118 protein-coding genes, 1 pseudogene and 3 riboswitches (2 of these 122 only partly in view) are annotated in these 112408 nt (G+C 63.1%); of the genes and pseudogenes, 71 read left to right on the forward strand and 48 right to left on the reverse strand.

What is annotated here, in order from left to right; all coding sequences use genetic code 11:
- On the forward strand, positions 1-789 hold the 3' portion of the coding sequence (locus RhoBH5_RS19505) for a globin domain-containing protein (RefSeq protein WP_003944359.1). Its footprint begins 372 nt before the window's first position; 789 of the gene's 1161 nt are visible here — the last part of the coding sequence; its start codon lies off the left edge, out of view; the stop codon is at positions 787-789.
- Positions 790-792: 3 nt separating this feature from the next.
- Here RhoBH5_RS19505 and RhoBH5_RS19510 read toward each other — a convergent pair whose 3' ends face one another.
- The gene (locus RhoBH5_RS19510; RefSeq protein WP_003944435.1) at positions 793-1539 is read right to left on the reverse strand and encodes an FAD-binding oxidoreductase; all 747 of its coding nucleotides are present in this window, start codon (positions 1537-1539) and stop codon (positions 793-795) included.
- A gap of 16 nt (positions 1540-1555) precedes the next feature.
- Positions 1556-2752, reverse strand: a complete 1197-nt coding sequence (locus RhoBH5_RS19515) for an FAD-binding oxidoreductase (protein WP_007726748.1) — start codon at positions 2750-2752, stop codon at positions 1556-1558.
- Between the two features lie 182 nt (positions 2753-2934).
- Between RhoBH5_RS19515 and clpB the strand changes: the two genes are divergently transcribed.
- The 5 genes from clpB (at position 2935) to pyrE (ending at position 9079) form a co-directional block, all read left to right on the forward strand.
- A complete protein-coding gene (gene clpB / locus RhoBH5_RS19520) occupies positions 2935-5487 on the forward strand; it encodes an ATP-dependent chaperone ClpB (RefSeq protein ID WP_007726750.1) in 2553 nt (850 codons plus the stop codon).
- A 158-nt stretch (positions 5488-5645) separates the two neighbouring features.
- Complete coding sequence (locus RhoBH5_RS19525) at positions 5646-6626, forward strand: hypothetical protein (protein WP_270008697.1); 981 nt, start codon at positions 5646-5648, stop codon at positions 6624-6626.
- Between the two features lie 86 nt (positions 6627-6712).
- Complete coding sequence (locus RhoBH5_RS19530) at positions 6713-7600, forward strand: hypothetical protein (protein ID WP_003944407.1); 888 nt, start codon at positions 6713-6715, stop codon at positions 7598-7600.
- Positions 7601-7646: 46 nt separating this feature from the next.
- Positions 7647-8447, forward strand: a complete 801-nt coding sequence (locus tag RhoBH5_RS19535) for an SDR family NAD(P)-dependent oxidoreductase (RefSeq protein ID WP_037131478.1) — start codon at positions 7647-7649, stop codon at positions 8445-8447.
- 98 nt (positions 8448-8545) lie between these two features.
- The gene (pyrE, locus tag RhoBH5_RS19540) at positions 8546-9079 is read left to right on the forward strand and encodes an orotate phosphoribosyltransferase (RefSeq protein WP_003944385.1); all 534 of its coding nucleotides are present in this window, start codon (positions 8546-8548) and stop codon (positions 9077-9079) included.
- Between the two features lie 51 nt (positions 9080-9130).
- Here pyrE and RhoBH5_RS19545 read toward each other — a convergent pair whose 3' ends face one another.
- The 3 genes from RhoBH5_RS19545 to RhoBH5_RS19555 are packed head-to-tail and all read right to left on the reverse strand — an operon-like array spanning position 9131 to position 11451.
- Entirely contained in the window at positions 9131-10387 is a 1257-nt protein-coding gene (locus tag RhoBH5_RS19545) for an MFS transporter (RefSeq protein WP_003944384.1), read from the reverse strand.
- Between the two features lie 23 nt (positions 10388-10410).
- Positions 10411-10854, reverse strand: coding sequence for a MarR family winged helix-turn-helix transcriptional regulator (locus RhoBH5_RS19550; protein WP_003944339.1), 444 nt, complete (start codon positions 10852-10854; stop codon positions 10411-10413).
- Between the two features lie 33 nt (positions 10855-10887).
- Positions 10888-11451, reverse strand: coding sequence for a TetR/AcrR family transcriptional regulator (locus tag RhoBH5_RS19555; protein WP_007726755.1), 564 nt, complete (start codon positions 11449-11451; stop codon positions 10888-10890).
- Between the two features lie 63 nt (positions 11452-11514).
- Here RhoBH5_RS19555 and RhoBH5_RS19560 point away from each other — a divergent pair, with 63 nt between their 5' ends.
- Both RhoBH5_RS19560 and RhoBH5_RS19565 read left to right on the forward strand, forming a co-directional pair.
- Positions 11515-12195 carry a lysophospholipid acyltransferase family protein gene (locus tag RhoBH5_RS19560; RefSeq protein ID WP_003944312.1) on the forward strand — a complete coding sequence of 227 codons (681 nt, stop codon included), beginning with the start codon at positions 11515-11517 and terminating at the stop codon, positions 12193-12195.
- 49 nt (positions 12196-12244) lie between these two features.
- The gene (locus RhoBH5_RS19565; RefSeq protein ID WP_007726757.1) at positions 12245-12958 is read left to right on the forward strand and encodes a lysoplasmalogenase; all 714 of its coding nucleotides are present in this window, start codon (positions 12245-12247) and stop codon (positions 12956-12958) included.
- 4 nt (positions 12959-12962) lie between these two features.
- On the opposite strand, the gene RhoBH5_RS19570 is transcribed toward RhoBH5_RS19565, so the two are convergent.
- On the reverse strand, positions 12963-13406 hold the full coding sequence (locus RhoBH5_RS19570; RefSeq protein WP_007726759.1) for a hypothetical protein: 444 nt from the start codon (positions 13404-13406) through the stop codon (positions 12963-12965).
- Between the two features lie 34 nt (positions 13407-13440).
- On the opposite strand from RhoBH5_RS19570, the gene RhoBH5_RS19575 reads away from it, so the two are divergent.
- The 5 genes from RhoBH5_RS19575 (at position 13441) to RhoBH5_RS19595 (ending at position 17480) form a co-directional block, all read left to right on the forward strand.
- Complete coding sequence (locus tag RhoBH5_RS19575; RefSeq protein WP_003944309.1) at positions 13441-14223, forward strand: SDR family oxidoreductase; 783 nt, start codon at positions 13441-13443, stop codon at positions 14221-14223.
- A 67-nt stretch (positions 14224-14290) separates the two neighbouring features.
- The gene (locus RhoBH5_RS19580) at positions 14291-14890 is read left to right on the forward strand and encodes a DUF6636 domain-containing protein (RefSeq protein ID WP_003944380.1); all 600 of its coding nucleotides are present in this window, start codon (positions 14291-14293) and stop codon (positions 14888-14890) included.
- The gene (locus tag RhoBH5_RS19585) at positions 14890-15582 is read left to right on the forward strand and encodes a TrmH family RNA methyltransferase (RefSeq protein ID WP_270008698.1); all 693 of its coding nucleotides are present in this window, start codon (positions 14890-14892) and stop codon (positions 15580-15582) included. The genes RhoBH5_RS19580 and RhoBH5_RS19585 overlap by 1 nt, the downstream gene beginning before the upstream one ends.
- Before the next feature lie 57 nt (positions 15583-15639).
- Positions 15640-16761, forward strand: a complete 1122-nt coding sequence (locus RhoBH5_RS19590; RefSeq protein WP_003944321.1) for a glycoside hydrolase family 76 protein — start codon at positions 15640-15642, stop codon at positions 16759-16761.
- Positions 16762-16772: 11 nt separating this feature from the next.
- Positions 16773-17480 carry an alpha/beta fold hydrolase gene (locus RhoBH5_RS19595; RefSeq protein ID WP_270008699.1) on the forward strand — a complete coding sequence of 236 codons (708 nt, stop codon included), beginning with the start codon at positions 16773-16775 and terminating at the stop codon, positions 17478-17480.
- On the opposite strand, the gene RhoBH5_RS19600 is transcribed toward RhoBH5_RS19595, so the two are convergent.
- Complete coding sequence (locus RhoBH5_RS19600) at positions 17443-18441, reverse strand: GNAT family N-acetyltransferase (RefSeq protein ID WP_270008700.1); 999 nt, start codon at positions 18439-18441, stop codon at positions 17443-17445. The genes RhoBH5_RS19595 and RhoBH5_RS19600 overlap by 38 nt on opposite strands.
- A 91-nt stretch (positions 18442-18532) precedes the next feature.
- Between RhoBH5_RS19600 and RhoBH5_RS19605 the strand changes: the two genes are divergently transcribed.
- Complete coding sequence (locus RhoBH5_RS19605; RefSeq protein WP_058038543.1) at positions 18533-19885, forward strand: LLM class flavin-dependent oxidoreductase; 1353 nt, start codon at positions 18533-18535, stop codon at positions 19883-19885.
- 44 nt (positions 19886-19929) lie between these two features.
- Positions 19930-21056: pseudogene (locus RhoBH5_RS19610) on the forward strand (GTP-binding protein).
- Between the two features lie 11 nt (positions 21057-21067).
- Here the strand turns inward: RhoBH5_RS19610 and RhoBH5_RS19615 are convergent.
- Both RhoBH5_RS19615 and RhoBH5_RS19620 read right to left on the reverse strand, forming a co-directional pair.
- The gene (locus RhoBH5_RS19615; RefSeq protein WP_003944306.1) at positions 21068-21730 is read right to left on the reverse strand and encodes a DedA family protein; all 663 of its coding nucleotides are present in this window, start codon (positions 21728-21730) and stop codon (positions 21068-21070) included.
- Between the two features lie 29 nt (positions 21731-21759).
- A complete protein-coding gene (locus RhoBH5_RS19620) occupies positions 21760-22497 on the reverse strand; it encodes a VTT domain-containing protein (RefSeq protein WP_277921643.1) in 738 nt (245 codons plus the stop codon).
- Positions 22498-22678: 181 nt separating this feature from the next.
- Between RhoBH5_RS19620 and fbaA the strand changes: the two genes are divergently transcribed.
- A complete protein-coding gene (fbaA, locus tag RhoBH5_RS19625; RefSeq protein WP_162114475.1) occupies positions 22679-23716 on the forward strand; it encodes a class II fructose-bisphosphate aldolase in 1038 nt (345 codons plus the stop codon).
- Between the two features lie 79 nt (positions 23717-23795).
- Here fbaA and RhoBH5_RS19630 read toward each other — a convergent pair whose 3' ends face one another.
- A complete protein-coding gene (locus RhoBH5_RS19630) occupies positions 23796-24650 on the reverse strand; it encodes an Rv0361 family membrane protein (protein WP_047269483.1) in 855 nt (284 codons plus the stop codon).
- 125 nt (positions 24651-24775) lie between these two features.
- On the opposite strand from RhoBH5_RS19630, the gene RhoBH5_RS19635 reads away from it, so the two are divergent.
- The 3 genes from RhoBH5_RS19635 (at position 24776) to RhoBH5_RS19645 (ending at position 27345) form a co-directional block, all read left to right on the forward strand.
- Positions 24776-25192: a DUF3151 domain-containing protein gene (locus RhoBH5_RS19635; protein ID WP_042452165.1), complete on the forward strand. Its 417-nt coding sequence runs from the start codon at positions 24776-24778 to the stop codon at positions 25190-25192.
- Positions 25179-26324, forward strand: a complete 1146-nt coding sequence (locus tag RhoBH5_RS19640) for an FUSC family protein (protein ID WP_003944297.1) — start codon at positions 25179-25181, stop codon at positions 26322-26324. The genes RhoBH5_RS19635 and RhoBH5_RS19640 overlap by 14 nt, the downstream gene beginning before the upstream one ends.
- 91 nt (positions 26325-26415) lie before the next feature.
- Complete coding sequence (locus RhoBH5_RS19645; protein WP_007726784.1) at positions 26416-27345, forward strand: cation diffusion facilitator family transporter; 930 nt, start codon at positions 26416-26418, stop codon at positions 27343-27345.
- Here the strand turns inward: RhoBH5_RS19645 and RhoBH5_RS19650 are convergent.
- Positions 27335-27799: a pyridoxamine 5'-phosphate oxidase family protein gene (locus RhoBH5_RS19650; protein WP_270008721.1), complete on the reverse strand. Its 465-nt coding sequence runs from the start codon at positions 27797-27799 to the stop codon at positions 27335-27337. The genes RhoBH5_RS19645 and RhoBH5_RS19650 overlap by 11 nt on opposite strands.
- A gap of 64 nt (positions 27800-27863) precedes the next feature.
- On the opposite strand from RhoBH5_RS19650, the gene RhoBH5_RS19655 reads away from it, so the two are divergent.
- Complete coding sequence (locus tag RhoBH5_RS19655; RefSeq protein WP_270008701.1) at positions 27864-28817, forward strand: helix-turn-helix transcriptional regulator; 954 nt, start codon at positions 27864-27866, stop codon at positions 28815-28817.
- On the opposite strand, the gene RhoBH5_RS19660 is transcribed toward RhoBH5_RS19655, so the two are convergent.
- A complete protein-coding gene (locus RhoBH5_RS19660; protein WP_030535980.1) occupies positions 28814-29755 on the reverse strand; it encodes a DUF808 domain-containing protein in 942 nt (313 codons plus the stop codon). The genes RhoBH5_RS19655 and RhoBH5_RS19660 overlap by 4 nt on opposite strands.
- Positions 29756-29995: 240 nt before the next feature.
- On the opposite strand from RhoBH5_RS19660, the gene RhoBH5_RS19665 reads away from it, so the two are divergent.
- The gene (locus RhoBH5_RS19665) at positions 29996-30652 is read left to right on the forward strand and encodes a class I SAM-dependent methyltransferase (protein ID WP_042924200.1); all 657 of its coding nucleotides are present in this window, start codon (positions 29996-29998) and stop codon (positions 30650-30652) included.
- A 28-nt stretch (positions 30653-30680) separates the two neighbouring features.
- Here the strand turns inward: RhoBH5_RS19665 and RhoBH5_RS19670 are convergent, their stop codons facing one another.
- Positions 30681-31850: a thiolase family protein gene (locus RhoBH5_RS19670; RefSeq protein WP_270008702.1), complete on the reverse strand. Its 1170-nt coding sequence runs from the start codon at positions 31848-31850 to the stop codon at positions 30681-30683.
- Positions 31847-33262 carry an MFS transporter gene (locus RhoBH5_RS19675; RefSeq protein ID WP_270008703.1) on the reverse strand — a complete coding sequence of 472 codons (1416 nt, stop codon included), beginning with the start codon at positions 33260-33262 and terminating at the stop codon, positions 31847-31849. Before RhoBH5_RS19675 ends, RhoBH5_RS19670 begins: the two co-directional genes overlap by 4 nt.
- A 58-nt stretch (positions 33263-33320) precedes the next feature.
- On the opposite strand from RhoBH5_RS19675, the gene RhoBH5_RS19680 reads away from it, so the two are divergent.
- Both RhoBH5_RS19680 and RhoBH5_RS19685 read left to right on the forward strand, forming a co-directional pair.
- Positions 33321-33818 carry a winged helix-turn-helix transcriptional regulator gene (locus tag RhoBH5_RS19680; protein ID WP_270008704.1) on the forward strand — a complete coding sequence of 166 codons (498 nt, stop codon included), beginning with the start codon at positions 33321-33323 and terminating at the stop codon, positions 33816-33818.
- Positions 33819-33910: 92 nt separating this feature from the next.
- Positions 33911-35149, forward strand: a complete 1239-nt coding sequence (locus RhoBH5_RS19685) for an HNH endonuclease signature motif containing protein (RefSeq protein ID WP_193595525.1) — start codon at positions 33911-33913, stop codon at positions 35147-35149.
- 100 nt (positions 35150-35249) lie between these two features.
- Here the strand turns inward: RhoBH5_RS19685 and RhoBH5_RS19690 are convergent, their stop codons facing one another.
- The 3 genes from RhoBH5_RS19690 to RhoBH5_RS19700 form a co-directional block, all read right to left on the reverse strand.
- Positions 35250-35738 carry a GNAT family N-acetyltransferase gene (locus RhoBH5_RS19690; RefSeq protein WP_007726792.1) on the reverse strand — a complete coding sequence of 163 codons (489 nt, stop codon included), beginning with the start codon at positions 35736-35738 and terminating at the stop codon, positions 35250-35252.
- A gap of 70 nt (positions 35739-35808) precedes the next feature.
- Positions 35809-36579 carry a site-2 protease family protein gene (locus RhoBH5_RS19695; protein ID WP_003944319.1) on the reverse strand — a complete coding sequence of 257 codons (771 nt, stop codon included), beginning with the start codon at positions 36577-36579 and terminating at the stop codon, positions 35809-35811.
- Complete coding sequence (locus RhoBH5_RS19700) at positions 36576-37250, reverse strand: hypothetical protein (RefSeq protein ID WP_080961056.1); 675 nt, start codon at positions 37248-37250, stop codon at positions 36576-36578. Before RhoBH5_RS19700 ends, RhoBH5_RS19695 begins: the two co-directional genes overlap by 4 nt.
- A 283-nt stretch (positions 37251-37533) precedes the next feature.
- On the opposite strand from RhoBH5_RS19700, the gene RhoBH5_RS19705 reads away from it, so the two are divergent.
- Positions 37534-38823 carry an adenylosuccinate synthase gene (locus RhoBH5_RS19705; protein WP_003944351.1) on the forward strand — a complete coding sequence of 430 codons (1290 nt, stop codon included), beginning with the start codon at positions 37534-37536 and terminating at the stop codon, positions 38821-38823.
- Positions 38824-38875: 52 nt separating this feature from the next.
- Here RhoBH5_RS19705 and RhoBH5_RS19710 read toward each other — a convergent pair whose 3' ends face one another.
- Together RhoBH5_RS19710 and RhoBH5_RS19715 are read right to left on the reverse strand one after the other, a co-directional pair.
- Entirely contained in the window at positions 38876-39346 is a 471-nt protein-coding gene (locus tag RhoBH5_RS19710; protein ID WP_073513520.1) for a 5' nucleotidase, NT5C type, read from the reverse strand.
- Positions 39347-39391: 45 nt separating this feature from the next.
- Positions 39392-39622: a hypothetical protein gene (locus tag RhoBH5_RS19715; protein ID WP_003944349.1), complete on the reverse strand. Its 231-nt coding sequence runs from the start codon at positions 39620-39622 to the stop codon at positions 39392-39394.
- A gap of 61 nt (positions 39623-39683) precedes the next feature.
- On the opposite strand from RhoBH5_RS19715, the gene yczR reads away from it, so the two are divergent.
- Both yczR and RhoBH5_RS19725 read left to right on the forward strand, forming a co-directional pair.
- The gene (yczR, locus tag RhoBH5_RS19720) at positions 39684-41159 is read left to right on the forward strand and encodes a MocR-like transcription factor YczR (RefSeq protein WP_019749471.1); all 1476 of its coding nucleotides are present in this window, start codon (positions 39684-39686) and stop codon (positions 41157-41159) included.
- A gap of 47 nt (positions 41160-41206) precedes the next feature.
- Positions 41207-42310, forward strand: a complete 1104-nt coding sequence (locus RhoBH5_RS19725; RefSeq protein WP_073513519.1) for a class I SAM-dependent methyltransferase — start codon at positions 41207-41209, stop codon at positions 42308-42310.
- A 60-nt stretch (positions 42311-42370) separates the two neighbouring features.
- Here RhoBH5_RS19725 and RhoBH5_RS19730 read toward each other — a convergent pair whose 3' ends face one another.
- From RhoBH5_RS19730 to RhoBH5_RS19740, 3 genes are all read right to left on the reverse strand, one after another.
- Complete coding sequence (locus RhoBH5_RS19730; RefSeq protein WP_042924245.1) at positions 42371-43471, reverse strand: CaiB/BaiF CoA transferase family protein; 1101 nt, start codon at positions 43469-43471, stop codon at positions 42371-42373.
- A gap of 107 nt (positions 43472-43578) precedes the next feature.
- Entirely contained in the window at positions 43579-45645 is a 2067-nt protein-coding gene (locus tag RhoBH5_RS19735) for an ABC transporter ATP-binding protein (protein WP_042924214.1), read from the reverse strand.
- A complete protein-coding gene (locus RhoBH5_RS19740) occupies positions 45642-47375 on the reverse strand; it encodes an ABC transporter ATP-binding protein (protein WP_270008706.1) in 1734 nt (577 codons plus the stop codon). Before RhoBH5_RS19740 ends, RhoBH5_RS19735 begins: the two co-directional genes overlap by 4 nt.
- 320 nt (positions 47376-47695) lie before the next feature.
- Between RhoBH5_RS19740 and RhoBH5_RS19745 the strand changes: the two genes are divergently transcribed.
- The 6 genes from RhoBH5_RS19745 (at position 47696) to RhoBH5_RS19770 (ending at position 52161) form a co-directional block, all read left to right on the forward strand.
- Entirely contained in the window at positions 47696-47818 is a 123-nt protein-coding gene (locus RhoBH5_RS19745) for a hypothetical protein (protein WP_003944443.1), read from the forward strand.
- Between the two features lie 210 nt (positions 47819-48028).
- Entirely contained in the window at positions 48029-48151 is a 123-nt protein-coding gene (locus RhoBH5_RS19750; protein ID WP_019749478.1) for a hypothetical protein, read from the forward strand.
- Between the two features lie 362 nt (positions 48152-48513).
- A complete protein-coding gene (locus tag RhoBH5_RS19755) occupies positions 48514-48660 on the forward strand; it encodes a hypothetical protein (protein WP_007726811.1) in 147 nt (48 codons plus the stop codon).
- A gap of 240 nt (positions 48661-48900) precedes the next feature.
- Entirely contained in the window at positions 48901-50406 is a 1506-nt protein-coding gene (locus RhoBH5_RS19760) for a GGDEF domain-containing protein (protein WP_235808468.1), read from the forward strand.
- A gap of 40 nt (positions 50407-50446) precedes the next feature.
- Positions 50447-51682, forward strand: coding sequence for a formate-dependent phosphoribosylglycinamide formyltransferase (purT, locus tag RhoBH5_RS19765; protein ID WP_003944342.1), 1236 nt, complete (start codon positions 50447-50449; stop codon positions 51680-51682).
- Complete coding sequence (locus RhoBH5_RS19770) at positions 51679-52161, forward strand: DUF456 domain-containing protein (protein ID WP_042924222.1); 483 nt, start codon at positions 51679-51681, stop codon at positions 52159-52161. Before purT ends, RhoBH5_RS19770 begins: the two co-directional genes overlap by 4 nt.
- On the opposite strand, the gene RhoBH5_RS19775 is transcribed toward RhoBH5_RS19770, so the two are convergent.
- Together RhoBH5_RS19775 and RhoBH5_RS19780 are read right to left on the reverse strand one after the other, a co-directional pair.
- Positions 52065-52904 carry an amidohydrolase family protein gene (locus RhoBH5_RS19775; RefSeq protein ID WP_223304639.1) on the reverse strand — a complete coding sequence of 280 codons (840 nt, stop codon included), beginning with the start codon at positions 52902-52904 and terminating at the stop codon, positions 52065-52067. The genes RhoBH5_RS19770 and RhoBH5_RS19775 overlap by 97 nt on opposite strands.
- Positions 52905-53013: 109 nt before the next feature.
- Positions 53014-54411: an FAD-dependent oxidoreductase gene (locus RhoBH5_RS19780; RefSeq protein ID WP_003944405.1), complete on the reverse strand. Its 1398-nt coding sequence runs from the start codon at positions 54409-54411 to the stop codon at positions 53014-53016.
- Positions 54412-54641: 230 nt separating this feature from the next.
- Here RhoBH5_RS19780 and RhoBH5_RS19785 point away from each other — a divergent pair, with 230 nt between their 5' ends.
- Genes RhoBH5_RS19785 through RhoBH5_RS19795 form a run of 3 tightly spaced genes read left to right on the forward strand, consistent with a single transcriptional unit; the run spans position 54642 to position 56762 of the window.
- The gene (locus tag RhoBH5_RS19785) at positions 54642-55067 is read left to right on the forward strand and encodes an Rv0361 family membrane protein (protein WP_007726820.1); all 426 of its coding nucleotides are present in this window, start codon (positions 54642-54644) and stop codon (positions 55065-55067) included.
- Positions 55068-55113: 46 nt separating this feature from the next.
- Positions 55114-55542: a rhodanese-like domain-containing protein gene (locus tag RhoBH5_RS19790; RefSeq protein ID WP_007726822.1), complete on the forward strand. Its 429-nt coding sequence runs from the start codon at positions 55114-55116 to the stop codon at positions 55540-55542.
- Positions 55539-56762 (forward strand): O-succinylhomoserine sulfhydrylase, encoded by a 1224-nt coding sequence (locus RhoBH5_RS19795; RefSeq protein ID WP_172403504.1) that lies wholly within the window; start codon positions 55539-55541, stop codon positions 56760-56762. Before RhoBH5_RS19790 ends, RhoBH5_RS19795 begins: the two co-directional genes overlap by 4 nt.
- Before the next feature lie 43 nt (positions 56763-56805).
- Here the strand turns inward: RhoBH5_RS19795 and RhoBH5_RS19800 are convergent, their stop codons facing one another.
- From RhoBH5_RS19800 to RhoBH5_RS19835, 8 genes are all read right to left on the reverse strand, one after another.
- A complete protein-coding gene (locus RhoBH5_RS19800; RefSeq protein ID WP_047269470.1) occupies positions 56806-57402 on the reverse strand; it encodes an alternate-type signal peptide domain-containing protein in 597 nt (198 codons plus the stop codon).
- Positions 57402-58982 (reverse strand): signal peptidase I, encoded by a 1581-nt coding sequence (locus tag RhoBH5_RS19805; protein ID WP_212633981.1) that lies wholly within the window; start codon positions 58980-58982, stop codon positions 57402-57404. The genes RhoBH5_RS19800 and RhoBH5_RS19805 overlap by 1 nt, the downstream gene beginning before the upstream one ends.
- Positions 58983-58987: 5 nt before the next feature.
- Positions 58988-59590, reverse strand: a complete 603-nt coding sequence (locus RhoBH5_RS19810) for a SipW-dependent-type signal peptide-containing protein (RefSeq protein WP_082920554.1) — start codon at positions 59588-59590, stop codon at positions 58988-58990.
- Positions 59574-60218 (reverse strand): signal peptidase I, encoded by a 645-nt coding sequence (locus RhoBH5_RS19815; RefSeq protein WP_064443277.1) that lies wholly within the window; start codon positions 60216-60218, stop codon positions 59574-59576. The genes RhoBH5_RS19810 and RhoBH5_RS19815 overlap by 17 nt, the downstream gene beginning before the upstream one ends.
- Positions 60215-60784 carry a hypothetical protein gene (locus RhoBH5_RS19820; RefSeq protein WP_212633982.1) on the reverse strand — a complete coding sequence of 190 codons (570 nt, stop codon included), beginning with the start codon at positions 60782-60784 and terminating at the stop codon, positions 60215-60217. The genes RhoBH5_RS19815 and RhoBH5_RS19820 overlap by 4 nt, the downstream gene beginning before the upstream one ends.
- A 4-nt stretch (positions 60785-60788) precedes the next feature.
- Complete coding sequence (locus RhoBH5_RS19825) at positions 60789-61346, reverse strand: alternate-type signal peptide domain-containing protein (protein WP_047269467.1); 558 nt, start codon at positions 61344-61346, stop codon at positions 60789-60791.
- A 290-nt stretch (positions 61347-61636) separates the two neighbouring features.
- The gene (locus RhoBH5_RS19830) at positions 61637-62452 is read right to left on the reverse strand and encodes an HAD-IIA family hydrolase (RefSeq protein ID WP_003944345.1); all 816 of its coding nucleotides are present in this window, start codon (positions 62450-62452) and stop codon (positions 61637-61639) included.
- A gap of 37 nt (positions 62453-62489) precedes the next feature.
- Positions 62490-63257 (reverse strand): sulfite exporter TauE/SafE family protein, encoded by a 768-nt coding sequence (locus RhoBH5_RS19835; protein WP_234552041.1) that lies wholly within the window; start codon positions 63255-63257, stop codon positions 62490-62492.
- A gap of 199 nt (positions 63258-63456) precedes the next feature.
- A riboswitch (SAM riboswitch) is annotated at positions 63457-63551 on the forward strand.
- A gap of 7 nt (positions 63552-63558) precedes the next feature.
- Here RhoBH5_RS19835 and RhoBH5_RS32710 point away from each other — a divergent pair.
- From RhoBH5_RS32710 to RhoBH5_RS19905, 16 genes are all read left to right on the forward strand, one after another.
- A complete protein-coding gene (locus RhoBH5_RS32710) occupies positions 63559-63636 on the forward strand; it encodes a putative leader peptide (RefSeq protein WP_350318888.1) in 78 nt (25 codons plus the stop codon).
- 110 nt (positions 63637-63746) lie between these two features.
- Positions 63747-64721, forward strand: coding sequence for an amino acid ABC transporter permease (locus RhoBH5_RS19840; RefSeq protein WP_003944440.1), 975 nt, complete (start codon positions 63747-63749; stop codon positions 64719-64721).
- Positions 64718-65503 carry an amino acid ABC transporter ATP-binding protein gene (locus tag RhoBH5_RS19845; RefSeq protein ID WP_020968833.1) on the forward strand — a complete coding sequence of 262 codons (786 nt, stop codon included), beginning with the start codon at positions 64718-64720 and terminating at the stop codon, positions 65501-65503. The genes RhoBH5_RS19840 and RhoBH5_RS19845 overlap by 4 nt, the downstream gene beginning before the upstream one ends.
- A 34-nt stretch (positions 65504-65537) precedes the next feature.
- The gene (locus tag RhoBH5_RS19850) at positions 65538-66509 is read left to right on the forward strand and encodes an ABC transporter substrate-binding protein (protein WP_058228026.1); all 972 of its coding nucleotides are present in this window, start codon (positions 65538-65540) and stop codon (positions 66507-66509) included.
- 10 nt (positions 66510-66519) lie between these two features.
- The gene (locus RhoBH5_RS19855; protein WP_007726834.1) at positions 66520-67629 is read left to right on the forward strand and encodes an FAD-dependent oxidoreductase; all 1110 of its coding nucleotides are present in this window, start codon (positions 66520-66522) and stop codon (positions 67627-67629) included.
- A gap of 8 nt (positions 67630-67637) precedes the next feature.
- Positions 67638-68228, forward strand: a complete 591-nt coding sequence (locus tag RhoBH5_RS19860; RefSeq protein WP_039972708.1) for a GNAT family N-acetyltransferase — start codon at positions 67638-67640, stop codon at positions 68226-68228.
- A 17-nt stretch (positions 68229-68245) separates the two neighbouring features.
- Positions 68246-68340: riboswitch (SAM riboswitch) on the forward strand.
- Between the two features lie 8 nt (positions 68341-68348).
- A complete protein-coding gene (locus tag RhoBH5_RS32595) occupies positions 68349-68438 on the forward strand; it encodes a putative leader peptide (protein WP_310504006.1) in 90 nt (29 codons plus the stop codon).
- A gap of 136 nt (positions 68439-68574) precedes the next feature.
- A complete protein-coding gene (locus RhoBH5_RS19865; RefSeq protein ID WP_003944291.1) occupies positions 68575-70212 on the forward strand; it encodes an ABC transporter substrate-binding protein in 1638 nt (545 codons plus the stop codon).
- 2 nt (positions 70213-70214) lie between these two features.
- A complete protein-coding gene (locus tag RhoBH5_RS19870) occupies positions 70215-71213 on the forward strand; it encodes an ABC transporter permease (RefSeq protein WP_003944382.1) in 999 nt (332 codons plus the stop codon).
- Entirely contained in the window at positions 71206-72096 is an 891-nt protein-coding gene (locus tag RhoBH5_RS19875) for an ABC transporter permease (protein WP_042925872.1), read from the forward strand. Before RhoBH5_RS19870 ends, RhoBH5_RS19875 begins: the two co-directional genes overlap by 8 nt.
- Positions 72093-73715, forward strand: coding sequence for a dipeptide ABC transporter ATP-binding protein (locus RhoBH5_RS19880; protein ID WP_270008708.1), 1623 nt, complete (start codon positions 72093-72095; stop codon positions 73713-73715). The genes RhoBH5_RS19875 and RhoBH5_RS19880 overlap by 4 nt, the downstream gene beginning before the upstream one ends.
- Complete coding sequence (locus RhoBH5_RS19885) at positions 73702-74820, forward strand: LLM class flavin-dependent oxidoreductase (protein WP_209448439.1); 1119 nt, start codon at positions 73702-73704, stop codon at positions 74818-74820. Before RhoBH5_RS19880 ends, RhoBH5_RS19885 begins: the two co-directional genes overlap by 14 nt.
- Positions 74821-74844: 24 nt before the next feature.
- Positions 74845-76215: an NtaA/DmoA family FMN-dependent monooxygenase gene (locus tag RhoBH5_RS19890; protein WP_058038522.1), complete on the forward strand. Its 1371-nt coding sequence runs from the start codon at positions 74845-74847 to the stop codon at positions 76213-76215.
- On the forward strand, positions 76212-77036 hold the full coding sequence (locus RhoBH5_RS19895; protein ID WP_162114465.1) for a DUF1684 domain-containing protein: 825 nt from the start codon (positions 76212-76214) through the stop codon (positions 77034-77036). The genes RhoBH5_RS19890 and RhoBH5_RS19895 overlap by 4 nt, the downstream gene beginning before the upstream one ends.
- Entirely contained in the window at positions 77033-78175 is a 1143-nt protein-coding gene (locus RhoBH5_RS19900) for an LLM class flavin-dependent oxidoreductase (RefSeq protein ID WP_064074670.1), read from the forward strand. The genes RhoBH5_RS19895 and RhoBH5_RS19900 overlap by 4 nt, the downstream gene beginning before the upstream one ends.
- A gap of 28 nt (positions 78176-78203) precedes the next feature.
- A complete protein-coding gene (locus RhoBH5_RS19905; protein WP_218960351.1) occupies positions 78204-78701 on the forward strand; it encodes a nucleoside deaminase in 498 nt (165 codons plus the stop codon).
- 30 nt (positions 78702-78731) lie between these two features.
- Here RhoBH5_RS19905 and RhoBH5_RS19910 read toward each other — a convergent pair whose 3' ends face one another.
- A complete protein-coding gene (locus RhoBH5_RS19910) occupies positions 78732-79673 on the reverse strand; it encodes an alpha/beta hydrolase (protein ID WP_003944347.1) in 942 nt (313 codons plus the stop codon).
- Between the two features lie 115 nt (positions 79674-79788).
- On the opposite strand from RhoBH5_RS19910, the gene RhoBH5_RS19915 reads away from it, so the two are divergent.
- The 6 genes from RhoBH5_RS19915 (at position 79789) to RhoBH5_RS19940 (ending at position 85876) form a co-directional block, all read left to right on the forward strand.
- Positions 79789-80523, forward strand: coding sequence for a hypothetical protein (locus RhoBH5_RS19915; RefSeq protein WP_003944326.1), 735 nt, complete (start codon positions 79789-79791; stop codon positions 80521-80523).
- On the forward strand, positions 80523-80996 hold the full coding sequence (locus tag RhoBH5_RS19920; RefSeq protein WP_003944375.1) for an RDD family protein: 474 nt from the start codon (positions 80523-80525) through the stop codon (positions 80994-80996). The genes RhoBH5_RS19915 and RhoBH5_RS19920 overlap by 1 nt, the downstream gene beginning before the upstream one ends.
- On the forward strand, positions 80993-81340 hold the full coding sequence (locus RhoBH5_RS19925; protein ID WP_003944317.1) for a YidH family protein: 348 nt from the start codon (positions 80993-80995) through the stop codon (positions 81338-81340). Before RhoBH5_RS19920 ends, RhoBH5_RS19925 begins: the two co-directional genes overlap by 4 nt.
- A gap of 95 nt (positions 81341-81435) precedes the next feature.
- Entirely contained in the window at positions 81436-82449 is a 1014-nt protein-coding gene (fgd, locus tag RhoBH5_RS19930) for a glucose-6-phosphate dehydrogenase (coenzyme-F420) (RefSeq protein ID WP_003944371.1), read from the forward strand.
- A 146-nt stretch (positions 82450-82595) separates the two neighbouring features.
- On the forward strand, positions 82596-84680 hold the full coding sequence (pta, locus tag RhoBH5_RS19935) for a phosphate acetyltransferase (protein ID WP_042452123.1): 2085 nt from the start codon (positions 82596-82598) through the stop codon (positions 84678-84680).
- Complete coding sequence (locus tag RhoBH5_RS19940; RefSeq protein WP_054782160.1) at positions 84677-85876, forward strand: acetate kinase; 1200 nt, start codon at positions 84677-84679, stop codon at positions 85874-85876. The genes pta and RhoBH5_RS19940 overlap by 4 nt, the downstream gene beginning before the upstream one ends.
- Before the next feature lie 33 nt (positions 85877-85909).
- Here RhoBH5_RS19940 and RhoBH5_RS19945 read toward each other — a convergent pair whose 3' ends face one another.
- From RhoBH5_RS19945 to RhoBH5_RS19955, 3 genes are read right to left on the reverse strand one after another with little or no spacing between them, the layout of a single operon-like run.
- Complete coding sequence (locus tag RhoBH5_RS19945; protein ID WP_158170278.1) at positions 85910-88237, reverse strand: serine/threonine-protein kinase; 2328 nt, start codon at positions 88235-88237, stop codon at positions 85910-85912.
- Between the two features lie 7 nt (positions 88238-88244).
- On the reverse strand, positions 88245-89231 hold the full coding sequence (locus RhoBH5_RS19950) for a glutamate ABC transporter substrate-binding protein (protein WP_003944406.1): 987 nt from the start codon (positions 89229-89231) through the stop codon (positions 88245-88247).
- Between the two features lie 14 nt (positions 89232-89245).
- Complete coding sequence (locus RhoBH5_RS19955) at positions 89246-90607, reverse strand: hypothetical protein (RefSeq protein ID WP_042452116.1); 1362 nt, start codon at positions 90605-90607, stop codon at positions 89246-89248.
- A gap of 158 nt (positions 90608-90765) precedes the next feature.
- Here RhoBH5_RS19955 and RhoBH5_RS19960 point away from each other — a divergent pair, with 158 nt between their 5' ends.
- The gene (locus tag RhoBH5_RS19960; RefSeq protein WP_063314811.1) at positions 90766-91380 is read left to right on the forward strand and encodes an NUDIX hydrolase; all 615 of its coding nucleotides are present in this window, start codon (positions 90766-90768) and stop codon (positions 91378-91380) included.
- 92 nt (positions 91381-91472) lie between these two features.
- Here RhoBH5_RS19960 and RhoBH5_RS19965 read toward each other — a convergent pair whose 3' ends face one another.
- Together RhoBH5_RS19965 and thiE are read right to left on the reverse strand one after the other, a co-directional pair.
- Positions 91473-91604: a hypothetical protein gene (locus tag RhoBH5_RS19965; RefSeq protein ID WP_003944354.1), complete on the reverse strand. Its 132-nt coding sequence runs from the start codon at positions 91602-91604 to the stop codon at positions 91473-91475.
- Between the two features lie 248 nt (positions 91605-91852).
- Complete coding sequence (gene thiE, locus RhoBH5_RS19970; RefSeq protein WP_003944422.1) at positions 91853-92548, reverse strand: thiamine phosphate synthase; 696 nt, start codon at positions 92546-92548, stop codon at positions 91853-91855.
- 26 nt (positions 92549-92574) lie between these two features.
- Positions 92575-92721, forward strand: a riboswitch (TPP riboswitch).
- Here thiE and thiO point away from each other — a divergent pair.
- The 7 genes from thiO to RhoBH5_RS20005 all read left to right on the forward strand — a co-directional run bounded on the left by thiO (position 92721) and on the right by RhoBH5_RS20005 (position 99180).
- Positions 92721-93800 carry a glycine oxidase ThiO gene (thiO, locus tag RhoBH5_RS19975; RefSeq protein WP_003944311.1) on the forward strand — a complete coding sequence of 360 codons (1080 nt, stop codon included), beginning with the start codon at positions 92721-92723 and terminating at the stop codon, positions 93798-93800. (Overlaps the previous riboswitch by 1 nt.)
- Positions 93797-94012 carry a sulfur carrier protein ThiS gene (thiS, locus tag RhoBH5_RS19980; RefSeq protein WP_003944402.1) on the forward strand — a complete coding sequence of 72 codons (216 nt, stop codon included), beginning with the start codon at positions 93797-93799 and terminating at the stop codon, positions 94010-94012. Before thiO ends, thiS begins: the two co-directional genes overlap by 4 nt.
- The gene (locus RhoBH5_RS19985) at positions 94005-94757 is read left to right on the forward strand and encodes a thiazole synthase (protein ID WP_007726857.1); all 753 of its coding nucleotides are present in this window, start codon (positions 94005-94007) and stop codon (positions 94755-94757) included. Before thiS ends, RhoBH5_RS19985 begins: the two co-directional genes overlap by 8 nt.
- A gap of 130 nt (positions 94758-94887) precedes the next feature.
- A complete protein-coding gene (locus tag RhoBH5_RS19990) occupies positions 94888-95877 on the forward strand; it encodes an ABC transporter ATP-binding protein (protein ID WP_058038516.1) in 990 nt (329 codons plus the stop codon).
- On the forward strand, positions 95877-96647 hold the full coding sequence (locus RhoBH5_RS19995) for an ABC transporter permease (protein ID WP_047268852.1): 771 nt from the start codon (positions 95877-95879) through the stop codon (positions 96645-96647). Before RhoBH5_RS19990 ends, RhoBH5_RS19995 begins: the two co-directional genes overlap by 1 nt.
- Positions 96648-96779: 132 nt before the next feature.
- Complete coding sequence (locus RhoBH5_RS20000; RefSeq protein ID WP_192712084.1) at positions 96780-98231, forward strand: M20/M25/M40 family metallo-hydrolase; 1452 nt, start codon at positions 96780-96782, stop codon at positions 98229-98231.
- A gap of 97 nt (positions 98232-98328) precedes the next feature.
- Positions 98329-99180, forward strand: a complete 852-nt coding sequence (locus RhoBH5_RS20005; protein WP_007730127.1) for an adenylate/guanylate cyclase domain-containing protein — start codon at positions 98329-98331, stop codon at positions 99178-99180.
- Between the two features lie 18 nt (positions 99181-99198).
- On the opposite strand, the gene thiD is transcribed toward RhoBH5_RS20005, so the two are convergent.
- Positions 99199-100041, reverse strand: a complete 843-nt coding sequence (gene thiD, locus RhoBH5_RS20010) for a bifunctional hydroxymethylpyrimidine kinase/phosphomethylpyrimidine kinase (protein WP_073512166.1) — start codon at positions 100039-100041, stop codon at positions 99199-99201.
- 156 nt (positions 100042-100197) lie between these two features.
- On the opposite strand from thiD, the gene RhoBH5_RS20015 reads away from it, so the two are divergent.
- Positions 100198-100629 (forward strand): GNAT family N-acetyltransferase, encoded by a 432-nt coding sequence (locus RhoBH5_RS20015; protein ID WP_231915197.1) that lies wholly within the window; start codon positions 100198-100200, stop codon positions 100627-100629.
- 61 nt (positions 100630-100690) lie between these two features.
- Here the strand turns inward: RhoBH5_RS20015 and RhoBH5_RS20020 are convergent, their stop codons facing one another.
- From RhoBH5_RS20020 to RhoBH5_RS20030, 3 genes are read right to left on the reverse strand one after another with little or no spacing between them, the layout of a single operon-like run.
- On the reverse strand, positions 100691-101491 hold the full coding sequence (locus RhoBH5_RS20020) for an exodeoxyribonuclease III (RefSeq protein WP_270008709.1): 801 nt from the start codon (positions 101489-101491) through the stop codon (positions 100691-100693).
- A 16-nt stretch (positions 101492-101507) separates the two neighbouring features.
- A complete protein-coding gene (locus tag RhoBH5_RS20025) occupies positions 101508-102449 on the reverse strand; it encodes an N-acetylglutamate synthase, CG3035 family (RefSeq protein WP_419970235.1) in 942 nt (313 codons plus the stop codon).
- Between the two features lie 10 nt (positions 102450-102459).
- Positions 102460-103059: a peptide deformylase gene (locus tag RhoBH5_RS20030; protein ID WP_003945053.1), complete on the reverse strand. Its 600-nt coding sequence runs from the start codon at positions 103057-103059 to the stop codon at positions 102460-102462.
- 244 nt (positions 103060-103303) lie between these two features.
- On the opposite strand from RhoBH5_RS20030, the gene RhoBH5_RS20035 reads away from it, so the two are divergent.
- The 5 genes from RhoBH5_RS20035 (at position 103304) to RhoBH5_RS20055 (ending at position 107785) form a co-directional block, all read left to right on the forward strand.
- Positions 103304-103654, forward strand: a complete 351-nt coding sequence (locus RhoBH5_RS20035; protein ID WP_007730120.1) for a DUF3263 domain-containing protein — start codon at positions 103304-103306, stop codon at positions 103652-103654.
- A 53-nt stretch (positions 103655-103707) separates the two neighbouring features.
- Positions 103708-104298, forward strand: coding sequence for a LytR C-terminal domain-containing protein (locus RhoBH5_RS20040; protein WP_042926201.1), 591 nt, complete (start codon positions 103708-103710; stop codon positions 104296-104298).
- Positions 104299-104393: 95 nt separating this feature from the next.
- On the forward strand, positions 104394-105095 hold the full coding sequence (sodC, locus tag RhoBH5_RS20045) for a superoxide dismutase[Cu-Zn] (RefSeq protein WP_007730117.1): 702 nt from the start codon (positions 104394-104396) through the stop codon (positions 105093-105095).
- Between the two features lie 90 nt (positions 105096-105185).
- Complete coding sequence (locus RhoBH5_RS20050; RefSeq protein ID WP_003945034.1) at positions 105186-106310, forward strand: glutamate--cysteine ligase; 1125 nt, start codon at positions 105186-105188, stop codon at positions 106308-106310.
- 107 nt (positions 106311-106417) lie between these two features.
- Positions 106418-107785, forward strand: coding sequence for a phosphatase PAP2 family protein (locus RhoBH5_RS20055; RefSeq protein ID WP_003945056.1), 1368 nt, complete (start codon positions 106418-106420; stop codon positions 107783-107785).
- Here RhoBH5_RS20055 and mnhG read toward each other — a convergent pair.
- The 6 genes in view from mnhG to RhoBH5_RS20085 are tightly spaced (each overlapping or abutting the next) and all read right to left on the reverse strand, a layout consistent with a single transcriptional unit that may run on beyond the window.
- Positions 107751-108095 carry a monovalent cation/H(+) antiporter subunit G gene (mnhG, locus tag RhoBH5_RS20060; RefSeq protein WP_003945045.1) on the reverse strand — a complete coding sequence of 115 codons (345 nt, stop codon included), beginning with the start codon at positions 108093-108095 and terminating at the stop codon, positions 107751-107753. The genes RhoBH5_RS20055 and mnhG overlap by 35 nt on opposite strands.
- A complete protein-coding gene (locus tag RhoBH5_RS20065) occupies positions 108092-108361 on the reverse strand; it encodes a monovalent cation/H+ antiporter complex subunit F (RefSeq protein WP_003945061.1) in 270 nt (89 codons plus the stop codon). Before RhoBH5_RS20065 ends, mnhG begins: the two co-directional genes overlap by 4 nt.
- Entirely contained in the window at positions 108358-108930 is a 573-nt protein-coding gene (locus tag RhoBH5_RS20070) for a Na+/H+ antiporter subunit E (protein WP_003945063.1), read from the reverse strand. Before RhoBH5_RS20070 ends, RhoBH5_RS20065 begins: the two co-directional genes overlap by 4 nt.
- Positions 108927-110627, reverse strand: coding sequence for a Na+/H+ antiporter subunit D (locus RhoBH5_RS20075; RefSeq protein WP_047268847.1), 1701 nt, complete (start codon positions 110625-110627; stop codon positions 108927-108929). The genes RhoBH5_RS20070 and RhoBH5_RS20075 overlap by 4 nt, the downstream gene beginning before the upstream one ends.
- Entirely contained in the window at positions 110624-111256 is a 633-nt protein-coding gene (locus RhoBH5_RS20080) for a Na(+)/H(+) antiporter subunit C (protein ID WP_003945054.1), read from the reverse strand. The genes RhoBH5_RS20075 and RhoBH5_RS20080 overlap by 4 nt, the downstream gene beginning before the upstream one ends.
- Positions 111253-112408, reverse strand: partial view of a Na+/H+ antiporter subunit A gene (locus tag RhoBH5_RS20085; protein ID WP_007730104.1) — the end only. 1682 nt of this gene lie beyond the right edge of the window; the window shows 1156 of its 2838 coding nt (coding positions 1683-2838); its start codon lies beyond the right edge, outside the window; it ends in the stop codon at positions 111253-111255. Before RhoBH5_RS20085 ends, RhoBH5_RS20080 begins: the two co-directional genes overlap by 4 nt.

Consider the following 112408-nt stretch of genomic DNA (forward strand, 5'->3'; position numbering starts at 1 on the left):
GCGCTCGCGATCATCTCGGCGGCGATGATGGATGCCGCCAACGCGGAAGACGGTCCGCCCGCGTGGAGTGCCACGGTCATCGAATGCCGCCCGGTCATCAAGGGCGTCGCCGTCGTGCGGCTGCAACTCGACCAGACGATGGAGTACCGCGCCGGTCAGTACGTCAGCGTGCAGGTCGCCGCGAGGCCACGGATGTGGCGCTACCTCTCTCCGGCCACGCCGTACGACGGGACCGGAATCCTCGAGTTCCACATCCGCCAGGTCACCGGCGGGTGGGTCAGCCCGGTCATGGTGAACCAGACCGCTGTCGGTGACACCTGGGTGGTCGGTTCGCCCATCGGCGCCTTGGGGATTCCGGAGAACTCCAAGGACCTTTTGATGATCGCGTCGGGAACAGGTGTCGCGCCTCTTCGCGCTCAGATCCTCGAACTGATCCGACGCGGCAACACTCGCAAGGTCCAACTGTTCTACTCCGGACAGCATCCGTGCGATCTCTACGACCTTCCGCATCTGTGGAAGCTGGCCGAGAAGTACCCGTGGCTCACGATCATCCCGGTCTCCGAAGAAGACGAGAATCCGTGGTGGCACACCGAAGCGGAGCCACTGCCGCCGATCGGCATGAAGCGGCGCATCGTCGGCAAGGTCGGTAAGGTCGTGACCTCGTTCGGGGACTGGGCGGGCTACGACATTCAGGTCGTCGGCAGCGAATCCATGGTCAACAGCACCAAATTCAGGCTTCGCGCAGTGGGCATCGACGTCGATACCGTTCGCAACGACCCGACGTACTGACCGTCAGTACGGATCGAACTGAATGACCTCGGCCGGCGTTCCGGCCTCGATCAATCGATCACGCGTCGACCGAACCATGGCCGCCGATCCGCACACCAGGACCTGATGTTCGGTGAACGCACCGTACGACGCGACGACGTCGGCGAGCGTGCCTTCGATGAGATGATCGTCGCCGAATCCGATGTCGACGTTCAACCGGTCGAACCATCCGTCGGGCGGGCCGCCGTCGGAGAGATCTTCGACGACAGGAATGGGCTGCAACCACGGAAACTGGTCGGCGAGCAGCCACAGCATGTCCGCAGCGTAGAGATCACGAAGCGTTCGGCCACCGAAGAAGAGGTACACCTGCGGCGGGTTCGGGGTCTGAGCCAGATCGAGAATGATCGACCGGAGTGGGGCCAAACCGGTTCCGCCCGCGACCATGATGACGGTGGGGCCGTTCTCGTCGACGGACAGGTTGCCGCGCGGGTCGAGGATCTGCCAGACGTCACCAGGCTGGGTGTCCTTGACTATCGAACCGCTGACCCAACCACCGGGAACCGTCTTGACGTGAAACTCCAACTTCCCGTCGTGTGAGGGAGGCAGTGCGGGGGAGAGTCGACGGAGCAACCGCGAATTCTGCGGGACGCTGACGTCGACGTACTGGCCCGGTCGGAACGGGACGACGTCGCCGACAAGACGAACAACCGCCAGATCCTCACGGAGACGGTGATGTTCGACGACTGTGCTCGACCAGGTTCGCTGGGCCATGAAAGTTCTCCTGTAGTCAGTAGAGCGGGTCGTGCCGGATCTGGTCGAGCGGAGTTCCGCCGGCACGCAAGGCGTAGACGGTTGTCTTGATCATCGACGGTGACCCCGAGATCTGCACCTGACGGTCGGCCCACGAACCGAACTGCGCGACCACTTTTCCGATCGGTCCGATCAGCCGGCTGTGCATTCCGAACGGTGGTTCGAGCACCGGTCCGTTGTGCCACCAAGGGTTTTCGGGTTCTTCGGAAACCGGCACGACGGTCAACCACGGGTTGCTGAGCGAGATGTGCCAGAGGGTTTCGAGGTCGTACAGATCGCAGGGATAGCGGCCGCCGACGAACAGGTGCACGCGCGGGTTGTGCGCGCGTTGAGACATTTCCATCACCTGTGCCCGCAGTGGAGCGATACCGGTGCCGGACCCGATCATGAGAACGTCACGGTCGCTGGTGAAGTCGACCTCGAGGCCGCCGAGGGGAGTTGACATGACCCAGCGGTCACCGACGTTGGTTTCGCTGACGATCGCGGGGCTGACCCATCCTCCCGACACCTTGCGGATGTGGAACTCGAGCTGACCGAAAGGGTTGGTCGGAATCGCCGGTGAGTAATACCGCCACATTTTCGGGCGCTGGGGAATCTGAACACCTACGTATTGCCCCGCCCCGTACGGAATGGGTGGGTCGGCTTCGAGGCGAACAATCGCCAGATCGTCGAGGACTCGTTCGTGGCTGACCACGGTTGCGCCCCAGAGCGCCGGGGTCGTATCGGATTCGGCGCCGTCGGCCATCGTGCCGACGACGAGGTCGGTGAACTGAGACCAGGCCTCGTCCAGTTCCGGCGTCCACTTGTAGCGGCTGTGCGCGCTCGTGCCGTACATCGACCGAACCGCGCGCTTCAGAGCGACGCCGGCGGCCTCGTAGTGCTCACGCTCGACGCCGTAGCGACGGTGGTCGCGGCCGAGTTGGGTGAGGAACTTCCGGATTCGGCGATGCTGGGGCAGATTCTTCACGACGAACTCGATGGCTCTGAAGAAACGGTGGCCCTGCGATTCCATCCCGGCGGGGAACAATGAGCGGTACAGAGGATGTTCCGCAAAGAGGCCGGTGTAGAACACTGCCGAGAAGTGCGCACGGCTCTCTTCGTCGTCGGTCAGAGAATCGAGGCTGGATTGCAGACGGGCGATCACTGTCGGATCCAATCCATCCCCCTTTCGCACCAGCTGCAACTCTCGCCACAATTCTAGTACGGCTGAAAATGTGACCTACGAAACCAACTCGGCCTGGCGAAAACAAACTTGAGCGGAATAGACTCAAGTTTGTCCGCGTTGAGCATATTGACACAGTCGCAATACCAACCGGTCGCGGCTCTTCCCGTTCGACTTCGCCAGAAAGGTGACAAGTGGACTCGTTCACACCAACAACCAAGACCCAGGCTGCGATGACGGCTGCACTGCAGTCGGCGTCGTCGGCGGGTAACCCCGATATCCGGCCTGCCCATCTGCTGGTCGCATTGCTCGACCAGACCGACGGCATCGCTGCCCCACTACTCAAAGCTGTAGGCGTCGACCCCACGGTCGTACACCGTGAAGCACAGGCAATCGTCGATCGCCTGCCCAAGACAACCGGCGCAAGCTCCACCCCGCAACTCGGGCGTGAGGCACTCGCGGCACTCACTGCTGCTCAGCACCTCGCCACCGAGATGGACGACGAATACGTCTCCACCGAGCACGTCCTCTACGGACTGGCCGGCGGGGACTCCGACGTCGCACAGTTGCTCGTACGGCACGGCGCCACCCAGGACGCATTGCGTGAAGCCTTCACCACCGTCCGCGGCAGCGCTCGCGTCACCAGCCCGGAGCCCGAAGGCACCTACCAAGCGCTGGAAAAGTACTCCACCGACCTCACCGAAGCTGCACGTAGCGGCAAGCTCGACCCGGTGATCGGTCGCGACACCGAGATTCGCCGTGTCGTGCAGGTGCTCTCGCGTCGTACCAAGAACAACCCGGTACTCATCGGTGAGCCCGGCGTCGGCAAGACCGCGATCGTGGAGGGCCTTGCCCAACGCATCGTCGCGGGTGACGTCCCGGAATCGCTGCGAGGCAAGACCGTCGTGTCCCTGGATCTCGGGTCCATGGTCGCCGGTGCCAAGTTCCGCGGTGAATTCGAAGAACGCCTCAAGGCTGTCCTCGACGACATCAAGAACAGTGCCGGACAGGTCATCACCTTCATCGACGAGTTGCACACCATCGTCGGCGCCGGAGCCACCGGTGAATCCGCGATGGACGCAGGCAACATGATCAAGCCGATGCTCGCCCGTGGTGAGCTACGGCTGGTCGGTGCGACCACACTCGAGGAGTACCGCAAGTACATCGAGAAGGACGCAGCACTCGAGCGTCGTTTCCAGCAGGTGCTCGTCGGTGAGCCCTCGGTCGAGGACACCATCGGTATCCTGCGCGGCCTCAAGGAGCGCTACGAGGTGCACCACGGCGTGCGCATCACCGACTCCGCGTTGGTGGCGGCTGCCGCGCTGTCGGACCGCTACATCACGTCGCGGTTCCTGCCGGACAAGGCCATCGACCTCGTGGACGAAGCCGCATCGCGACTTCGTATGGAGATCGACTCGCGTCCCGTCGAGATCGACGAGGTGGAACGCACGGTTCGCCGACTCGAAATCGAAGAAGTGGCACTCGAGAAGGAAACCGACGACGCGTCCAAGGCGCGGCTCGAGAAGCTGCGTCAGGAACTCGCGGACGACCGCGAAAAGCTCAATCAGCTCAGCACCCGCTGGCAGAACGAAAAGCAGGCCATCGACTCGGTGCGCGTGCTGAAGGAACAGCTCGAAACCCTGCGAGGAGAGTCCGAACGCGCTGAGCGTGACGGCGATCTGGGCAAGGCAGCCGAGTTGCGCTACGGCCGTATCCCGGCGCTCGAGAAGGAACTGGAAGAGGCAGCAGCCGCTTCCGGAGCTGCCTCCGACGGTGACGTGATGCTCAAGGAAGAGGTCGGGCCCGACGACGTCGCAGACGTGGTCGCAGCCTGGACCGGAATCCCCGCCGGCCGGATGATGGAAGGCGAAACCGAGAAGCTGCTCCGCATGGAGTCCGAACTCGGCAAGCGCGTCGTCGGCCAGACCGACGCCGTCGTCGCCGTCTCGGATGCGGTTCGCCGCGCCCGAGCAGGTGTCGCCGACCCCAATCGGCCCACCGGTTCCTTCCTGTTCCTCGGCCCGACCGGCGTCGGTAAGACGGAGCTCGCCAAAGCCTTGGCGGACTTCCTCTTCGACGACGAGCGCGCGATGATCCGCATCGACATGAGCGAATACGGTGAGAAGCACTCGGTGGCCCGACTCGTCGGTGCTCCTCCGGGATACGTCGGCTACGAAGCCGGTGGCCAGCTCACCGAAGCAGTTCGACGACGCCCGTACTCGGTGGTCCTCTTCGACGAGGTCGAGAAGGCACACCCCGACGTGTTCGACGTCTTGCTCGCAGTACTCGACGAAGGCCGACTGACCGACGGTCAAGGCCGCACGGTGGACTTCCGCAACACCATCTTGATCCTGACCTCCAACCTGGGATCCGGTGGCACGCGGGAGCAGGTCATGGATGCGGTACGCCACGCGTTCAAGCCGGAGTTCATCAACCGTCTCGACGACGTGGTCATCTTCGACTCGCTCTCCGAGGAGCAGTTGGAGCACATCGTGGACATCCAGCTCGAGCAGTTGCAGAAGCGTCTGGCTGCGCGTCGTCTCACCCTCGAGGTGAACGGTGCGGCTCGGATGTGGCTCGCAGTGCGCGGCTACGACCCGCTGTACGGCGCTCGGCCATTGCGTCGACTCGTTCAGCAGTCGATCGGCGACCAGCTCGCCAAGCTGCTCCTGGCCGGCAAGGTCCAGGACGGCGACACCGTGCACGTCGGTGTCAGCGAGGACGCGGATCAGTTGGTTCTCTCCTGATTCGGTAAGCGGAATGCCCCGTCGATCCACTTGGATCGGCGGGGCATTCGCATTTTGTTCTACCCTGGATGGCTGGATGCTCGAACCGGGGACGAGTGCACCCGCGCCTCTCCGAACGACTTCGACGCTCTTTCGTCCCAACCGAAGGTGAGCCAGGCATGACCGATCAGAACGATCCGCGTAACTCGGGTGGGCCGCGCCGTGAGGATCCCGAGGCGACCGAGGTGTGGGGGCGTACGCCCGACCAGCCGACGGAGCAGTACGGGACGGTGTCCGGCCAGAATCCGAACCAGCCGACGGAGTATTTCGGTCAGCCGCCGGGGGCACAGCAGTATCCGGGGGCACAGCAGTATCCCTACGGGGGCCCGGATCAGAACACGGAGTACTTGGGGCAGCAGGGTCAGCAGGGGCAGCAGCCGAATCCCACTCAGGCGTTCCCTGCCTACAACCCGCAGTTCGATCCGCAGGCGCCGCCGCCTGGTGCGACGCAGGCCTATCCGCCGTACACCGCTCAGCAGTACGGGAACCCGGATCAGTACGGGAACACGCAGCAGTACGGAAATACACAGCAGTATCCGGTTGCCGGTGGTGGCGGTGGAGTTCCGCCGGAACAGCCGTTCATCGACGATGGATCGTCGGGCGGCGGTAAGAAGCGCAAGCTCGCGACGTGGGTGGCCGCCGGTGTGGTCGGGATCCTGGTCGCCGTGATCGCGATCATCGCGTTCTCGGCGTTCGGCTCGAACGACAAGGGCACCCAGACCGCTTTCGTTCCCCCGACCACCACGACGCAGGCGCCGACCACGACACCGCCGAAGGCCAGCACCACGGCGCCGACTCCGACGGCGGATTCTCCGCTCAGCCAGCTTCCAGGCGGGCTCGGCGAAGTCATCGGTGACGCCGGGGGAGCCGTCGGCACCGTGAAGTCGAACGACGGCGGCACGTTGGTCATCGATTCGATCGGGGGTTCGCAGGTGACGATTCTGACCACAGCGGACACCACGCTCATCGCGCTCAACCGCGCCACCATCGCCGATCTGCAACCGGGAGACAACATCGTCGTGGACGGAACGCCGGTGGAGAACGGCACGATGACCGCCAACACGATTCTGAGTACGTCGCTGCCGAAGTTCGGCAACTGAGTCGTTCACGACACATCGGGCGAGTCCACCAGGGTGTCGCGGGAGGTTGAGGCCGCGAGTCGCTACCCTGGAGGGTGATGACTGGAATGTGGTTCGGACTGGCAGCAATTGCACTCGCAGGCGCGGGTGCGCTTCTGTACGTCGACAGGACGAGGCGAGATCAATCCGGGCGAGTGCGTCAGATCTGGGCCAAGGCGCAGGGTTACACGTACACGGCCACTGACGATCAGCTGGCAGGCGAATGGCACCGCGCGGTCATGGCCAAGCAGGACTACCTCACTGCTACCGACGTCGTCCGCGGCCGCCGTCGCGGAGAGCAGTTCGTGCTGTTCGACCTGGAGGAGACCGCAACCATCGTGGCTGTTCGCCGCGAGATCGGGTCGGACGTCGACATCGATCTTCGGTTGAAGTCGACGGCTCCGCCCAAGGACGGCGACCTGAACCTGTTGGGTGCGATCGGTTCACGAGTCGTCTTCGCGACCGATCTCGAGATCGCACGTCGTGTCTGTGATCAGCGCATGGTGGCGTTCACCGAATCGGTTCCGCCGTCGATCAGCATGCTGTGGAGCGAAGGGCAGTGGACGCTCGGTTCGCTTCCGGTGACCAGTAACGGCCGGGACTGGGACGCGGCAATCGAGTCGGTTGCGCGCCTGTCCGGCATTCTGCATGTCCTGCCTCCCGTCACCGATCCCAACGAACTCGAGGTCGATCACGATCCGAGCCGCCCGCGGCCGGGCGCCGAGAAGTCTCGCCCAACTCCGGATCCGGTAGAACAGCCCCGTTCGCGTCAAGAGCAGCCGCCCCGTGACGCTCCGCCGCGTGAATTTGCCCCGCGTGAGTCCGCACCGCGTGAGCCCGCACCGCGGGAATCTGCGCCACGTCCGGATCAATCGCTGCGCAAGCCCGAGGCGGCTGACAAGCCGGCTCAGCGCCCGGCGTCGCAGCGCTCGGGCACAATTCGCCCGGTCGACTGACCTTTAAGGTTCCCGTCCAGGCGCGATAACCACTAGCGTGGCCGGTATGTCGACTTCCCACTCGGATCGCCCTGTGCGTCCCGTTGCCCTGGTGACCGGACCCACCTCTGGTCTCGGCGCCGGTTTCGCCAAGAAATACGCCTCCCTCGGATACGACCTGGTTCTCGTCGCACGTGACGAGGTCAGATTGCACGACCTCGCGTCCGAGTTGAAGACGATGTTCGGCACCGAGTCGGAGATTCTGGTTGCCGATCTCGCATCGGAGGCCGGACGCGACACGGTCGCGCTTCGTTTGGAGAAGGGCGTCGAGGTGTTGGTGAACAACGCCGGATTCGGTACCTCCGGCGAGTTCTGGACCGCCGATCCGGCGCTCCTTCAGTCTCAACTCGACGTCAACGTCACCGCCGTGATGCGGCTGACCCGTGCGGCGCTGCCCAGCATGATCGCGTCGGCGCACGGAACGATTGTCAACGTGGCGAGCGTCGCGGGCCTGCTGTCCGGGCGGGGTTCGACGTATTCGGCAAGCAAGGCCTATGTCATCTCGTTCACCGAAGGGCTGTCCGGCGGGTTGGCCGGGACGGGAGTGCGCGTGCAGGCGCTGTGCCCGGGCTTCATTCGCACCGAGTTCCACGAGCGCGCGGGCATCGAGATGTCCACGATCCCCAAGCCGATGTGGCTGAGCGTCGACCAGGTGGTTGCGGCGTCGATGAAGGATCTCGGTGACGACAAGGTCATCAGTATTCCGGGATTCCAGTACAAGGTCCTCACGACGGCCGGGCGTCTCGTTCCCAAGGGGCTGGTTCGCCGGCTGACCAACATCGTCGGACGTGGCCGCGGGCGGACGTAGCCCAGAGGCGGAAGCCGGACGTAGCCCAGAGGCGGAAGCCGGACGTAGCCCAGAGGCAGAAGCCGAACACAAGGCAGTGGTCGGTAGGCTGAGCACTCATGAGCGATCGTGAGGATTTGGCTGCGCTGGTGCGCGAATTGGCTGTTGTACACGGAAAGGTGACGTTGTCCTCGGGCAAGGAAGCCGATTACTACGTCGACCTTCGCCGCGCGACACTTCACCACAAGGCAGCGCCGCTGATCGGCTCGCTGCTGCGTGAACTGGTCGCGGACTGGGATTTCGACGCCGTCGGCGGTTTGACGATGGGCGCCGATCCGGTCGCTATGGCAGTGATGCACGCTCCCGGCCGACCGATCGATGCGTTTGTCGTCCGCAAGGCCGCGAAGGCCCACGGGATGCAGCGCCAGATCGAGGGCCCGGACATCGTCGGCAAGCGTGTCCTGGTTGTCGAGGACACGACCACGACGGGCAATTCGCCGTTGACAGCAGTGAAGGCCCTGCGCGAGGCAGGGGCCACCGTGGTCGGAGTCGCTACGGTCGTCGATCGCGCCACGGGTGCGGATGCGGTGATCGGTGCCGAGGGCGTCGAGTACCGCTCGCTGCTGGGCCTGGAAGATCTGAACCTGAGCTGACGCCCCGTGAGTGGTTAAGGAGTCCCTGCACTCCTCAACCACTCACAGGGGTCAGTCGCCTACGGTGACGGCGAGTGCTTCGTCGACGCTGTGCGGCGCGGGATCGTGGTCGTCGACGTGAGCGAGAACCTTACGTCCGCTCGACAGGACGAATACGGCGGCGAGGGTGAGCACCGCGCCGACCCAGAACGGCATGTGGACGTTGGATTCGCCGAGCTTGCCGGCTACCCACGGAGCAGCGGCGCCGCCGACGAATCGAACGAAGCTGTAAGCAGCCGAGGCGGTCGACCGCTCCACGGGTGCTGAGATCATGACGGTTTCGGTGATGAGTGTGTTGTTCACGCCGAGGAACAAACCGGCGAGGACGACACCGACGATCAATACGATCTTGTTCTCGGTGAAGAGCGCCATCATGCCCAGGTCGAGTGCGAACAGGGTCAGTGCCAGCATCATCATCGGCAGGGTGCCGAAGCGTCGTTGCAGGCGAGGGGCGAGGAAAACCGACGAGATCGCCAGCATCAGGCCCCAACCGAAGAAGATGAATCCGATCGGGTACGCCCCCATGTCGAGGGGGAACGGCGTGTACGCGAGCAGCGTGAAGAATCCGTAGTTGTAGAGCAGCGCGGTGATGGCAACGGTGAGTAGCCCGCGGTGCCGCAACGCCTGGAAGGGCGCAGCGATGGACGTGTGGTGTTCGGGCTTGGGTGCGCTCGGAAGCATCACCACGATGAGAATGAAGGCGACCGCCATCAGGGCTGCGACGCCGAAGAACGGTGCGCGCCAGCTGATGTCACCGAGAACTCCGCCGACCAGCGGTCCGACTGCGATACCGATGCCCAATGCAGCCTCGTACAGGATGATCGCCCGTGCCACGCCGCCGCTGGCCGCGCCGACGATTGCCGCGAGCGCCGTTGCGATGAACAGTGCATTGCCGAGTCCCCAGCCCGCACGGAATCCGACGATCTGGCCGATGGTGCTGGAAGCGCCTGCCAGAGAAGCGAACACGATGATGATGGCAAGGCCTGCAAGAAGTGTTTTCTTGGCGCCGATGCGGCTGGACACCACACCGGTGATGAGCATGGCCACGCCGGTGACGAGCATGTAGCTGGTGAACAGCAGCGAAACCTGCGACGGTGTGGCGTCGAGTTGTTCGCCGATCGGTTTGAGGATCGGATCGACCAATCCGATACCCATGAAGGCGATGACGCTGGCAAAGGCTACCGCCCACACCGCTTTCGGTTGTTTCAGGAGGCTCGGCGGAGCCTCGTTCTGGTGCGTTGATGTCGCGGTCGTGTTGCTCACGGCCACCTCCTTTTTCAGTGGTGGGTGTTTCAGCTGGGATCGGAAGTCTTGATGATGGACCGCAATTCGGCCAATCCGTCGGCCAGTTTCTTGATCTGCTCGGGCCCGAGTTCGACGAAGTGGGGGACTAGAGCGTCGGCGATCTCGTTTCGACCGTCGTTCAAGATCTTTCGGCCCTTGTCCGTCATGGCCACTCGAACTGCCCGGGCGTCCTCGGGGTCGGCGCGGCGTTCGACGTAACCGTTCTCGCCGAGTTTGCGCAGTAGTGCAGTGGCAGAGGGCTGCGAGCTTCTGTCGAGTCGAGCGAAGTCGCTGATCCGCATTTCGCCGTATTCCTCGAGTAACGAGAGTGCGCGCAGCCAGGCGCGTGGGTACTGATCGGACGCGAAGGAGCCTGCCAGCTTCGCGAAGCGGTGCGTATTGCTCACGAGGTCGACGAGTAGTTCGTGCAGTTGCTGTTCTTCGTCTGTCACGAAGAACATTATTGCATAGGTTAACTATGTAAATCAACGAGTCCGTGGAAGGTGGTCCGTCACGGCGGTGGCTACCAGCGACGGCACATCGAGGTCGGGTGCGACGAGTGCGAGGCTTCGATTTGCCGCCAGCACTGCGATGCCGTGGGTTCCGGTCCAGATGTTCAACGCAGATGTGGTGGGATCGGAGGCGTCGGCCTCTTCGGTCAGGGATTGCAGGGCGGCGAAGAGTGGGAGAGAAGACTCTCGGAGGTTGCTGCCTGCGCCCTCGAGGAGGTCGTGGCGAAACATCAACTCGAACATCGCCGGTCGCTCCTGGGCGAATGACACGTATTCGATTGCTGCCGAGATCAATCGGCTACGAGCGGATTGTTTGCCGGCGAGGACGGGATCGAGTCTGTCGGCGAGATCGCGCAGGCCGTGTGAGGCAATTGCGGCTAGCAGGCTGTTGTGGGTCGGAAAGTATCTCCGCGGGGCGCCGTGCGACACGCCCGCCCGACGCGCTATCTCCCGTAGCGTCAGTTCTGTGGCGCCGTCGGCATCGAGAATCTCGACGCCGGTGGCGACGAGTGTTTCGCGAAGGCTGCTGACAGTCATGGAAGACAGTGTCTACTATTCTTGTCGTAGACACTGTCTACTAGACGGAAAAGGTGATGCCCTGTGCTCTATTGGCTGTTCAAATACGTCCTGATCGGCCCGGTCCTCTGGCTGTTCGGGCGGCCGACGATCGAGGGTCAGCACCACATCCCCAAGAAAGGGCCGGTGATTCTCGCCGGCAACCATCGGGCAGTCGTCGACTCGTTCTTCCTGGTTCTCATGGTGCGCCGACGCATCACCTTCGTCGCGAAGAGTGAATATTTCACCGGGACCGGTGTGAAGGGCGCGATGCAGCGCTGGTTCTTCGGTGGGGCCGGTCAGGTGCCGATCGACCGTAGCGGCGCCGACGCCTCCCGTGCGGCGTTGGACACGGCCATCGGGATTCTCGACAAGGGTGGTGTCTGGGGGATCTACCCCGAGGGAACACGATCACCCGACGGTTGCCTGTACAAGGGAAAGACCGGAGCGATTCGAGTTGCATTGGAAACCGGGGCGCCGGTCATTCCCGTCGTCGTACACGGCGGCGACGCAGTCAACCCGCCGGGTACGCGGATGTGGCGCTTCAGCAAGGTCCGGATCACGGTAGGGGAGCCGATCGACTTCTCTCGGTACCGCGAACTTCGTGGCTACCAGGCCGTCGTGCGTGCGGCGACGGACGAATTGATGGCAGTGCTCTGTGACCAGTCGGGGCAGGAATACGTCGATGTCTACGGCGCGGACGTCAAATCCGGCGATGCCGCCTGAGTGACCCAGTACGGTCGCTGTTGGACGTGTAACCAACAGGAGGATTGTGATGGCGGGCAAGTGGGGCATCGAGCACGCAGTTTTTGCGGCGGCGACGGCAGCGACAGTGGTCGGGGCAGTAGTCGGTAACGAGCGGGTTCAGCAGATCGCGAAGCCGTTGATCGCACCCGCTCTGGCCGCCCGAGTGCTGCGCAAGCGCTCGGAGACGGAAACTGCCGATACCGCACTGCTTCTGGCCGGTCTCGCCGCTGCAACTGTCGGCGACGTGTTCATGATCGACCCGGACAACGATGCTCGTCTGATCAAGGGCGCGTCCTCGTTCGCGGTGATGCAGGCCAGTTACTCGGCGCTCCTGCTGCGGCGCGGCGCTCGGCCGACCCGCGCTGCCCTGCGGCCCCGCATCAGCGGTTGGTCGACGGCGTCCGGACTGCTCCGTGCCAAGGCCCCGAGCGTGTCGACGCCGCTCACCGGATACGGATTGATGTTGGGAACCACCTCGACGTTGTCGGCGGACCCCGCTCTGGCACCGCAGTCAAAGGCCGTGCTCGACGTAGTCGTCCCGAACAAGGATCGACGCTCCTGGCTCGGATTGGGCGGAGTGCTCTTCACCGCATCCGACGGACTGATCGTGGTGCGTCGTCTGTTCATCCGCGGGACCGCCGGCCGCGCTGCTGCCGAGGGTGTGATCCTGGCGTCGTACGCGGGAGCGCAGCTGATGCTGGTGGAAGGCATGTTGGCGCTGGGACGCAAGAAGAGCGTCTAGTCTCTCACGGGCACAGCATGATTCGGTCTCGGTTCTTCGGGTCCACCATGACGGTGACCGTGGATCCGGGAGTGATCTTGTCTTTGTACTCGGGTCGGATCTCGTACTCGATCCGGCCCGAGTACGAATCGGAACCTGGAACCGTGAGGTGGAGTGCGAGCTTGGCCAATTCGCCGTCGACGGTTCGGCGCAGGGGTGTGACGGTGTCGATTCGTGCCCACCCTTCGAGGCCGTGCTTTTCGAGTTTGCGCTCGGCGCGGGTCGGGCGGTTGGCCCATGCCATTCCGAATCCGAGAACCGAGCCGAAAGCGGCGAGCAGCCCGCCGATCTGATAGGGCAGCGTGCCAGGTGGGGTGTGCTCGACCAGCCATCCGAGCCACACGGCGAGCACGATCAGATACCCCACCGCGATGAAACACACGGTGTGTACGACGCGACGGTGATTCATCAGATTTCCTCCACATCCAGGATAGCCTGACCGGATGAGCGAACCGAACGTCTTCATCACCGGTGCTGCGGCTGGAATCGGGCGGGAGACGTCGCTGTTGTTCGCGCGCAACGGATACCGCGTCGGCGCGTTCGACATCGACGACGCCGGCCTTGCCTCCTTGAAGGCCGAGATCGACGGTTTCGGCGGCAGTGTCGTGACGGGTGTCCTGGATGTCACCGATCCGGCGGGGTGGGCGCAGTGTCTGGCCGATTTTGCCGGGGAGTCCGGGCGTCTGGACATCCTGATCAACAATGCGGGCGTGCTCTCGTCGGGACGGTTCGAGGATATTTCTCTTGCGGCGCATCGCCGAATGGTCGACATCAACATCACCGGCACCCTCAACGGCACGCACACGGCTTTCCCGTACCTCCGCGATACCGTCGGCGCTCAGGTGGTCAATCTGTGCTCCGCTTCGGCGATCTACGGCCAGCCCGAACTGGCGACGTACGGTGCAACCAAGTTCGCGATCCGCGGCCTGACCGAGGCGCTCGATCTGGAATGGGCACAGCACGACATCCGTGTTCTCGCGCTCTGGCCGTTGTTCGTCCAGACCGCGATGGTCACTGGAATGGACACCGGAGCCACCAGATCGTTGGGTATCAAGCTGACTGCAACCGACGTCGCGCAGGAACTGTGGGCGGCCACACGCGGCGCCGGACGGATGCACAAGGTTCACTACCCGGTCGGAACTCAGGCGAAGCTCTTCCTCAGCGCGTCGCGGTTCTCGCCCGCGTGGCTCTCACGGCTGATGAACAAGCGCGTCACCAGCACTTAGTCGACCGCACGATAGAGTGCACTGTCGGCTGTTGCTGGGCCAAGATGACGTGTGTGGAGGTAGTCGGGTGGTTCGTGTTCGGGTGGGGTTCGTCTTGTTGGGCGTCGGGTCGGCGCTCGTGCTCGCAGGGTGCAGCGGGGAGGCGGATTCAGCGCCGACCGTAGCGGCGCAGCCCAGTTCGTCCACCACTACCGCAGTGCCGACGACAACGACCACCGTCGCGCCCGTCGTCCCCACGACCACCGAACCACCGACCACGACGCTGCCACCGACGACGACACTCACGGACGTGCAGTTCGAGCGCAACGAGTCGTACTACTTCACCACTCCCGACGGAAACTTCCAGTGCGGCATCATCAAGTTGCCCACCAGAATCGAAGCCGGGTGCGAGGGAACGACCACTCCCGTTCCGCCGCGGCCGGAGAGCTGCATGGTCAACTGGGGCAACGGTATTCGCGTCACCGACGAGGGTGAGGGTGCTTTCATGTGTTCGGGCGGAGAGGTGTACACCTCTGGCGGCCCCGACGCCGATCCGGTGTTGGCGGCCGGTCAACCGCTGAGCAAACTGGGTTTCACCTGTACGACCACCGCGACAGACGTCTCGTGTGTCAACGATCAGACCACGCACGGCTTCACCGTGGCTGCAGATTCCAACGAGGTGTTCTGATGTCCGAAGTCGCAGCTGACGACGTGTCCGGCGGGGCCAGTGAACCGGGACCCACCGAGTGGGGCGAGAATCCCAACGGCGTCGGACCCTGGGCCGAGGAGCACGACACGGAAGCGCCGACCGACGCGCGCTACGACCCGGTACTTCTGGCCGAGGGTGATCGTCGAAACGTCTTGGACGAGTATCGGTACTGGACGCGGGAAGCGATCGTCGAGGACATCGACTCGCGCCGTCACACGATGCATGTCGCCATCGAGAACTTCGCGCACGACGCCAACATCGGCACGGTGGTCCGCACGGCCAACGCGTTTGCCGCGGCCGCGGTCCACATCGTGGGGCGTCGGCGCTGGAATCGGCGGGGCGCCATGGTGACCGATCGATACCAGCACATCGTTCACCACGCAGACATCAGCGAACTCGTCGAGTACGCCCGTGAGAATTCACTCACGATCGTGGCCGTCGACAACACCCCGGGGTCGGTGCCGCTGGAAACGGCAAGCCTGCCGCGGGAGTGCATCCTGCTGTTCGGTCAAGAAGGCCCCGGAGTGACCGATCATGCGAAAGAGGTTGCGTCCATGACGGTCTCGATCGCACAATTCGGTTCGACTCGCAGCATCAACGCCGGTGTCGCGGCCGGCATCGCGATGCACGCGTGGGTACGTGAGCATGCCGATCTCGCCGATTCCCGCTGATCTCGCTCGCGAATTCCGGCTAGCGTGTAGCGCCTCGACCAGACAGGATAGGTAGTTATGCAGGAAGTGTGGGCAGAGCGGGCCGATGCGGCTGAGGGCGCGATAGTCAGTCGTCACCTTCGGCGCCTGTGGGGAATGCCCCGGACAGCACTCGGCGTGGTTGCCTGGCCTGCTGTTCGACGCGAGCGGATGTTCAAGCCGTGGCACTACTGGTGGCAAGCGCACCTGCTCGATACTGCGATCGACGCACTCGAACGTGACCCGACCCCCAAGCGTCGTCGCCGGGTCGCGAAGGTTGCCCGCAGTGTGCGGGTCCGCAACGTCTCGGCGTGGACCAACAACTACTACGACGACATGGCGTGGCTGGGCCTCTCGCTCGAACGTGCTCAACGCATGTTCTCGGTCGATCACCGAACCGCGGTTCAGGCGCTCGAATCGCAACTCTTCGATTCGTGGTCCCCGGCCGACGGCGGCGGTATTCCGTGGTGCAAAGGCTCCGATTTCTACAACACGCCGGCAAACGGACCCGCCGGAATCATGCTGGCGCGCACCGGAAAACTCTGGCGTGCGCAGGCAACGGCCGACTGGATCGACGAGACGCTGCGGGATCCGGACTCCGGACTGATCTTCGACGGTATCCGCCGCGACGGCACCCTCGAGCGCGCGATCTATTCGTACTGTCAGGGCGTCACGCTGGGGTTGGAAACCGAGTTGTCGACGCGATTGGGCGAACCGCGCCACCGCGAGCGAGTCCATAAACTCGTCGACGCGGTGTACGACGGCATGACCGAGTACGGAGTTATCACGGGCGGTGGCGGAGGCGACGGCGGGCTGTTCAACGCAATCCTGGCTCGCTACCTCGCGTTCGTGGTGGTGAACCTGTCCTGGGAGACTCACGAGGACCTGCGAGCGCGCGAACTCGCAGCGCAGATCGTTCTGTCCTCCGCGGAAGCGGCCTGGAACAACAGACTGCAGATCGAAGGTCTGCCGCTGTTCGGGCACGACTGGACCAAGGATGCTCAGTTGCCGAGTCTGTCCGGCGACATCGCCACCTTCGCCGCCGGAACCGTGCGCTCGTCGAGCGTGCCCGAGCGAGACCTCTCGGTGCAGGTAGGTGGGTGGATGCTCATGGAGGCGGCATTTGTCGTCTCGGCGGCTGGATACCCGCGTAAGCGTTAGGCTTTTCCCTCATGGAATCCCGGCACGCGGTCGACACGGACGGCGTACGTCTTCACATCGATGTCGGTGGGGCAGGGGCGGACGTTCTGGTTCTCTCCGGCGGCCCGGGATGCGTTCACTATCTTGCTCACGACGAGCTGGTTCCGGAAGGAATGCGCGCGTGGTGCCCTGAGCCACGCGGAGTCGGCCGGTCCGGTGGCGGCGCTCATACGATGGCGCAGGCGGTTGCGGACCTCGAACTCGTCCGACGCACGTTCGAGATCGACAGTTGGGTCGTGCTGGGGCACTCGTGGGGATCCGACTTGGCGGTGCGGTACGCACTCGACTGTCCGGAATCGGTGTCCGGCGTCGTCGGCGTCGCGGGGCACGGCCTCCACAAGGACCGGACATGGTCGAAGCAGTACGAAGCGGGAATCGAGCCGGACCCGCAGATACCTTGGGAACCTGTTGTCTGGCAATCGCTTCAAGAATCGTTCATCGAATGGATCCATGAACCACAGCTGTTTCGGCAGTTGGCCGACTCACCAGTGCCCATGACATTTCTCGCGGCGGCCGACGACATTCGCCCGTCGTGGCCGTTGCAGCAACTGGCCGAGCTCGTGCCTAACGGTAGTTTCGAGGTCGTCGACGGTGTCGCGCACAACTTCTGGCAGTCTCACCCGCTCCTGTGGAGGAAGATCGTCACCGAGGCTTGTGCTGCGCACTCTCGGCTCTCCTGATTTCCACCAGGATCCGCTCCGCGACGGTCTGGTATCCCAGGCTCCGATTGACGGTCAGCATCGGGTGATTCTCCGCGTTCACCGTTGTGTAAATCTTTCGCAGGGAGGGAAATTCAGCTGCCAATACAGACGCTTGTTGCTCCTTGACCCACTGAGCGAGACCGTGCCCGCGGTGCTGGGGAAGTACCACGGTGTCGTGCTGCGATGCGTGGGTGCTGTCATGTTCGTCCACCGTCACCACTGTCGCTGCGGCTACTTCGCCGACGCTGTCGTCGACCGCGCAGCACACCAGGAGGACTCGAGAGCCGTCCGTCATCTTCTGTTCCCACGATCTGACCTCGTCGGCTCCCCAATTACGTTCGGGTATCTGCAGTTCGGCGCCCGGCGCGTCGAGGAGTCGGTTCAATGCCTCCGAGAAGGAGTGGACCAGCTCGTCCGGGGTTCGGTTGCGCCAACTGACGATTCGATAGCCGGGGCGGGTGCTGTGTGCGGTGGGAGGGCTGAGGTGCTGAACCTGGTTGGCCAACCGAAGCAACACGCGGTGACCGTCGAACGATCGCAGGAAATGCTCGGCTGCGCTTCCGACGAGCGCCGTCACTCTGATTCTTCGCACGCCGAACCCGGCGATGTCGACTTCGACGAGTTCGGCAAGCGCTCGTCCTACCCCTCGTCGCTGCGCGTGGGGTGTCACGTACATCCGAAACTCTGCGAGATCGGCTTCGGCCGAGTTGCGTCGTGCCTGGGCGATGCCGAGGACCTCGTCGGTGCCGGCGTCGCGTGCAATCCAACGCCGTACATCGGCCGAATTGTCTTCGGCCTCGATCATTTCCATCAGCGCAGTCGCTGTCGGCGCAGTCCCGGACAGGTGACGCTGGCCTTCGGCGAACACCTCACACCACTGATGAAGAACAGTTGCTGTCGCTCCGGACGGTACGAACTCGGCTACAACTACGCGGCTCACCCATGTGACGATACCGACCTGCCCACCCTGAGTTGGAATCACGCGAACCCTAACCCTGTCGGACTGCGGCGGCAGTTGCCAGCATTCAGGCATGTCTGATTCTCCGCGCCAACTGAGCCTCAACGCGTTCATCCACCCCGCCGGTCATCACGAAGCGGCGTGGCGTCATCCGTGGACAACCCCGGAACGTCTGTTCGACGTCACGTATTTCCAGGAGATCGCTCGCACTGCTGAGGCGGCGAAGTTCGACGGAATCTTCTTCGCCGACGGTCCCGCGTTGCGCAGCGACGTCGAGCACGGTCCCGCAGGGACATTGGAGCCGATCACCTTGTTGACGGCCATTGCAGTGGCGACCGAGCGAATCGGATTGATCGCGACGGCGTCGACCACGTACTACGAGCCGTACAACCTGGCTCGGCTGTTCGCCTCGCTCGACCACATCTCGAACGGACGCGCGGGGTGGAACATCGTCACCACGGGTACGGATCTGGCGGCAGCCAACTTCGGGCTGGCCAAGCACCCGGATCACGGGGACCGGTATTCGCGCGCACGGGAATTCGTCGACGCGGTGGTGCGGTTGTGGGACAGCTGGGAGGACGACGCGATCAGTCTGGACCGGGAGAACGGAATCTACGCGGACAGAAACAAGATTCACGAGATCAACTACGTCGGGCGGCATCTGCGGGTGCGGGGACCGTTCAACGCACCGCGAACTCCGCAGGGATACCCTGTGCTGGTGCAGGCCGGTGCGTCCAACGACGGTCGCGCATTTGCCGGTCAGTACGCAGAGGCGATCTTCACAGCGCACCAGAGACTTTCCGATGCTCAGGCGTTCTACACCGACATCAAGTCGAGGGCTGCGCAGTTCGGGCGTAACCCCGACCACGTCAAGATCCTGCCCGGAATCAGCCCGTTCATCGGTGACACCGAGGAGCAGGCCAAGGCGCTCGAGCGAGAATTCAACGAGTTGACCTCGCCGGAGTACGGCCTCGCGCAACTCGGTGCACTCACCGGGGCCGATGTTCGGAATCTGGAACTGGATGCACCGGTTCCTGTCGAATTGTTCGCGGCTGCAGGGGATGTCACCGACAACAAGCAAAGCAGATTGCAGGTGATCGCCGGCATCGTCGAGCGCGAGCGTCCGACGGTTCGTGGCCTCCTTCATCGATTGGCGGGTGCGCGCGGGCACCGGGTGTTTGCCGGAACCGCCGAGCAGGTAGCCGACACGATCGAGGAGTGGTTCACGAGCGGTGCTGCTGACGGCTTCAACGTCATGCCGCCGTACTACCCGGGTGGGCTCGAGATCTTCACCGAGCGTGTGGTCCCGATCCTGCAGGATCGCGGTCTTTTCCGGACCGAATACTCGGGTACGACCCTTCGTGATCATTTCGGTTTGCCGAGGCCCGAGAGCCAGTTCTCGGGTAGTGCCTCTGCAGTGCAGTAGGCCCGCCCGCTGTTGTCGATAATGACAATGGTTACCATTAAGGAATGAAGCAGCTACCGGTAACCGTGCTGTCCGGATTTCTGGGCGCAGGCAAGACCACACTCCTCAACCACATTCTCGCCAATCGCGATGGCCGGAGGGTCGCCGTCATCGTCAACGACATGAGCGAGATCAACATCGACGCGGCCCTCGTCGCGGGCCAGGGTCATCTCGACCGCACGGAAGAGAAGTTGGTCGAGCTGACCAACGGATGCATCTGCTGCACGCTGCGTGAGGATCTGATCGACGCCGTCGGCGCCCTGGCCCGAGAGGGGCGATTCGATCAGTTGGTGATCGAGTCCACCGGCATCTCCGAACCGATGCCGGTGGCGGCCACCTTCGACTGGGAATTCGAGGACGGTTTCAGCCTCGGCTCGCTCGCGAAGCTCGACACCATGGTGACCGTGGTGGACGCGTCGACCTTCCTCGGCGAACTGGCAAGAGGCGAACGACTGGACGAGCGCAACCTCGAAGCCGGGGAGGGGGACGGACGCAGCATCTCCGATCTCCTGGTCGATCAGGTGGAGTTCGCCGACGTCATCTTGCTGAACAAAACCGACCTGGTGAGCCCGCGGCGGCAGGAACCGTCGAGGCAACGCTTCGTAGGCTCAACCCCACCGCTCAACTGATTCGAACAGATCACGGCAAAGTCACCCTCGACCGTGTCCTCGAAACCGGTCTCTACAACCCGGAACTTGCTGCGCAGGTACCCGGTTGGGACGAGGAACTGGCCGGTGGGCACACCCCGGAAACCGAGGAATACGGAATACGCAGCGTCACATACCGCGCCTCGCGACCCTTTCATCCGGCGCGACTCGAGGCCGCGCTCGGTCAGTTCGCCGGACTCCTGCGGAGCAAGGGATTCTGCTGGATCGCCAGTCGGCCCGAGTTCGCCGCGATCTGGTCGCAGGCAGGCCCCAACCTCGTCATCGAACCGGCTCAACTGTGGGCGTCGGCGGCGGAGGTGCCAGGGCAGGAGATCGTGTTCATCGGAGTGAAACTGGACCCGGCGGCGCCGTCACGAATCCTCGATCCGGCTCTGCTGACCGATGACGAACTACGCGAAGGACCGCGGGCATGGACTCGCTACGAAGACCCGCTGCCGGCGTGGGACCAGAGCCACCTGCACTGAGCAGTCAGCTTCTAGTCGAGGACTTCTTCGACCTCGACGTCTTCGGCCGGTCGGGCCATCTCCTTGCGGTACTGCCAGATTCCCAGCGCAGTACCGATGACCAAGCTGACCATCATCACGATCAGCACGGCGGGCAGCAACCACGGCACGCGATCGAGGAACGAGCCACCGTAGAAACCGAGTAGCAGGAGCACGGGCGCCCAGATGATCGCGCCGATGGTGCTCGCAATGGTGTAGCGCGTGTGGTTCATCTTGGCTGCGCCCGCGACCATCGGGCACAGGGTGCGCACCCACGGAACCCAGCGAGCAATCAGGACCGCCCAGAACCCGTGTTTTTCCAACAGGATGTTCACGCGGTGCAGGTTCTTCTCGGTGAAGTACTTGCCGCCCTTACGGGCTTTGATGTGATTGCCGGTCCGGTGGCCGATGACGTACCCGACCTGGTTGCCGGCAATGGCCGCGATCATCGCACCGACAGACAACGCCCACACGTGGCCCGCGCCGGATTCGTGGCCGGCAAGAACGATTCCGGCTGTGATCAGAAGCGAATCACCGGGGAGAAACAACCCGAGGATGATCGCGCACTCGATGAAGACGAACGTGACGACGATGATCCAGACCAACAGAGGCCCGGCAGTCTCGAGCGGGGAGAAACTGCCGGATGCGAGCGTCATCGTCGTCAGTTCTTCGCCTCGTTCTGCAATCAGGGGGTGGGGTCTTCGGGGACTGTCACCGTCGAATTGTCCGTAGTGGAAGTATTCGCCGTTTCACCACGTCTCGACGCCAGAATTCGCTTCCCGATTTCGAAGACGATCGGCAGAACCGACACCAGGACGATCAAGATGAAGATGTAGTCGACATTGTCGCGGATGAATTCGATCTGCCCCAGGAGGTAGCCGAGCAAAGTCACGCCGGCACCCCACAGGATGCCGCCGACGATGTTGTAGGTCAGGAACAGTGAGTACTTCATCTTCGAAGCGCCGGCGACAACCGGAGCAAAAGTACGCACGATCGGCACGAACCGAGCCAGGATAATGGTGATCGGGCCGTGCTTTTCGAAGAAGGCGTGTGACTCGTCGATGTACTTCTTCTTGAAGAACCGCGCGTCGTCCGTCTTGAACAGGGCAGTTCCGCCCTTGGTGCCGATGTAGAACCCGACTTGGTCACCCAGAATCGCGGCGATCGGAATGGTCACCAGGAGCACCCACAGCGGCGCGAACGGTTCGATCTCGGTGGACTTGGACGCCGCGATCAGCCCTGCGGTGAAGAGGAGCGAATCGCCGGGCAAGAGCGGAAACAGCAGGCCTGATTCGATGAAGACCACCAGAAGCAATCCCACCAGAACCCACGTTCCGAAGGAATTCAAGAGGTTCACGGGATCGAGGAAGCCGGGCAGCAAGGCCAGGTTCGTCACGGATTCAGTTGCTGCCTGCACATTCACGGTGGCCAGAGTACCGGCCGAATCTGAGTGTTTCCCACCACCGCAGGTCATCGCGTCGGTGGCGGCGGGCCGAGACCGCAAAGAGACGTGACGAGTCGGACTTGCCATACTGCTAGGACCACACGAAGCGCTTTCACATCGCCGAGCGCTCCGAACGACACGTATATGGAGGACTCCCGCCGTGCCTATCGCAACTCCCGAGGTCTATGCCGAGATGCTTGGTCGGGCCAAGGAGCATTCCTTTGCCTTCCCCGCCATCAACTGTGTCGGCTCCGAATCCATCAACGCAGCCATCAAGGGCTTCGCGGACGCCGGCAGTGACGGCATCATCCAGTTCTCGACGGGCGGCGCCGAGTTCGGTTCCGGTTTGGGCGTCAAGGACATGGTCACCGGCGCTGTTGCGCTCGCCGAGTTCGCACACGTGATCGCGGCAAAGTACGACGTCACCATCGCGCTGCACACCGATCACTGCCCGAAGGACAAGCTGGACACCTACGTGCGTCCGCTGCTCGCGATCTCGCAGGAGCGCGTCGACGCCGGTCGTAACCCGCTGTTCCAGTCGCACATGTGGGACGGCTCGGCTATCCCGATCGACGAGAACCTGGCCATCGCCAAGGAACTGCTCGCCCTCTCGAAGGCTGCACGCATCATCCTCGAGGTCGAGATCGGTGTCGTTGGCGGCGAAGAAGACGGCGTCGAAGCCGAGATCAACGACAAGCTCTACACCTCGAGCGAAGACTTCGAGAAGACGGTCGATGCTCTGGGCATCGGCGAACAGGGCAAGTACCTCCTTGCCGCCACCTTCGGCAACGTCCACGGCGTCTACAAGCCGGGCAACGTCAAGCTCAAGCCCGAGGTTCTCGAAGAGGGCCAGAAGGTCGCCGCTGCCAAGCTCGGTCTGGCTTCCGGTTCGCAGCCCTTCGACTTCGTCTTCCACGGTGGATCGGGATCGTTGAAGTCGGAGATCGAGGACTCGCTGAACTTCGGCGTCGTCAAGATGAACGTCGACACCGACACCCAGTACGCGTTCTCCCGTCCGATCGCCGGACACTTCTTCACCAACTACGACGGCGTCCTCAAGGTCGACGGCGAGGTCGGAAACAAGAAGGCATACGACCCGCGCAGCTACCTCAAGAAGGCCGAAGCCGGCATGACGGCTCGCGTCGTCGAGGCGTGCAACGACCTGAAGTCGGCCGGACGCTCGGTGACGGCAGGCTGATCGGTTTCACAACTGCGCTTCACAGAACACAATGCGCGCCGGCGAAATTCTCGCCGGCGCGCATTTTCTGTTCAGGTACCTACTTGCTGGGATCGCAGACCTTCCACGTGCCGTCCTGGCGCTCGAGGTCGAACGTGCGCCACGACTGCTCGCCCGTGCTCGGCAAACTCGCCTGGACCTGAGCGATCGCGGTGTCGTCGGTGATGCGCACCGCGTCGACGGCTCCGACCTGCGGGATCGTCTTCTGCGCGACGGCATTGTCGTGGACCTGCGCGAACGCTGCGTCGGGAATGGTGCGGTAGTACTCGCCCAACGCCCCACAGGTCGACGTTCGCAGCGTTGCCAGATCGCCGGTCTGCAGAGCGTCGACGTACGTCGAGATGGCGGTCTGGACCTGAGCTTCGGGTGAGCTTTCACCGCTACCGCTGTTGGACGAGACGAATACGGCGACGCCGATCGCCGCGAGGACGGCGACGCCGGCCGCTGCTGCCGCGATGTACCAGCCCTTGCCGCTGCGCTTGGTCTTCTCCGGCGCGGCGGGCTCGATGCGAGTCGGCATCGGCTGAGCCGGCGGTGGGGTCGCTGCGACACCCACACGTTGAGGCGCGGCGCGCTGCTGCGGTTGAGGCGCAGCGCGCTGCGGTGGTGGTGGGGTCGGAGCCTGCCGGGGTGGTGGTGTCGGCTGCGCGGCTTTCGGAATCGCGACGGTGGCGGGCTCCGGCTTGGGCTGGGGTGTCGGTGCTGCTGTGGGTGCCTGAGTTGCCTTGGGGATCGCGACGGTTGGTGCGCTGGCAGCTTTGGCGTCGCCGTCCGTTTTCGAGGCCTTGTCTGTCTTCTGGATCGCCACAGTCGCAGGTTCGGTCGGGGCCGACTTCTCGGGCGCACCCTTCGGTGCTGCGCTCTTTTTCGAGTTGTCGTCTTTCGAGTCCGGCACGGGTAACCCTTCGGTCTTATGCAGCAATGACCATGTCAGGGTAACGACCGGTATGTAGCCTGCATAACTCCGACCGTCGGCGAGGCGGTCCTGTGGCAGAAAGGCGTAGCGGGCACAATGAGCGCATGACCCAATTCGGTGACCTGCTCGGACCCAAGCCCACTCTGCTTCCCGGCGACGACGACGCGGAATCGGCACTGCTCAACCACGCTGATCCGGCCCAGGTGGCGGCCGACCACCCCACTGCCTCCATTGCGTGGGCCTACCTGGCCGAGGCTGCCCTGGACAAGGGCGAAACCATCACGGCCTACGCCTACGCGCGTACCGGATACCACCGCGGACTCGACCAACTGCGTCGCAACGGTTGGAAGGGTTTCGGTCCCGTGCCCTACAGCCATGAACCGAACCGTGGTTTCCTGCGTTGCGTCGCAGTCCTGGCCAAGGCCGCGAAGACGATCGGTGAAGCCGACGAGTATGCGCGTTGCCTCGATCTGCTCGAAGACTGCGATCCCAACGCCGCCGAAGCGCTTGGCCTCGGTTAGCAGTTTCCGTCCGAGCCGGGCCGGCATCAAGGACCGGGCTCGCAAATCGGTGCGTCGGCTTCAGACGTCGGCGCTACCGATCATTCAATGTGCCTTGGCGGCCGGATTGGCTTGGTGGGTTGCCACCACGGTGATCGGGCACCACGCGCCGTTCTTCGCGCCGATTGCCGCTGTGGTCTCGCTCGGTCTGTCGTTGGGTGCACGACTACGACGCTCGTTCGAGTTGGTTGCGGGAGTCACGGTCGGTATCGGAATCGGTGATCTGATCATCTCCGGTATCGGGAGCGGACCGTGGCAGATCAGTTTGGTTGTCGTGCTGGCGATGTCCGTCGCGGTGCTTCTCAACAGCGGGCCGATCTTCTCCATGCAGGCGGGAAACTCGGCTGTGCTGGTGGCGACGCTGATCCCGCCGGGCGGCAGCGGCGGTCCCGATCGCATGATCGATGCCCTTGTCGGTGGTCTGGTGGGTATCGCGGTGGTCGCGATCATCCCCACCCACCCGGTACGACGGGCGCGCAAGGATGCCGCATCGATCCTCGGAACCGCTTCCGAGGTACTGCAATTGGTGGCAGACGGCCTCGTCGCGAATGACCCGGACCCGATCGTGAAGGCACTGCAGAAGGCGCGCGCAACTCAGGGTGCCATCGACGGGTTGCGCAGTAACCTTCTCGGCGGGAGGGAGATCAGCCGAATCTCCCCGCTGTACTGGAACAGTCGGCCTCGCCTCGAAAGGCTCATGGCGACAGCCGATCCCATCGACAACGCGATGCGCAACATTCGAGTGCTCGCGCGTCGTTCGTTGACGTTGGTCAGGGACGACGAGATCCTCGATCCGCGTCTGGTGGCTCAGGTCGAGCGCTTGTCGAAAGCCGTCGAAGTTCTCGAGGACATGATCCTGGCGGAGCCGGGGGAGCAGCCTGATCAGGCCGAAGCAGCGCGCGTCCTGCGCTCGGTGGCGAAGGAACTGAAACCGGCGATAGTGGAGAACGCAGGCCTGTCCTCGACGGTGGTGTTCGCCCAGATTCGATCGCTGGTCGTCGACCTGTTGCAGGTCGCGGGCATGAAGCGAATCTCGTCGATCGCCACTCTGCCGCCCACCGTGCCTCATCCCGCCTACGAGCCGGATCACTGACCTCTGCCGTTTCCCGCTCACTGAGCAACTCGTTGTATGTATGCGAATGTATGCATATGCTCTGAGAAGGACTTGGGAGGGAACAGGACAAATGGGAGCAGGGCACGGTCATTCACATGGCCACTCGGCAGCAGATTCGGTCGGCGTAGGACCGTCACCGCAACGCATCAGAAAAATGGCGATCGCGCTTGCGATCCTCGTTGCGTTCCTCGTGCTCGAGGCCACGGTCGGCATCCTGATCAACTCGTTGGCTCTGCTTGCCGACGCCGGTCACATGCTCACAGACGTGGTGGGTATGGCCATGGGACTGACGGCGCTGCTGCTCGCGAAGAGGGGCAGCACCACCGCGGCCAGGACCTTCGGTTGGCACCGCGCCGAAGTGCTGACCGCCATGGCCAATGCGGTGATGCTGCTGGCCGTCGCCGCCTGGGTCTTCTACGAGGCAATCGGCCGCATCGGTAACGAACCCGAGATCCCGGGCGGCGCCCTGATCATCACGGCGGCCGCCGGCCTGGCCGCGAACATCGTCGTGATGCTGATGCTGCGCGGCGATTCCAAGGACAGCCTGGCCGTGCGTGGTGCCTACCTCGAAGTGCTTGCCGACGCCGTCGGTAGCGTCGGCGTTCTGATCGCCGGTGGCCTTGTCCTGCTGTTCAACTGGACGTGGGCAGACGTCGTCGTCGGTGTTCTCATCTCGCTGTGGGTGGTGCCGCGTGCGATCAAACTGGCCGCAGCATCGCTGCGCATTCTGACGCAGGCGTCGCCGGCCGACGTCGACGTCGAAGCGGTCGAGGCCGACCTGGCGGCGCTGCCGAGCGTGATGGGTGTCCACGACCTACATGTCTGGACTCTCACCACCGGCATGGATGTCGCCACGGTCCACCTGACCAGTGACGCGAATTCGTCGAATGTTCTGGAATCCGCGCGCACCGTCCTCGAGAGTCACGGTCTTTCCCACGCCACCGTCCAGGTGGAATCGTGTGCCAACGGAGAGCACTGCGAGAAGAACGTCACTTGGTGAAGCGGGTGATATCTTTGCCCGGCTTCCAGAGGTCGACATACATGTGTTCGTCGTCGACAGTCGTGTGCACCACCTCGTCGATGTCGAGGACAAAGAGGTGCAGAGGCTTCGGAACCTCGTAGGTGTAGCTTGCGAGCACGGCTTCGAACTCGTCGCCGGTCACCTCGCGTGCGATTCCGGCGATCTTCGCGTCACCGCCCTCCATGGTGTGCTCGCCGGGATTGCTGTGGAGGGCGTAGCGCCCGTCACGGATGAGGTCCTTCGCCTTGAGTGCGCCGAACATCGAACCGAGCACCAGACGCCCGTCGAGGATTTCGACTTCGGTGCCGCTGACCCGTGGTGAACCGTCCTTGCGCAGCGTTGCGAGGACGTGATGCTTGTGGGCTTTGAATCGTGCTTGGACCGCGTCGGCAAGAGCGGGTACTTCTTCGGAGAACTTCTTCCAGGTGACCATGACGGTCATTGTGCACCCCTATTCCTGACAACTTCTGTCAGTGATTCTCGGTAATGTTCGGTCCATGAGATCCGCGCGGTTACTCCAACTCATGCTGCGTTTGCAGGGGAGTCGCGGCGTCGTCGCCGAGCAGTTGGCCGACGAGTTCGGTGTGTCAGTGCGGACGATCTACCGCGACGTGGCCTCGTTGTCGGCTGCCGGTGTGCCGATCTGGACCGAGAGCGGCCCCGGTGGTGGCATCCGTCTGCTCGACGGATGGCAGTCCAAGTTGTCCGGCATGACGGACGACGAGACGTCCGCACTCATGCTGTTGGGTGTGCCGTCCATCGCTGCAGATCTCGGACGATCAGACGCCGTCGGTTCGGCGGGGGCCAAACTGCTCCGCTCCCTGCCCGGTCCGCTGCGCGAGAGCGCACGGTTGTGGCAGGACCGCATTCTCGTGGACGTTCCGGGTTGGTTCGGCGGCGTCGACGACATCTCTGCGCTTCCGATCGTCACATCCGCTGTGCTGGACTCACGTCGACTGCGCTTCGCCTATCGCGATCGCGAGCGGACGGTCGAACCGCTGGGTCTGGTCATCAAAGCCGGAATTTGGTATCTGGTGGCGGGGATGAACGGTCGAACGCTGTCGTTTCGAGTCGGGCGCATCAAAAATGCCGTGGTAGAAGATGATTCGTTCACTCGGCCGGTGGATTTCGACCTGCCGTCGTGGTGGGCGGCGTCGATGGCCGAGTTCGACCGGTCGCTGCTTCGCTTCGAGTGTCGCGTGCGATTGACACCAGAGGGCAGGCGCCGGCTCCCCGATGTGGTGGGCGAGCTTGCCGCTGCAGTCGAAGTAGGGCCAGAGGACAACGACGGATGGGTGAGTGCCGAGCTGAAACTCGAGAGCGAAGCTGTCGCGCTCTCGCAGTTGATCGGTTTGGGAGCGGACGTCGAAGTGCTCGAGCCACGGTCGTTGCGTGAAGGACTGCGGGCTGTGGCGGAGCAGATGGTGCTCCGCCACACTCGCAGTGACTAGGCCGTTGCAGAACGCTTTGCGAGCAGGCGAGTGATACCCAGTTGAGCTGCGACGATGATGGCGCCGACCACCAGACCCAGTGCCGCCGACGCAAGTGTGTTGACGATCCACGCCAACACGCCACCGACTCCGGCGATGTCTCTGACTGCTTCTTCGCCGTGATGAACGGCGTCGTAGAGCGGGTGGAAGCCCAGTTCGTCGATGCCGACCAACAGGATGTGGCCACCGACCCACAGCATCGCGGCGGTACCCACCACCGAGAGCACTGACATCACGTGAGGCATGCCGCGAACGAGGCCTCGGCCGACCTTGTGGGTGAAGCCAGACGACGTCTCGGCGATCTTCAATCCGATGTCGTCCATCTTCACGATCAGTCCGACGACTCCGTAGACGACCACGGTGATGACGACCGCCACGACGGCAAGGATCACCAATCGGCTCCAGAAGCCTTCGCCTGCGATGGTGTTGAGTGCGATCACCATGATCTCGGCGGACAGGATCAGGTCGGTGCGGACGGCGCCCGAAACCACTGCTTCTTCGTCGCGAGGATGCTCGTCAGCGGCCTCGTGGTGGTCACCGTGGCCGAAGATTGCACCCCAGATCTTGTGAACCGCTTCGTAGCTGAGGTAACAGCCGCCGACCATCAACAGTGGCGTCAGCAGCCAGGGGAGGAACTGACTCAGCAGCAGAGCGATCGGAAGGATGATCAGCAGCTTGTTGCGCAGCGATCCGATGGCGATGCGCTTGATGATGGGCAACTCGCGTTCGGCTGCGAGCCCACGGACGTACTGCGGCGTGACGGCTGCGTCGTCGATGACCACGCCGGCAGCTTTGGCGGTCGCCTTACCGGTTGCGGCGGCAACGTCGTCGATCGAGGCGGCAGCCATACGAGCCAGGGCTGCGACGTCGTCGAGCAGGGCGAAGAGTCCGCCGGCCATCACAGACCTCCAGTGGAATCAGTGGAAAAAGGTGGCCGGACCGAACCGGTGACGCAGTTACTTGATCGCACGAGGTCTCTATCCATGATCGTCGTAGGTGAGGTCAGGTCACCTGGAACGATACCGGGGGCATCCGTCAGGGACGACCTCGCGAGGTCGGTTGCCCTTCGTCACGAAAGGTCTTCCCGACCCGGTGCTCGCGTGTAAGACTGCACAGAAGATCGATCGAAACGGGGCACTATGCGTGAACCAGACACTGCACAGGTCGCCAAGACTTTCGACGCAATGGCGGCGCACTACGACCGACAGATCGGACGCTTCGAACGCTTTGTGCTCGGTGACGCCCGGAAATGGGCCGTGGACCAGGCGCATGGCCGCGTGGTCGAGATCGCCGTGGGTACCGGACTGAACCTGCCTCTCTACGGAGACGACGTCGATTACGTCATCGGCGTGGACATCTCGACTGCGATGCTCGATCAGGCCAGGCTCAAGGTCTCCGAGGGAGTGAAGACCGAAGTCGACCTACGACTCGGAGACGTGCAAGCACTCGATGTTCCCGACGAGTGCGTGGACACGTTGGTCTCGACCTACGCCTTTTGCACGATCCCCGATCCGGACCGAGTTGCGAACGAAGCATTTCGAGTCCTGGTACCCGGTGGTCGATTCGTCCTCGCCGAGCACGGACCGAGCAAGAACGTTGTTGCTCGTACGTTGATGAAGGTCGTCGAACCGCTTTTTGTTCGGTTCGGTGCCGATCATCTCACCCGTCAACCGGTTGAATACCTCGAAAACGCCGGTTTCCTGATCGACGAGGTGCAGCGCAGCGGCCGGGGCGGAATCGTGTTTCGGGTCGTTGCGCGCAAGCCGGATCCCGAATGGACGGCACTCGGTCACTGATGTCGGAATGCCGTCCATCGGGGATCGCTCAGCCCAGACGCTCCAGGATGGTCGCGTTTGCCAACCCACCTGCCTCGCACATGGTCTGGAGTCCGTAGCGCGCGCCGCGCTGCCCCATCGCGTTGACCAGGGTGGTCATGATCCGCGTTCCGCTGCCGCCCAGTGGGTGGCCGAGCGCGATGGCGCCGCCGTGGACGTTCACCTTGGACAGGTCGACGCCGGTGTCCGCTGCCCACGACAGGACGACGGGGGCAAAGGCCTCGTTGACCTCGAACAGATCGATGTCCGAGACCGTCAATCCCGCACGGGCCAGGACCTTCTGTGTAGCCGGGATGACCGCGGTGAGCATGTAGAGCGGATCGTCGCCGGCAACTGCGAAGCTGTGCAATCGTGCCTTCGGGGTGAGGCCGAGTTTCGCGGCGATCTCACTGGTCGTGATCATCACCGCCGAACTGCCGTCCGAAAGCGGGCTGCTGTTGCCCGCGGTGATGGACCAGTCGATCTGTGGGAATCGCTGTGCGTAGTAGTCGGATTCGAAGGCGGTCCGTAGGCCGGCCAGGGTCTCGACCGTGGTGCCGGGGCGGATGGCCTCGTCGACCGACAGCTGCGGGAGCGTGGCGAGTTCCTTGGTGAAGTACCCACTCTCGGTTGCCAGCGCGGCTTTCCGATGACTCGACGCCGAGAACTCGTCGAGTTGGGTGCGGCTCAGTCCCCACTTGGCGGCAATCAATTCGGCGCTGATGCCCTGCGGTACCAGACCGTCCGGATAGCGCTCTTCGAAACCCACGCCGAGTGATTCGCGCCCGATGCTGCTCGAGCCCATAGGGACTCGGCTCATCGACTCGACTCCGGCAGCGACAACGATGTCGTACGCACCGGCAATGACGCCCTGAGCGGCAAAATGAACTGCTTGTTGGCTACTTCCACACTGTCGGTCGACGGTGGTTCCCGGTACCGACTCAGGGTAGCCTGCGGCGAGAAGGGCAGTGCGAGTGACATTCTGGCTCTGTTCACCGACTTGGCTTACCGCTCCACCGATGACGTCGTCGATTAATGCTGCATCGATTCCAGTGCGTTCGACTACCGCCTTGAGGCTGTGGGCGAGGAGGTCGACGGCGTTGATGCCGTGCAGGGCGCCGTTCGCCTTTCCCTTGCCGATCGGAGTGCGAACGGCTTCGACGATAACTGCGTCTCTCATGACAAATTCCTTTCAGGGATGGCGGATTCAGCAGGGACAACCGGGGTGGGTGTGGTCGCAGGCGTCATTCCCAGTGATGCCAGGGCAGACACAAGCGCGACGCCAAAGATCACCCACCAGGCCTGGCGGAAGGTGTCGTAGTCGACAGCAGAGCCGAGAACCGCGATCAGAACGCTCACGCCGAGAACGGTTCCGATCTGTCGGCTCATGCTGACGATTGCGCTACCGGTGGCCGATCTGGCAGGTGCCAGATCCGCCGTGGCCTGCGACAGGATGGTCGGCAGGGCAAGGCCGACACCGATCCCGGCGATGATCCAGCCTGGTAGGAGTCCGGTCGCGTAGTTGGGCGTCGTATCAACCGAGACGAGAACGAGTACGGTTCCGACTGCCCACAGAAGGCTGCCGAGTGCGGCGACGCGTCCCGCCGAGTACCTCCGCGTCAGCGATCCGCCGGCGATGGCGAACAGCGGAACGAGAAGCGGACCCGGTGAGACGGCGAAACCGGTTCGCAGAGCGGAGTATCCCCAGGCTTCCTGGAGCCACAGGATGTTCGAGAGAAGACCCGCGGCGAATGCTGCGCTGAACAGGATGGCGGTGACGTTGGACCAGGCAAACGAGCGGATCTTCAGAAGATCCGGAGCAATCAACGGAGTCCGGTGACGAGAGTTGCTCCACCAGAACGAGAGTAGTGTCACGGCGGCCACGGCGAAGGCAATCAGAACGCGATTGTCGGTCCATCCCCAGTCCGGACCCTGGACGAGTGCCAGGGCGAGAGAGCCGATTCCGACGGTGAGGAGGGCAGCGCCGACGAAGTCGATACCGGCATCGGGGTCCTTGTGTGTTGTATCCGGTACGAGTCGGACTGCGAAGTAGAGCAACACGATGCCCACTGGAACATTGATCAGGAAGACCCAGCGCCACGAGGCCTCTACGAGGATGCCGCCCACGACAGGGCCGAATGCAGCTGCTGCAGCGCCGGCGGCTGCCCAGATGCGAACGCCGGATTGACGTTTCGCGGCGGGAAGCGCATTGATCAGAAGCCCGAGACTGGCCGGGGTGAGCGCAGCGGCACCGACTGCCTGGACGATACGGAAGGCCACCAGTGCCCACAAGGACGGGCTGAAGGCACAGGCGGCGCTGGCGAGGGTGAACAGTGCGAGGCCGGCGATGAAGGCGCGCTTGTGCCCGACCCTGTCCGCCCAGCGTCCGAGGGGTATCAACAGTGCGGCGTAGACGATCGCGTAGCTGTTGAGGATCCAACTGAACTCGCCGAGCGAGTGACCCGGGTAGCTCTTGGCGATGTCGCCGAAGGCCACGTTGACCACAAAAAGATCGAGGCTGGCGACAAACGGCGCCCCCGACAGTATCGCGAGCAGGGGTCCGGTCCGCACCGGCTGGCTATGAAGTTCCATAGTCAGCAATCTAGACTCTGGCTATGGTTATGGCAAGCCAGGGGGTATGGTGAATTGCATGGACGCTGTACGACTGACCGGAGTGCTCGAAGATCGCGACGCCTGGCGGGCCACGCACTGTTCGATCGGGCGGGCCATGGAAGTGGTCGGCACTCGATCCGCGATACTCATTCTGCGAGAGTCCTATTACGGCACAACGCGTTTCGACGACTTCGCGTCGCGAGTCGGCATCACCGAGGCGGTTGCGTCGGCGAGGCTGAAAGAACTCACTGAGGCGGGACTGTTCGAGCGTGTGCCGTACAAGGAGCCTGGAAAGCGGACGCGGCACGAGTATGTGCTCACCGAGAAGGGCCGTGACCTGCTGCCGGCGGTTCTCGCGCTGATGCAGTGGGGCGACAAGTATCTGCACGGCGGAAAAGGTGGACCGTTGGAGGTGGCCGACGACGCTACTGGTGAGCGCGTTCGCGTCGAGGTGCGCAGTGAGTCGGGTCGTGAAGTGCCTTTGGGGGAGTTGCGAGTCTCTGTCAACGAATCGCGTCGGCGGTTGCGCGAATAGCGATGCATCTCAACAGCTCTCGAGTGTGGGTCTTCTTGAAGTTGTCCGGTTTGTCTCTGGGTATCGAAAGTATGTTCGATTAAACTTTGGGCATGGACAGTCGGGATGCGTGGCAGCTGGATGGCGAGGGCCTCAAGGGTGAGGTTCTGGATCTGGTGCGCGCCCGGCACGAGTTGCAGTCGCGGATGGTGTTGCTGATCGTGGAGATGTTTTCCCGTGAGGTTCTCGGCGGGAAGGGTTTTCGGGCGATCGCACAATGGTTGCATGGTTCGACGAATCTGGAGATCGGTGAGTGCAGCCTGTTGGCCAGTCTGGCGCGGTTGCTTCTGCTCGAGCCTGTTGTGGCGGATGCGTTTCATCGCGGTGACGTGGATGCGTTGAAAGCCCGTCAGGTGGCGTCATTCTGTCAGCATCCGCCGAAGAACATGACGCCAGCGGATGTGGACAAGGCCCGCGGGATCCTGTTGGGGTTGGCATCGAAGAACATCGCGGATTGTGATGCGGTGCGGGCGGCGATCCGGCGGATCGAGAAGCAGTACGGCAAGCGTGAGGACGGCGTTCCGGTCGGGGAAGATTCGGAGCGGAACGAGTTCTACGCGTCGAAGGGCCTGTACGGCAGAGTAACCGTGAAGGGTGATCTGGATGCGGTGAACGGGGCGCGTCTGATCACGTTGTTGTCGAGCCTGTCTGCGCCGATACCGGAGAAGGACGGCGTGAAGGACACGCGTACGCCGGCATTACGACGGGCGGACGGGTTCTGCGAACTACTGCGGCGGTACGAGCGAGCGGGGTTGGGTCCGATCGAGGGCGGGGTGAAACCGCACATCACCGTTACCGCGTCCGCGAAAGACATGACGGATCTGCAGGCTTTGAAAGACCTCCTGCCGTCGACGGAGGAACTCGGGTTTGCGTGGGCGGATTGGGTGGGCCCGATCAGTATCGACACTGCGCGGATGTTGGCGTGCGACTGCACCGTGACGCGGATCTTGTTGGACGAGAATGGTGTTCCGCTCGACTGCGGTAAGGAAGCGAGAACAGCGACGGTGCCGCAGAGGCGGGCGTTGGCGGTTCGTGATGGTGGGTGTGCGTTTCCGGGGTGCGGAACGCCGTCGGGGTGGTGCGATGCTCATCATATTGTTCACTGGAACGATGGTGGCCCAACGGATCTCGACAATCTGATCTTGTTGTGCGGCCATCACCATCGGACACTGCACCACACCGAGTGGCGTGTCGAGATCGGCCCGGATCGGAAGACGGTGTTCTATCCACCGATGTCGATCGACCCGTATCAACAGCCGATCGGCGGGAACAGCCCACCCACAGCGGCGTGAACCGCGACAACTGAAGACGTGAGCACCGGGGCACCTCTACGCCCCGGTGCTCGAGCTCGCGTTTGGGAGTCCCCGCGTTTGGGAGTTTTGTGGCAGGGCGTCAGCTCAGTGACTTCTTGAACCCGACATGGGAGGCCACAAATCCGAGTCGCTCGTAGAAGTCGTGAGCTTCCTTGCGAGTTTGATCCGAGGTGAGCTGCGCCAGAAACGCGCCGCGCCGGGCACCTTCTTCGCAGGCCCATCGGATCATCGAACTGCCGATGCCTTTACTTCGGTAGTCCTCGTGGACGCGAACAGCTTCGATCTGCAGTCGCGTGGCACCCATCCGGCTCATACCCGGAATGAAGGTCAATTGCATTGTGCCGATTACCGCGTCGCCGACCAGAACGGTGACGAGAAGTTGAGCCGGATCCTCGTCGATTCGCTTGAACGCGTCCTCGTAGATCGTTCGGGCTTCGGGGTTGGTCGTCTCCCGGGTGCTGCCGATCGGGTCGTCGGCGAGCAAGTCGATCAGTGCCTCCACGTGTCGAATCTCGGCCCGCGTGAGGGTGTACTCCACTCCGCCGGACTGAAATGACGTCGCAATCATCGATGCTCCCCTGAAGAAGAATGAATGTCTGAAATGTCAGACTCTCACGAGTCTCCTCCAGCGCACTCGATCACGTCCAAAAACGCATGAGGGCGTTACCGAGCATGGCGTAGTAGTCGGACACACCGCTCAATTCGAAGATCCAGTAGATCGCGTCGAAGAAGACGACATTGATCTGTGGGACGAACAGGAGCGCAACCAGCAGGAGCAGTCCGTACGGCTTGAACTGGTCGAGTTGGTGCCGTGTGTTGGGTGCGAGGTAGGGCTCCAATGCGTTGTAACCGTCCAGACCCGGGACTGGGAGCAGGTTCAAAACTGTTGCCATGACCTGCAAGAAGGCCAGGAAACTGAGGCCGGCCCAGAACGTCAGATGCTCGGCCGATGAGCCGTACGTACGTATGACGACGAGGAGGATCACGGCGGCGACGGCATTCGTGAACGGACCGGCGAGCGATATTCGGGCCTGCACCTTGGGCGGGAACATCCCGGTGCGCAGGTACACGGCGCCGCCGGGAAGCCCGATGCCGCCCAATGCGATGAACAGCACCGGCAGACCGATCGAGAGCATCGGATGGCTGTACTTGAGCGGGTTGAGCGTCAGGTAGCCACGAGCCTCGACGTCGGTGTCTCCATGACGCCACGCCAGATAGGCATGCGCGAATTCGTGCAAGCAGAGCGTGACCACCCAGCCGGCAACCACGAGGACAAAAACACCCGCGCGGCCCGCGATGGAACCCCACGTCGAGTTCCAAGCGACGATTCCGGCGATGACAGTGATCGCAACGACGCCGAGGAAGACAGGGCTCGGCCGAACCGCCGACCGTGCTGCTCCGGTTCTCACCTGACCAACAACCAAGTCTTGTCGTGCCGGTAGAAGGTCGAACGCTTCAGATCGCGTGGGTTGGCCACCCCGTCGCGAACCAGTCGCGCTGCCGGCGAGCCCAGTTGAATGGCTCGGCCTTCCAGCCAGCGTCGCCCGCTCCAGCGGCTCTTGCGGTCGACTGATGCCTTGATCCCGGGGAGCTTGGGGCTCGGCACTATCCGGATGCCGGGGACTGTGCCGGAGAACAGCTTGTTGTCGTCGACGTAGGCCTCGCCGATCAGTTCGTCTGCATCCGCCGGACCCGTGACAGTTGCTGCACCTACCAGCGCGATTCCAGCGTCGTCGCGAATGAGCGGCACGGTGTGGACTGTGCCTTTCAAGGCCGTGCGCGCAGCTCGTGCACCGGTCGCGAGTTTGTACGCGTCGGTTGCGTCGGACCTGTTCTCGGTGACGTAGGCGAGTTCGACGTTGAGTCGCTCCAATCGCATCAACCGCGTCAATGCCGCGGCAAACGCGCCGTCGTTACCCACGACGATCAAGCGAGGCTCCGTCACGACCTGCAGTTGGGACAGTGCCTCGTCGAAGTCTTGCTTCTCCGGAAGTTCAGGGACAGTGAACGACGTGAGTTCACCCAGGGGGAGTGGAACCGGCGAATCGCCACATTTGAGCACCACAGGGGTCAAAGCCACTCCTAGCTCGATCAAGACTTCTTCTCGGGTAGTGGGACCTCGCCACCCTTCCCCGAAATGGCCGTCCGAATCACTGCCGACGATCTTAGTGCGAGTCTCTGTGTCGACTCGCAATCGTGATGGTCACCGGCCAAATTCTGGACCGTCAGGTCTGGTCTGGTGCTCTGGGCTAGACTGCTCCTTCGGTCACTGCAACAGTTCGGCGCTGCATCATGTGCGCGGAAGCCAGGCAGTACCAATGCGGCGGGACAACTGCTGCACGTCGACCGTAGGAGACAACGTCATGCCGGCAATCGTCCTGATCGGCGCCCAGTGGGGCGACGAAGGTAAGGGCAAAGCTACAGATCTACTGGGCGAGCAGCTTCAGTGGGTCGTGCGATACCAGGGCGGTAACAACGCCGGACACACCGTGGTTCTGCCGAACGGTGACAAGTTCGCACTGCACCTCATCCCGTCCGGAATCCTCACCCCCGCCGTCAACAACGTCATCGGTAACGGTGTCGTCGTCGACCCGGGTGTGTTGTTGACCGAATTGGCAGGCCTGGAAGAGCGCGGCGTGGACACGTCCCGCCTGCTGCTTTCTGCTGATGCGCACCTGATCATGCCGTACCACGTGGCCATCGACAAGGTCACCGAACGCTTCCTGGGAGCGAAGAAGATCGGCACGACCGGCCGCGGTATCGGCCCGTGCTACCAGGACAAGATCGCCCGTGTCGGTGTCCGTGCCGCGGACGTCCTTGACGAGAAGATCCTGACCCAGAAGGTCGAAGCAGCACTCGAATTCAAGAACCAGGTGCTGGTCAAGATCTACAACCGCAAGGCACTCGACCCGCAGCAGGTCGTCGAAGAGGTACTGACGCAGGCCGAGGGTTTCAAGCACCGCATCTCGGACACGCGCCTGGAACTCAACCTCGCCCTCGAGCGCGGCGAGACCGTTCTGCTCGAAGGTTCGCAGGGCACTCTGCTGGACGTCGACCACGGCACGTACCCGTACGTGACCTCGTCCAACCCCACTTCGGGTGGTGCGGCGGTCGGTTCGGGAATCGGTCCCACCAAGATCACCACCGTGCTCGGCATCCTGAAGGCGTACACGACGCGTGTCGGTTCCGGTCCGTTCCCGACGGAGCTGTTCGACGATCACGGCGCATACCTGGCGAAGCAGGGCGGCGAGGTCGGTGTCACCACCGGACGCGCTCGTCGTACGGGGTGGTTCGACGCTGTCATCGCGCGCTACGCGACGCGCGTCAACGGCATCACCGACTACTTCCTCACCAAGCTGGACGTGCTGAGCAGCCTCGACACTGTGCCGATCTGTGTCGCGTACGAGGTGGACGGTGTCCGCCACGACGAAATGCCGATGTCACAGAGCGATATTCACCACGCCAAGCCCATCTACGAAGAGATGCCCGGCTGGTGGGAAGACATCTCGGAGGCTCGCACCTTCGAGGAACTGCCGCAGAATGCGCAGAACTACGTGCTTAGGCTCGAAGAGCTTTCGGGTGCGTTCATCTCCTGTATCGGTGTCGGCCCCGGCCGCGACGAGACGATCGTCCGGCGCGAGATCGTCCGCTAGTTCGTTCCCTCGAAATCCCCGCTCATGCAAGCATGAGCGGGAATTTCGTGTTTCAAGCCAGCTTCGACAAGTGCGCGGTGACGGTCATCCAGTCGGGAAACTTGGTGCTGCCGAACTTGATCCACTCGCCCTCGAATCGATCTGCTCCGTTTGCTCCGCGGTCGTCGACGAGGTAGTCGCCCCGATTGAGGTGTTTGTGGTGCGAGAGGATCAGACGTTTGTACGCGACGCTGCCTTCCTCCATTCCGAGGTGCTCTTGTACCCACAGAACCTTGTCGTGCCAGGCTGTGGCGTTCTTCCACGGCGCTGTCGAGAGGATGTAGGTGTCGAACTGCTGTGCCAGTTGGTGGTAGGCGTCGATAGCGCCGTCGAGAGGATCCATGCGAGAGAAGATGTGCGGCGCTTCGTCGAGGTCGTTCTTGTACTTCTCTCGGACGCTGTCGGTCAGGCGATCGATGCCCGACTGGAAGTTGACCAATGTGTTGTCGAGATCGATATAGAGAATTTTTTTGGAAGCCGGCATAGGAACCCTTTCTGGAGACTTTCTGAGTGCGAAAAGAGTCCAGTTTTACGCAACTGGACTGAGATCAGTGAATTCTTCCCCCTGATCACAATCGCACGGGGGTCTGACAGCGTCGTTCTCGCGGTCTGAAGTCTTGTCGTGGAAGATGCCGCCGAGGGGTGCTGCCAGGCGAAACTGCTCCAACCGAATGTATGTACCTTCACCTTCGGCGGGCGCGAAGAAGTAGACGAGTGCCACGAAGAGTCCGATGCCGATCAGGGTTGCGAAGGTAGTCATGGACATATGATCAACTCGACTGGTATTGAGTTACATAGCCAAGTTGTCGATACTGGACTGCATGATGACTCGAGTTCTCGGTGCCCGTTCGCTTGCGCGCGATCTGGGATCCTGGCAGGAAGAGTCCGGACGCAGGCCCGCGTACCGTGCGCTCGCCGACGGTATCCGCCTGCTTGTGCACGACGGTCGCGTTCCGCTGGGGGTCGCACTGCCGAGTGAGCGTGAACTTGCGGCGGTACTCGAACTCAGTCGGACCACGATCACGTCGTCGTACTCGGTGCTGCGCGACGAGGGGTACCTGATCAGCAGGCAGGGTTCGCGAAGCACCGTGGCATTGCCTGCCGGCGCGCGGCCGAACGGGTTGATGTTCCGCTCCCATCAACCCGGGCCGAGTGGACCCGTCGTCGACCTCAGTTACGCGGCGATGGCAGCTCCCGCCGCTCAGGTCGAACTGGCGTATGCGTCTGCGCTGCAGGAACTTCCGAACTTCCTTCCCACACACGGGATGGAACCGGTCGGGATCGCCGACTTGCGTGACGTGATCGCGCAGCGCTACACGGCGCGGGGTCTTCCCACCACCGCCGAACAGATCATGGTGACCTCGGGTGCGCAGCACGCGCTTCGATTGTTGCTGTCGGTGCTCACCTCACCCGGCGAGCGAGTGCTGGTCGATCATCCGACGTACCCCAATGCGCTGGAAGCGATTCGGCGAAACGGCGCTCGGCCCGTACCGGTTCCGGTCCGACCGGAGTTCGCGGCAGCCGGAGCCTGGGATCTCGACGGGATTCGTAGTGCAGCAAGGCAAACCGCTGCCAGAATGGCATACCTGATCCCCGACTTTCACAACCCGACCGGCCTCTGCATGGACTCTTCCGGCCGCGCCGAGCTTGCGAAGATTGCGCACGAAACGCGAATGACTCTGGTCGTCGACGAGACGATGGTGGATCTGTGGCTCGACGCACCACCGCCGGCGCCGGTCGCCTCACATGGGCGAGGCGCAGCGAAAACCGAAGTGGTGACGCTCGGTTCGACCGCGAAGTCGCTGTGGGGCGGGCTACGTGTCGGTTGGATTCGCGCCGATGCCGCGCTCATCACCCAGTTGGTGGGGGCGCGTGCCGCGGTCGACCTCGGTACTCCCGTCATGGATCAGTTGGCAGCCGCCTACTTGCTCGCCGACGACCGCTCGTTGCTCGAACAGCGTCGCGAAGTTCTGCGAGAACAGCGTGCGGTACTCCTCGGTGCGGTGGCCGAGCATCTGCCGGACTGGCGTCCCACCATCGGTTCCGGCGGAATGTCGGTCTGGATGCGAATGTCCGCGCCCGTCTCGACGGCGTTGGCGGCGGTGGCACCCAACTTCGGCGTACTCCTTGCCGCCGGCCCCCGTTTCGGCGTAGAAGGTGCGTTCGAACGATTCATCCGCGTGCCGTACGCACGTTCTCCCGAGGACCTCATTCGCGGCGTTGCGTCCATCGCCGCTGCGTACGACACTCTCGCGACGGATCGCGACACGGCAGACCAACGAATGGTCGTCGTCTGAGAACTGGGTACACACCCTGAAAGTGGTGTGAAACCAGGAGGTAGGGCATGACGGCGGTAGACGGTACAGGCGCAGCGGGAACCAGTGCGGCGGAAGCGCTCGCAGAACGATTGTTCGCGGCCACGCTCGGGGCATCGGAGCTGCAGGCCGTGTATCTGGGCGACCGGTTGGGCTGGTACCGCGCGCTGAGCGATCACGGCCCGCTCACGTCGACGGAGCTGGCGGACCGGACAGGGACCGTCGAAAGATATGCGCGGGAGTGGCTCGAGCAGCAGGCCGTCGCCGGTTATGTGGACGTCAATTCGGATGCCGATCGCCGGTACAGCCTGCCGCAGGCCCACGCCGATGTTCTGGTCGACGACGAGAACCTTCTTTTCCTGGCGCCGCTGGCCAGGCTGTTCGTCGCGACGACGTCGTCGATGCCACGTCTACTCGACGCTTATCGTCACGGTGGGGGAGTCACGTGGGAATCGATGGGCCCCGATGCTCGCGAGGGTCAGGCGCTACTGAATCGGCCGATGTATCTCCATCAGCTCTGTCAGCAGTTTCTGCCGGTAGTCACCGACCTGCACGCCACACTTTCGGACGGCGGGCAGGTCGCTGATCTCGGGATGGGGGAGGGCTGGTCGTCGATCGCGCTCGCCCTCGGATACCCGAAGATCGAAGTGCACGGCTTCGACGTCGACGCGGCGTCGGTGAACGCTGCCCGTCGTAACGCTCATGATCGGGGGGTGGACGACCGCGTGCATTTCTCGTTGGTCGACGTCGCCGGACAGGCTCCTGAGGCCGGGCGAGCCGATGCCGGGACCTACGACGCCGTCTTCGCTTTCGAGTGCCTTCACGACGTTCCGGATCCGGTGGGTTTTCTTTCCACGGCTCGGGCGATTGCCCAGCCGGGCGCTCCGGTGATCGTGATGGACGAACGAACGGCGGATGAGTTCGATGCCGAGGCGGGTCCGATCGAGCAATTGCTGTACGGATTTTCGCTGACCTGCTGCTTACCGGACAGTCTTTCGCATCCGGGAAGCATTGCCACCGGGACGGTGATGAGGCACTCGACACTCGAAAGCTATGCCAAGGCGGCAGGTTTCGAGCGGGTGGACGTGCTGCCGATCGAGCACGAGATGTTCAGGTTCTACAGGTTGGGCTGACGCCCCGTGCGCCTTTTTGGTTGCAGTAACTACCAAAAAGGCGCACAGGGGCCGAAGGCCCTAGGTCCAGACCGTATCGATATCCGTCGCCTCACGCGCCGGCGCAGCAGGCGTCGTGGTGGGCGTACGCGAGAAGCGCGGTGCGGGAGCATGCTGGGTGACGCCGTCCAGTTCGATGAGCGAACCGCGAGCCGCGATGTGTTCGTTGGACGGAGCCTCGGCGAAAGTCAGGACAGGGGAGACGCAGGCGTCGGTGCCGAGGAAGATCTTGGCCCACTCGTCGCGAGTCTTGGACAGGAACTTTTCGGTGAAGAGCTTCTTCATGTCGTCCCACTTGGACGTGTCCATCTGGTGAGGGAGCGTCGCGGGATCGAGTTCGAGGCCCTCGAGCAGCAATGCGTAGAACTGGGGTTCGATGGATCCGACGGCCATGTACTTGCCGTCGGAGGTCTCGTAGGTGTCGTAGAACGGAGCGCCGGTGTCGAGGAGATTGACGCCGCGCTCGTCGGACCAGACGCCGCGACCGCGGAATGCCCACATCATGTGGGAGAGCGCGAGGGTTCCGTCAACCATTGCCGCGTCGACGACCTGGCCCTTACCGGACGTCGAGCGCTCGACGAGAGCCGACAGAATGCCGAAGATCAGGAACATGGAACCGCCGCCGAAATCGCCGACCATGTTGAGCGGCGGGACGGGACGTTCACCCTTGCGTCCGATGGCGTTGAGGACACCGGTCAGTGAGATGTAGTTGATGTCGTGACCGGCGGCGTTGGCGAGCGGTCCTTCCTGTCCCCAGCCCGTCATACGGGCGTAGACGAGGCGCGGATTGCGCTCCGAGACCACGTCGGGTCCGAGTCCCATGCGTTCCATGACGCCGGGGCGGAAACCCTCTATGAGGACGTCGGCGCGGCCCAGGAGATCGAGCACTTTCGCGACGTCGGCCGGGTCCTTCAGGTTGGCCTCGACGATGCGGCGGCCGCGCTTGATCTGGTCGGTTGCGTTCGAGTCTTGCGGAATCTGCCCTGCGCGCTGCACGATGACGATGTCGGCGCCCATGTCCGCCAACAGTGTCGCGGCGTGCGGGCCCGGTCCCAATCCAGCGAATTCCACGATCCGAATGCCCGCGAGCGGGCCCTTCTTCTCCACAGCTTCTGCAGACACACGCACTCCCAATTCAGACGGTGACAACACTTCTGACCCGACGGTAACGTGTCGAATCGATCAGGTGTGCTCCGGGGCACTGTGTCCACCGAGGGAGGCGCCGATCACTAGACGGCGGCACCCTCGAACTGAGCGTTGTAGAGACGGAAGTACGCGCCCGCCGCTGCGATGAGTTCGTCGTGTGTGCCCTGCTCGACGATCTTGCCCGACTCCATCACGACGATCAGATCGGCGTTACGGATGGTGGAGAGCCGGTGCGCGATGATGAAGCTGGTCCGCCCGACGCGCAACGCGGACATTGCTTGCTGCACAAGCTGTTCCGTACGTGTGTCGACTGAGCTGGTCGCCTCGTCGAGAATCAGCAGCGACGGCTCCGACAGGAATGCTCGGGCAATCGTGATGAGCTGCTTCTCGCCGGAGCTGATGTTCGACGCCTCCTCGTCCAGCACGGTGTCGTAACCGTCCGGGAGCGTGTGGATGAAGCGGTCGACGAAGGCAGCGCGTGCGGCTTCGTGAATCTCGTATTCGCTGGCGTCGAGTCGGCCGTATGCGATGTTGTCGCGGATCGTGCCGCCGAAGAGCCAGGTGTCCTGCAGAACCATGCCGACGTGCTTGCGCAAGTCGGAGCGGCGCATCTGCGAGATGTCGACGTCGTCGAGAGTGATTCGGCCGGAGTCGACTTCGTAGAAGCGCATGAGCAGGTTGACCAAGGTGGTCTTGCCGGCACCGGTGGGCCCGACGATGGCGACCATCTGCCCGGGCCGGGCCGTGAGGTACACGTTCTCGATCAACGGCTTGTCCGGCTCGTACCGGAACGAGACGTTCTCGAACTCGATGTGACCGACGTTGCGATGACGTCCGGCGGGCTCGGGGAGAAGCGGCACGTCGATGTCGGGCGACTGCTCGGGTTCGTCGAGAAGCTCGAAGACCCGCTCCGCCGACGCGGCTCCGGACTGCAGGCTCGTCGACATGGACGCGATCTGCGTCAGTGGCTGGCTGAACTGGCGCGAATAGACGATGAAGGCCTGAACGTCACCGAGTGACATGTTGCCGCTGGCGACCTTGAGAGCGCCGACCACAGCGAGCAGCACGTAGGTGATGTTTCCGACGAAGTTCATGACCGGCATGATCAGGCTGGAGAGGAACTGTGCGCCGAAGGACGCGTCGAGGAGCTTCTTGTTCTGCTCGGCGAATTCACGCTCGGCTTCGGCCTGATGCCCGTACACGCGTACCAGGTCGCGACCGCTGTAGTTCTCCTCGATCTGCGCGTTGATCTTGCCCGTCTCGGTCCACTGAGCCTTGTACAACACCTGTGCTCGCTTGGCGACCCTGGCAACGAGGAGCACCGATACCGGCACCGCGATCAGTGCGATCAGGGCGAGCATCGGAGAGATGACGAACATCATCGTCAGGACGCCGAGGACGGTGAGCACCGACGTCAGGAGCGAGGTCAACGTCGACGACAGCGTCGACGAGATGTTGTCGATGTCGTTGGTGACACGGCTGAGGATCTCGCCGCGCGGTGTCTTGTCGAAATACGGAAGGGGGAGACGGTGAAGCTTCGCCTCCACCGAGGCACGCAGGTTGTAGATGGTCTTCTGGACGATGATGTTGAGGAGGAATGCTTCCAACCAGGCAAGCAGCGACGAGAGCAAGTACACGCCGATCGCGAGCATGACGACCTTGCCGATGGCGTCGAAGTTCAGACCCACACCGGGAACGACGTCGGTCGAGTTGGCGACAAGATCGGCGAACGTCGAATTCCCTGATGCCCGGATGGCGTCTGCGGCCTGCTCGCGGGTCAGTCCGGCGGGCAGGCTCTTGCCGATGAACCCGGCGAAGATGAGGTCTGTCGCGTGACCGAGGATTTTCGGCACTGCGACGGAGAGTGCGATGCTGGCGATCGTCGCAACGACGACACAGAAGACCGCAAACTTGTGCGGCTGCAGAAGCGAGAGAAGCCGCTTCATCGTCGCCTTGAAGTGGCGAGGTTTGGTGTCCGTCGCGGTCAGCGCGGGCTTCGGCTCTTTGTCGGGGGTCTCGGGGTTACTCGACTTCGCATCCCCGTCCGCGGATTCAGGTTCGCTCGGAATCTTGGCGAACACCACCGTCGGGGCATCGTCGAAGTACTGGCTGTTGGGGCCGCCCCATGTCGGGTCCTGCGGGCTGGTCATGCGCTCATCTCCGCGGGAATCTGGGAAGCCACGATCTCTTGGTACGTCGGACAGTTGGCCACAAGGAACTGATGGTCGCCGAGGCCGACCGGCGCACCGTCTTCGAGGACCATGATCTGGTCGGCATCGATGATGGATGCGACGCGCTGAGCCACGATGATGACCGTCGAATGAGTCGAAACCGTCCGGAGTTCGCGTCGGACCGCGGCGTCCGTATGCATGTCGAGAGCGGAGAACGAATCGTCGAAGACGAAGATCCGGGGTCTGCGGACCACCGCTCTGGCGATGGCGAGACGTTGTTTCTGTCCGCCCGAGAGATTGCCGCCGCCCTGCGCGATCGGTGACTCGAGACCGTCGGACAGCTCCCGGACGAAGTCGTCTGCCTGGGCGATGGTGAGGGCTGCCCAGATGTCGTCGTCGGTGGCGGTCGGGTTTCCGTAGCGGATATTGCTCGCGATCGTGCCGGCGAACAGATAGGCCTTCTGGGGCACGTATCCGAAGTTGGCGAAGAGTTCGTCCTGATCCCAGCCACGGACGTCCAAGCCGTCGACCAAGACGGCGCCGGCCGTGACGTCGAACAGTCGGGGGATGAGTGAGACGAGGGTCGATTTGCCACTACCGGTACTGCCGACGATCGCGGTGACCGTTCCTGGCATGCATCGCATCGAGACATTCGACAGGACCGGCGTTTCAGCTCCCGGATACGTGAATCCGGCTCCACCGAACTCGACAACGCCGTAGGGGCTGGTCGGGCGAAGGGGCTGGGCCGGCGCGGGCACGGTCGGCTCGGTGTCGAGTACTTCGGTGATGCGGTCGGCACACACGGCCGCGCGGGGGATCACGACGGCCAACATGGTCGCCATGACCACGGACATCAGGATCTGCATGACGTAGGCGAGGAAGGCGCTGATCTGGCCGATCTGCATGTCTCCGGTATCGACCAGATGCGCGCCGAACCACAGCACCGCGACGCTCGACAGGTTGGCGATCAACATGACGGTGGGCAGCAGAACCGCCTGGTACCGGCCGATGAGGAGCGAAGTGTCGGTCAGTTCCTTGTTGGCCTTGTCGAAGCGGATCGTTTCGTCGGGTTCGCGAACGAAGGCGCGAATGACACGCATACCGGTGAGCTGTTCGCGCAGTGATCGATTGATGTTGTCGATCCGCGTCTGCATCGTCCGGAAATGCGGGATCAGCTTGGCCACCACGACCGAGACGGTGATGCCGAGCAGTGGTACCGAAATCGTCAGGAGCCAGGACATCTGCAGGTTCTCGCGCAGAGCCATGATGATGCCGCCGATGCACATAAGTGGGGCGCTGACGAGCATCGAGGACGTCAGCATGACCAGGGCCTGGATCTGCAGGACGTCGTTGGTGTTGCGTGTGATCAGCGTCGGCGCACCGAAACTGTTGAATTCGCGATCCGAGAAACTGCCGACTGCCTTGTAAAAGGCGCCTCGAACGTCGTGGCCGAAGCCCATCGACGATTTTGCAGCCAGATAGGTCGATGCGACCGACGCGATGATCGACGCAAGCGAGACCAGGAGCATGATCCCGCCGGTGGACATGATGAATCCGGTGTCGCCTCGGGCGACGCCGTCGTCGATGATCCGCGCGTTGAGTGTGGGGAGGACCAACGACGCGATGGCCCCGAAGAGTTGCAGTGCGAGGACCCCGGCAAGCAACCAGCGGTACGGCGGCAGGTACGTCTTGAGGAGTTTTGCTAGCACGACGGTTCCCGGTGAGTTGCCTCGGTTGCCGCTCGTTCGCGATTGATCACACGCACACGGTATGACAGATCGCGGTCGAGGTTGGCACCGACTCTGACGATTGCATCCTTTTGTCCTAATTGACTGTGATCTCGAACACACTCGAATTCGAGATTGGATTCAGGTCACAGCACCTGAACTGCAGGTTTACATATTCATCCAATGTGTCACGTTTTCGATTGGACAGAAACAAACTGGACGTACGTATTTAGCTTGGCTACAAAGACGTGCAGCGAACAAAACGTGCGCCGCGTCATAGATATTCATGCAAGGAGTCACATATGGGATCCCTCGGAAACCTCCTCAAGGCCAACGGTATGGGCTGGGGCATTCTCCAGCTTCTGCCCCTCGTCAACATGCTCAAAACCCTTCAGGGGCTGGACACCGCGAGCTCGAACTCCTGACGTTCGACCTCGAGAAATCTTCCGAAACAACACAGGAGTAGTCGCATGACCTCGATTCAGAATCTCGACGCCTTCCTCAAGAGCGTTCTTGCATTCGTGACCAAGTTGAACGCGGGATCGGCAGACGGCTCGGGTTCGGCCGGTTCGGCCGCCGAGTAGTTCTCGGTCCTCACTTCATCTCAACTGCATTCCGACAAAAGGAGGCCCGACATGGGTTCATTCGAAGACTTCAGCGGCGTCGTCAAGACGTTCATTCCGGTGCTCAAGGACCTGTTCACGGCACTCGGTGGTGGCTCTCTCACCCCTGGGACGGGATCGGCGGCCGATAAGTAAGTCCAGTTTGTCCGAAAGTGTGGCTCGCAGTTGTCTGCGGGTCACACTTTTCGGCTTTTCACTGTGAGCGAAATCACATTATGGGACATTCTAGAGGGTGAATTTGCGCTTTGAACTGCAATTATCCGTAAAGGTGTGATCGAAAGTCCGCATTGATAGCTATTAGGTAGCTAGACAAGTGTGCAAAGCCGGTCTATAAATGCAGGCAGCGCCAAGTAAGTGCGCTACATCACAGCTCGGGATGTTGTTCGGGGGGCGGTTCAGCCATCCGTGCGGCAGAAGTTCCCGAACCATCTCGGCCACCGCCTGCGGCCGGAATGGCGCTGGAACATCACACCACCTCACATACAGGAGAACCTCCTATGTTCGGATCACTCAGCACCCTCGGACCCCTGCTCACCGCGCTCGGAGCTTTCCTCAAGTCCGTTCCCACCGAATCGCTGTCCGGCAAGGGCGAGGGCTCGTCCACCGGTTCACTCTCGGGTCTGTCCAGCGGATCCGCCGAGTAGTCATCCCTTCCGGCAGGTCCATTCGGCTCTGCCGATCGGATTGCATGCAGGTGCCCTCTGTCCACTGTCGTGGCCGGAGGGCACTCGCGTTTGCGGAGATGGTCGCAGCTGCCGTTTTGGCATGTGAACACAGAACTGCGAGTGGCAGCACCTGCGTACGATGGTTCGACGACATCGGCATACGGTCACCGCGACGTCCGGTGCTCCCGAATTCAGAGGTAGCCGACCGCGAGGTGACGCATGGTAGGGACGAGTCGCTTTCTGCGCCTTCTCCTAGTGCTGGCCGTCGTACTTGCGGCATCGTTGATCGGCATCCTCACGCGCCCACCAGGTTTGCTCGCGACATTCTGGTGCGCCAACGCCATTCTGCTGGGAATGATGGTCAGATGGCCGGTCCTGATCGAATGGCGGACGTGGATCGCCGCGGCCGTCGGATACGTCTGCGCTGACCTGATTACGGGCAACTCGCTGTCGCTTGCCCTGCAGCTGAACGGGGCCAACCTCGCCGGAGTGACGCTCGGTGTTCTCGTTCTGTACTACTTGAAGCGCACACCGTTCCGATTGGTCGATTCGCAGTCGCTGGTATGGATGGTCTTCGTCTCGTTCGTGGCGGCGACTGGTACCGCGGCCACGGCCGGCGCCTTGGACCGGCTCTTACGCGGTCAGTCCTTTGCCGACACGTTTTTCCACTGGGGTGCCACCGAGGTCATGGCGTACCTGCTGGTCCTTCCTCTCATTCTCACTCTCACCATCCCGTCGAGCCTTGCCGAGTTCCGCAGGAAACTGACCGCCAGAACTGTCGCCGCTCTGAGCGTTCCGCTACTCGCCACTGCAGCCTGCGTGCCGATCGCCCTCAGTATCGAAGGGCCGATTGCGCTGGTCTTGCCGATTCCAGCTCTCCTCTGGTGTGCCACTCGCATCTCGGTTCCGAGCACTGCCTTCGTTTCAGTGGTCTGGTCGGTGTGGTCACTCATGATGGCGGGTAGCGGTCGACTCGACATCGGAGATCAAGCCGCCTCGACGTGGAACGAGGACGTCATCACATCCATAGCGGTCACACTGATCGCGTTGGGGCCGATAGCGGTTGCCTGTGCGACCGAGGAACGCCGTGCTGCCGAGCGTGAGCTCTTCCTTGCCGTCGAATTCGACCATCTGACCGGGGTCCTCTCGCGCGGTGCGTTCCTCGGCCACGCGGAAGCGGAACTTGCCGACGCGGCTCGCACACAATCTCCGGTCGGCCTGCTGATGCTCGACCTGGACCACTTCAAGAGCATCAACGACACGCATGGACATATGACCGGTGACAGCGTTCTCGCGAACTTCGCCGAGCGGGCCGCTGACCGATTGTCGGACGGCGATCTGATCGGAAGGCTCGGCGGCGAGGAGTTCGCCGTTCTGCTTCCGGACTGCAGCTACGCGCGAGCAATCGATGTCGCCGAGGCGGTCCGCGGCGCGCAAGTCGAGTACTCGGCCGTATCAGATGTGACGAGCACCGTCAGCGTCGGCGTCGCGTGGGTCGATCATGCGACGCCGGCGCTGTCGACCCTCATGAGCGTCGCAGACGAGGCTCTGTACGACGCCAAGCGTGCTGGGCGCAACCTCGTGAAAGTGCACCGCGTCGGCAACGACACCGTGCCGCAACGGAATTCCGAGCCGGACACTGCCACCCGCACCTATCGCAAACCTGCGCTACCCCGAACGATCCGGCGAGGATTTGGCCGCGAAGGTGTGGTGGACGGCCGATAACCGCGCTGACCTGCATCGGGATTGGCATATAGTCGCACCCATGCAGCTTGATTCGACGCCTTCGCCCCTGCCGACGCTTCCGCTCCGATTCGGAACCCCACTGACCGAGAACTCCATCCGCGTGATGATGTTGGGATCAGGCGAGTTGGGTAAGGAAGTTGTCATCGCGCTGCAGCGTCTGGGCGTCGAAGTGATTGCGGTGGATCGGTATCCCGATGCCCCTGGGCACCAGGTGGCTCATCGTGCTCATACCGTCGACATGACCGATCCGGAAGCACTGCTTGCCGTCATCGAGTTGGAAAAGCCTCACTTCGTGGTTCCCGAGATCGAGGCGATCGCGACGGATGCGCTTGCACTCGTCGAAGAACGCGGGGGTGCGGTGGTCATTCCGACCGCCCGAGCCACCCAGCTCACGATGAACCGTGAGGGAATCCGTCGGCTCGCGGCCGAGGAGTTGGGCCTGCCCACTTCGCCGTACGCTTTCGCGGACTCGCTTGCCGAAGTGCAGGCAGCGACAGACCGAATCGGTTTCCCGTGCGTCATCAAGCCAGTCATGTCCTCGTCGGGGAAGGGACAGTCGACGGTTCGATCCGCCGAAGATCTCGACGCCGCATGGGATTACGCGATGGCCGGAGGTCGTGTGAATCACGGCCGGGTGATCGTCGAAGGCTTTGTCGATTTCGATTACGAGATAACGCAATTGACAGTTCGAGCCGTCGGTGAGAGCGGTCAGGTCGAGACGTCGTTCTGCGAACCGATCGGGCACCTGCAGGAGGCCGGAGACTACATCGAATCGTGGCAGCCGCAGCAGATGTCCGCGGTTGCCCTCGCCTCGGCCCGAGACGTCGCCGAGAAGGTGACCACGGCTCTGGGCGGGCGAGGCATCTTCGGCGTCGAGCTATTCGTGAAGGGCGACGACGTCTTCTTCTCCGAAGTGAGCCCACGGCCGCACGACACCGGATTGGTGACTCTGCGGACGCAGCGACTTTCGGAGTTCGAACTGCATGCCCGCGCGATCCTGGGCTTGCCGGTCGACACGACGCTCACGTCTCCGGGAGCATCGGCAGTGATCTACGGCGGAGTGGAGGCAAAGGGGATCGGATTCGACGGCGTCGCCGAGGCGCTCGCGGTTCCCGAGACGGACCTGCGGCTCTTCGGCAAGCCGGAGAGCTTCACGCGTCGTCGCATGGGTGTTGCAGTGTCGACGGCCGCCGATGTGCCTACTGCACGCGACCGTGCTCGCGAGGCTGCGTCGAAGGTGCGTCCCGTCGGATGAGTCCAGCGGCCGAGGTCCTCGTCGGGCTGGTCATCCTGGTCGGTCTGATCGGTGTCGTCGTTCCGATTCTCCCGGGGACGCTTCTCGTTTTCGGTGCAATTCTGGTGTGGGCGATCATGACCGGTGGTGCCACGGCGTGGACGGTGTTCGCGCTGTCCGCGCTGGCACTGGTGGTCACCGGGATCGTGAAGTACACGTGGCCGGGCAAGCGGATGAAGTCCGGGGGAGTGCCCAACCTGTCGGTGGTGGTCGGCGGCGTCGTCGGCATCATCGGGTTCTTCGTGATTCCGGTCGTGGGGTTGTTCCTCGGATTCATCGTTGGAACGTATTTCGCGGAACTAGCGCGGCTGCGCCGTTACGACATCGCTTGGTCGTCGACGCTTCACGCGGTGAAGGCAGTCGGATTGTCCATGCTGGTGGAACTGTTCGGAGCGCTGATCGCGGCGGGGCTGTGGCTGGGAGCCGTTGCGTTCACCTGAGCGCAGCGGTACCAGGAGCGGGCGTTGTCGCACATGACCGCGGGCAGGTCGTCGCCGACAGCGTCGGCGATCACGTCCAGGTCGTGGACCTCGAACGCTCGACGTGCCCGTGTACCGGGTAGATCGGTGCCGAACATCAGCGCAGCGGGATTGACCGCGTGGATCTGGCGCAGCACATCGCTGACGTCGGAGATGGTGGTGCGGCCGAACCCGGTGGCTTTGACGCGCACTCCGCGGTCGACGAGGTTGAGGAGATACGGCAGTCCGCGGGTGGACATTCCCAAATGGTCGATGCTCACCGCGGGCAATTTGGCGAAGACCGGTTCCAACGACAGCAACAGCGTGGCATCGACGTAGAACTCGGCGTGCCAGCCGACCAGATCGAAAGCGCGGTTGGCGAGATCGGCGAGCAGACGCAGGTCGGTGGCGCCGCGGCGCAGGTTGAACCGGACGGCACGTACTCCCAGTGCGTCCAGAGCAACGATGTCTTCATCCGTCGCATCGAGCGGCAAAGCAGTGACGCCCACCCAGCCTTCACCGAGTTCGGACAAGGCAGCTTTCAGGTATTCCTGGTCATTGCCCTGGTACGACGCGGTCACCACCGCGCCGCCGTCAACGCTGAGGCCCTTCAGCGAGGCAATCCGGGCCCGGTAATCGGCCACGGTGAAGGGCTCAGGCAGGTACCCGTGATTCTCGACCAGCGGGAAGCGCGGGTCGATGATATGCACATGGGCGTCAAACACGGGGTCTATTTTGCCCTGTTGCCCTGGGTCCCTGCACACACCACCGGCCCGATGTGACCTGGGTCGCGTCGGGCCGGTGGAGGGCTTCTGTTCAGTTACTTCCGCGCACTCAGTTCGCGCGGTCGGGCTCGGATGCCTTCAGCATGTCGTGACGCTCGACGACCTTGATGCGCTCACGGCCCTCGGGCTCGCCCAGGCTGCGCTCGTGCGCGTCGAGGCGGTACCAGCCCTGCCAGGTCGTGTACGGAACCTGCTTGCCTTCGAGGAACTCGATGACTGCGTTCTCGTCGGGGTTCGCGGCGCCCGCGAAGTCGACGGAATCCTCGAGAAGATTCGCGACGGTTTCGTTGGCGTCACCCTTGGTGTGGCCGATGAGGCCGACGGGGCCGCGCTTGATCCAGCCGGTGACGTAGGTGGCCGGCATGAACCGGGCTGCGCCCTCGGCGTTGTCGTCGGCGACGACGCGTCCGGCGTCGTTGGGGACGGTGCCGGCCTGGTCGTCGAACGGCAACTGCGTGATGTTCTGCGAGAGGTAACCGACGGCGCGGTACACGGCCTGGACATCCCAGTCCTTGTACGTGCCGGTGCCCTTGACGTTGCCGGTGCCGTCGAGCTGAGTGCGCTCGGTGCGCAGGCCGACGACTTTACCGTCTTCACCGAGGATCTCCGTGGGAGATTCGAAGAAGTGCAGGAACAGCTTGTGAGGACGGGCTCCGACGTCGCGAATTGCCCAGTCCTGCAGCGTATTCGCAACCATGTCGACCTGCTTGGAGTTGCGGCGAGCCTGCTCGGAACCCTCGTCGTAGTCGATGTCCTCGGGGTCGACGATGACCTCGATGGTCGGCGAGTGGTCGAGTTCGCGCAGTTCGAGAGGGGTGAACTTGGCCTGGGCCGGGCCGCGGCGTCCGAAGACGTGAACCTCGACGGCCTTGTTGTTCTTGAGGCCCTCGTAGACGTTGGCGGGGATCTCGGTCGGCAGCAGTTCGTCGCCGGTCTTGGCGAGAACGCGGGCGATGTCGAGGGCAACGTTGCCGACGCCGAGGACGGCGACCTTCTCGGCTTCGAGCGGCCACGTACGCGGTACGTCGGGGTGGCCGTCGTACCAGGAGACGAAGTCGGCCGCGCCGTAGCTGCCGTCGAGTTCGATGCCCGGGATGCCGAGCGCACGGTCGGCGTTGGCGCCGGTGGAGAAGATGACCGCGTCGTAGAACGACTGCAGGTCGTCGAGGGTGATGTCGGTGCCGTAGTCGATGTTGCCGAGCAGGCGTACCTGAGGCTTGTCGAGCACCTTGTGCAGGGCGGTGATGATGCCCTTGATGCGCGGATGATCAGGCGCGACGCCGTAACGAATCAGGCCGAAGGGCGCGGGCATGCGCTCGAAGAGGTCGATGCTGACGCCGCGGCCGGAAACTGCGGTGTCGGATTTCATGAGGGCGTCGGCGGCGTAGATGCCGGCGGGGCCGGCGCCGACGATCGCGACCCGGAGTGGGCGGTTGGAGTCAGTCATCGTGAGGACAGCTACCTTCTTCGAAGTTCGGACAACATATCGACAAGTATCCAATTTAGCCGAACCTAAGCACAGTGCCTCGGTTGCGGCCGAACGGATCCACACTCTCACTCGATCGGTTGTGGGTAAACCTATTCTTTCCTCCCATTCTCCTGTTGTCTCGGGTATCCGGGGTAGGGGCCTGATCCTTGACGGGCCACAATTTCAAGTTGTGGGGGACTATTGGCGTTATGAGTGACGAGCTGCGCGAATCCGACAACATCGATGGCAAGAAGGCGTCTGCGGGGCCGTTCCTCTTGGCTGTCGCCATCGTCGCCTTGATCCTGGGTGGAATCTTCGTCGCATCGTGGATCTCGCCGGCCGAGGAGAACGTCACCGAGTCGGACCGCGTGAGCCGCTCCGTCACCGACTACGTCGATGCCGAGAATCGGAATGACGCGGAGACGATCAAGACCCTGACCTGCGCGAGCTTCAATTCGAGCAACGGTCCGATGGCCGGCGTCGACGGGACGGTCGAGCTGAAGGGTGTGGACGGGGTCGCGGTCAACGGCGATCGCGCCCGGGCCGACGTGACGATCACCGGTGGCGGAGCGGGCGAGCGAGTCTCGACCTGGGCCCTGACCCGTGACGGCAACCGTTGGGTCGTCTGCAACTGACGGCCCGCTCAGGCGCTCACGGCAGTCTTGTGAAAACATGGACTACGTGAGTTACGCAGGCGATCTGACGCCGGAGCAAGCCTGGGAGCTGCTCCGCGAAAACCCCGACGCCGTGCTGGTCGACGTGCGGACCGATGCGGAGTGGAAGTACGTCGGTGTCCCCGATGTGTCCTCCCTCGGCAAGCAGGCCGCACTGATCGAATGGGTGAGCCACCCGACCGGCGCGCGCAATGACAACTTCGTCGACCAGTTGAAGGAAGCCGGCATCACTGCTGATTCCTCCGGGTCGGAGCGCCCGGTGATTTTCCTGTGTCGATCCGGACAACGTTCCATCGGTGCGGCGGAAGCTGCGACTGCGGCGGGCATCGGCCCGTCGTACAACGTGCTCGACGGGTTCGAAGGCGCATTGGGTGCCGACGGACATCGCGGACTTGTAGGTTGGCGGGCCATCGGCTTGCCATGGAGGCAGCAGTGAGCGGAATTCCCCAGGGTGGCGCATTTCAACGAGCGCTGCCGGACGACGTCGGTCTCGGCACTCTCGGAGTTCGCGGCGGACTGATGCGTACCGGGTTCGAGGAGACTTCCGAAGCGCTGTTCCTCAACTCCGGATTCGTCTACGAGAGTGCAGAAGCCGCCGAACAAGCCTTCACCGGCGAGGTGGATCATTTTGTCTACTCCCGCTACGGCAACCCGACCGTCAAGATGTTCGAAGAGCGTCTGCGTCTCATCGAAGGCGCGGAAGCCTGCTTTGCGACTGCCAGCGGAATGTCGGCAGTCTTCACGGCGTTGGGCGCACTGTTGGCCAACGGCGACCGATTGGTGGCTGCGCGCAGCCTCTTCGGATCCTGCTTCGTCGTGTGCAACGAGATTCTTCCGCGCTGGGGAGTCGAGGTCGTCTTCGTCGACGGTGAAGACAACGCGCAGTGGGAAGAGGCGCTGTCCGTGCCTACCACGGCAGTGTTCTTCGAGACGCCGTCCAACCCGATGCAATCTCTCGTCGACGTTCGACGGGTGTCGGAGCTTGCTCATGCAGCCGGTGCAAAGGTAGTGCTGGACAACGTCTTCGCGACGCCGCTTCTGCAGCGCAGCCTCGATCTGGGTGCCGACGTCGTGGTGTACTCCGGCACCAAGCACATCGACGGTCAGGGCCGCGTGCTCGGTGGCGCGATTCTCGGTACCGAGGAATACATCAGCGGTCCCGTTCGAGAACTGATGCGGCACACCGGTCCTGCGCTCAGCCCGTTCAATGCGTGGACTCTGCTCAAGGGCCTGGAGACGATGCCGGTCCGTATTCGGCACTCCGTGGCTTCGGCACTCGAGATCGCCGAATTCCTCGAAGGACACTCCGGCGTCAAGTGGGTCAAGTATCCGTACCTGACGTCGCATCCGCAGCACGAGCTCGCGAAGTCTCAGATGAGCGGCGGCGGAACGGTTGTCACGTTCGAGCTCGATGCGCCTGACGGAGAGGGCAAGAAGCGGGCGTTCGAGGTTCTCAACGGCCTGCGCGTCATCGACATCTCCAACAACTTGGGAGATTCCAAGTCGTTGATCACTCACCCCGCCACGACAACGCACCGGGCCATGGGTCCGGAAGGCCGTGCAGCAGTGGGTCTTACAGACGGCGTTGTCCGACTGTCCGTCGGGCTCGAAGACACGGCTGATCTGTTGGCTGATCTGAAGCGAGCACTCGGCTGAATCGCTGGAGCGCCTTGCCTCGAACTTCCGACGGCAAGGCGTTCTACGGTGCGGGCGTGAGACCCAGTTGTTTGACGTCGATCGTCAACGCCGTCGTATTCAGTGTGAGACCTGAGCTTGTCGTGTCGGTGGGGTAGATCGTGAACAACACCTGCGCCGTCAGATTGGTGTTGTTCAGGGCCGACGTGACCGCGATGAGGTTCGGCGTCGGTGCTGTGCTGTCGTACAGCAGATTGTTGCTCTGATCCGTGACGTACGTGCGAAGGTCGATGTTGGCGGCCGCGAGCCCGCCGCTCAACTTGGTCTTGTCGACTGTCACGTTCGCTTTCAGACGTGGGCCGGTGGCCATCACCTTCGAATCGCAGAAATATGTGTAGTTGAATCCGGGCTTGAGCCGGTAGGTAGTGATGTCCGGGATATATACGAGTGGATTCGGATTGGTGGGCGCGTTGACGTAGACCTGCGAATACCAACCCCCGCCGCTCGTGGTCACGCATGCTCCCAGATCCAGGGTCCCGGACTGGACAGCGGCGCTTGTCAGGGTCGCACTGTCGGTCCACTTCGCCAATGTGCCCGAACCGCCGAGCAATACGGCTCCGGCCGCGGCAACTGCCATGGCAGCTTTCGTTGTCTTTCTCATCACGGCACCAGCGCCTTGATCTCGTCCGGAAGTTCGCTCGGGGCAGGAGATTCGGCCCAGACTCCCGTTGACGTGTCGATGACGGTGACGCCGCCAGTGGTGATCACATACAACTGATCGGTTCCGGTGAGCCAATGCAGGACAGCGTCGCTGTCAACGGGACCTCGATATACCTCAGCGCCCGATGAATTCGACACGGACACAACCGTTCCGCTGGCAGTCGAGAGCTTCTGGGCGCTGAGACCGGTCGTGGTCGCCGGGGCGTCGACGGGAACCTCGCTCGGGGTGGTCGTAGTTGGTGGCACCGTTGTCGTTGTCGTTGTCGTTGTCGTTGTAGCGGTCGTCGTCTGGGGCGCCGTAGTTGTAGCCGGTGACGAGGTGGTTGTCGACGGTGCAGTTGTGCTGGTGGTTGTCACAGCCGGCGCCAATGTCGTGGTGGGCGTGGTGGATGAGGCGGTCGTGGAAGTGACGGCCGTAGTAGGAGTGCTCGGAGCGTCTGCCGCCAGTGCCGGCGCTGCCGATCGACTGAGAGCAGATGTCCCGCTGATCGGACCGCCACACGAGTAGAGCAGGCCGACGAGAATGCTGAATTGGTAGCCGGAGTACGACGGCGTGACCGACGTGCCGCTCAGTCCATGGATTTCGATGTTGTAGGTGCCGACGATGAGCGGGAACGCGACTGTTGTACCGCCCGAGCCGTATCTCATGGAGCCTGTAGTAGACGTTGCGGTGTAGTCATTCGATCCCAACAAGGATCCGTTGCTATCGCGGGCAATGAGACGGTATGAGCTTCCGACAGTCGCGGGCCAGGTGATTGTCACCGCGACCGGAACAACGAGCGCAAAATTCACCGCGCAACTGGCTGCGCTTGGAGACGTGGGAAAGGTTGCAGCAGTGCCGAACTGAATGCTTGTTGCCGTGGCTGTGTCGGTGTACCCCGCCTTGGTACCACCGATCTGGGACACACCGACCACCGTGAGACCGACCGTAGCCAAGGCGACGATGGCCTTGAGGGCATGGGAGTCGCCGCGTATGTCCTGACGATCCCGCTGAGGTTCCTCCGCGTCGGAAGCCTCACGTCGACGGAACGCGATGTACAGGAGCCCGCCGACGGCAATCGCACCAAGCACAAGCCCACTCGGTCCGGACAGCCAGACGGCCACGTATCCGAGGCGGTTGATGCTGAAGAAGACGCGATCGGCTTCGGTGATGACGTAGGGATCGGGATCGGCGATCGGATTTGCATCACCACGCAGTTGTGCGACGGCAAGGTTGTTGCCCTGCTGATCTATTGATTCCACACGATGGGTGATGCGCGTGCCTTGGCTGTCGGAGACGCTGACGATGTCACCGACTTGAATTTCTGAAGCAGGCACTGTTCGCGCAAATGCCAGTGCCCCGGTGTTGATCGCGGGAGACATCGATCCACTCTTGAAGATCAGCGGTGAGATGCCGAAGGCCAATCCGGCTATGAAGAGGGCAATGCAAGCAAATCCTGCGAGCGCGCCGAGCGTGAGCAGAATTTCCTGAATCCGACGTGGCGTCGAGGCTTTCGGTGACATCTTCGTGTGTCGGGACATTGCCATCACACCTTTGCCGTGAAGGTCAGGACGATGTTCGACGTGCTGTTCGTCGGCGGTGTCGGTGTTGTCGGAAGCTGTACCGAGACACATAAATTCTCGGTAGCCCCGACCGCCAGTGGGCGGTCGGGGCTACCGATGGCTTGATTCGCGGTGAGTGTCAGCGCGAGCGAGGACACGACGTTGGCGCCGTCAGTGCACTTGTTGGCAACAGTTCCGTTGGAGGAAACCGTCATTCGTAGAGAGGTCGTCAACGCACCACTACTCGTAGACGTGATCGTGTACTTCAGCGGGACAGTTGTCCCGGTGCCCAGGTTGTTGACCTTGATCAGAGCGGTATTCGAATCGCCGGGAATCATTCCGGACTTGCCAAGCTCACTGAAATTCAGAGACCTGGTCAGAATGGGCTGGGCAATGCTGTTCAACTGCAGATTGATGGACCCGGTCGTGATGTTGCCCGAGGTTGCCGTGGCGGAAGACGTCCAGGCCGCGAGTGTAGTGACACCGCCGACACCCAGTACCATCCCCAAAGCGAGCAGCGCGCGAAAGCGCGTGCTGGTCAACAGGTGACGAATCCGGTGAGCCGGACGGTCAGGGCGCGAGGGCATCGTTCTGGCCTTTCTCGATCTGGGCGGAGTCTGCGGGCGCGAAAGGTGCAGGGTCAGGAGCCAATCGGGCTCGAGCTCGCTCCTTCCGGCCGTCACGGATGCCGCTGATCATCATGTACGACGCGTACAGCAGTAGAGCGGTCACTACGATCACCACGATCACGGTGCGCTGCTCTCCCGTCAGCCAGGTGTTCACGTAACCGAGATAAGGCAGGCTGTACCAGACCTTTCCCCGGATCTGTACTGGCCGTACTTCTTTCTCGTCAGGCTCACCGTTTGCGTCACCCTGGGTGATGAAAGTTCTTTCACCCTTCTGGTTTTCGCTGGTTGCAATGATTCGGTGCGTGACGACGGTCGGCTGACCGGATTCCAGTTGGTACGTAATAGGTGTACCGATCCCCAGTTCGGACGGATCGACAGGTTTGACGACTACCAGTGATCCAGGGTTGTACGTCGGGCGCATCGAACCGGTCAGAATCGTGAAGCGCTGTGCTCCGGCAAAGAAGGGAACGACAATGGTTGCGACGATGACTGCCGAAATTGCCAGCAGCAGTGTCCAGCTGACAATCGAGGTGACCCACCACAGAGGGCCGGTACGTTCACCGCGTTTGGTCGAGTGTTTTGTCATACCGGACCTGCCTGGAACGTGAAGGTGGCCTTGTTCGTTTGACCGGAGACCGCACCAGAGTCCACCGCGAGCCGCAGACACAAGACGTAGGTGCCGCCAGGCACGAGCGGATCCGGCATGTACGCCGGTGAAACCGGGTGCTGCAGCGACGCGGTCATCGGTGCTGACAGCAGGGATGGAACCGCAGGAGCTGCCGTGTTCACGCCGGTCGGGCAGGCGCCTTCGTTGTCGACGCCGTACGTGGTCAACGTGAATCCCGGAAGTGGCGTGGTCGTCGACTGCATTCGCCACCGCAGAGGATCAGCCCCCGAATTCTTGACGGTGAGCGGTGCTTGCACCGTGTTTCCCGGGACAACGGGCGTCGCGGCCGTCGTCAAGTTCGCCAGGGTGTACGCCGCACTGGTTCCGGCAGTTGTACCAACCGTGAGGTTGACGCTGGCGGCTGTTGCCGTACCGCCATTCGCGCTCGCCGAATCGGACCACAGCGCGAGCGACTGCTGCGACGATGCGAACACCGCTACAGCAGCCACCGCGACTGCGATCGCTCCCCAGACCTTTTTCCTCATGAAATTACGGGGCCGGTGTCAGTGCTGTCTGAGTGACGACCAACTTCATCGCCGACAAGTTCAGCGACTGGTTCTGCGCGACCTGATTGGCCACCTCGTTGAAGTTCAGCCGGACTCCGACGTGGACGATCGTTCCGTTCTGGGCTTTGGTGATCTGCGAAATCGGGTTGCCGCCAGTGTCCTTGATTGTCGTCACGGGCACGACAGCAGCGGCAAGCTCGGCGCTGTTCGCACCCGGAACGATTCCGGCCGTATCAGCGGTCAGAACAGCCGCGAGACGATCGCCCACTGCGGTCACAGTGACGTCGCAGGTGTATTCGATGCTCTCGGTGGTGACTATTCGGTAAGCCGAGATGTTGGTGATCGCGGTCTTCGTCGGGTTGAGGGAGTTCCACCCGCCACCGACCGGTGCGCAAGAGCTCAGGTCGAGGGCGCCGGACGTGACGGGCCCGCCGCCACTGACGTCGGCCGAATCGCTCCAGACTGCGAGCGAGCCGGCACCGCCGAGGAGGAGGGCACCGGCCGCCGCAGCAGCGATCGCACCCTTGGTCTGCTTCTTCATGAAAATCTCATTTCATGTCTGGGACCCGAAATGGGGCCATTCAGACATGAGTATCAGACACGGCAAACGATTCGTTACCACTTTTCGAAAAATCAATTTTACGACTGGAGTCCAACTGTCACTCGGTGTCGAAATGATCTTTGACCTGCGTCTAACTACTCGTTTGTAAGTTTGGTGCGAATAAAACCGTTGGTTTGTTCAGTTGGACAAAGCGGACGAGTCGGAACCTGGCAAATCTGCTGTTTTTTACCAGTTAATTACCGAGTTTCGGTTTTGTTTTGCAATTTGAATCAATTGTTTGTGTTGCTACGAAATGGATCGGTTGTTGTTCCCACAAGATCGGCGACCGACTCGAGGACGATGGTCGGGCGGTAGGGATAGAGCTCTACCGACGCGCGGGTCGAGATCCCGGTCATCACCAGAATCGTCTGCAGTCCGGCTTCGAGGCCACAGACGATGTCGGTGTCCATGCGGTCGCCGATCATCAACGTATTGGCGGAATGAGCGCCGATGGACCGCAGGGCTGAGCGCATCATCAAGGCGTTGGGCTTGCCGACGTAGTAGGGATCGCGTCCGGTTGCCTTGGTGATGAGTGCCGCGACAGAGCCGGTGGCCGGCAGCGAGCCGTCTCGCGACGGTCCAGTGGCGTCCGGGTTGGTGGCGATGAACCGTGATCCACGCTCGACCAGGCGAATGGCGGTGGTGATTGCCTCGAAGGAGTACGTTCGCGTCTCGCCGAGTACGACGTAGTCGGGGTCGCTGTCCGTCAGCACGTAACCGATGTCGTGCAGGGCAGTGGTCAGGCCCGATTCGCCGACCACGTAGGCGCTGCCGCCTGGCCGCTGGTTGGCCAGGAACGTCGCGGTTGCGAGCGCTGACGTCCAGATCGACTTCTCCGGGATGTCGAGTCCCGAATTGAGCAGGCGTGCTCGCAGGTCACGCGGGGTGCGGATGGAGTTGTTGGTGAGCACCATGTACGGGATGTCGTTCGACGCCAGCTCTGCCAGGAACGTGTCCGCTCCAGGTATCAAGTGCTCCTCGTGGACGAGAACCCCGTCCATGTCCATGAGGTAGGTCCAACCGGTCTGATCTTCTGTACTGGTCATTACTCCAGTATGTGCGGGTGGCGCCCGATGTGGGCGGTCAAGCGAGAAGGCGCCACAGTCCGATCAGGCCGACGACGACAATCGTGTAGCGCAATGCAGTGGGGGACAGGCGCCGTCCGTAGCGGGCGCCGAGGACGCCACCACCGAGTGAGCCGACGGCGATCAAACCGGCTGCTGCCCAATTGATCTGATCGAATGCCAGAGTGATGTACATCCCTGCTGCAACGATGTTGACGAGCAGCGACAGCAGGTTCTTCGCGCCGTTCATGCGCTGGAGGGTTTCCGGGAGGATGGCACCCATCACACCGATGAGAAGGATGCCCTGCGCGGCAGTGAAGTACCCGCCGTAGATGCCGACTGCAAAAGTGCCGGCGGTCAGGAGCATCAGCCTCTTGGTGGACAGCGTCGTTTCTTCGGTGGAACGCTTCTTGGCCCACGCCTGGATGCGTGGTTGGAGGAGGACGAGCACGAGAGCGAGGACCAGCAGCACCGGAACGATGGTCTCGAACAGTTTCTCGGGTAGATGCATGAGCAACCACGAACCGAGTAGTGCCCCGGCGAGTGACGCCGGAATCTGCCACTTCAGTCGGTCCCACTGTCCGGACAGCTCACGTCGGTAGCCCCAGGTACCCGAAACTCCGCCGGCGACGAGCCCGACCGCGTTGGACATGGTTGCGGTCACGGGCGGCATGCCGAAGGCGACCAGGGTGGGAAACGTGATCAGCGTTCCACTGCCGACCACGGCGTTGATCGCGCCCGCGCCGATACCGGCCAACAAGATGAAGAAAGCGTCGAGTCCACTCACTCCGCAGACGGTACGGCAGAGGAAAAGTCAGTCCGGACGGCGGTCCCGGTCTTCATTCGAACGCTCCATTCAACACGCCGAACGCGGCTGCGGACACCGTTGGAATCAATGCGATTTCAACATCGTGGACCCTTCATTTCCCTTGCAGTGCAGGGAAATACAACATTTGACGACTCGACATTTCGCGTCTAGTCTTTGCTCACCATCCAGAGCGACCGAGAGACCTGGCTCGTCGACGTCGCAGCAACCCCCCGAGTGATCGGGAGCGGGTGCTACCGCCAGGACCGATGGAAGGCATCACATGGGTACCACTTCGCACGCTGCGCACAAGCGACGTCACATCGATCTGTGCCGCACCGCTTCGTGTCACTGTCGCTGACCGAACTCTCGTCGTCTTCGCAACTCGAGCACACCAACTCGAGGACACAGCTGCGTTCCCATTTCCCCGAAAGGTCTATTCGTGATGTCCACTCCGTCAGGTAGCGCGCCGTGAGCGCGCCCACCGATGTCCGCCCCGAAAAGTCGGTGTCCGAGTCGCAACTACCCGACTCGGAGCTTGTCGTCGCTCGCACCTGGCACCCGCTGCGCTGGGTGATCAGTGCGGTCGTGCTGGTCCTGCTTGCTCAGTTCATCCACGGACTCGTCGTCAACCCCGGCTGGGACTGGCCGACGTTCGCGCAGTACTTCACCGCGAAATCAGTGCTCGCCGCGTTGTGGATGACGATCAAACTGACCTTGTGGGGGACGATCCTCGGTTTCGGTCTCGGTGTCTTCCTGGCGCTCGGTCGGTTGTCGAAGAATCCGGTCCTGCAGGTGATCGCCTGGACCTACATCTGGGCCTTCCGCTCGATTCCACTCATCGTGCAGCTGCTCTTCTGGTTCAACATCACATACCTGTACCAGACGCTTTCTCTCGGAATACCTTTCGGTCCCGAGTTCTTCACCTTCCAGGTCAGCGGTGTGATCGGCGGATTCACCGCAGCAGTCATCGGTTTGGCGCTGCACCAGGCTGCATACTCGGCCGAGATCATTCGCTCCGGAATCATCTCGGTGGATCACGGTCAGATCGAAGCTGCTCACTCGCTCGGCATTCCGCGCAGTCGCCAGTTCTTCAAGATCGTTCTCCCGCAGGCAATGCGGGCGATCCTCCCCAACGCCGCCAACGAGGTCATCGGACTCTTCAAGGGAACGTCGATCGTCTCCACCATGGCAATCGCCGAACTGTTCTACCAGGTGCAGGTCATCTTCGGACGCAACGGACGAGTCGTGCCCCTGCTGATGGTCGCCACGATCTGGTACATCATCCTCACGACGTTGCTCTCGATCGGTCAGTACTACGTGGAGCGCCACTATGCACGAGGATCCGCCCGTGCTCTTCCGTTGACTCCGGTACAGAAGGCGCGCAAGAAGTTCGAAGAGATTCGCGATGCGCGTCTCGATATTCCGAGAGGTGCGACCCGATGACCGCAGAACTGGCCGAAGAGACGGTGTATGCCGTCGAAGCGCGCGGAATTCACAAGTCCTTCGGCACGCTGGAAGTACTTGCCGGCGTTGATCTCCTGGTCCGCAAGGGCGAAGTGACCGTCATTCTCGGTCCGTCGGGTTCCGGTAAGTCCACCTTGCTGCGAACCCTCAATCACCTCGAAAAAGTCGACCGCGGGACCGTACGGATCGACGGAGAGCTGATCGGATACCGGCGCAAGGGAAATCGACTCCACGAACTGCGTGACCGCGAGATCCTGAAACAGCGTTCGCACATCGGATTCGTGTTCCAGAACTTCAACCTGTTTCCGCACCTGACCGCGTTGGAAAACGTGGTGGAAGCGCCGCTCTCGGCCCAGAAGCGTGATCGTGACGAGGTGTACCGCGAGGCCCGCGCACTGCTCGAGCGAGTGGGAGTGGGGGACAAGGCGGACGAGTATCCCCGCCAACTCTCCGGTGGCCAGCAACAGCGCGTCGCGATAGCGCGAGCGCTGGCACTGCGGCCGGCGGTCATTCTCTTCGACGAGCCGACGTCGGCGCTCGACCCGGAACTGGTGGGCGAGGTTCTCGAAGTCCTGGCTCAGCTGGCCCGTGACGGCGCCACCTTGGTGATCGTCACACACGAGGTCGGATTTGCTCGGGAAGTGGCGGACACTGCGGTCTTCATGGACGGCGGCGTCATCGTCGAACAGGGCCCGCCTTCGCAGGTGATCGACAATCCGGTCCACGAACGGACCAAAGCCTTTCTCTCCCGCGTCCTCTGACGCGACCCAGACTCATTCCCGGAAGGAAAAATTGATGTTCTCCACATCCCGTCGCGCGACTTTTCTGATCTCGGCGCTTGCCACCGTCGGATTGCTCAGCGCTGCATGCAGCAGCGCGGACGCCGAGTCCGACGGCGCCCAGGTCACCGCTGCTGCGGGTTACAACCTCACGGCCGATCAGAACCGCATCACCACCGACAAGGTGGATTCAATCGCCGCCGAGCTACCTCAGGACATCCGCGATCGTGGCACGCTGCGCGTCACCGGTAGTGCCGGTTCCGCTCCGCCGCTCCGTTTCTACGCCGACGACGACACCACCCTCATCGGTTCCGAGACCGACTTCGCCTATCTGATCGGTGACGTTCTCGGCTTGAAGGTCGACCTGCAGACAGCAGATTGGGCACAGAACTTCGTCCGGATCGACTCCGGTGAGGCCGACGCCTTCCTCTCCAATGTGACTGTCACAGAGGAGCGTAAGGAGAAGTACGACTTCGCGACCTACCGTCTCGACACCCTCGCCTTCGAAGCCAAGAAGGGTGCCGGAATCTCCATCAAGGAACCCAAGGACGTCGCGGGCAAGAAGATCGCCGTCTCCTCGGGCACCAATCAGGAAGCGCTGCTGGTCAAGTGGAGTGAGCAGAACGTCGCGGCCGGCCTGGCGCCTACCGACATCGCCTACTACCAGAACACCACCGACTACTACCTCCCGCTGCAGTCCGGCCGGATCGACGCCTACTTCGGCCCGAACCCGTCGTCGCAGTTCCACGCCAAGCAGTCGGGGGAGACCGAGGTTGTCGGTGAGTTCTCCGGGGCCGGCGACACCCTGCAGGGGCAGATCGCGGTGCTGGTGAAGAAGGACAACGGCCTGATCAAGGCGATCAACGACGCGATCAACCACACGATCGAGAACGGCACGTACCAGCAGATCCTCGAGCGCTGGAACATCACCAGCGAAGCCGTCGACACGTCCCTGATCAACCCGCCCGGCCTTCCGAAGACCAAGTGAGCTCTCGTCCATGAGTGAGATTTTCGATGTGATCGTCATCGGCGGAGGACTCGTCGGGTCCTCCGCCGCCTGGCGGCTCGCGGCACGCGGACGTAGCGTCGTTCAGCTGGAACAGTTCGGGCCGGGGCACAAGCACGGTGCGTCGCACGGTACTTCGCGCATCTATCGGCAGGCGTACGACAATCACCTGTACACAGGTTTGGCGGCCGGCGCGCTGCCGCTGTGGCGGGAGTTGGAGACCACGACGGACATCGGGTTCCTGGAACTCACCGGTGCCGTCGATCACGGCCTGCCGCAGGCAGTGCAGTCCAAGGCGAAGATACTTCGCGAGGCGGGCATCAAGGGTGAGATCCTCACTCCTGCCGAGGCGTCCGCCCGTTGGCCGGGGCTGCGATTCGACACCACGGTGCTCCATCATCCCGACGCAGGCCGGTTGCACGCGGACCGCGCAGTGACCGCTCTGAAGGCAGGAGCGGTGTTTGCGGGCGCCGAGGTCCGTCACGATGTTCGGGTGTTGGCACTCGCGCGGGCGTCCTACGGCGTGGACGTGGTGACGGACAGTGGAACGCTCGCAGCTCGTCAGGTCGTGATCGCGGCCGGTGCGTGGACTGCAGATCTGATCGCAGACAGCGGTCTCGGCTCCGAGATCGTACTGCCGACATTGCGCACGACACAGGAACAACCGGCACACTTCGCACCGCTCGATCCCGGAGTCGAGTGGCCGAGTTTCGTTCACCACACCGGCGCAGAATTGGAGACCGCGGGGATCTACGGGCTCGGTTCCGAGGACGGGATCAAGATCGGCGAACACGCGACCGGGCCGGTGGTGACTCCGCAGACCCGTGACTACACCCCTGGTGTCGACGGAGAGCAGCGATTGGTGGAGTACGCCGAGTCGTGGTTACCCGGTGTCGACACCACCCGTGTCGAGTCGCTCACCTGCCTGTACACGAGCACGCCGGACAGTAACTTCGTCATCGACCGAGTCGGCGCCGTCACGGTGGCAGCGGGATTCTCGGGGCATGGGTTCAAGTTCGGTCCGGCCCTGGGTGAACTTGTGGCGGACCTCGTCGACGGAACCACCCTCGCTCCGGAAGTTTTCAGGCTGGGGGAGCGTTGACCAGATTCATGGAGGAAAGTGTTGTGGCACTGGAGCTCGGAACTCGACAGCTCGAGGGTGTCGGAGCGGTAGAGGTCTATTCGGTATCGCAGGACGATCCCTTGGCAGCTCCACTGATCGCGGAGTTGGCACTCGAATACAGTTCGCGTTACGGCGGGACTCACGAAGCGATGCTCGAGGATCTCACGACGTATCCGGCAGAAGAATTTGCCTACCCGCAGGGTGCGCTTCTGGTGCTCACCCACGACGGTCTGCCGATCGCCGGTGGTGCGTTTCGTCAATTCGATTCCACCACTGCCGAACTGAAGAGAATCTGGACATCGGTCGACCATCGGAAGCGCGGCCTCGGCAAGGCCGTCGTTCGCGAGTTGGAACGAGAGATCGAACTTCGTGGATACAACCGGGTGTTTCTCACAACGGGCCCTCGGCAACCCGAGGCCGTCGCGCTGTATCTGTCCAGTGGATACACACCGCTTTACGACGCGTCACTCTCGCCCGAAGAGGTGGGCATCCACCCGTTCGAGAAACAACTTCGGGTCCTCGAAAATGTGACTCGAGCAGCAATTCCTACCGACCGGGTTGACAACACCCGGGTTTAACCTCGTAGACTTGCGAACGACCATCCAGAGCGACCGAGAGACCTGGCTCATTGAAGTCGCAGCAACCCCCCGAGTGATCGGGTGCGGGTGCTACCGCCAGGACCGATGGAGGAACACGAAATGAAGGCAGTCGAAGGCGGTTTCGATACCGCCTGGTCGCGTCGTCACGTAGACCTGTGCCGCACCGCGGGATCTTTCTGTACCAACTGACCTCGGTCAGTCATTCACACTCAGGCGAGTCGTCGACAAGTCTGTTTTCTCTTCTCTCACAAGTGATTCGTGCTCGATCGCCTTTTCGTCTCAGGCGACGGGTGCGCTCTTCGGCATGCCTCTTTAGGAGTTCTTGGTGTCTTCGCCCTCATTCGGTGCCCGCAAACGCGCGACCGTAATCGCCGGTATCGGTGCTGTCTCGGTTCTCGGCACCGTCCTCGCCGGCTGCAGCAGCGGGAGTGACAGTGCTGCCGACGCAGGCCCCGCCCAGTCCGGCGGAACCCTTCGCTACGGTCTGTCGCAGGCGCCGACGTGCGCCGATCCGGCCCAGGCCGGCAGTAACCAGACCGTGTATGTCACTCGGACAGTGGTGGATTCGCTTACCGATCAAAATCCCGACACCGGAGAGATCACGCCGTGGCTCGCCAAGAGCTGGGAGATCAGCCCCGACGCCGCTAGCTTCACGTTCGTCCTTCGCGACGACGCCACCTTCAGTGACGGCACACCGGTGACGGCGGATTCGGTGAAGAAGACCTTCGACTCGGTCAAGAACCTGGGACCGAACGCGTCGTTGGCGAAGAGTTACCTGTCCTCGTACACCGGTACCGACGTCGTAGATGCTCACACGGCGAAGATCAATTTCTCCGGACCCAATGTTCAGTTCCTGCAAGCAACTTCGACGCCACAGCTCGGAATCCTCGCCGATTCCACCACCGCGCTGGCATCCGAGCAGCGCTGCCCCGGTGCAGCGGTGATCGCCTCCGGACCGTTCGTGTACACCGACTGGCAGCAGGACAAGAGCGTCAAGATCGCCAAGCGTGCGGGATACAACTGGGCGTCGGATGCGGTCGCGCATCAGGGCGAGGCGTACCTCGACGGCGTCGACTTCACGGTGGTTCCCGAATCCGGTGTGCGGGCGGGCAGCGTGGCCTCCGGCCAGCTCGATGCGGTCAGCGATGCGCTTCCGCAGGATGCGCCGCAAATCGAGGGCGCGGGTGGACGAATCCTCACAAGGCCGAACCCGGGTGTGAGCTTCTTCTTCCAGCCCAACGTCAGTCGCGGCGTTCTCGCTGATCAGGCTGTTCGTCAGGCCATCATTCCCGCGATCAACCGCCAAGAACTCGTCGACACCGTTCTGGATCCGTCGTTCTTCCCGGCCACGAGCCCGCTGGCTCACACCACTCCGCTCTACAGCGACGAATCCAGTGTCGTGACGTACGACGCCGACAAGTCGGCGAAACTCCTCGACGCGGCTGGTTGGAAGACCGGCAGCGACGGTATCCGCGAGAAGGACGGGCAGAAGCTCACTTTCAGCGTCACCTTCAGTCCGGTGTTCTCGGGTAACCAGGCCATCCTCGAGCTCGTGCAGCAGCAGCTCAAGAAGGTCGGCGTCGACCTGCAGCTCAACTTGGTCTCGAACGGTGAATGGACCGAGAAGGGAGTATCGGGTGATTACGATTCGCTGTATTACAACAGCACTCGCGCGGACGCCGACATCTTGCGGGCATCGTTCAGCACCGAAGGCCGCAACCTGAACCGTCGCGGCGCAGATCCGGAGCTCGACAAGGTACTCACAGACCAGCTTGCAGCCACGGACAACGGCCAACGCGGCGAACTGGTATCCACCGCACAGGAATTGATCCTCGACCGTGGACTCTCCATCCCCACCATCGAGCTCTCGCAGGCCATCGGCGCCGGATCGAGTGTGCAGGACCTGAACTTCGAAGCCTCCTCGCGCCTGCAGTTCTACGACGCATGGTTGTCGGGTAAGTAATCATGACTCGATACGTACTCACCCGACTGGGCCAGGCCGCAGTGGTTCTGTGGGCCGCCTTCACCATCTCGTTCGTGATTCTGTTCCTCCTGCCCAGTGATCCCGTCAGCATGGCTGCCGACTCGTCCGGTCAGGGTGTTGCAGTGGATCAGGCTGCGCTCGATCAGCTTCGGGCACGGTACGGCTTGGACCAGTCGGTGTGGGTGCAGTACTGGACGTCGCTGACGAATGCTCTTCGCGGCGATTTCGGTACGTCCATCTCCACCGGTCAGTCGGTGACGGATGCCATCTTCTCGGCGCTGCCGAGCACTCTGGTCTTGGCAACCACCGCTTTGGTTCTGGCCGTGTTGTTCGGAGTGGCGATCGCGTTCTTCGCTACCTACACCCGCAAGCGGTGGCTCGCGAATCTGTTGTTCTCACTGCCGCCGCTGGGTGTGGCGGTGCCTACCTTCTGGGTTGGCCTGATTCTTCTGCAGCTGTTCTCGTTCCGTCTGCACATCTTCCCCGCTTTCGGAGACAAGGGATTCGCAACGGTGATTCTTCCGGCGATCACCTTGGCGATCCCGACCGGCGCGGTGATCGCGCAAGTACTCACGACCAGCCTGCAGTCGACGCTGCGTTCGCCGCACGTGGAGACTGCGTATGCCAAGGGCGCCAGCCGCTGGCGCGTGCAGACCCGTCATGCGTTGCGACTGGCGAGCATTCCGGCATTCACCATCGCCGGTGTACTGGTCGGCACGCTGCTGGCGGGCTCGGTGGTTGTGGAAACGGTGTTCTCTCGCGCGGGCGTCGGCCGTCTGACACAGACGTCGGTGATGGCGCAGGACATCCCGGTGGTGCAGGGAGTCGTTGTGTTCGCCTCTCTCGTGTTCGTGCTCGTCAACCTCGCGGTCGACCTCTTCTACCCCTTGATAGATCCACGGATCATCCAGACGAAGAAGAGTCACACCGAAAAGTCGAATACCGAAAGCTCGACCGATCTGGAGCCGGCTCATGTCTGACACATTGATCGAACCACTACTCCTCGATCCGACCGTCGAGGCGAAGGCACCTGTTGTTTCGCGCCGAAAGTCCACGGCCATCGGCTGGATCCGAAAGCCCGGCTTGGTGATTCCGGTGTTGATCGTGTTGCTTGCCATCGGCTTTGCCGTCGCACCCGGATTCTTTGCCAGCGGCGATCCGTTGTCCGGTGTCCCGGCGGACAAACTGCAGGGCCCGAGCCTGGCTCACTGGTTCGGAACCGACAATCTCGGTCGTGACCTGTACACACGGTTCGTGCACGGCGCCGCGCTGTCCCTGACCGCAACCTTGGTGGCGGTCGGAATCGCATTGGTGGCGGGATCGATAATCGGTTTGCTCGCGGGCTTTGTCGGTGGCGTCGTCGACGCCGTGCTGATGCGCATCGTCGACGTGCTGCTGTCCATTCCGGCGCTGCTGCTCTCGTTGGCACTGGTGACCGCACTCGGCTTCGGCACCATCAACGTCGCCATTGCTGTCGGCGTCAGTATGGTCGCCAATTTCGCGCGAGTGATGCGTGCCGAAGTGATGCGGGTGCGCGGAGCTCAGTACGTCGAGGCCGCGTTCAGTTCGGGTGTGCAGTGGCTCGGTGTCCTGCGTCGGCACGTGCTTCCCAACTCCTACGCGCCGGTGGTCGCGCTGTCCGCTGTCGAGTTCGGGCAGGCAGTACTGGCGGTGTCGGCTCTGAGCTTCTTGGGATTCGGCGCCGTTCCGCCTACCCCGGAATGGGGATCGCTGGTATCCGAGGGACGTAATTTCCTCGCCAATGCCTGGTGGATGACCACACTTCCCGGTCTCGCGATTGTCGCCGTGGTCATCTCGGCACACCGTATCGGCCACGAGATCGAAAGGAACAACCGGCGATGAGCACGGCCGAGGAACAGTTGCTTTCCGTCACCGACTTACAGATCGCCTACGGCGCCGAGCCCGCGGTATCCGGCGTGAGCTTCACCGTCGGTCGGGGCGAAGTAGTTGCGGTGGTCGGGGAATCGGGTTCCGGTAAGTCGACCACGGCCCACGCGATATTGGGTCTGCTCGCCGGCAGTGGCCACGTCACCGGCGGGACCGTCGAGTTCGAGGGTGAACAGATCGACTCGTATTCCGACCGTGCGTGGCAGCGAATCCGCGGCGCGCGTATCGGTTTGGTGCCGCAGGATCCGACGACCTCGCTCAACCCGGTGACCCGGATCGGCGACCAGGTTGCAGAAGTCCTGCGGATCCATGGCCTCGCAGACCGCCGCAAAGCCCGGTTGGACGCCGTCGAGGTGCTCGAGCGTGCGGGTATCGACCGGCCGGAAATCCGAGCACGCCAGTACCCACACGAGCTCTCCGGCGGTATGCGGCAACGAGTTCTGATCGGTATCGCGCTTGTCGCGAACCCGGCCCTCGTCATCGCCGACGAGCCGACCAGTGCTCTCGACGTCACGGTTCAACGACGCATCCTCGACCACTTGGACGAGCGAATCGCCGAATCCGGTGCCGCCGTGCTCCTGATCACGCACGACCTGGGTGTGGCCGCAGACCGCGCGGACCGGATCCTGGTGATGCAGGGCGGCAGGATCGTCGAATCCGGCCGCACCGCGGATATTCTGGACAACCCGCGAGACGAGTACACGAAGAAACTTCTGAGCTCTGCGCCGAGCCTGTCCTCGGGACCAGTCGTTCGCCCGGTCCGCCAGGACACCAGCCCGCTGCTGACCCTGACGGGAATCACCAAGCACTTCAACGTCGGACGCGGGAGTTCGATCACCGCGGTGAACGAAGTGTCGCTGACTGTTCCGAGGGGTCAGACGGTGTCGTTGGTGGGGGAGTCGGGCTCCGGCAAGTCGACCACCGCACGCATTGCCGTGCGATTGGAGCAGGCGGACACAGGCACCATCACCTTCGACGGCCAGGACATCACGAAGGTCAAGGGCAGCGACCTGCGTGAGCTGCGCCGAAGGGTCCAGCTCGTGTATCAGAACCCCTATGCATCACTCGACCCGAAATTGTCCGTCCAGGACATCGTTGCGGAGCCGCTGCGGGCCTTCAAGGTTGGTGGACGCAGCCAGCAGCAGACTCGTGCGGCAGAGTTGCTCGATCAGGTTGCACTTCCCGAGCAGTTCCTGAGCCGCAAACCGGCCGAACTCTCGGGCGGCCAGCGTCAACGGGTGGCGATCGCTCGTGCGCTCGCGTTGAAGCCGGACCTGCTCGTTCTCGACGAGCCCGTCTCCGCTCTCGATGTCTCGGTGCAAGCGCAGATTCTGGCGCTACTCGACGAGTTGCAGCGAGAACTGGGCTTGACCTATCTCTTCATTTCCCACGATCTGGCGGTTGTTCGCCAGATCAGCGACGTCGTCGGCGTCATGCAGGCCGGGCGATTGCTCGAAATCGGCACTACCACCGAGATTTTCGACAATCCCCGAAACGAGTACACACGCACACTTCTCGACGCGATCCCCGGGCGGGATCATTCGACACGAAAGGCCGAACATGTCCGAGCGTAGTTCCGGAGCATTCCTGGTCGGTCTCGAATTCGAGGGCACCGGAGCTCATCCGTACTCCTGGCGACGCGAGGACTCACGCGCCGAAGATCTGTTCACACCGTCGTACTGGGTGGACCTGGTGACCACCGCGGATCGGGGTGGGGTGGATCTGGCGTTCCTCCCTGACTCGTTCGGACTGCAATCCGAAGGCCGGCACGCAGTGCGCGGGAGATTGGAGGCGGTGGCAACTGCGGCGCGGCTGAGTGCCGTGACCTCGCGCATCGGTCTGATCCCCACTGCGACAGTCACGCACACCGAGCCGTTCCACATTTCCAAGGCCGTCGCGAGTATCGACTACTCGTCTGCTGGGCGGGCCGGTTGGCAGGTCGCGGTGTCCGACACCGCCGAGCAGGCGGCGTTGTTCGGCCGAAAGACAGTGCAGGGTCCTGAGTCTGCGTGGGAGGAAGCGTCCGAGGCTGTCGAGGTGGTCAGTCGGCTGTGGGACAGCTGGGAGGACGACGCCGAGATACGTGACGCTGCGAGCGGACGATTCATCGATCGGGACAAGCTGCACTACATCGACTTCGAGGGAAAGAACTTTTCCGTCAAGGGCCCGTCCATCACGCCGCGCTCCCCGCAGGGGCAGCCGCTGATCGCCGTCGACGCGAGCAGGCCGGAGGCTCGCGAACTCGCGGTTGCGCGCGGAGATCTGATTCGGATCTCGGCAACCGATCTCGCCGAGGCCAAAACTACGGCCAAGCTGGTCCACGCGAGTGCCGCCGCCCTCGGGCGCAGCGTCAGGGTTCTCCTCGACGTCGACGTGCTTCTCGGCGCTGATCGCGGAGCCGCCGACGACGCTCTGGCGGAACTCGAGGAATGGGCGGGAGCGCCGTACGCCCCGCACTCGCTGTTCTATCGCGGTGACAGTGCCGGCCTGACTGTCCTCCTTCGCGAGATCGGTGGGCTGGCCGGGGTCGACGGTGTTGTCCTGCGTCCCTTGGCTTTGGCTGCCGCAGTGGAGAAGATCGCGGCGGACGTGGTGCCGACTCTCAATCCGCGACCGACTACCGGCCCGACGCTGCGCGAGCGGTTGGGTTTCGAGTTGCCCGTCAATCAGTTCGCGTAGCGCGAGCAAAGAACAGGAACACCGATGACACAGAACAGGATTCGCAAGCAAGTTCACCTGGGTGCTCACTTCCCCGGCGTGAACAACACCACGGTGTGGACCGATCCGGCGTCCAAGAGCCAGATCGAGTTCAGCTCGTTCGAGCATCTCGCCCGCAGTGCCGAACGCGGATTGTTCGACTTCTTCTTCCTCGCAGAAGGGTTGCGCCTGCGCGAGCATCAGGGCAAGATTCACGACCTCGACGTGGTCGGCCGCCCGGATACGTTCAGTATTCTCAACGCGGTTGCCGGTGTGACAACGCATCTCGGCCTGGCCGGGACGATCAACACCACGTTCAACGAGCCGTACGAGTTGGCCAAGCAGTTCTCGACGCTCGATCATCTCTCCGACGGCCGCGCCGCCTGGAACCTGGTCACCTCCTCGGACGCCTTCACCGGCGAGAACTTCCGCCGCGGTGGCTATCTGGAGCATTCCGAGCGGTACGCACGCGCAAACGAGTTGGTCGACGCAGTACGGACGCTGTGGGACAGTTGGAGCATCGATCGTCCGATCGTCGACCGTGAGCGCGGCGTTTTTGCCACCGACCAGCAGGTCGGTCAGTTCCACCACGCCGGTAAGCAGTTCGATATCACCGGACGCTTCGAAGTTCCTCGGAGTCCCCAAGGGCACCCAGTTCTGTTGCAGGCAGGTGATTCCGACGAAGGACGCGAGTTCGGCGCCGCCAAGGCGGACGCGATCTTCACCGGGCACGGAACGCTCGAAGCAGGCAAGGCGTTCTACGCCGACGTGAAGGGACGCCTGGCCAAGTACGGACGCACGCACGCAGACCTCAAGATTCTCCCCGCCGCCACCTTCGTCCTCGGTGACAACGCCGCGGACGCACAGGAGAAGGCATATCACATCCGGCGGCAGCAGGTCGGACCCCAGACTGCCATCGCTTTTCTCGAACAGGTCTGGGGCAGAGACCTTTCGCAGTACGATGCCGACGGCCCGTTGCCGAAGGAAGATCCGTCGGACGACGTCAACATCACCCGTGGACGCGTCCGCCACGTCAAGGATCCACGAGCGGTCGCAGATCAGTGGCGTGCCAAGGCCGAGGCCGAAAACCTCAGCATCCGTGAACTCATCATCGAAGTGACTGCCCGCCAACAGTTCGTGGGTAGCGCCGCCGAAGTTGCTGCCGAGATCGACAGCTACGTCCAGGGCGACGCGAGCGACGGATTCATCCTCGTTCCCCACATCACCCCCGCGGGCCTCGACGAATTCATCGACACCGTCGTACCGGAACTTCAGGACCGCGGCAGTTTCCGGACCGAGTACTCAGGAACCACCCTGCGCAGCCATCTCGGGCTGCGCCACCCGCACGAGCAGGCTGAAGGAGTCCGCGCATCATGACCGTTACCGACACTTCCACCAGCACCTTCACCGGCGATTGGAATGCCTGGCACGCCTCGCGCGACGCCACCTTCGGCGAACCCCTCGGCTGGCTGAGCCTGACTGCGTTGCATTGGCTGGTGGACACCGATTCCACCTTCGCCGACCTGCCCGGTGCATGGCGCGCCGACGCGAATGCCGTTGTCGTCACCGCGACGCCCGCAGACGACTTGTCGATCGACGGCGTCGCAGTGGACGGTTCGGCCACTCTGAATCCGATCGAGGGGGCGCCGGGACTGATCGTCAAGCAGGGCGCGCGGTTGGTCGAGGTCATCCGCCGCACCGGCGAGGTGGCTCTGCGGATCCACGATTCGTCGGCCCCGGCTTTGGCGCAGTTCAGTGGTATCCCGACCTTCGAGCCGAACCCGCAGTGGCGCATCGAGGGTGTCTTCACAGCTTTCGAGGAGGCTCGCACGGTGACGACGGGCGCGGTCGTCGAGCGCCTCGAGCATCATCACGACGCCCGAGGAACCATCAGCTTCGAACACGACGGTGCAACGTATACGCTGATTGCGTTCGCGGGCAAGGACAACGGCTTTCACATCCTGTTCACCGACGCGACCAGTGGTGTGTCCACCTACCCGGCCGCACGCTCGCTGCACGTGAGCGCACCTGAACCCGGTGGCGCGGTAGTCCTCGATTTCAATCGGGCGTCGAATCTTCCCTGCGCGTTCACCGATTACGCGACGTGCCCGGTGGCCCCCGCCGAGAACCGCCTGGCGTTCGCGGTGGAAGCCGGCGAGAAGACACCGGACACCCGCTCCGAAAGCGGACCGAGGTGAGCGCGCCGCTGTCCGTACTCGACCTCTCGCCGATCAGTGAGGGCGGAACGGCCCGCCAGGCTTTGCGGAACTCGCTGGACCTCGCTCGTTCTGCCGAAGCGTGGGGATACAAGCGTTACTGGGTCGCCGAACACCACTTCGTCGGTGTTGCGTCTTCGTCGCCAGCAGTGCTTGTCGGGCTGATCGCGGCCGCCACCAACACCATTCGCGTCGGCTCGGCCGCCGTGCTGCTGGGCAACAACACGGCGGCTCAGGTGGTCGAGGCCTTCGGTACCGTCGAAGCGTTGTATCCGGGTCGTATCGATCTCGGCATCGGGCGCAGCGGACAGCGTCGGGTGGAGGCACTTCGCGCGGTCGCTGCCGGAACGCCTGCGCCGGCAGAATCGAAGCGAGAGAACGTCGTACGCGACGGCGTCGTGATCCCGGCGCCCTTCGATCCAACCGGTCTTCTCACGTCACCGAGATTGCAGGCGTCGTTCGAGGCATTGGCGTTTCCGGGCGCGCAGGCGCCCGATTTCGAGCAGCAGGTCGACGACATACGCTCGCTCCTGAACGGTACCTACAGAACCCGCGACGGCATCGAATTGCACGCCAGTCCCGGCGAGAATGCCGACGTCGAACTGTGGGTGTTCGGAAGCAGTGCGGGCCCCAGTGCCGAGCTCGCCGGACGACTCGGAGTGCCGTTCGGTGCGAATTACCATGTGGCGCCCTCGAGTACGCTCGATGCCGTCGAGGCATACCGTGCAGCATTCCGACCGTCGGCAGTTCTGTCGGAGCCGTATGTCGTCGTCTCCGCGGATGTTGTTGCTGCGGAAGACGATGCGACGGCGAGGGAGTTGGCGTCGACCTTCGCGCACTGGACGCACAGCATTCGCAGCGGACACGGCGCCATCCCGTACCCCGATCCGGCCACAGCGCTCCCACTTTCCGACGCCGACAAAGCAGTGGTGGAGGATCGGCTGATCACGCAGTTCGTCGGTTCACCGTCTACCGTCGCCGACAGGCTCGACAGTTTGCAGAAGCTCACCGGAGCGGACGAATTGGTGATCACCGGGGTGACCCATCGGCACGAGGATCGTCTGCGCTCGTACGAGCTGCTTGCCAAGGAATGGGGACTACCCGCACTACTGGCAGCGTGAGTTTGCCTTGGTCCATTAGTGTCGAGTGATGTTTTCACCTCGAGATGCCCTTGCGGTTGCTCTTGACGTAGCGCGTGAGGGCATGGAGCTCGGGGAGATGCCGATCGGCGCAGTCGTGTTCGACGACGACCGTGTGCTCGGGCGGGCGTATACGCAAGAACGGGCACTCGGCCGACGGGTAGTCCATGCGGACCTTCAAGCGCTCTTGCAGGCCGACGAGACTCTCGGATTCACTCGAGCGTCCGGTGAATTGACATTGGCGGTCAATCTCGAACCATGTCTCATGTGTATGGGTGCCGCGATCACGCTCGGTGTGACCCGGGTGTGGTTCGCTCTCGAATCCCCGAACGACGGTGCGGCGGAACTCGTGCAGCTGTGGGGGCCGCCTGTGGAACTTCCGTTTTTCCGTAAGCCGCGTGAAGTCCTCGGCGGCATCCGCCGTGACGAAGCGCGAAATCTGTTCGCTGAATACGCCACCGGCACTGGCCCCGCCGGGATGCGGGACTGGGCGCGCAGTCTCACCTGACGCCATGGCTTGTAAAGAGGGCCGTGAGGCTCACGCCCCGATAGCGCCCGCGATCATCGGCCACGACGCGCGCATGTCGGCTTCGAAGAGCCCCCAGGTGTGGGTGCCTTCGGGTCGGAAGCTGAACGTCGCGGGAATGCCGAGCTGACCGAATCGCCCCTGCAGGGCAGCGGTGCACATGTTGGTGATGCCTTCGAGGACCGCGCCGGGAACGACGCCGGCGGCCATAGCCAGCGAGTTGATTCCGTCCACCGGGCCGGGGAGGCCGTTGCCGGTCGAGATGAACAGCGCTGTGCCACGCAGTTTCTCGGCGTTGATCAACGGGTCGTGCGCCGCCCACTGCGGGCTACCCCACGGCCCCCACATGTTGGCCGCGTTGCCGCCGCCGAGTATCTCGACCATCGAGCGCACCGCTGCCTGGCCGAGCGGGTCGCCGGCGCGCGGACAGCCGCTGTACGAGCCGACTGCGCGGTAGGTGCCCGGCGACTGGATCGCGAGGTCCAGAACCGGTCCGCCGGCCATCGACACACCGCCGAGTGCGTTGACACCGGTCGTGTTGTACCGAGCGTTGACCGCCGCCGGTAGTTCCTTGGTGAGGTACGTCTGCCACTTGTTACGGCCCAGCACCGGATCGTCGGCGTTCCAGTCGGTGTACATGCTGAACTTGCCGCCGACCGGCATGACCACGTTGACGTGTTTGTCGTCGAAGAAGTCACGAACTCCGGTGTTGTTGAACCACGAGATCCCGTCCTCGCCGCCGCCGACACCGGTCAACAGATAGAAGGTCGGGGCCGGGCCTCCTCCGGCCGGCGAAATCACGTCGTTGGCGATCCAGCGGTCCATCGAGGGGGAGTAGACGTCGATGCGACTGACCACGGAATCCGCGCTCGCGGTCGGCGCGCTGAGGCCGAGAAAGCCGGCGGCCATGGCCACCGCCATCGTCAGCCGAACCGTGAAACGACGTGTCTTCATATTTCCCCCCAGGCGCAAGCCGGACAGCGTATTTGTGCCTTCCAACAGTGGCACAATGCGAAGAGGAGTGACGAATGTCCGGGTAACAGTCGTATAAGAAGATGGAGACAATTGCGTGGGATCGCAGTCGCACCACCCCGAATCCGACGTGATTCGGCTGGCCTTCGGGCTGGCCGCGATCACGGCTGGTGCGGCGCGCAGAACCGCTGGTCTCGCACTTGATTCCGTGCAGCGGATCCCTGTCGTCGGTGACGCACTCGACGGCGCGATCACCCAGGTCACCACTCGCGGCACGGAAGCGATGCACTCGACCGTGGAGTTCGCCGACTCGACCTTGCGGACGGTGATCAAAGCTGTCGTCGACGCTGCTCTGTCCGAAGTCGACATCACCAAGATCGTCGTCGACCACGTGGACATCGACAAGATCGCCGAGAACATCGACGTGGACAAGATTGCCGAACGGGTCTCGCTCGAACCGATCATCGACCGGGTCGACGTGGACGAGATCGCAAGCCGCCTCGACGTCAAAGCGGTGATCGATCGCCTCGATCTCGACGGGATAGTCGACACGGTCGACCTCGAACGCCAGGTCAACCGCATCGACCTCGTCAAGATCGCCGACCAGGTCATCGAGGGCGTCGACCTGCCCCAGATGATTCGTGAATCGACCGGTTCACTCTCCACGGAAGCCGTGCACGGAGCTCGAGTGCAGGGCATGCAGGCGGACGACGCTGTCGCCGGCTTCGTCGGGCGACTCTTCGGCCGCGACAACGCACCGTCATCAGATAAACCGTCACCAGAAAAACCGTCGACAGAGACCGATCCGAAGACGAACGCAGGCGAACGCTAGTGGCCCAGGAGAGTTCCGGCCCAGCCGGCATCGTCACCCGTGGACTCGCCGGACTGATCGACCTGGGCGTCGTCCTGCTCCTGATGGGTTCCGTGTACGTGGGCTTCGCCTTCGTCCGACTGCTCTTCTCGCCACAGAGTTTCACTTTCTCGGAACCGGGAATCTTCCTGTCCACGACGGCATTTCTCGGTGTCTCGGTGGCGTATCTGACCGCCTGCTGGGCGACCACCGGTCGGACCGTCGGGTCCCTCGTGATGGGGCTGCGGGTGATCACGTCCGGGCATCGCCTCGTGCGCTGGCCGTTGGCCTTCATCCGTGCGGTGCTCTGCGTGCTCTTCGCCTTCGGATTGCTGTGGTCGGCGGTCGATCGACGACGACGTTCGTTGCAGGACATCGTTCTGCGCACCGAGGTCGTCTACGACTGGCGTCAGGACCCGGATCTGGTGGCACCGCACGGAGGTGAGCACGCATGAGTGAACCGAACCGCCCGGACGAGCGCTTCACCCTTGCCAGCGAGCGCACCTTCCTCGCCTGGATGCGTAGCTCACTCGCCCTGCTGGCCGGAGGCATCGCCGTCGTCCAATTGGTACCGGAATGGAGTACCGGGTGGGTTCGCACGACTCTCGGTCTGACCCTGATCGCACTCGCGGCGGCAGCCGCACTGGTAGGTATGCGACGCTGGCTACAGGTGAAGAAGGCGCTCGAGGACGGAGCGGCGATGCCGGAACCGCACGCATTGTGGCTGTTTGCACTGGCACTGGCCGGGGTTGCCGTCGCAGCCGGCGTGGCAACGGTGGTCACCAGCCTCGCTCGCTGAGATACGCAGAGAAGTCCCAGCGGTGTCTGGATAGTCTGCAAAGAACGTGAAGCATGTCAGAGAAGTAAACGAAACAGACGACAAGGGAGTGCACGGTGGCGCAGGAACTCAAGCTCGGATACAAGGCATCGGCTGAGCAATTCGGCCCTCGCGAACTGGTAGAGCTGGCAGTTCTGGCAGAGCAGCACGGCATGGATTCCGTTGCGGTGAGCGATCATTTCCAGCCGTGGCGCCACAACGGTGGCCACGCACCGTTCTCGCTCGCCTGGATGACCGCCGTCGGTGAGCGCACCGAGCGCGTGCAGATCGGCACGTCCGTGATGACGCCGACGTTCCGCTACAACCCGGCAGTCATCGCTCAGGCGTTCGCGACGATGGGATGTCTCTACCCGGGACGCATCATGCTCGGCGTCGGCAGCGGTGAGGCTCTCAACGAGATCGCCACCGGCTTCCAGGGCGAGTGGCCCGAGTTCAAGGAACGCTTCGCGCGGCTGCGTGAGTCCGTGCGGTTGATGCGTGAGCTGTGGCTGGGGGATCGTGTCGACTTCGAAGGCGAGTACTTCACCACTCGTGGCGCGTCGATCTACGACGTTCCCGAGGGCGGCATTCCCGTGTACATCGCGGCCGGCGGACCCGTTGTCGCCCGATACGCGGGACGTGCCGGTGACGGCTTCATCTGCACCTCCGGAAAGGGCATGGAGCTCTACACCGAGAAGCTGCTTCCAGCCGTTGCCGAGGGCGCAGCCAAGGCCGAGCGCGACGTCGCCGACATCGACAAGATGATCGAGATCAAGATCAGCTACGACACCGATCCGGAGGCTGCACTCGAGAACACCCGCTTCTGGGCTCCGCTGTCCCTGACGCCGGAGCAGAAGCACAGCATCGAGGATCCGATCGAAATGGAAGCCGCTGCCGACGCTCTGCCCATCGAGCAGGTGGCCAAGCGTTGGATCGTCGCTTCCGATCCGGACGACGCCGTCGAGCAGGTCAAGGCCTACGTCGATGCCGGTCTCAATCACCTGGTGTTCCACGCACCGGGCCATGATCAGCGCCGGTTCCTCGAACTGTTCGAGCGTGACCTCGCGCCTCGCTTGCGTGCTCTGGGCTGATCCTCGAGATCAACTGAACGGTGTCTGCCACTCGACGTGTGGCAGGCACCGTTCGTCTTTCTCGTAGCCGCCGGTTGTCGGCACGAGCGTGAGCGTGACCACGATCAGTGGCAAGGTGGGCGGCGGCCCACACTAGGCTGTTGGGCATGCCAGAAGCGCCCGCTGCCGTGTCGAGTGTCTACGTTGCCTCTCCTGAAGGTGACACCGGAAAATCCACCATCGCGCTTGGCGTGCTGCAGATGCTGTGCGCGACCGTCGCCCGGGTCGGTGTCTTCCGCCCGATCGCCCGCTCTACCGAGGAAACCGACTACATCCTCGAACTGCTGCTCGAGCACACCACCGCCGATCTCTCCTACGCCGACGCACTCGGCGTCACCTACGAGCAGGTTCACGCCGATCCTGAAGCCGCGCTGGCCGACATCGTCGCGAAGTACCACACCGTGGCCGAGCAGTGCGACGCCGTCGTCATCATCGGAAGTGACTACACCGACGTAGCAAGCCCGAGCGAGCTGAGCTTCAACGCCCGCATCGCCGTGAACCTCGGCGCGCCGGTTCTGCTGGCGGTTCGAGGCGCTCGGCGCAGTGTCGAGGAGGTCGCCCAGCTCGCGCATCTATGCGCCGCCGAGTTGGCCGCCAACCACGCTCATCTGCTCGCGGTCGTCGCCAATCGTTGCGATCCCGACAAGCTCGACGAGGTCACCGCAGCGCTGTCCGACATCGGAGTTCCGACGTGGAGCCTGCCGGAGATTCCGTTGCTCGTCTCGCCCACGATGGCCGAGTTGATGGAGGCCACCGGCGGCGAGTTGTATTCGGGTGACCCGGAACTGCTGCACCGCGAAGCGCTCAAGGTGATGGTGGGCGGCATGACCGCGGAGCACATCCTCGAGCGTCTGGTCGAGGGCATGGTCGTCATCGCACCGGGCGATCGCTCGGACGTGCTGCTCGCGTTGCTCAATGCGCATGAGGCGGAGGGATTTCCGTCGCTCGCGGGCATCATCATGAATGGCGGGATCACGCCGCACCCGGCCATCGCGGCGTTGATGGCCGGCCTCAAACAGCGTCTTCCGATTCTCACGACAACCCTCGGCACTTTCGACACCGCAAGCGCCGCAGCCCAAACCCGCGGACGCGTGGCAGTCGGTTCGCAGCGCAAGGTGGACACCGCGTTGAGCTTGATGGAACAGCGCGTCGACGCCGACGTCCTGATGGACCGACTGGCACTGCCGATCCCGTCCGTCGTGACCCCACAGATGTTCGAGTACAAGCTGATCGACCGCGCTCGACGCGATCGCAAGCACATCGTCCTGCCTGAGGGTGACGACGACCGGATCCTGCGCGCGGCCGGCCGGTTGCTGCAGCGCCAGGTTGCCGACCTGACGATCCTCGGTGACGAACCCAGTGTGCGTCGACGCGCAGCGGAACTCGGCGTCGACATCAGTGGCGCGCAGGTACTCGCACCCGCGCAGTCCGAGTACACCGAGCGCTTCGCACAGGAATACACCGCGCTGCGTGCTCACAAGGGCATGACCATCGAGCGGGCCCGCGAGGTGATCGCCGACATCTCGTACTTCGGAACGATGATGGTGCACTTGGGAATTGCCGACGGCATGGTGTCCGGCGCTGCACACACCACCGCTCACACGATTCGACCCTCGTTCGAGATCATCAAGACCGCCCCCGGTGTCTCGACGGTCTCGAGCATCTTCCTGATGTGCCTGGCCGACCGCGTTCTCTCCTACGGTGACTGCGCCGTGGTTCCGGACCCGACGTCGGAGCAGTTGGCGGACATCGCGATCTCGTCCGCACAGACGGCGTCGCAGTTCGGGATCGATCCGCGCATCGCGATGCTCTCTTACTCCACCGGGGATTCGGGCAGCGGAGCCGACGTCGACAAGGTTCGCACCGCGACCGCTTTGGTGCGCGAGCGTCGACCGGATCTGTTGGTGGAAGGGCCCATTCAGTACGACGCCGCCGTCGAGCAGAGTGTCGCCGACAAGAAGATGCCGGATTCGCTGGTGGCGGGCAAAGCAACGGTGTTCGTGTTCCCGGACCTGAACACCGGCAACAACACGTACAAGGCAGTGCAGCGTAGCGCCGGTGCTATCGCCGTCGGGCCGGTTCTGCAGGGACTGAACAAGCCGGTCAACGACCTCTCGCGTGGGGCGTTGGTCCAGGACATCGTCAACACCGTGGCTATCACGGCAATACAGGCACAGGGAGCGCAAGCGTGAGCGACGGCACCGTACTGGTCATCAATTCCGGCTCGTCATCCATCAAATTTCAACTCGTGCATCCGGATACGGCGGAATCGGTGGCGCACGGTCTCATCGAGCGCATCGGTGAGCCCGACGGCCACATCGTCTACAACCACCGCACCGGAGTCGAAGACCGGAGCCTTCCGATCGCCGATCACCGCGCAGGTCTGAAGATGGTGCTCGACATCGTCGCCGAGGTCGGGCGGCCGCTGAGTGAGGCCGGAATCATCGCAGTCGGTCACCGAGTCGTGCACGGTGGTGACATCTTCTATTCGCCGACTCTCATCGACGACGGCGTCGTGAAAGCCATCGCGGATTTGTCGAACCTTGCGCCGCTGCACAATCCGGCCAACGTGATCGGTATCGAGGTGGCGCGCGAAGAACTGCCAGACGTTCCGCACGTAGCAGTGTTCGACACCGCCTTCTTTCACACACTGCCCGCGGCGGCGTCCACCTATGCGATCGATCGGGATGTGGCCAAGGCCAACCAGATTCGCCGGTACGGCTTCCACGGGACCTCACACGAATACGTGTCTGGACGGGTCGCGGAGTTCCTCGGCAAGGATCCGGCCGAGCTGAATCAGATAGTCCTGCACCTCGGAAACGGCGCTTCGGCCTCGGCAATCAAGGGCGGCAAGGCCATCGACACCACGATGGGCCTCACCCCGCTCGAGGGTCTTGTCATGGGCACCCGCAGCGGCGACATCGATCCAGGCATCATCTTGCACCTCAACCGCAACTCGGGAATGAAGGTCGACGAGATCGACGACCTCCTCAACCGGCGCTCCGGTTTGAAGGGACTGTCGGGAGTCAACGATTTCCGTGCCTTGCTCGCACTGATCGAGGGCGGCGACCAAGACGCACAACTTGCGTACGACGTTTACGTGCACATGCTCCGTAAGTACATCGGTGCCTTCATCGTTCAACTCGGTGGCGTCGACGTCATCACCTTCACCGGTGGCGTCGGGGAGAACAACATCGACGTACGACGCGACAGCCTGGCCGGGCTTTCCCGTCTCGGTATCGAGGTCGATCCGGCTCTCAACGAGGCGAAGAGTCGCGACGAGCGTCGTATCTCCGCATCCACGTCAGCCGTCGAGGTGCTGGTGGTCCCCACCAACGAGGAGTTGGCGATCGCCCGCGCGGCGAAGGCTTTGGTGGCCGCACTGTAGGTTTCTGCAGCACTGTAAACCTCGGGGCGTCCGTCAGAAATTGCTGCGCGGACGCACCGCATTCGCCCGGTCCACGAGGGCGTAGCGGTGCGTGCGGGAGGTCGTGGCGCGAGCGAGGGCTCGAAGGCAGGCTTCGGCTCCGGTGCGCAGACCTTGCTCGGTGAAGGGCAGGTCGAGGATGGGTTCGAGTTCGGTGTGCGAGCGATTGCCGTAGCGAATCCAATCGAGTGCCGTGCCCAACACCAGGGTTCGCATCTGCAGGCTTCGGCTCTCTTCAGCAGGCAGCGCCCGAACACGACGGGCGGCTTCCCGCAGAGTCGATTCGTCGAGTTCGGCGATCGGAACGCCGGACAGCATCGTCAGAGCGCTGGACATCCGTGCGACGTTGTAGTGCCGGGAAGACGTGGGTACTTCGTCGAGGGCGGCGATGGCTGCCTTCTTGTTGCCGTGATCGGCGAGTTGTCGGGCGAGCCCGAATGCTGCGCTGACGTAGTTCCGTTCGGTCCGCCAGACGGTGCGGTAGTACTTCTCGGAGAAGCGGCACCATTGGTCCGGGTCGTCGCTCTCCCAGTGCTGGAGAATCAGTTCTGCCGTCGCTGCCAACGCCAGCTTGGGTGCAGCCTCGCCGGGCAGTGCGGTGAGAACTGTCTCGAAGTGACTGAAAGCGGGCTCGAATCGGTCCAGTTGTAACGCAGCAAGTCCTCGATACCACTCGATCTTCCAGTGGTCCCCGATGTTCTGCTGGAGTTCGCCCAGAACTGTCAGTGCGGTTTCCGGATCACCGAGATCGAGATGAGCTTTGGCCTCGGCCAGTCGAACTTCGCCCGAGACGGCGGCCGCCGGTGTGCCCGATGTTCGGTCGATTCCGTTCTCGCGGGCGTGTTTCAACGCATCGAGGGTCTGCGACGGTTCGCTGTGCACCGCTGCCGCCAGCAACGGCGCGCTGGGATCGGTGGGGTCGACCAACGGAATGGGAAGTGCGTGCGCAACTTCGCGCGGATCGAGAGCGGCGTCGTGGCTGACACCGTCCACGTACACATCGGTTTGCCCGACCAGTTCATCGGTGCCGAAAGACGTTCGCTGCCTGCTGAACACGAGCGAGAGTCCGGGATTCTCCTGCCCGGTCTGCTCGGCGAGGATTTCTCGCAGAACGCCGGTGAGTTGTCCCGCGATTTCCTCGGCGGACTGGAATCGCTTCTTCGGATCCGGGTCGGTAGCGCGTAGCAGTAGACGGTGAAAGAACTCGTGGTCGCGCAGTAGTGGCTCGTCCTCGGGTTCGGGAAGGCCGTCGAGGTACCGTCCGTGCTTCGAAGGCATGTCGAGGGTGAGAACCGCGAGTGTTCTTCCAACGGTGAAGATGTCGGAGGCGATGGTCGGACCGGTCTCGATGATCTCGGGTGCTTGATAGCCGGCGGTACCGTACAGGTATCCGTAGTCTTCGATTCCGGACACGGCGCCGAGATCGATCAGCTTCAACTGATCCTCGGTGACCATCACGTTCTCGGGTTTGAGGTCGTTGTAGGCCAGGCCGGTGGAATGCAGATAGCTCAGCGCCGGAAGGATTTCCAGTACATAGCCGATTGCCTGCTCGATCGGCATGTGCTTGCCGTCCGGGAATTCGGCCAGCACCTCGCGCAATGATCGCCCACCCACGTACTCCATGACGATGTACCCCATGGGTGTGCCGTCCGGGCGCGGATGCTCGACGAAGTTGAAGATCTTGACGATGCTGGGGTTGGCGACCTCGGCGAGGAACTGACGCTCGGCCACCGCAACGGCTTGCGCTTCGGAATCACCGAAATGCAAGAGCCCCTTGAGAACTACCCACCTGTCGCTGACATTGCGATCGATCGCGAGGTAGATCCATCCCAGGCCGCCGTGCGCGATGGGCCCTTGAACCTCGTACTGACCGGACACCAATTCGCCCTCTTCGAGAAGTGGGCGGAAGTCGAAAGTGGAACCGCACTTGGGGCAGGTGCCGTGCTGAGTTGCCTTGGTGCTTGCGCTCTTACGACCGACTGGTTCGTTGCATTTCCAACAGAAGCGTTTCCGCTCGGGGACGGTCGGGTCACTCATCACCGCAGATGCGGGGTCGATCTGCGGGACGGGGGGAACCTCGACCAGGCCGCCGCCGAGGCGCAGCTTTCGCCCCGACCGGCTGCGGCGGGATCGAGTGGAGCGGCCGGTAGGGGAGGAGGACGCGGACGGCGTGGTTGCTCGTATCTGGGCCGAGGTCGGTTCGAGACGCTCGTAGGCGCCCGTGGCTTCGGGCTCGGGCCGCTCGTAGGCGCCGGTGGCTTCGGGTTCGGGACGCATGGAAGCCTGCGTGGCGTCGGGCTCGGGGCCGGTTTCTTCGGTCATGTCAGCCTCAATCCCGGTAGACGGCCGGCGGGGGACCGGGCGAAGGACCGAGGACGCTGAGCCAGCGGTCGTAGATACGGTTCCAGGTCCCGTCGCTCCGGATCCGATCCAGTGTTCCGTTGACGAATCGGACCAAGTCGGGGTTGTCCTTGTTCACTCCGATTCCGTACGGTTCGACGCCCAGTGAGCCACCGACCATCATCAGATACGGGTCTTGCGAGGCGAGGCCCGCGAGGATCGTGTCGTCGGTGCTGATCGCGTCCACCTGCCCCTGCTGGAGGACGACGAGGCAGTCGGACCACATCGGGACGGTGACGACGGTGGCTTCGGGTTGGAGTTGCTGGATTCGAGTCGCCGAGGTCGTTCCCCGGGCAGCGCAGACCCGCTTGCCTGCGAGGTCGTCGATGCCGCGGACGGATGACCCCTGCAAGACCTGAATTCGTTGTTCAGCGGAGAAGTACTGCGTCGAGAAGTCGACCTTCTCGCGCCGCTCGCACGTGATGGTCATGGTCTTGACGACCACGTCGACCATCGATTCCTGGAGTGCGGCGATCCGATCGTCCGACGTCAGGATTCGGTACTCGATCTTCTCCGGGTCACCGAGCAGATCTCGGGCGATTTCGCGGGCGATGTCCACGTCGAAACCCTCGAGGCGCCCGGTGGCCGGATCGCGAAAGCTCATGAGGTTGGAACCGGTGTCCAGGCCCACGATCAGCCGCCCGCGGGCGCGGATGGCGTCGAGGCTCGGCGTGGGTGGCTGCGGAGATGCGTCTGCGGGGGTGGGCCGCAGGCTCGCGGTGAGGTTGGTGCACGACGCGGTAGTCGTCGGTGTCGGGCTGGGAGCGATGGTGGCCTCGGCCGGCAGCGGCGGTTCCGTGTACGACGTGGCACCTGCGTTGTCCAAGTCTTCGGCTCGATCCGCACCGCAACCGGCGAGCACCAGCATGGCCGCTGCCAGAACCGCGACACATACGGCCGGGCTCTTCCTCCGCATCACCGGTACTCCCGTCACTGATACTCCCGCAGTCGAGGCCAGAATCCGATGAAGATTCCGGCAACTCCGAGAACTGCCAATACAGACATGCCCGGTGCGGAGGCAGCCAACACCCGGGAGGCGTACGAGACGTCGGACCGAAGATTCGTGCGCGAATCCACGATTCCCTGCCAGAGTTCGTGATCGAGCTTTCCGTACTCCGCGGCCGAATCCTGTTCTCCGGCGCCGATGGTGATGGCTGCGGCGGACGTGAAGTCGCCGTTTCCGAGACGGTCGTACATGCGCGTGTGCGCAGCCACCCACTGCTGGCGCGAGTCGAGTGCGGCGGTCAGCACTTCGCTGTTCACTCGGGCGCGTTCGTCGCTTTGCAGGCCCTCGAGGATGTCCCGCAGAGCATCGACCTTGCGGGTGAACGTCACGTTGTCCTCGGCGGTCGAATCCCGCCTCGCCAGCGTGAGGGTTTCCACGGTGCGTGCTTGCTGCGCCATGATTCGTGCCTCGGTCAGTTCGTGCAGTGGCTCGGCCCCGGCGTCGAGCGCGCGCCCGGTGGCCAGTGCGGAGACCAGTCCGACCGTGAGCAGCCACAGCAGAGCTGCAGCGACCGCGAGCGAGGCAAGGATCAACCCGAGATTGAAGCGTCGGCGACTCTTGCGGGAGAAGTACATCTGTGTCGCCACCAGCGCGCACAGCACGAAGACGAACGCCACGATCGGCCACCACGGTGGAGTCTCGAAATCGCGCTGTACTTGGGAGACCAGCGTCTCCTGCGAGGCGTGCAGTTGCTGGGCCATCGGCAGCAGCGAGGTCTGCATCAACTGCGAGGCCTCGCTCAAATATGCTGCCCCGACCGGGTTTCCGACGCGATTGTTCGCCCGTGCAGTTTCGACCAGCCCGGTGTAGACGGAGAGGTCGGTCGAGATGGTGGTCAACGCGCTGTGACCGGCAAGATCGGTCGAGTCGAGACCGGCCGACGCCTGGACGATCTCCGCAGAGGCCTCACCGATCGACTGCGTGTATCGGTCGCGGACTTCGGCGGGTTCGAGGCCGCCGGAGATGAAGGCGGTGGCCGCGGCGGCGTCTGCCAAGGACAACGCACTGTAGAGATTCTGGGCCGAGTTGGCGAGAGGCTCGGTTTCGACGAGGAGGAGGTCGAGGTTCGCCTGGCGGTTCTCGATCGCTGCGGTGGCGAGGAGTCCGGCGATCAAAGTGATCGCGATCAGGATCAGTCCGACGACGGTCAACCGGCCAGGCGTCGAGGACATGAAGGCCTGCAGTTCGCGCCGCAGAAGTGCCTGCTCGTCCTCCGCCGACACTGATGTGGCCTCGGAGGGCGGCAGCGACCGGGGTTCGATGGACGGGACGACACGGTCGACCATCGAGCACCTCACTTCGCTGTAGGCGGGCTACCGAGAAATGATGCCGCCGAGAAATGATTCAGGGCATCTTCGCGAGCATATAAGCATCACCTACACCTGGAGCAGTTTGAAACGGTTAGTGTGGGACAACGGCGAGAGCAGGCGGAGCGAGGTAGTCGATGCGTGGTGACGGTGACGGTTGGTCCATCGGATCGGACGGTACTCGGCATTGGGGTAAACACGGAGCTGCAGGACTGCTTCTTCGTGCCCCCGATTCGGACGGATCACCCATGGTCTTGCTGCAGCATCGTGCGGCGTGGAGCCATCAGGGCGGAACGTGGGCACTGCCCGGCGGTGCGCGGGACTCACACGAGAGCACGACGCACGCTGCCGTCCGGGAAGCACACGAAGAAGCAGGTATCGCCGAGGACGCCGTCCGTGTCCGCGGGGAAGTAGTGACGATGCGCGCCGAGAGCGGGTGGACTTACACCACCGTCGTGGCTGACGCGGCGCATCCACTGTCGACGGTTGCCAATGGTGAGAGCACCGAGTTGCGGTGGGTACGCGAAGCCGACGTCGACTCACTGCCGCTGCATCCGGGCTTCGGTTCCTCATGGCCCGACCTCCGGACCGAGCCTGTTGTGGCCGTGGACGGCGATCCGCACACCGTCGTGCTCGAGGACGGCGGATTCGGATGGTTGTCGGGTAGTTCCCACCAAGGCAGTTCCCACCAAGGCAGTGAGCAGTCAGGCAGTGACCAGAACTTGTCCGAGGCGTCGAGTACGCAGTCGTAGCACTCGAGTCTTCACAGTTCATACACAGCAGAAGGGCCGGACTCCGCGGGAGTCCGGCCCTTCGGTGTTTCGGTCGTCGACCGAAACGAGGCTCAGCTGAGCGAGTTCAGCGCCGTGATGAAGCTGACCGCGGTGATACCGAGCTTGAGCAGCTCGCTGATCTTGCCGAGGTTCAGGTCTTCGAGCGATTCGGTGCTGAGCGAGCCGGTGTCGAGGGATCCCATTTAGTGCTCCTAGGTTCAGTTAGTAACTGGAGGTAAACTACAACAAACCGAATGGGATGTGACACGCAATCGAAGCAACTGTGAGCAAGATCACTTAATCCGACTTTTCGGACATCCAATCGCACCTAGGAACTGGGAGTTTGTTGTCTGATCGGACAACTTCCGTTCACAATTCGAGTCAGGCGTGCTGACCCGTAACTGTGCGGAAATCGCCCGGCAAACACTTGACGAACGCCAGTTACCGGCTTTCAGCGCCCAGCGACGGCTGCGGCGAGGCGTTGCGCGGCCGCCTGGGGATCCGATGCTTGCGTGATTGCACGCACGACGACGATGCGCGTGGCGCCGGCATCGAGCAGCTCTGGCAGACGTTCTTCGTCGATGCCGCCGATCGCAAACCAGGGCCGCGGCGGTGCGGCGTCGGCGGTCGATCGAACCAGTTCCAAACCGGACGCACTTCGATTCGGTTTGGTCGGTGTCGCCCAGACCGGCCCGGTACAGAAGTAGTCGACGCCCTCCTCGATGGCGGCCAGACTCGCCTGCGCGCGACTGCTCGTCGAACGGCCGATGACGACGTCTTCACCGACAACGGTTCGCGCGTAGGGGACGGGAATGTCGTTCTGGCCGAGGTGGAGGATGTCGGCGCCGGAAGCCATCGCGAGATCCGCGCGATCGTTGACGGCCAACAATGCGCCGTGGCGTCGCGCTGCGGTCGCGAGAATGCCCAGCGCTACCAGTTCGTCCTTGGCCTCGAGCGGGCCGAACTCGCGCTCACCGGCAGAGCCTTTGTCACGCAATTGGATGATGTCGACTCCGCCGGACAATGCTGCCTCGGCGAACTGCGCGAGGTCGCCTTTCTCGCGGCGCGCGTCGGTGCACAGGTACAGCCGTGCTGCTGCCAGGCGCTCGCGCCGGTCGATGTCGTTACTGGGATGTGTGGGGTGCACGGAGCAAACGGTAGCCTCTAGGGAGCAAGGTTCGACACGGGAGTCCTGAAACGTCGTCGTCACTTTTTGTCGTGACTGCGAGGTTCGTAGGGCTGAGAGGGGATCGCGACCAGATCCCGACCGTCAGACCTGACCCGGATCATGCCGGCGCAGGAAGTGGAGGTGGAGTTTCGTGAGTACACACGCTCGTACGGTGTCGGTTGTCGGCGGCGGTGTCATCGGTCTCGCTATCGCGTGGCGAGCAGCCCGCGACGGGTGGGCCGTTCGGTTGTACGACCCGTCCATTGGATCAGGTGCTTCGTGGGTGGCGGGCGGAATGCTTGCCCCGCTTTCCGAAGGCTGGCCGGGTGAAGAAACCGCGTTGACAATCGGTGCAGCGTCCCTGGAACGGTGGCCGACGTTCGGTGAGGAGCTCGGAAAATTCGGGCAATCGGTCTTCACCGCGGACAGCTCGCTGACGGTTGCACTCGACGCTGCCGACGCGCAGGACCTGCAGACCATCGCCGAGTGGGTGAGCTCGCAGGGGCACGAACTCGAAGTTCTCGGTCGCGCGCGCATCCGTGAACTCGAACCGATGCTGGGCCGGGGCATCCGGTCGGGGTTGATGGCTGTTGGTGAGTCCGCCGTCGACAACAGACTTCTGCTGGCGGCGTTGCAGAAGGCCTGTGCGGAATCCGGCGTCGAATTGATCGCGCGGGCCGTCGACGACCTCGCCGAACTCGATACCGATCAGATAGTGCTCACCGCCGGTATCGCGTCACCCAAGCTGTGGCCCGGGCTACCGGTACGCCCGGTCAAGGGCGAAATCCTTCGCTTGCGCAGTAGGCCTGGAGTCACCCCGGCGCCCAGCCGCACCATCCGCGGAAGCGTCCACGGGCGGCCCGCCTACCTCGTCCCGCGCGGTGACGGAATCGTCGTCGGCGCAACACAATACGAGTCTGGTGAGGACACACAGGTCACGATGGCCGGAGTACGGGACCTGATCAACGACGCCGAGGCACTGATGCCGGCGATCGGCGAATACGAACTGTACGAGTGCGCGGCAGGTCTGCGTCCCATGACGCCGGACAACCTGCCGTTGATCGGGCGCGTGTCCGATCGTGTTGTCGTCTCCACCGGGCACGGCCGCAACGGGGTCCTGCTGACGCCCGTCACCGCCGATGCGACGGTCGCGTTGCTGAACGGCACATCTTTGGTCGAGGTAAAAGGAACCGAACCCGAGCGGTTCGCAGTAGCTAAGGAAAATTCATGAGTGAGCAGGTCCCGATCGGGATCACCGTCAACGGCGAAGATCTCGAGTTCGATCGAGCAGTCACGGTGACCGAACTTCTGACGCACCTCGAGTTGCCGAGCAAAGGCATCGCCGTCGCCGTCGACGGTGCGCTCTTTCCTCGCGGGCGTTGGGACGAATCCGTCGGACGTGGTTGGGAAATCGAGATCCTCACGGCGGTGCAGGGTGGCTGAGCAGGACCTTCTCACTATCGCGGGCCGCAGTTTCGGTTCCCGGCTCATCACGGGGACAGGCGGCGCCGCCAACCTTGCGGTCCTCGAGGAAGCGCTTGTCGCCTCCGGTACCGAACTGACCACCGTCGCGATGCGGCGAGTCGACGCGGCAGGCGGCACGGGTGTTCTGGACCTGCTTCGTCGCCTCGGAATCGAACCGTTGCCGAACACCGCCGGGTGTCGGGGCGCCGCCGAAGCGGTCCTGACGGCGCAGTTGGCACGCGAAGCGCTCGAGACGAACTGGGTCAAACTCGAAGTCATCGCCGACGAGCGGACTCTGCTGCCCGACGCAATCGAACTCGTCTCCGCCGCAGAACAATTGGTGGACGACGGATTCACCGTCCTGCCGTACACGACGGACGATCCGGTGCTGGCGCTTCGCCTCGAAGAGGTCGGCTGCGCGGCAGTCATGCCGCTCGGTTCACCCATCGGGACAGGGCTGGGTATCGCGAATCCGCACAATATCGAGATGATCGTCGAGCGCGCCGGCGTGCCCGTCATCCTCGACGCCGGAATCGGAACGGCCAGCGACGCCACCCTTGCCATGGAGTTGGGCTGCGACGCCGTCCTGCTTGCGACAGCGGTGACGCGGGCCAAGAATCCCGCGTTGATGGCGTCGGCGATGCGGCACGCAGTGGTAGCAGGTTTCGAAGCGCGTCACGCCGGCCGGATTCCCAAGCGGTTCTGGGCCCAAGCATCGTCCTGACGGACCATTTCCGGGTGTTTTCTCAGGGTTTATGCCCGGATTGTCCGGCTTCGTGTCCTACCTGAGTACCACTCGGAACTAGACCTGTGGCCGATGTGCTGGTCATTGCCGGTAGGGCAAAGTTCTCCTCATGATTGAACTGAGGGGATTGACCAAGGTTTACGGACCGACGAAAGCGGTGGACGATTTGTCGTTCACGGTCAAGCCGGGCATCGTGACGGGCTTCCTGGGCCCGAACGGTGCAGGCAAGTCGACGACGATGCGGATGATCCTGGGTCTGGATCAGCCGACGTCGGGTGCGGCGTTGATCGAGGGCAAGCCGTACCGGGAGCTCAAGACGCCGTTGCGGACGGTGGGTGCGTTGCTGGATGCGAAGTGGGTGCACCCCAATCGCAGTGCGCGGGCGCATCTGCAGTGGATGGCTGCTTCGAACGGGATCCCGAAGTCCCGCGTCGACGAGGTGCTCGGGTTGGTCGGGTTGTCCGAGGTGGCGGGCAAGAAGGCCGGCGGGTTCTCGCTCGGTATGTCGCAGCGTCTGGGGTTGGCGGGTGCGTTGTTGGGGGATCCGAAGGTGTTGTTGTTCGACGAGCCGGTCAACGGTCTCGATCCGGAGGGCATCGTCTGGATTCGTAAGTTCATGCAGCGGTTGGCGGCCGAGGGCCGCACGGTGCTGGTGTCGAGTCACCTCCTGTCGGAGATGGCGCTCACGGCGGAGCAGTTGGTGGTGATCGGTCGGGGTCGGTTGATTTCGGATTCGACGGTCGCGGAGTTCGTGGATCGTTCGTCGGAGTCGACGGTGCGCGTGCGCAGCCCACAGCTCGATGCGTTGCGCAGTGTGTTGCTCTCGCAGGGGCTGACGGTGCGTGAGGACGGTTCCGGCGTTGCCCCGGCATTGGTGGTCGTGGATTCGACCACCGATGTGATCGGTGGTTTGGCTGGTTCGCAGGGGATCGTGTTGTACGAGTTGGCTTCTCAGCAGGGGTCGCTCGAGGATGCGTTCATGAAGTTGACCGGGGACGATGTCCAGTACCACGCATCCGGTATCGATCCGGGTGTCGGTGCACACCACGCAAATACACAGCAGGCAAACACGCAGCAGGCTATGGGAGGTGCACTGTAATGGCTGTTCTCAGTGCTGAACGTATCAAGATCACCACGACCAAGTCGCCGCTGTGGTGCTCGGTCATCATCGTCGTGCTCGCGCTCGGCTTCGCGGCCATCATGGGCGCGGTTGCCAAGTCGGCTCTGACGTCCTCCGACGTCCAGGGAGCACCGGACCTCGACACCGCCGTTGCCACGGCCGGCATCTCGGGTTTCGGAATCATGGTTCTCATGATCATGGCGGCCCTCGCGGTCACCAGTGAGTACCGCTTCGGGACCATCCGCACCACCTTCCAGGCCGTTCCGAACCGTGCCTCGGTTCTGATCGCCAAAGCCGGCCTCATCGGTGCTTTCGGTGCTGTACTGACATTTGTTCTCGCCTTCGGCGCGTACGCCATGGCCAAGGCCATCGCCGGTACCGAGGCGAGTGCCGGATTGACCCTGTCGAGCGGCAGTGACTGGCGCGCGATCTACGGCATCCCGATCTACGCCTTCCTGTGCGTGATTCTCGCTGTCGGCGTCGGATCGATCATTCGCCAGTCGGCCGGCGCAATTGCGTTGCTCCTGCTCTGGCCGCTGCTCATCGAGAGCCTGTTCGGACTGTTCGGCAGCTTCGGCGAGAAGATCACCCCGTTCCTGCCGTTCGCGAATGCAAACCACTTCCTCAGTGCGAGCAGCGGTGGCGTCGACTTCCACTGGGGACCCTGGGGCAGCCTGATCTACTTCGCGGCCTTCGTTCTGGTGATTTTCGGAGCAAGTATCGTCATCGTGAATCGTCGCGACGCCTGATCTTGTCGCTCCCTCGGTAGGTGTTGTCGGGAGACCTACCGAGAACCAGGAGTGACAGCAGAGTAGGGACCCAGTACGAAAAACCATTCGTACTGGGTCCCTTTCCTGTGCTTCGGCCGATATCCTCCGAAGATGAGACTCTTCGGTGTGGTTGTGGTCGCAATGGCTGGAGCACTCGTGGTGAGTGGATGCTCGTCGGGAAGTGAAGCGGCCGTCCCGACAGACCCGGTTGCATTCTCCGAGACCGTCACGGTCGACGCCGTGACCGGGCATCTGGAGCAACTCGAGAAGATCGCCGCCAACAACGAGGGCAATCGATCGGCCGGTACCCCCGGCTATGACGCCAGTGTCGACTACGTGGCAAACCTGCTCGAAGACAAGGGTTTCGAGGTCAGCACCCCGGAATTCGACTTCAGCTCCTTCGATCCCGGCACCGAATCCCTGAAAGCCGCTGACGGCTCCGATGTTCCGGTGCGGGCGCTGACATATTCCACCTCCACGGGACCGACCGGAATCACGGCGCGTCTGGTGGCGATTCCCGCCGACGAGACCCCCGGTTGCGAGGCCACCGACTACGACGGCCGCGACGTGAACGGTGCAATCGTGCTGGTCACCCGCGGAGTGTGCCCGTTCGGCGACAAGCAGAAGATCGCCGCTGATCGCGGCGCGGCGGCGTTGCTGGTTGCCAACAACGAGGACGCAATGCTGGGCGGGGCTACCTTGGGTGAACCCGAAGACGCCCGCATTCCGACCGGCGGGGTGAGCAAGGCGTCGGGCGAGGCTCTTGCCGCAGCGCCCGGAGACCTCACGCTGATTCTCGACACGTCGACGGAAACGACGAAGTCGCGCAACGTGATTGCGCAGACCAAGACCGGCGCGACCGACAACGTGGTTGTCGTGGGCGCCCACCTCGACAGCGTGCCGGAAGGTCCCGGAATCAACGACAACGGAAGCGGAACCGCAGCCGTGCTCGAAACCGCGCTGCAGATGGGAAGCTCACCGAGCATCGAAAATGCCGTGCGTTTCGCTTTCTGGGGAGCGGAAGAAGTGGGATTGGTCGGCTCCACGCGCTACGTCGAGGGTCTGAGCGATCAGGAACGGGCCGACATCGCCCTGTACCTGAATTTCGACATGCTCGGTTCGCCCAACGCCGGATACCTGGCTTACGACGGCGACAACTCGGATGCCGTCGGGGAGGGGCCCGGGCCCGAGGGGTCGGCGGGCATCGAGCGCACCTTCGTCGACTTCCTTGCCGATCGGGGGATTGCGGCGGACGGAACGGACTTCGACGGGCGTTCCGACTACGGCCCGTTCATCGAGATCGGAATCCCGGCGGGCGGAGTGTTCAGCGGCGCGGACGAGCGCAAGACGCCGGCACAGGCCGAGAAGTGGGGCGGAGAAGCGGAGGAGACCTTCGACCCGAACTACCACAGTGCCCAGGACAACCTCGCGAACATCGATCGCGAAGCGCTCGCTGCCAACGCTTCTGCAGTAGCCTTCGGAGTTGCGACGTATGCCCAGGATTTGAGCGGGCCGAACGGAGTTCCCGTCGGCGATGCCCGGACACAGGCCAGAACCGAATGATCGACTGACCGAATGATCGACTGTGCGAGCGACCAGGAGGCCACTGTGCGAGAACGGCGGCAGCACGCTGTCTGTAACTCTGAGTTACGCTTGAGTTATGGCTGATCTGTCCCCGGAGAACACCGACACGGCAGGTGCTTCTTCCTCCTCGGTTCGAGGCGTCGTCGACGTCGTCTTGAACTCTGCGGCAGAACTTAACCGTCGGCAGCAGCTCATCGACGCGCTACGACGCCTCAGGCGGGCACTACCCGGTGATCCAGGGTTTGGGGACCCGCTCTCGCTCGCCGGCCCCGGCGGTGCCCGCGCCGTGGCCCGCGTCGCTGACAGATTGCTCGATCAGAAACCGGCAGCCACTCGCGAAGTGAGCCTCGGAGCACTGCAGGTCTGGCAGGCAGCGCTGGAAAAGATGGGCCGCGGCCGCGGGGATCAAGAACTGACCATCGTCTTCACCGATCTGGTGGGCTTCTCCACCTGGTCGCTCGCAGCCGGTGACGGCGCGACGCTGACCCTTCTGCGTGCGGTGGCGCAGGCCGTGGAAACTCCGATCACCGACAACGGCGGACACGTCGTCAAACGGATGGGCGACGGTCTGATGGCAGTGTTCATTCGCCCGGATGCGGCTTTGAAGGCGGTGTTCACCGCGCAGGACGCGCTCGCGGAAGTCGATCTCGACGGATACACCCCACGCATGCGCGTCGGCCTACACACGGGTACCCCGCGTCAGATCGGTGACGACTGGCTCGGCGTCGACGTGACCATCGCCGCCCGCATGATGGGCCTGGGCGGCGACGGCAACGTCATGATGTCGGCGACGACTCTCGAGGAACTCGAAGCCGGCACCCTCGAGGATCTCGATCTCACGATCCGGCCATGGCGGCGAGGGTTTTTCGCGACCACGCCCAACGGAGTTCCCGTCGACCTGGGAATCTGGCGCGTGCGCCGGAACTAGCGCCCTGGACCTCGAGCGCTAGACCTGGAGCCGCCAGAGCGGGGACACCGGACCGTGTCCCGCGCCGAGGTCGTACGACGCCTCGAGGCACTTGGTCACCCACTCCTTGCCGAACGCCACCGCGTCCGGAACGGAATAGCCGTGTGCGAGAGCGCAAGTGATCGCAGCAGCCAGCGTGTCTCCGCCACCGTGATCGTTGCCGGTGTCGATCCGGGCACTGCTGAATTCGAGGAAACGGTCGCCGTCGAACAACAGGTCGGTGGACAACTCCGAAGTACGAAGGTGGCCACCCTTGACGATGGACCATTGAGCGCCGAGCGCATGCAGCGCTTCTGCCGCTTGGCGGGCGCTCTTGTCGTCGACGACCTCGATACCGGTGATCAACCGAACCTCGTCGAGGTTCGGAGTGACCACCGTGGCTGCCGGAATCAAGGTGTTGCGGACCGCGTCGAGAGCTTCTTCGTGCAACAGCGGATCGCCGTGCATCGACGCGCACACCGGGTCGACCACGAGCGGAATCCGACGGTCGCGGCCGATCCCAACCTCGGCGGCAACCGCGGCCACCGCTTCGATGATCGTCGTCGACGCGAGCATTCCCGTCTTCGCCGCACCGACGCCGATGTCCGAGACCACGACGCGCACCTGGTCGGCGACGATCTCCGGCGGAATCTCGTGGAATCCGCTGACTCCCACCGAATTCTGGACCGTCACTGCGGCGACGGCCACGCAGGCGTGCACTCCGCACATCGCCATCGTGCGGGAATCGGCTTGAATGCCGGCTCCGCCACCGGAGTCGGTTCCGGCGATGGTCAATGCCCGAATCGGGGTCTGTCCGGCGGGGGTCAGGGGCAGCAGCTTCACGACGACGAGCCTACCGATCGGACCTGGGGAAACGGCAGCTCGGTCCCACCTCTCGCGGGAACGACGGCGCGAACTGCGATTGCGATCCGGTCGTTCCCGGTGCAAAAATTGGTCGAACCCGGGACAGCGTCGTCGGTAGCTGATTCTATGAGTGGCATGGATCACAGTTATGGAGAGCGTGCGAACGCAGCTGTCGCCGATCGCGCAGGTGCACATCGTGCCGTGGAGGTCGCCGCAATGAACGACATCGAAAATTCGAAAACCGGAACCTCACCGGAAGTCACGCTCGTGGACAATCCGTCGCACGAACGATTCGAACTGCTCTCCGACGACGAGTTGGTCGGCATCCTCGGATACCGCGACGAAGACGAGATTTCGGGGAGCGGAGCCGAAGCGGGCGACGTGGTTGCGTACATGCATACCGTTGTCAAAGAGGAGTACGGCGGGCAGGGACTGGCAGCCGTACTCGTGCAGTTCGCAATGGACTGCGCCCGTGAACGTGATTGGTCGGTACGGCCCGTGTGTACCTATGTTCAGCGGTACCTCGGCGAGCATCCCGAGTATCTGGAACTGCTCGTCGAGGACTAGAAGCCCGAGGGTGCAAACAGACGATCAGGCTCCGAGATTCACGATCACCCGAGATTCACGATCACCCGAGATTCACGATCACCGGAGCGTGATCGCTGGCGCCCTTGCCTTTTCGCTCGTTTCGATCGATCTCGGCCGCCTCGACGCGAGCTGCGAATGCCGGTGAGCCGAGGATGAAGTCGATTCGCATGCCCTGCTTCTTCGGGAAGCGAAGCTGCGTGTAATCCCAGTACGTGTACACGCCGGGACCGGGTGTGTACGGGCGAACTACGTCCGCGAACCCGGACTCGGTGAAGGCGGTGAACGCAGCTCGTTCCGGCTCCGACGTGTGGGTCTTGCCCTCGAAGAAAGCGGGATCCCACACGTCGTCGTCCGTGGGAGCGACGTTCCAGTCGCCGACCAGGGCGATCTGCGCGTCGGGATCGTGCTTGAGCCAGCCCTCCGCGTCGTCGCGCAGCTTGGCCAGCCAATCCAGCTTGTAGGCGTAATGCGGGTCTTCCAGCTCACGGCCGTTGGGGACGTACAGGCTCCACACCCGCACACCGCCACAGGTGGCACCGATCGCACGTGCCTCGCGGACCGGGTCTGCCGCGGGATCCTTGTCGAACCCGGGCTGATCCTCGAATCCGATCTGCACGTCGTCCAAGCCGATGCGGGAAGCGATGGCGACACCGTTCCACTGGCTCAACCCGACGTGGGCGACCTCGTAGCCGATTTCCTTGAAGCGTTCGTACGGAAACTGCTCGTCCTTGCACTTGGTTTCCTGCATTGCCAGGACGTCGACGTCGGATCGACCGAGCCAGTCGATGATCCTGTCGGTACGGGCACGGACGGAGTTGACGTTCCAGGTAGCGATGCGCACGAGGGCAAGCCTAGCGTCAGCCGCCGACAGGATCGGTGGCGTATCGGTAGCGGTGGTGTTCGACGAATCCGAGTTGCTCGTAGAGCGCGATCGCCGCGAAGTTGTCCGCCGAAACCTGGAGGTACGCGTGCGTCGCACCGTTCTCACGACCCCAGGAGAGTAGATCTCCGCAGATCAGCGACCCGATTCCGTGACGACGGTGTTCAGGGGCGACGTGAATGCCGGTCAGTCCTACCCAGCGTTTGTGGTCGGGTGCCTCGGTGAGCGCAGCGCGCCCGATGGCAAGCGTCGTGTCGGTGTTTCCGATCGCGCCGAAAGTTGCAGTGCCCACGACAGCCGTGAGGACCGCCTCGACGTACGCCGGATCGCCGTGGGCGTCGTACATCGACAGCCAGTTGTGGTCGGGGCGGTCGGCGAACGAGGTGACCGGAGGACCGAGCGGCAGCGTGACATTGCCCAGATCGGCGGCCATCACGATGGTTTCCTTCTTGCTGGTCCACCCGTCCGGAGCGGTGCCGAGTCGATCGGGGAGGAGCAGCAGGGTCGGCAGTCCGCGGTCACCGAACCACTGGCGTATCCGCTCGATGGTGCTCGCGTCGAAGCCGGCAACCGCCCCCGCACCGCCGAGCGGCAAAGCGGAATTGGCGCGACCGGTGACACCGTGACCGGCGCGCAGCAACCAACCGTCGATCCACGCCTGCTCGACCCCCGGCCACGCCGCCGCAGCAGCCGTTTCGAGGTTTCTAATCTCGCCGATGCGAATCGGGCGGGCCGAGAGACTCTTGAGCGCGATCACCTGATCGGCGGAGACCTGGACCAGCCGACCGTCGCCGGCGCGAACGGCGATGGGATCGGCGCCCTCGAGGATGCCGATGACGTCGGTCATGGGATGCGAATAGCCGGGTGGGAGCTTGTATCGCAAAACCACCCGGCTACCGATCGAAATGTTGCCGTTCAGAGCAGAATTCTCAGTCTTCGTAATCGTCGTCGTCGTGACCGAACGGATCGTCGACGGTCCCCGGCGTCCAGGTCAGACCGGGCTTGCCCCAACCGGAACGCTTGATGATCTTCTTGGCAGCGCGCGCGTTGCGGCCGATCAGTACGTCCGTGTAGAGGAAACCGTCGAGATGCCCGGTCTCGTGCTGGAGCATCCGTGCGAAGAATCCGGTGCCCTCGACCTCGATCGGGTTGCCGTCGGCGTCGGTGCCGGTGACCTTCGCCCAATCGGCGCGACCCGTCGGGAACTGCTCGCCGGGAACGGACAGGCAACCCTCGAAGTCTTCGTCCGGGTCGGGCATCGTCTGGGGGATTTCGGACGTCTCGAGTACCGGGTTCACGACGACGCCGCGTCGACGCTCGCTGCTGCGGTCGTCACCGGGGCAGTCGTAGACGAAGACTCGCAGTGGAACACCGACCTGATTGGCCGCCAGACCGACGCCGTTGGCAGCGTCCATCGTCTCGTACATGTCTGCGATCAGTTCGGCGATCTCGGCCGGGGACTGAGTGACCGGCTCTGTCGCCTTGTGCAGTACTGGGTCGCCGACGATTCGGATGGGGAGGATAGCCATGCGGACAAGGATAGTGCGGCGCGCCCGCGTAGTTATCACGGCCCGCACACTCGATCATGGTTCAATGGTTGCTGAAGAACAGCGATGTAATTCGTTGCTCGGTCGGAACGTGGGCCGCGGGGGAAATTGTGAGTTACCTTCGGGCCAGGGGACCGGGAAACTCACGGCCGCGAGAATTCGGTCGGAAAAAGAACACCGGGCATACGAGTCTCGCTGACGCCGAGCACAGCAGTCGAGGAGTGACATGGACGGCGCAACCGCGCGTAGTCGGAACCAGTCCGAAGGCACTGGCGCCGACGATTCGGTAGTAGATACAGCAGGCATGCACGAGGTGGGCGAAGACGGCCTCACCCGCCGGGAGCACGACATCCTCTCCTTCGAGCGCCAGTGGTGGAAGTACGCCGGTGCGAAGGAAGAAGCCATCAAGGAGTTGTTCGACATGTCGGCAACCCGCTACTACCAGGTTCTCAACGCCTTGGTCGATCGCCCCGAATCCTTGGCGGCTGATCCCATGCTGGTCAAGCGCCTGCGTCGTCTGCGTGCCAGCCGTCAGAAGGCCAGGGCCGCCCGCCGCCTCGGCTTCGAGGTCACCTGAATCACGCGTACATATGATCGGGCTGTCCACACACTGGCGATAAGGTCGACATCGTGAGTACCCCGAAAGAGCAGCCGTCCGGACCTCCGCTTCGCGCAATCGCCATGGTGTTGATCGCGTTGGCGATCGTGTTCATCGGTCTCGGAGCAGCCTCACTGGGTGGATCGAGCGACGGTGGATCGGGCGACGAGAACACCGCAGCAGAGCAGACCGAATCCTCGGCGTCTGCCACGACGAGCGCCCCCGCGCCGGCCACCACCAAGCCGGCAGCGACGACACAACCCGCTTCGGGCGATACCACCACCACGTCGCGACCCTCGGGAACTGCGACGACCACGACTTCCAGCTCCGCGAGCGGCACCGACACGTCGAATGTCAGCGTTCGAGTTCTCAACAACAGCACCGTCTCCGGTCTGGCAGCAGGCACCGCCGAGGAATTGACGGCAGCAGGTTGGAACGTCGAGGAGACGGGTAACTACAGCGAGGGCACCGTCAGTACGACGACGGTGTATTACGGATCGTCCGCGGCGGAGAAGGCAGCGGCGCAGAAGATCGCGGCTGAACTCGGAGTCTCCGCAGAGCCTCGATTCGCCGGCATCGCGAACGCGTCACCTGGCGTGATCGTGATCGTGACCTCCAACTGACCGGTCGTGAAGGTGGAACTGACCCGTCGGTTCCAGCTACTACACGCGCCGTTATGATCAGAAGCACTTTCTCGCCACCTCAAAGGAGCGGTTCGATGGCCCCCAGCAGCACCCGGCGTATGTCCTGGCGCGTCGTTGCCCCTGTAGTCGCGATTGCCGCTTTCGGCTTGACCGCTTGCAGTAACAGCGAAGAGCCCAGCAGCGTCCCCGGCACGACTCCTCCGGTGTGGACCGGTGCAGCCGATCCCAGCGCGCACGAAAGCGCGGGCGGCCACGGTTCCGAGACGGCTCACGCCGGCGCTTCTGCCGAAACGGTCACCGCAACGCTGAACGGCACCGACGGCGCCAAGGTCGGAACGGTTACGTTCGCGCAGGAAGGTAGCGACGTCAAGGTCACCCTCGACGCCAAGGGCCTCACCCCCGGCTTCCACGGATTCCACGTCCACCAGGTCGCCAAGTGCGAGACCAATTCCGTTGCCCCCAGCGGCGGAGAGCCGGGTAACTTCCTCTCGGCAGGCGGACACTTCCAGGCCGAGGGTCACACGGGCCACCCGGCGAGCGGCGACCTCACTTCGGTTCAGGTCCTCGAAGACGGCACCGCCACACTGGTCACCACGACCGATGCATTCACCGTCGACGAACTGGTCGCAAACGGTGGAACATCCGTCATGATCCACGCCGGAGCGGACAACTTCGGCAACATCCCGACGCGTTACGCGCCGGCACCGGATCAGCAGACCCTCGACACCGGTGACGCAGGCGGACGCGTTGCTTGCGGTGTCATCACCAAGAGCTGACAAACTCACCTGAGTTTTGCATCACTTCCGGCGACTACCACGCAGTAGCCAGCACGGTGTTTTTACCGACACTGTGATTGGATTCTCTGCGTGGTAGTTCCATTTCCAGGTTCGCCGCGCCCGACGCTGGGCGTGGAGTGGGAGATCGCGCTGGTCGATCGCAAGACCAGAGATCTCTCCAACACAGCAGCCGAGGTGTTTTCGGCGGTCGAAGAGCTTGCCGGCTCCGAAACCCCGCACATCACCAAGGAACTACTGCGAAATACCGTCGAACTCGTTACGGGTATTCATTCGACGGTCGGCGAGGCGATGAGTGATCTCGACAGGTCACTGGATCTGCTGCGTCGCGCCGCGAATCCGCTCGGCGTCGACCTCATCAGCGCGGGCACGCACCCGTTCGCGCAATGGTCGACTCAGTTGGTCACCCGGACGCCCGACTACGACGAGCTCATCGAACGCACGCAGTGGTGGGGTCGGCAGATGCTGATCTGGGGCGTGCACGTCCACGTGGGTGTCTCGTCCGCGGACCGCGTTTTCCCCATCATCAACGCACTGCTGCAGCGCTATCCGCATTTGCTGGCGCTGTCGGCATCCTCGCCGATGTGGGCCGGTGTCGACACCGGCTATGCGTCCAATCGAGCGTTGATGTTCCAGCAGCTCCCCACCGCAGGTCTTCCGTACCAGTTCGAGAACTGGGCCGAATACGAGTCGTTCATCGACGACCAGATGAAGACCGGTGTGATCACCAAGATCGGTGGCATGCACTGGGACATCCGTCCCGCGCCGAAGTGGGGAACCATCGAGGTCCGGGTGTTCGACGGCGTCTCGACGCGCGCCGAACTGGGTGCCCTCGTTGCTCTGGTCCACTGCCTCATCGTCGATCTGGACCGCAGACTGAGTGCCGGTGAGACTCTGCCGAACATGCAGCCGTGGCACGTCAAGGAAAACAAGTGGCGCGCAGCGAGATACGGACTGGACGCCGAGATCATCCTCGACTCCGACGCAAACGAGTGCCTCGTCACTGACGATCTGGATCGCCTACTCGACGACTTGGCGCCGATCGCGGTCTCGCTCGGCTGCGCGGACGAGTTGGCGTCGGTGGCGGACATTCCCCGTCGCGGCGCGTCCTACCAGCGGCAACGTCGTGTCGCGGAAGCGACGGGCGGCGATCTGGTTGCGGTCGTCGACGCCTTGGTCGCAGAGTTGGGCACCTAGCAGGTTCACAGTGCGAAGGGCTGTTTCGCGGACTGGAAATCCGGGCATACCAACCGTTTGTCCAGTGGGTGTCCATATTCAGTTCACACGCCGTTTACTATTGTCCGGTGTTGATAGACAGTTGGTCCCAACGAGGGGGCGCACCCGGACAGTCGGACCGTTCGTGGTCGAGTTCTCACCGACTCCTTCTGATCGGCACAGCAGCATTGACCGTGCTGGTCCTGGGCGTGCAGGCGTTCGCGTCGTACAAGGGCTATCTCGGTCCGGTGGAAAGCCTGTTCGGTGACTACTTCCTCGTTCCCCGCTCCGCGACCATGCCTTGGGTGGGCCTCGCTCTCGCGCTCGTCGGACTGAACAACAAAGAACGCATCTACGCGGTATCCGCGGCCGTCGTGATCGACGTGGTCGTCGGCGCGATCCGCTGGTTCTCGGGTGGACCGCTGACGATGGGCACCGGCGGCACCTGGGTGCTGACGGCCATCGCGGTGTACGCGGTGTGGAAGTTGTCCGGTGAGCGTCGACTCAGCGTTCTGCACGGCGTCGCGCTGGGCGCGTTGCTCATCATCGCGGCCAAGGTTGCCGAGACGTGGCTGGAGATCACCATTCTCGTCGGCACCGACGTGTGGGACGAGTACGTGTTCCTCGCCGACCAGGCTCTCGGGAATCCGTCGTGGGTGATGGGCCAGATCGTCGACGCCATGGGCCCCGTCGGTGCCGCAGCCCTCGACTGGATCTACGTCGAACTGCCGGTCGCGGTGATCGTGGTTGCTCTCTATCAAGTACGTAAGGGATGGCCGTCGCATCACCTGCTGCGCACGTTCCTGCTCATCGGGCTGATCGGCCCGATCTTCTACGTCCTGTTCCCGGTGGTCGGCCCGGTGTTCGCCTTCGGTCCGCGTGGGTTCGGATTCCAGATCGGTGACTACTGGCCGAACATCGTGCCCAACTTCGACTTCGCATCACCGTCGTCGCTGCCGTTCGACGACGCCGCACCGCGAAACTGCATGCCGAGCCTGCACACCGCGTGGGCGGTCGCATTGTTTATCCACTCGCGCAGCGGGCCGTGGTGGATTCGCAGCCTGGGATCGTTCTGGCTCGTTGCGACCCTGACCGCGACGCTCGGTTTCGGATTCCACTACGGCGTCGACCTCATTGCCGGTGCCGTCCTGTGCTTGACCCTCGATGCGGCGCTACGGGATCCGGAGCGCGGCTGGGGTTGGTTCCGAGTGCGTCTGTTGATCGGTGGCTCGGCACTCCTGGCGGGATTGTTGCTCTCGTACCGGTTCGCTGCGGTGCAGATGGCCGAGTACCCGGCGATCTTCGGGCCGCTGCTGATGGCTGTCCTGGTTCTGATGTCGGTGGCGTACTTCGCCACCTTCTTCGCCCGCCCCGGCACTGCTCTTGCGGTGTGGGGCGAGCGCGACGGCGAGTGGGATGCCGTTACAGGAGAGAGTCCGGGTCTTCCAGCTCGTTGATCTTCATGAGGTCGTCCTCTTCGCGCTGTTCGCGGTAGGCGACTCGGCCGACGCTGTGCGCGATCACGGGCGCCGTCAGCAGCGTGAAGATGCCCACCAGGACCAACATCCAGATGTCGACGCTCCCACGAAGCAGGAACACGGCGCCCATCAGGACCAAGATCAGTCCGACCACCTGAGGTTTCGTGGCCGCGTGCATACGACGCAGAGTGTCGGGGAAGCGAACGATTCCCACCGCGGCGGTCAGCGCGAGCAGCGCGCCGAGGAAGATGGAGATGGCCCCGATCGTGTCGAGGATGTTGCCGATCACTGGTCACTCACCCGGAAGCGCGCGACGGACACCGAACCGATGAAGCCGACCAGCGCCAGCGCGACGATCGCGGGAACGATGGTCGTGTCTTTGCTGTACGCGGCCCAGACCGCGAGTCCACACATCGAGACCGCGATGATCGTGTCCAGGGCGACGAGGCGGTCGAGTGAGCTCGGACCGTCGAGCAATCGGAACGTGGTCAGTACGGCGGCGATCAGCAGAATCACTCCGGAAATGATCAAGATCGTGGTGATGAACCCGTTCATGGTTGGTCCTCCTGCCGGGGTGCATCGAATTCGTAGTCGCGCTGGTGCCATGGGCTGGGTTGCCAGTCCGAATCACGTTCGAACGACGCGATGAACAACCGCTCGAGGTCCTCCACCGAGCGGTAGAACGCGCTGACGGCTTTCTGCGAGCCGACGTCGAGCACGTGGACGTAGACGATGCGTCGGTTCTGGTCGATCTCGAGAACCATCGTGCCGGGGATCAGGTTGAGAACGTCGATGCACAGCGTGAGAACCAGGTCGGACTTGATCCCGAGTTGGTACCGCAGAACTCCGGTGACCGGGGGCGGCGACGGGCGGATCGCCAGCCACGCGACCTGGATACTCGACTGGATCGCGTAGTACACGATCATCCACAACAGACGCAGAATCGACAGCAGATGTACCCGACCCTCGACCGGTACGCGGGGGAGGGGAAGCAGGACCATGATGATCAGGCCGACGGCGAGTCCGCCGAAGATGTTGCCGAAACTGATGTTGCCCCACAACAGGATCCATACGACCATCAGCCACAGCAGGATCCCGACGCGGAGTACCTGTTCGCGTTTCATCGCGGAGCCTCCTCGGTGTTCGGGGCCTCGGTATTCGGGACATCGGTACTGGGAGCTACAGCAGGGTCGTCTGCAGCGACGGGAGCTTCGTCGACCGGCACGGGCCGGTGGTTGCCGAGAACCGCGTCGATGTAGATGGACCGGTCCTGCAGGTCCTTCGCCGCTCTGTCGCTGATGTCGATGATCCGGCCCGCGAACACCGTCAGTGCCAGACCGACGATGACAAGTCCGACCGTCGGAATCAGCATGAAGAGCGGAATCTTGCCGACATCCTCGCGGTCGACGAACGCGATGTCCTCTTCGGACTCGTCGATCAACGCTGACGGGCTGACGTCGGCGAGGTCACCTTCGGGCGCGTCGGCCCGGGCTCGCCAGAAAGCCTTGGTCCACACGCGGGCGACGGCGTAGAGCGTCAGCAAGCTGGTGATCGTGCCGCCGGCAACGAGGATCCAAGCCAACGCGCTGGCGTCGGCCGCACCGGCCTGAAGGAGCGCGACCTTGCCGATGAAGCCCGAGAACGGCGGGATACCACCGAGATTCAGCGCCGGGATCAGGAAGACGATCGCGAGGATCGGGCTGGCCGCCGCCAGACCGCCGAGACGGCGCAGCGACGACGACCCGGCTTGTCGTTCGATCAGGCCCACGACGAGGAAGAGCGTCGTCTGCACGATGATGTGGTGGGCGACGTAGTAGATCGCGCCGGACAGCCCGGACGTCGTGGACAGAGCGATACCGAAGATCATGTAACCGATATGGCTGACCAGTGTGAACGAGAGCAGACGTTTGATGTCGCTCTGCGCGATGGCACCCATGATGCCGACCACCATCGTGAGCAGGCCGCACACCATCAGTACGTTGTCGAGTTCCCCTTGCGGGAACAGCAGTGAATGCGCGCGGATGATCGCGTACACACCGACCTTGGTGAGCAACCCGGCGAAGACGGCGGTGATCGGTGCGGGCGCGGTCGGATACGAGTCCGGTAGCCACGCAGACAGCGGGAAGACCGCGGCCTTGATGCCAAACGCCACGAGCAGGACAGCGAAGATGGCGGTTCGTGTGCCCGGCGGAATGTTGTCGAAGCGCAGGGCCATGTCGGCCATGTTGAGGGTGCCGGTCGCCGCGTAGGCGAAAGCGATGCCCGCCAGGAAGATCAGCGAAGACACCATCGAGACCATCACGTACGAGACACCGGCCCGGACGCGGTCAGCGCTGGCACCGAGCGTCAGGAGCACGAAACTCGCGGCGAGCAGAACCTCGAACCCGACGTAGAGGTTGAAGAGGTCACCGGCGAGGAACGCGTTGGAGATACCGGCGGTCAATGCGAGATAGGTCGGCAGGAAGATCGAGACCGGCTGGGCCTCGCTGCCGTCGCGAATACCCTGACCGATCGCGTAGATCATGACGGCGAGCAACACCACCGACGAGACCACGAGCATCATCGCCGAGAGACGGTCGACCACGAGTGTGATGCCGATGGGGGAGTCCCAGCCGCCGACCTGAACGGCCGTCGTACCGTCGCGGTCGGCGAGGTAGAGCAGCAAGCCCGACACCGCGACGACGCCGACGAGCGCGATCAGTGTGATCACGCGCTGAAAACGAGGACGTCGGCCGACGACCAGCGTCGCAGCTGCGGCCAGCATCGGGATCAAGACGGGCAGGGGCGCAAGGGCTCCCATCAGGTTGTCCGAGATGGTCATGCGCCTCCACCTCCCTCGATCTTGGTCTGGCGAGCGTCTTTGCGCCGCTTCTCGGATTCCTTCTTACGAGCAAGGTCGGTGGCCCAGTCGGGTACCGGTTCGTCCTCGAAGTCGCCGTCGTGGAGGTCGTCGTAGCATTCGATGTCCTCGAGGTTGACCAGTTGTTCGAGGGGAATAGGGTTGCCGTCCTTGTCGAATGCGTCGCCGCCGATGCTCGGGGCACCGGTGACCGGGTCGTCGGAGCGGTCGTGGTCGGGAGCGTCGGCAGGCAGGCGACGCTTGAGAACCTTGGTGTCCTCGGGATCGTCCTCGACGGCGTCGGCGGTGTTGATCTTGTAAGACCGGTACGCCAGTGCCAGAACGAAGCCGGCGATACCCATCGTGATCACGATCGCCGTCAGGATCATGCCCTGGGCGAGCGGATCCGCTATTTCCTCGTGGACCGAATCTCGGCCGACGATGGGCGGATTCCCGTCCGATCCACCGACGGTCAGGATCAAGAGGTTGATGGCGTTGCCGAATAGAAGTAGACCGAGCAGCATCCGAGTGATGCTTCGTTCGATCAGCAGGTAGACACCGGCCGACGTGAGGACGCCGATCAGGATCAGCATTCCGATGTTTGCGCTCATGGTGCTTTCACCTCGATTTCTGCGTCGAGGCGGGCGCCGAGACTTCGGAGTACGTCCAGGACCAGGCCGACCACGATGAGGTAGACGCCCAGGTCGAAGAACAGTGCGGTGACCAGTTTGACGTGGCCGATGAGCGGGAGTGTGAACTCGAAGACGGCGGACGAGAGCGCTGGGGCGCCGAGGAACAGCGACACCAGGGCGGTGCCCGCGGCCAGCGCCAAACCGAGGCCGAGAATCTTGCCCGCGTCGATGGGTACGGCTTCACCGAGTTCGTAGCGTCCGCCGGCGAGGTACCGAAGTACCAGCGCCAGGCCCGCCGTCAGGCCTCCGGCGAAACCGCCACCGGGGGCATTGTGACCGGAGAAGAAGAAGTAGATCGACAACACCATGATGGTCGGGAAGATCAACCTCGTGGTGACCTCGAGAACCAGCGAACGGTGTCGAGGATCGATGAGGTCTCCGCCGCGCAACCACGTCGTGTCCGAGTTGGCAGCTGCCTTGTCGACGATGACGGAGGGGGCGTCCGCGACGCGCGGCGCGATACCGAACCGGCGGTTGCGGAAGACGAGGCTGGCGACGCCAGTTGCCGCGACCAGCAGCACCGAGATCTCACCGAGGGTGTCCCATGCGCGGATGTCGACGAGTAGGACATTGACGACGTTCTTGCCGTTGCCCAGGTCGTAGGCAGCGTCGGGAAGCAGCTCGTAGATCGGACGAGTGTTTCGGGCATTGGTCGCGAAGGCCGCGATGGTGGTGACGGTGATACCGACGGCGACAGCGAGTGCGGCACGCGGCCACTTGAAGCCGATCGCCTTGCTCTCGTCGACTTCGGCGGGGAACTTCCGGAGCACGAGCACGAAAATCACCAGTGTCAGTGTCTCGACGAGGAACTGGGTCAGCGCGAGGTCGGGTGCGCCGTGCAGCGCGAACAACACGCCGCAGCCGTAGCCGGTGAGTCCGACGAGGATGACGCTGGCGAGTCGGTTGCGCATCAGCGTCGCGGCGATGGCGGCCGAGATCATCATCAGCGCGATCGTGAACTGGATGGGTGAATCCCACATCCGAAGGTCGACTCCGCCGCCATCGGTGTCGATGATCAGCAGGAACAGCGGCACAACGACCAGCGTCGCGAGAATCGTCGACTGTGTGCGG

Source organism: Rhodococcus sp. BH5 (assembly GCF_027583855.1).
In the GTDB taxonomy this organism is placed as follows: domain Bacteria; phylum Actinomycetota; class Actinomycetes; order Mycobacteriales; family Mycobacteriaceae; genus Rhodococcus_F; species Rhodococcus_F qingshengii.

Excerpts from the sequence above, each read along its gene's own strand:
- RhoBH5_RS19995 (WP_047268852.1), top strand. The coding sequence starts at position 95,877 with ATGGCTGTTCTCAGTGCTGAACGTATCAAGATCACCACGACCAAGTCG.
- RhoBH5_RS19725 (WP_073513519.1), top strand. The coding sequence starts at position 41,207 with ATGACGGCGGTAGACGGTACAGGCGCAGCGGGAACCAGTGCGGCGGAA.
- RhoBH5_RS19525 (WP_270008697.1), top strand. The coding sequence starts at position 5,646 with ATGACCGATCAGAACGATCCGCGTAACTCGGGTGGGCCGCGCCGTGAG.
- RhoBH5_RS19595 (WP_270008699.1), top strand. The coding sequence starts at position 16,773 with ATGGAATCCCGGCACGCGGTCGACACGGACGGCGTACGTCTTCACATC.
- RhoBH5_RS19815 (WP_064443277.1), bottom strand. The coding sequence starts at position 60,218 with ATGACAAAACACTCGACCAAACGCGGTGAACGTACCGGCCCTCTGTGG.
- RhoBH5_RS19855 (WP_007726834.1), top strand. The coding sequence starts at position 66,520 with ATGAGTGAGATTTTCGATGTGATCGTCATCGGCGGAGGACTCGTCGGG.
- RhoBH5_RS19800 (WP_047269470.1), bottom strand. The coding sequence starts at position 57,402 with ATGAGAAAGACAACGAAAGCTGCCATGGCAGTTGCCGCGGCCGGAGCC.
- RhoBH5_RS20035 (WP_007730120.1), top strand. The coding sequence starts at position 103,304 with ATGGACGGCGCAACCGCGCGTAGTCGGAACCAGTCCGAAGGCACTGGC.
- RhoBH5_RS19710 (WP_073513520.1), bottom strand. The coding sequence starts at position 39,346 with ATGCCGGCTTCCAAAAAAATTCTCTATATCGATCTCGACAACACATTG.
- RhoBH5_RS19885 (WP_209448439.1), top strand. The coding sequence starts at position 73,702 with ATGTCCGAGCGTAGTTCCGGAGCATTCCTGGTCGGTCTCGAATTCGAG.
- RhoBH5_RS20080 (WP_003945054.1), bottom strand. The coding sequence starts at position 111,256 with ATGAGCGCAAACATCGGAATGCTGATCCTGATCGGCGTCCTCACGTCG.
- RhoBH5_RS19925 (WP_003944317.1), top strand. The coding sequence starts at position 80,993 with ATGAGTGAACCGAACCGCCCGGACGAGCGCTTCACCCTTGCCAGCGAG.
- pta (WP_042452123.1), top strand. The coding sequence starts at position 82,596 with ATGCCAGAAGCGCCCGCTGCCGTGTCGAGTGTCTACGTTGCCTCTCCT.
- RhoBH5_RS19510 (WP_003944435.1), bottom strand. The coding sequence starts at position 1,539 with ATGGCCCAGCGAACCTGGTCGAGCACAGTCGTCGAACATCACCGTCTC.
- RhoBH5_RS20005 (WP_007730127.1), top strand. The coding sequence starts at position 98,329 with ATGGCTGATCTGTCCCCGGAGAACACCGACACGGCAGGTGCTTCTTCC.
- RhoBH5_RS19875 (WP_042925872.1), top strand. The coding sequence starts at position 71,206 with ATGTCTGACACATTGATCGAACCACTACTCCTCGATCCGACCGTCGAG.
- RhoBH5_RS20000 (WP_192712084.1), top strand. The coding sequence starts at position 96,780 with ATGAGACTCTTCGGTGTGGTTGTGGTCGCAATGGCTGGAGCACTCGTG.
- RhoBH5_RS19735 (WP_042924214.1), bottom strand. The coding sequence starts at position 45,645 with ATGACCAGCCCGCAGGACCCGACATGGGGCGGCCCCAACAGCCAGTAC.
- RhoBH5_RS19890 (WP_058038522.1), top strand. The coding sequence starts at position 74,845 with ATGACACAGAACAGGATTCGCAAGCAAGTTCACCTGGGTGCTCACTTC.
- thiS (WP_003944402.1), top strand. The coding sequence starts at position 93,797 with ATGAGTGAGCAGGTCCCGATCGGGATCACCGTCAACGGCGAAGATCTC.
- RhoBH5_RS19590 (WP_003944321.1), top strand. The coding sequence starts at position 15,640 with ATGCAGGAAGTGTGGGCAGAGCGGGCCGATGCGGCTGAGGGCGCGATA.
- RhoBH5_RS19535 (WP_037131478.1), top strand. The coding sequence starts at position 7,647 with ATGTCGACTTCCCACTCGGATCGCCCTGTGCGTCCCGTTGCCCTGGTG.
- RhoBH5_RS19850 (WP_058228026.1), top strand. The coding sequence starts at position 65,538 with ATGTTCTCCACATCCCGTCGCGCGACTTTTCTGATCTCGGCGCTTGCC.
- RhoBH5_RS19760 (WP_235808468.1), top strand. The coding sequence starts at position 48,901 with ATGGTAGGGACGAGTCGCTTTCTGCGCCTTCTCCTAGTGCTGGCCGTC.
- RhoBH5_RS19785 (WP_007726820.1), top strand. The coding sequence starts at position 54,642 with ATGAGTGACGAGCTGCGCGAATCCGACAACATCGATGGCAAGAAGGCG.
- RhoBH5_RS19780 (WP_003944405.1), bottom strand. The coding sequence starts at position 54,411 with ATGACTGACTCCAACCGCCCACTCCGGGTCGCGATCGTCGGCGCCGGC.
- RhoBH5_RS19870 (WP_003944382.1), top strand. The coding sequence starts at position 70,215 with ATGACTCGATACGTACTCACCCGACTGGGCCAGGCCGCAGTGGTTCTG.
- sodC (WP_007730117.1), top strand. The coding sequence starts at position 104,394 with ATGGCCCCCAGCAGCACCCGGCGTATGTCCTGGCGCGTCGTTGCCCCT.
- RhoBH5_RS19675 (WP_270008703.1), bottom strand. The coding sequence starts at position 33,262 with ATGGAACTTCATAGCCAGCCGGTGCGGACCGGACCCCTGCTCGCGATA.
- RhoBH5_RS19585 (WP_270008698.1), top strand. The coding sequence starts at position 14,890 with ATGTCCGAAGTCGCAGCTGACGACGTGTCCGGCGGGGCCAGTGAACCG.
- RhoBH5_RS19565 (WP_007726757.1), top strand. The coding sequence starts at position 12,245 with ATGGCGGGCAAGTGGGGCATCGAGCACGCAGTTTTTGCGGCGGCGACG.
- RhoBH5_RS19895 (WP_162114465.1), top strand. The coding sequence starts at position 76,212 with ATGACCGTTACCGACACTTCCACCAGCACCTTCACCGGCGATTGGAAT.
- RhoBH5_RS19670 (WP_270008702.1), bottom strand. The coding sequence starts at position 31,850 with ATGAGAGACGCAGTTATCGTCGAAGCCGTTCGCACTCCGATCGGCAAG.
- RhoBH5_RS19705 (WP_003944351.1), top strand. The coding sequence starts at position 37,534 with ATGCCGGCAATCGTCCTGATCGGCGCCCAGTGGGGCGACGAAGGTAAG.
- RhoBH5_RS19605 (WP_058038543.1), top strand. The coding sequence starts at position 18,533 with ATGTCTGATTCTCCGCGCCAACTGAGCCTCAACGCGTTCATCCACCCC.
- yczR (WP_019749471.1), top strand. The coding sequence starts at position 39,684 with ATGATGACTCGAGTTCTCGGTGCCCGTTCGCTTGCGCGCGATCTGGGA.
- RhoBH5_RS20075 (WP_047268847.1), bottom strand. The coding sequence starts at position 110,627 with ATGACCATCTCGGACAACCTGATGGGAGCCCTTGCGCCCCTGCCCGTC.
- RhoBH5_RS19955 (WP_042452116.1), bottom strand. The coding sequence starts at position 90,607 with ATGGTCGACCGTGTCGTCCCGTCCATCGAACCCCGGTCGCTGCCGCCC.
- RhoBH5_RS19660 (WP_030535980.1), bottom strand. The coding sequence starts at position 29,755 with ATGGCCGGCGGACTCTTCGCCCTGCTCGACGACGTCGCAGCCCTGGCT.
- RhoBH5_RS19650 (WP_270008721.1), bottom strand. The coding sequence starts at position 27,799 with ATGGTCACCTGGAAGAAGTTCTCCGAAGAAGTACCCGCTCTTGCCGAC.
- RhoBH5_RS19570 (WP_007726759.1), bottom strand. The coding sequence starts at position 13,406 with ATGAATCACCGTCGCGTCGTACACACCGTGTGTTTCATCGCGGTGGGG.
- RhoBH5_RS19685 (WP_193595525.1), top strand. The coding sequence starts at position 33,911 with ATGGACAGTCGGGATGCGTGGCAGCTGGATGGCGAGGGCCTCAAGGGT.
- RhoBH5_RS19960 (WP_063314811.1), top strand. The coding sequence starts at position 90,766 with ATGCGTGGTGACGGTGACGGTTGGTCCATCGGATCGGACGGTACTCGG.
- pyrE (WP_003944385.1), top strand. The coding sequence starts at position 8,546 with ATGAGCGATCGTGAGGATTTGGCTGCGCTGGTGCGCGAATTGGCTGTT.
- RhoBH5_RS19965 (WP_003944354.1), bottom strand. The coding sequence starts at position 91,604 with ATGGGATCCCTCGACACCGGCTCGCTCAGCACCGAATCGCTCGAAGAC.
- RhoBH5_RS19820 (WP_212633982.1), bottom strand. The coding sequence starts at position 60,784 with ATGAGGAAAAAGGTCTGGGGAGCGATCGCAGTCGCGGTGGCTGCTGTA.
- RhoBH5_RS19945 (WP_158170278.1), bottom strand. The coding sequence starts at position 88,237 with ATGACCGAAGAAACCGGCCCCGAGCCCGACGCCACGCAGGCTTCCATG.
- RhoBH5_RS19645 (WP_007726784.1), top strand. The coding sequence starts at position 26,416 with ATGGGAGCAGGGCACGGTCATTCACATGGCCACTCGGCAGCAGATTCG.
- RhoBH5_RS32595 (WP_310504006.1), top strand. The coding sequence starts at position 68,349 with ATGAAGGCAGTCGAAGGCGGTTTCGATACCGCCTGGTCGCGTCGTCAC.
- RhoBH5_RS19635 (WP_042452165.1), top strand. The coding sequence starts at position 24,776 with ATGACCCAATTCGGTGACCTGCTCGGACCCAAGCCCACTCTGCTTCCC.
- purT (WP_003944342.1), top strand. The coding sequence starts at position 50,447 with ATGCAGCTTGATTCGACGCCTTCGCCCCTGCCGACGCTTCCGCTCCGA.
- RhoBH5_RS19715 (WP_003944349.1), bottom strand. The coding sequence starts at position 39,622 with ATGACTACCTTCGCAACCCTGATCGGCATCGGACTCTTCGTGGCACTC.
- RhoBH5_RS19655 (WP_270008701.1), top strand. The coding sequence starts at position 27,864 with ATGAGATCCGCGCGGTTACTCCAACTCATGCTGCGTTTGCAGGGGAGT.
- RhoBH5_RS19860 (WP_039972708.1), top strand. The coding sequence starts at position 67,638 with ATGGAGGAAAGTGTTGTGGCACTGGAGCTCGGAACTCGACAGCTCGAG.
- RhoBH5_RS19770 (WP_042924222.1), top strand. The coding sequence starts at position 51,679 with ATGAGTCCAGCGGCCGAGGTCCTCGTCGGGCTGGTCATCCTGGTCGGT.
- RhoBH5_RS19575 (WP_003944309.1), top strand. The coding sequence starts at position 13,441 with ATGAGCGAACCGAACGTCTTCATCACCGGTGCTGCGGCTGGAATCGGG.
- RhoBH5_RS19905 (WP_218960351.1), top strand. The coding sequence starts at position 78,204 with ATGTTTTCACCTCGAGATGCCCTTGCGGTTGCTCTTGACGTAGCGCGT.
- RhoBH5_RS32710 (WP_350318888.1), top strand. The coding sequence starts at position 63,559 with ATGGGTACCACTTCGCACGCTGCGCACAAGCGACGTCACATCGATCTG.
- RhoBH5_RS19805 (WP_212633981.1), bottom strand. The coding sequence starts at position 58,982 with ATGTCCCGACACACGAAGATGTCACCGAAAGCCTCGACGCCACGTCGG.
- RhoBH5_RS19990 (WP_058038516.1), top strand. The coding sequence starts at position 94,888 with ATGATTGAACTGAGGGGATTGACCAAGGTTTACGGACCGACGAAAGCG.
- RhoBH5_RS19845 (WP_020968833.1), top strand. The coding sequence starts at position 64,718 with ATGACCGCAGAACTGGCCGAAGAGACGGTGTATGCCGTCGAAGCGCGC.
- RhoBH5_RS20065 (WP_003945061.1), bottom strand. The coding sequence starts at position 108,361 with ATGAACGGGTTCATCACCACGATCTTGATCATTTCCGGAGTGATTCTG.
- RhoBH5_RS19615 (WP_003944306.1), bottom strand. The coding sequence starts at position 21,730 with ATGACGCTCGCATCCGGCAGTTTCTCCCCGCTCGAGACTGCCGGGCCT.
- RhoBH5_RS19665 (WP_042924200.1), top strand. The coding sequence starts at position 29,996 with ATGCGTGAACCAGACACTGCACAGGTCGCCAAGACTTTCGACGCAATG.
- RhoBH5_RS19745 (WP_003944443.1), top strand. The coding sequence starts at position 47,696 with ATGGGATCCCTCGGAAACCTCCTCAAGGCCAACGGTATGGGCTGGGGC.
- RhoBH5_RS19910 (WP_003944347.1), bottom strand. The coding sequence starts at position 79,673 with ATGAAGACACGTCGTTTCACGGTTCGGCTGACGATGGCGGTGGCCATG.
- RhoBH5_RS20070 (WP_003945063.1), bottom strand. The coding sequence starts at position 108,930 with ATGAAACGCGAACAGGTACTCCGCGTCGGGATCCTGCTGTGGCTGATG.
- RhoBH5_RS20030 (WP_003945053.1), bottom strand. The coding sequence starts at position 103,059 with ATGGCTATCCTCCCCATCCGAATCGTCGGCGACCCAGTACTGCACAAG.
- RhoBH5_RS19750 (WP_019749478.1), top strand. The coding sequence starts at position 48,029 with ATGGGTTCATTCGAAGACTTCAGCGGCGTCGTCAAGACGTTCATTCCG.
- RhoBH5_RS19810 (WP_082920554.1), bottom strand. The coding sequence starts at position 59,590 with ATGCCCTCGCGCCCTGACCGTCCGGCTCACCGGATTCGTCACCTGTTG.
- RhoBH5_RS19690 (WP_007726792.1), bottom strand. The coding sequence starts at position 35,738 with ATGATTGCGACGTCATTTCAGTCCGGCGGAGTGGAGTACACCCTCACG.
- RhoBH5_RS19530 (WP_003944407.1), top strand. The coding sequence starts at position 6,713 with ATGTGGTTCGGACTGGCAGCAATTGCACTCGCAGGCGCGGGTGCGCTT.
- RhoBH5_RS19830 (WP_003944345.1), bottom strand. The coding sequence starts at position 62,452 with ATGACCAGTACAGAAGATCAGACCGGTTGGACCTACCTCATGGACATG.
- RhoBH5_RS19555 (WP_007726755.1), bottom strand. The coding sequence starts at position 11,451 with ATGACTGTCAGCAGCCTTCGCGAAACACTCGTCGCCACCGGCGTCGAG.
- RhoBH5_RS19680 (WP_270008704.1), top strand. The coding sequence starts at position 33,321 with ATGGACGCTGTACGACTGACCGGAGTGCTCGAAGATCGCGACGCCTGG.
- RhoBH5_RS19950 (WP_003944406.1), bottom strand. The coding sequence starts at position 89,231 with ATGCGGAGGAAGAGCCCGGCCGTATGTGTCGCGGTTCTGGCAGCGGCC.
- RhoBH5_RS19755 (WP_007726811.1), top strand. The coding sequence starts at position 48,514 with ATGTTCGGATCACTCAGCACCCTCGGACCCCTGCTCACCGCGCTCGGA.
- RhoBH5_RS20015 (WP_231915197.1), top strand. The coding sequence starts at position 100,198 with ATGGATCACAGTTATGGAGAGCGTGCGAACGCAGCTGTCGCCGATCGC.
- RhoBH5_RS19825 (WP_047269467.1), bottom strand. The coding sequence starts at position 61,346 with ATGAAGAAGCAGACCAAGGGTGCGATCGCTGCTGCGGCGGCCGGTGCC.
- RhoBH5_RS19880 (WP_270008708.1), top strand. The coding sequence starts at position 72,093 with ATGAGCACGGCCGAGGAACAGTTGCTTTCCGTCACCGACTTACAGATC.